Genomic DNA, 110664 nt, shown 5'->3' with positions numbered 1-110664 from the left:
GCATTCCGACCTCTTGGCCTATCTGGTGCGCCGACTGCTGGAAAACGGCGCCAATTCCTCTTTCGTGCACCAGATTACCGACGAGGAGGTGCAGGCGGAGGACATCGCGCGCGACCCGCTGGAAGCGATCGAGGTGCAGGGCCCGGCCGCCAATCCCAATATCGCGAAGCCTCTAGCGATCTTCGGCGCCGGGCGGCCGAATTCGCAGGGCTGGGACATCACCGACGTCAACACGCTGGAGAAGATCGAGAAGGCGCGGGCGGCTTTTGCGGGCCAAGATTTCTGGACGGCGAAGCCGATGACGCGCGCTGCCGGCTACGGCTCGGCGCGCAAGATCGCCAATCCGTCCAAGCCCGGGGATATCGTCGGCACCGTGCATGAGGCGAAAGCCAGCCAGGTGGCGGTGGCGGTGAAAGCCGCGGTCGCGGCACAGCCGGCCTGGGCCGCCAAACCCGTCGCGCAGCGCGCCGCGATGCTCAGCCGCGCCGCCGATCTCTACGAGGCGAACGCCGTCGAGTTCTTCGCGCTGGCGACCCGCGAGGCCGGCAAGACGCTGGCCGACGGTGTCGCCGAGGTACGCGAGGCGGTCGACTTCCTGCGTTACTATGCGTCCGAGGCCGAGAAGGCGGAGGCGGGCACGCAGGCTCGCGGCGTCATCGTCTGCATCTCACCGTGGAATTTCCCGCTGGCGATCTTTACCGGCCAGATCGCGGCAGCACTCGTCACCGGCAATACGGTGATTGCCAAGCCGGCCGAACAGACGCCACTGATTGCGGCGCGCGCAGTAACGTTGCTGCGCGAGGCGGGCATTCCCGACGACGTACTGCAGCTTCTGCCGGGCGACGGGCCGTCGGTCGGCGGTCCGCTGACGGCCGACCAGCGCATCGCCGGCGTGTGTTTCACCGGCTCGACCGAAGTCGCGAAGCTGATCGAGAAGCAACTGGCCGAGACGGCGGCGCCCGACGCCATGCTGATTGCCGAAACCGGTGGCCTCAACGCCATGATCGTGGATTCCACCGCGCTGCCTGAACAGGCGGTGCGCGACATCCTCGCCTCGTCGTTCCAGAGTGCCGGCCAGCGCTGCTCGGCGCTGCGCCTGCTCTACGTACAGAAGGACGTGGAAAAGAAGATGCTGGAGATGCTGGAAGGGGCGATGGGCGCGCTGAGCATCGGCGACCCATGGGCGCTGTCGACCGATGTCGGCCCGGTGATCGACGATGAAGCGAAAAAATCCATCGACGCGTACAGCACCGCGCTCGCGGCCAAGGGCAGGCTGATCGCCAAGCGCGAGGCGCCCAACAGCGGGCGTTTCGTGGCGCCGCAGGTGTTTCGCGTCAACGGCATCGAGGACATGGAGAAGGAGGTCTTCGGGCCGGTTCTGCATGTCGCGACGTTCGAGGCGGACGACATCGGCAAGGTGATTTCCTCAATCAACCGCAAGGGTTACGGCCTGACCTTCGGGTTGCACACCCGCATCGAGGCGCGCGTGCAGGATATTGTCGACGGCGTGCATGCCGGCAATATCTACGTCAACCGCAACCAGATCGGCGCGGTCGTCGGCTCGCAGCCATTCGGCGGCGAGGGGCTGTCGGGCACCGGGCCGAAGGCCGGCGGACCGCATTATCTCAGACGCTTCCGCAAGGCGGTGGGTGGCATACCAAGCGCCGAGAAGGCGAATCCCTCCACCCCTAACCCCGCCCCACAAGGGGCAGGAGAACTCTCCGCGCAAACGCTCGCCGAGCATCTGCCGGACCCGGCGCTCGGCGGATGGGCGACGCGGCCCGACCGCATCGCGATCCTGCGCAAGCATCTACGCGGCAAGGGCGCCGGGCCGATCGCGGCGGCGGCGGGCGTCGATTTCGGGCCGGTCGACCTGCCCGGGCCGACGGGCGAGGCGAACACGCTGATGCTGAACCCGCGCGGCCGCGTGCTTTGCCTGGGGCCGGATGCGGAGACGCTGCTGGCGCAAGCGATACAGGCTCTGGCCGCCGGCAATGGCGTGCTGGCGGTGGCGCCGGGTGCGAGCGCCGCCCTTTCGGCGCTGGCCGGAAAAGGACTGCCGGTTGCCGCGCTCGACGGCTGGGTTGGAGCCGAAACGCTGAAAGAGCTGGCGGTCGACGTGGTGGCGTGTTCGGCGGACGAGCAGACGTTGCGCGCGCTGCGCAAGGCGCTGGCATCGCGAAAAGGCCCGATCGTGCCGCTGGTGACGGAAGTCATCAACCCGGCGGCCTATGCGCATGAACGCGCCGTCTGCGTGGACACCACGGCGGCGGGTGGCAATGCCAGTCTGCTTGCTGCGGCTTAGATTACAAGTGGCGTAGGGTCAGGCGACCTTCGGCCGCCTGACAGTCTGGTCGCCGAACCCGGCGAGCAACCCATCTATCGAAATGTCTTCGTCAAGCTTTTCCCAGTGAAGGCCGAACGGGCTGATTTCTACGTCGCGAAGCGCTGCCGGCGCAGCATTCAACAGACGCGGAAACCACGCGAGTGGCACGCCGATCGTGCGGCCGTCATCCAGGCTGACCCACATGGATGCGTCGTCGAATCGTACTTCAGTTGCCGAAATGCTCATCCCACGCATCCATTAAAACAGCTCGATTGAGCTCAACGTGAGCCATAATAAGCTTTAGATGCTTCGAATGAAAGCCGTGGTTGTCAGCCAATGCCACGTGCGGTTCGAGCCAGACCTTTGCTTCGCTGCCGCTACTCCGGACATGAACATGCCTCGGCTCGCGCGGGCGACCTTCATTGGAGTAGAAAAAGAAGATGTAACCCCCGTGCCTGAATATTATCGGCATCGTCTGTACCCCCTGGATACAGACTGACAACGGGAGCGGTAGAAGTAAACCGCTCCCGTTGTCATCTGCGATTAGGCAACGACCGGCCTCACGCCCCTTCGACGACGGAAAAGCCCTCGAATTGCGGATGGCCGAGATAGAGAACCTTGTTCTGGCCGGCGTTCTTGTGCGCGGCGCGGAAGTTTTCCGACTTCGTCCAGGCGATGAAGTCTTCGTAGGACGCCCAGACCGTGTGCGAAGCGAACAAAGTGTAGCCCTCGGCCTCGTTGATAGGACCGCGCAAGAGATGGAACTGCTGGAAACCCTTCATCTCCGAGAGGCTGGAATCGCGGCCTTTCCAGACGTCTTCGAAAGCCTGTTCCGAGCCGTTCTGCACCTTGAAGCGGTTCATGGCGATGTACATGTCGTTCCTTTCAGATCTTGCGTTTTGCTGGCTTATCGAAATTGGTTCGGGCCGGGAAGGCAAGAACGCCGGCGGGCAGCGCCGTCATGCCGGCGCCGGATGGACCAGGGCCTGCGCATTGGTGTTCGAGCGGCAACGCGACGACGTTAGACGACAGGGCAATGCCATGTCGCCGTTCGAGCAGCGCGAGCAGTTCCGGCTTCAGCCCGTCGCCACGTGCAGCTGCGATTGCGTGCAGGTTCATGTATCCGAACATGTCGGCTCCTGTCGTGTATCTACTGATCCAGTGTGCATGCCGTCGAAAGCCTCGCCATCCGATTTCCGTCAGGCTTGGGATGACCTTGGGCTTCTCTCAGGCTTTGATGGGTGACGCCGGCTGGCGTGCTACAGCCCGAACGTTACACCGGTCTTCGTCGACGCTTTCAACTGCCGCATGCATGCCGCAGGCTCTATTCCGGCGCCGCTGCATTCGGTGGCGTGGTTGATCAGCACCCGGCTAACCTTGGCGCAGTCGATGCCGGCAAGATCGAAGCGGCTGACCTTGGTCTTGCCGACCGGCAACTCCTTGAAATCCAGCACGGTCAGCCGGTCGACCACGCCCCGCGCGTCGAAAAGCGCAATCTCGAAAGCCGCCTTGGCGAGCTCGACACCAAGGCCGTTGTTGACCACGAAGGTGAAGCGGCAGCCCTTTTCGGAGGGCTGCAGCGCGTTGAGCTCGAGGTTGAGGACCGGTGCCGGCGCGGTCGCCTGCGCCAGCACCGGTGCCGGCGACATCGCCACCGTCGCGGTCAGAACACGGAGGAATGCCACCGGCTTCAACATCGCATCAGCCTCCAAAACGCATGGTTGCGGCGAGCTTCAGCGTGACGCCCGGCTCGTAGATCACCGTCGTGGTCGAGGCGTTGAGCGGGTTGGTGTAGTTCACGTCGAAGATGTTGTCGGCGCGGAAGTCGACCTTGAAGTTCTCGGTCGCCTGGTAGGTCGCGAAGGCGTTGACCAGCGTGTAGTCTTCGGCGTTGGCATTGCCTTCCGGCGCGCCGTTGTATTGAACCTCGCCGCCGATGGTGAGCTTGTCCTCCAGGAAGCGGAAGCCGAGCTGGCCGGTCACCTGCGATGACGGGATAGTGGCGAGGTCTTCGGTCACGCCGGTGTAGGAAAGCGTATGGCCGTCGATGACTGAGACCGAAAGGCCGGCAAACCCCCAGCCGGCATCATAGACACCCTCGAACTCGAAGCCCCTGATCTCGGCGTTGGCGTAGTTCTGGTACTGGTAGCAGACCGGAATGACGCCGGGGCCAGGCCGGAAGACGCAGTTGTCGCCTGGGATGAAGGCCGAGATGGTGGTGCCGGCGATGTAGTCGTCGACATCGTTGTTGTAGTAGGCGGCCTTGAGCCGCAGGCTGTCATCGGCGGCGAAAATGCCATCGCGGCTGTAATTGACGCCGAATTCCCAGGTTTTGGCGGTCTCGGGCCTGAGATTGGGATTGGGCAGGAACGGGAATACGACGCCGTTCGGGTGCAGGCCGCTGACCAGCGTTTCCGACAGTGTCGGCGAACGGTAGCCCTCGGCATAGGTGCTGTAGAGCTGCAGTCCGTCGAGGCCCATCTGCTCGATCGGCGACACGCCGACGGTGATGCGCGGCGACAGCCGGTCTCCCGAGACGTCGCCCGTGGTGTTGTCGAGCTTGTAGCTGTCGTAGCGGAGAGCGCCGATCACCTCCAGCCATTCCCAGGTCAGCTTTTCCTGGACGTAGGCGCCGGAAACGCGACGGTCGCCTGACGGGGTGAAGAGGTCGCTGCCGCCTTCGGGGCTGGTGGTGTCGACATTGTCGGTCAGCCAGTCGCCGCCATAGGTGAGTTCGTGCGAAACCGCGCCGGTATCGAAGCGCGAGGTGTTCCAAAGGTCGATGCCGTAGGTGTCGAGATCGTAGGTGGTCTGCGAGCCGGCAGGAAGCGTGATCCGCCGACCAGTCACCGAGCTGAAGCGGCTCACGGCGGTGCGGTAGGTCTGGTCGAGGTCGGCCTGGTTGTAGGCAAGGTTGACGTGCAGGTCGAGCCAGCTCTTGTCCTCGTCAGTGACGTTGTAGCGCGCCGTGAAGGTGTTCTGCTTCACGTCCATGTCGTAGGTATTGCCGCCTTCGGTCCAGCTGTCATTGGCGCCGACCCAACCGAGCTTCAGTTCGCTGTTTTCGGTCGGGCGGATGGTCGATTTCAGCATGCCGCTCAGGACATCGAAGCCGGAGCCTGCAACTTCGTTGCCGTCACCGTCCTTGTAGTTGTCGAAGTCGCGCCAGACGATGTTGCCAAGAATGTCGGCCACGTCGTTGAACTTGTAGGCGCCGGTCGCGCTGGTCGTCCAACCCTGGCCATTGGTGTCGTAGCGGCCGGTGACCGAGGTGCCCCAGGTTTCGCCCGGACGCAGGAATTCGCTGGCATCCTTGGTCTCGAAGAAGACAACGCCGCCAATTGCGCCGGAGCCGTAGGTGTTGGCAACCGGGCCGCGTATCACGTCAACCTGCTGGACCAGTTCGGGATCGATCCACAGCAGCGACTGCGTGCCGTGGCCGGTGCGCTGGAAATTCTGACGGGCGCCATCGACGATGACGGCGACGCGGCCGAAATCCTGCAGGCCGCGGATGTTGACGCTGGTGGCCGCGCGGTTGGCGTCAGACTGCGTGGCGACGCCCGGAATGCCAAACAGGAGCTGCTCTGGCGTGGAGGCCATGCGCCGGTCGATCTGCTCCTGGTCGACCTGGCTGGTCGAGGCCAGGCTTTCGATCGACGTCTCACCCGTGCGGCTGACCACCAGAATGCGGTCCAGCGTGGTGGTCGACTGATCTTTTGCAGCTTCGTTTTGCGCCTGTTCGTCCCGCTGCCCTGCTGTGGCCGGCTGTGCGCCAGCGGGCTGCGGTGTAGCCTGTTGCGCCTGCGCCGGTGCGGCCAGTACGCCAAGCGCGGCAACGCCGGCCAGCAGGATAGATTTTTTCAGAAGCGCTGGCGATTGCCCGATTTCAGCCCGCGCGATACCCCAAGCCCTCTGCCTCAAAGCGACAGACCCCATTTCCCATCTCCACAAGAATTCTCGTTGTTCGATGCGGGCTGGCGATTTCGCTGGCTGGCATTTCCGTCGCTCGGTGTCTAAAATGTTGACTCGATTACTCCGGTATTGCACTCCCTATTAAACCTGATAATTAGTGTCAAGAATTTCAGTTCAAGATTCACTAATATGCCCAGCAAGCCGATGCCAGCTCCGCGAAAAGAGGGAATAGTCACGTGAACAGCCACAACCCATTCCAATTTCCGCAGAACCCGCGCCGCCCGGCCCCGACGCTCGAAAACCGCAGGCCGCCGATGCGTGAGCCGATGCGTGTCCTGACCAGCCAGTCGCTGTTCGTCGGGGAGCACGAAATCGGCATCGAACACCACGGCGCGCTCTACCGGCTGAAGATCACCCGGCAGGGCAAGCTGATCCTGAACAAGTAGGGGACCAAAATGGATGCACAGGTGAAACCCGCGCCGCAGGCGATCAAGCAGGCGCGCGCCGACAATCCGAAAATGCGGGAGCGCGACCTTGCCGCGCAACTCGGCATTTCGGAAGCGGAGTTTGTCGCTGCGTTTGTCGGCGAGGGGGTCACCCGCATCGAACCGCGCGTCAACGATGTGCTGACCGGCCTCGAGGCCGTCGGAGAGGTGATGGCGCTGACCCGCAACGAAAGCGCCGTTCACGAAAAGATCGGCGTCTACGACAAGGTGGTGACCGGCAACCACAACGCCATGGTGCTGGGCGAACAGATCGACCTGCGGATCTTCCCGAAAGCCTGGACGCATGGCTTCGCGGTCGAAAAGCGCGACGGCGAAGGAGTGCGTCACAGCCTGCAGTTTTTCGACGAAACGGGCGAAGCCGTGCACAAGGTGCATCTGCGGCCGGCCTCCAACCTCTACGCCTATCAGCAGCTGGTCGAACGGTTGGTCTCGTCCGATCAGTCGCAGGAGGTGCGCACAGCAGTTGCCGATACGGCGAACGACGATCTCGCGGCCGAGGGTGCGGCCAGCGTCGAGGACCTGCGCGACCGCTGGAGCCGGCTGACCGACGTGCACCAGTTCTTCGGCATGCTGAAGGCGCTGAAGCTCAGCCGCCACGATGCCGTGCGCATGGTCGGGCAGGACTATGCCTGGCCGCTGGATGGCGATGCGATGGCGGCGATGCTGAGCCACGCAGTGCAGGACCAGATCCCGATCATGTGTTTCGTCGGCAACCGGGGTTGCATCCAGATCCATTCCGGGCCGATCCAGAACGTCAAGGCGATGGGACCGTGGATCAATATTTTCGACGAGACGTTCCACCTGCATCTGAGGCTCGACCACATCCGCGAACTGTGGGCGGTGCGCAAGCCGACCAAGGACGGGCATATCACCTCGCTTGAAGCCTACGACGCAGACCGTAAGATGATCATCCAGTTCTTCGGCAAGCGGCACGAAGGTCAGGGCGAGCGGGACGACTGGCGTTTCCTGGCGGAAAACCTGCCGCGCGTTCCTCGTTCGACGGCAGCCTAAGGAAAGACGATGCGCTTTTATTCCTCGCTCAAAGTGCTCGTGGCGAGCGCCGCTCTTTCTTTTGCCTACGCCGTTTCGCCAGCGCTCTCGGAAGAGACGACGGCCACGTTGCCGCAAGCCGCGCGCATCGTTTCCATCGGCGGTTCGGTGACCGAGATCGTCTATGCGCTCGGCCAGGAAAAACGGCTGGTTGCCCGCGATTCGACCAGCGTCTATCCGCGCGCGGCGTTTGAGCTGCCGGATGTCGGCTACATGCGGCAACTTTCGCCGGAAGGCGTCATGTCGGTTAACCCCGGCGCGATCATCGCGCTGGAGGGCAGCGGCCCGCGTGAAGCGATCGACGTCTTGAAGAAGGCGAGCGTGCCTTTCGTCATGGTGCCGGAAAAATTCAACCGCGACGGCATCGTCCAGAAGATTAGGATTGTAGGCCATGCGCTCGGCGAGGAAGCCAAGGCTGCGGAGCTGGCGAAAAGCGTCGAGACCGACATCGATGCCGCCGAAGCACTGACCGCCAAGGTGGGCGAGCGCAAGCGGGTGCTGTTCATCCTGAGCACGCAAGGCGGAAAGGTCCTCGCTGCGGGCAGCGCAACCGCCGCCGACGGCATCATCGCCATGGCAGGCGCGCAGAATGTGGTGAGCGATTTCTCCGGCTATAAGCAGCTTTCTGACGAGGCGATAGTGACCGCCCAACCGGATTTCATCCTGATGATGGACCGGGGAGGAGGCGACCACGCCGCGGTTGAGCGCGACGTGTTCGCCAATCCGGCGATCGCCTCGACGCCAGCCGGGCAGGCAAAAAGGCTGATCCGCATGGACGGCGCCTACCTGTTGGGCTTCGGCCCGCGCACCGCAGGCGCCATCCGCGACCTTTCCGTTGCCCTTTATGGCGACACGGTGCAGAACTGACACGTCATGGTAGAACGATCTGCCGACGGCGTGCTGACAATGACCGCTGCCCGAAACCCTGACGGCGACCGCAGCGGCCGGGCACGGCTGGCGATTCTATCGCTATGCGTCGTGCTGGCGGTGACCGTGCTGTTCAGCCTGGCTTCCGGTGCGTCGGACGCTTCGGCGGTCGCGGTGCTGCGGGACTGGCTGTTCCAGTCGGGCCTGCAGGCCGATGCTCTTTCGGCGCGCGACCGCATCATCGTCTACGACATCCGGCTGCCGCGCGTCGTGCTCGGCGTGCTGATCGGCGCCGCACTTGCCGTTTCCGGCGCGGTCATGCAGGGGCTGTTCCGCAACCCGCTGGCCGACCCCGGCATCGTCGGCGTATCGAGCGGCGCCAGCCTGGGGGCCGTGGCGATTATCGTGCTGGGAGGAACAGCGCTTGCGCCGTTCACCGCCGCACTCGGCATCTATGCGCTGCCGCTCGCGGCTTTTGGCGGCGGCCTGGCAGTGACGTTGCTGCTCTACCGGGTGTCGACGCGTCGCGGCCAGACTTCGATCGCCACGATGCTGCTTGCCGGCATCGCGCTGGGTGCCATGGCCATGGCCTTCACCGGCATGCTGATCTTCATAGCCGACGACCGGCAGTTGCGTGATCTGACATTCTGGTCTCTGGGCTCGCTCGCCGGCGCGACATGGGGCAAGATCGCCGCCGCCGGGCCGATCATCGCGGCAGCCCTTGCGGCTGCACCGTTTCTAGCGCGAGGCCTTAACGCGCTGGCGCTCGGCGAAGCAGCCGCCAGCCATCTCGGCGTACCTGTGCAGCGCTTCAAATATGCGGCGATCGTCGCGGTTTCGGCTTCGGTCGGAGCGTCGGTTGCGATGAGCGGCGGCATTGGCTTCGTCGGTATCGTGGTGCCGCACCTGCTGCGGCTGGTGATCGGACCCGACAACCGCTATCTACTGCCGGCTTCGGCGCTGCTCGGCGCCAGCCTGCTGCTGCTGGCGGATGCGGTGAGCCGCACGATCGTGGCGCCGGCCGAATTGCCGATAGGCATCGTCACCGCGGCGGTCGGCGCGCCGTTCTTCCTGTGGATACTGCTGCGCAAGCGCGGTCTGATCGATCTTTAGAGTCGCATGATCTCGTCCGAAAAGGCTGCAACTTTTCGGGATCATGTTCGTGAGGTAAAAATGATCGAAGCGCGCGACGTCTCGGTTTCCATCGGCGGCAGAACAATCATCCGGAATGTCGATTTCGACGTCCGGCCGGGCGAACTGGCGGCGATCGTCGGTCCCAACGGATCGGGCAAGACAACATTTCTCAAGGCGCTTGCCGGCGATCTGGCGCATGACGGCTCCATCCGCCTCAATGGCCGCGATATCTCCCGCATGAGGCCGTGGGAGGCAGCGGCGCTGCGTGCCGTGCTACCGCAGCAGACGGCGCTGTCGTTTCCGTTCACGGTGCGCGAGATTGTCAAGCTCGGCCTGCTCGGCGGCCGTTCCGGTGCGCTGGCCGGCGAGGCGGAACGGCTGCCCGAGCGGGCGCTGGCGCGCGTCGACCTCGACGGATTTGCCGGGCGCTTCTACCAGGAGCTTTCGGGAGGCGAACAGCAGCGTGTGCAGCTTGCCCGCGTGCTCTGCCAGGTGTGGGCGCCGGTGCTGGAGGCCGCGCCGCGCTATCTCTTCCTCGACGAGCCGGTGTCCAGCCTCGACATCAAGCACCAGCTCATCATCATGAACATCGCCCGCGATTTCGCCAGGCGGGGCGGAGGCGTCATTGCCATCCTGCACGATCTCAACCTGACCGCCATGTATGCCGACCGCGTGCATGTGATACACCGCGGACAGCTCGCCGCCGCCGGCTCGCCTCAGGAAGTGCTGAGCGACGATCTGATCGCGCGCGTGTTCGAATGCAAGCTCAAGGTGGGCGTGCTGCCGGCGGGCAACGTGCCCTTCGTGCTGCCGCAGTCGGCTGGGATGTAGAGTCCGTCGCGTAGCCGGCAGGCTGCGATACCTTCACATATCAGCTTGTACGTCCGGTCCGGGATCGCCGCCGGTGGCGGCTGTCGCCAGCCTGCGCAGATAATGGTTCCAGCCTTTTTCGTGGGCTACGCGTTCTTCCTCGTTGGGCAGCCCGCTGTGGGTGAAGCGCACCAGGGTACCGCCGTCCTTTTCGAGAAGGTCGATTTCGACCAGGCTCGATCCGGGCGGTACTTCCTCGCGTCCTTCCCAGCCGAAGCTGTAGGCTAGGCGGTGGACCGGGATCACTTCCGTGAACTCGCCGCGGGCGGCGTATTTGTCGCCAACGCTGACGAGATAGATGCCGCCAGGACGGGCCTCGGTGGTTGCCGTACCGAGCCAGCGGAGGATCTTGTCGGGATCGGTGAGGAAGGCGAAGACGGTTGCTTGCGGGGCCGCGACCTGGATTTCGGTACGAAGCGTTTCGGGCATCGGCAAATCTCCTCCGGCCAGGGGCGCGGTTCATCCCGGCGCTGACGGCAATGTAAGCCAATACCCGCCGAGGGCAAGAAAGCTGCCGCCATCCTCATGACAGTTGGCCGATAGCATTGCATGATCAAGGCCATGCACCAGCCCCTCGCTCTCTCCTTCCTGCTCGACGAAGCGATCGGCCTGTCTGGCGCCGACGCCTTCCTGGCGGCGCTCGGTGCGCGGCTGGTCGCCGACGGCGTACCGCTGGCAGGCGGTGCGCTCACCCAGGCGTTCCCTCATCCGATCGTCGCGCGGCGCACCTTCTTGTGGCGCGCCGAAACCGCGGCAGTGGTCGAGGCGCTCGGCCTGGGCGTTGCCCCGCCTGCCGATCCCGGACACGGCAATGTCGGCCGCGAGTGGCTGACAGGGCTCGGAACCGGCGTCGTCCGGGAGGATCTTGTCGGCGCGGCGGCTGTCGGCGGGGCGTCTGATGCGGCAGTGCTCGGCTGGGCGACAACCCGCGCCCTCAGCGAGCCTGAAGCGAAGCTGCTGGGCGACGTGGCGCGCTTTGCCGCCGCGCCGCTTGCCGTGCTGGCGTCGCGCGCGACGCTCTCGGCGCTGCTCGAAACCTATCTCGGCCGGCGCAGCGCCGCGCAGGTACTGGCCGGCCGGCTGCGTCGCGAATCCAGCGAGACCATCAGGGCCGTCCTGCTCTATGCCGACCTCAGAGGTTTCACCGAACTGTCGGAGGCGGACGCACCCAAGGACGTGGTTGCCGCACTCGATGCCTGGTTCGATCGAATCGCCGGCGCCGTCCATGCCTTCGGCGGCGAAGTGCTGAAGTTCATCGGCGACGGGGTGCTGGCGATTTTTCCGATCGGCGAACGTGACGCCGCGGCCGCGTGCGACGCCGCCTTGCGCGCGGTCGCCGGCGCGCGCGCCGGCATGGATCACCTCGACCGGCAGCGCGTCTCGCAAGGCCTGTCGCCGTTGCCGTTCGGCATGGCGCTGCATGTGGGCGACATGCTGTGGGGCAATATCGGCACCGCCGACCGGCTGGATTTCACCGCGATCGGCCGCGCGGTGAACCTGGTGAGCCGGCTGGAAGGCCTGTGCCGGTCACTCGGCTACCCCGTGCTGCTATCCGGCGCCTTCGCGGCGGAAACAAAGCTGCCCCTTGTCCCGCTCGGCGAGCACGCGCTGCGCGGCATCGCGGCCCCGTGCGCGGTGTTTACGCTGCAGTGATGAAGACGAGCGGGCGCACACCCGGTCATCGATCGGCGACGCGGAATGCATCATTCAGGGCGGTCAGGCATTTCGCTTCTGCGAGAGCACCATCAGATTGGTGCGCATTGCGGGAGGCGTGAACCATTGAAGCAGCGAGACGAAGGCGAAGCCAATCGCTGTCCCGCCGTGATATTTCGGGGTGCCGTTGGAAATATAGCCGTGGTGCGACCAGTCTTCTTCTTCGAAAGCCTGCCGGATGCTGCTCAAGGAGTTCATGCGGTAGAAGGTCGGAAACGCATCTTCCTTTGGCCGCTCGGGCCACACCTGGCGCATCAGGCGATCCTTTACCGCTGCCGGCACGAACCTATTGCCTATCCCGACATAGCCGAGGCGATTCGGCGTCAGGGCGCAGAGCCAACCGCCAGGCTTCAGAACGCGATGGATCTCCCGCGCGAACTCGTCGGGGTGTTCGACATGCTCTATGACCCATTCGCAGATGACGATATCGACGCTGCTGTCGCCAAGCGGCAGTCGACCACCTGGCTCAATGACATGCACCTCGTCGAGATGGGGATGGCTGAGCACAACCGGGTCGACGTCGAGACCGATCACCCGTTTCACGCGGCCTTGGAAACTGCAGAACCGCTTGCGGAACTCAGCACTGTCACTGTCGTGGCGGGATCCGCGTCCGGCGCCCAGATCGACAACGACCATATCCGGCCTCACCAGCGCGTTGATGCGCGTGTAGAATTCTATCGCCTCATCGTCCCGCGTATATCCCCCGGCCGCCGTCTCGGGCCGCCACCGGTCCACCACTGTCATTGTATCCACCCACCCGCTGCGTATTTAAACGAACCCGCCGAACATAGTCGGCGGGTTCGAAAAACGTCATAAAATTCGCAGGTTAGGGTTAATCCAGCCCGGTGTTCAGGCCTCAAATGGAGCGTGGTCAGCCCGCCAAAGCTGGCCGCTGGATCAGGTCGATGCCGAGCAGCGCGCGTACATTGGGCCGTGCCTTGACGAGATCGGCGATGGTGTAGCGCTCAAGCACGCCGAAAAAGGCGTTGAGCGCCTCGCGCAGGGCCGCATTCAGAGCGCAGCTGTCGACGAGCGGGCACTCGGTCGCGTCGTTCTCGAAACACTCCGCCATGGCGAAGTTTTCCTCGGTGACGCGAACAACGTCGAACAGGTTGATGTCAGCCGCTGCCCTGCCGAGCTTGACGCCGCCATTGCGGCCGCGCACCGTCTCGACAAGGCCGTTCTCGACAAGCGGCTGCAGGATCTTGAATAAAAAGAGTTCGGAAACGGTGTAGGCGGCGGCGATTTCGGGGATGCGGCTCAGCCGTCCCTCATTCGCTGCGCAATACATCAGGATCCGGATCGCGTAGTTGGTCTGGCGCGTAAGCCGCATCGCTCATCCTCGGGAATCGTTTGCTTGGTCCCAATATTGGGACCAAGCTTGGTCCCAATATGGACCACAGTTTAGAATTATTCCAGAACGGAATTACATAAGTTGAAGAAAAAAATCAACTTATTTGCGACGGGAATGGCATTGCGAGCAGCCGGGGTGGCTGGCCGCATGTCACATCGGCGGCATCTTGTCGAATTTCGGCAGGGCCGGATCGATATGGTCCCAGCCGTAACCGCGCACTGTGTACGTCACCGCCTGCGGCTTGTATCGGCTGGGGTCATCAAGGCTGGCGGCGTGCACGGTGAACACGTCCGGACTTCCTGGGTACGTCATGTACACCGGTGAGCCGCAGGCGGGGCAGAAGGCGCGCGTCTTGACGCTGCCGCTATCGCCAACGATGTTCCAATGCGTCGCTTCGCCTGCGAGTTTCACGCCCTTCCTGCTTGGGAAGGTCAGGTAGGAGCCGTGCCCTGTGCCGCTCTTGCGCTGACAGTCGCGGCACTGGCAGTCGTTCGAGAACACTGGCTCGCCAGAGATTTCGTAACGGATCGCGCCGCATGCGCATCCGCCGGTGTAAGCCTCGCTCATGTCTTTCTCCCGTCAGTCCTGCTCGTCGGCGATGGCGCCGAGATTGTGGACAATCTTGTTCCAGCCGTCGCTCATGTTCCGGAAAGCAATGTCGTTCTTCGGCAGCATGAAGCCGGAATGGACCAGGCGAAGGCGGGTGCCGTTTTCAACCCTGGAAAGGATGAACGTGACCACCGTGTCCAGCCGCGAGCCATAGCCGACGTTTTCCTCGTGTCCGCCTTTCCAGGCAAACACGAAGCGCTCGTTCGGCATCACCTCCAGGACCTGGCAGTGAATAGTCCCGTCCCACGCGCCGCCCGGCTTCGTCTTGAACGTGAACTTTTTGCCCTCCACGGGCTCGAAGCCGGTCGGCTGCATCAGCCAGCGGGCGATCAGTTGGCCGGTCGTCAGCGTTTTCCAGATCGTCTCCGGCGCATGCGGGAAGACCTCGTCGACGACGATGTCTCGCGTACTGGACTTCAATGCGGTGTCATTCATCGATCGATCTCCTTCAGGAGGGTTCTGAGGTCGGCGAAGCGTTCGCGCCAGAAGACGCCGTAGTGGCTCATCCAGTCGACAAGCGGCGCGAGCCCCTTCGGCTCGGCGCGATAGTAGACGTTGCGGCCTTCGGGGCGTTCGGCGACCAGGCCGGCCTGCTTAAGCGATTTGAGGTGCTGGGATATGGCGCCCTGCGTCACGCCGCTGCCCCGCGTCAGTTCGACCACGGTAATCTCGCTGGACGAGACGATCCGCTCGAACACGGCCCGCCTGGTGGGATCGGCAAGCGTGCGCATGACGGCGTTGATGGTGTCGGCTTCAGTCATGGCCAATCAAGTAGTGAATACTAATCAATTAGTCAAGACTAATTACTCGTAGTGTGCTGACCTGACATCAGGACGGGCGGAAGTCCGCGCTATCGTGTGCGTAGCGGGCAAACAGAAAATCACGCGTGCCGACGTTCAAACCGCGGGCGGCGATCAATTTATGTCGCGGAATTTTCCGACATAGATCATCGGCCAGCGCTTGCCGGTGATGTAGAACAGGCCGGTAGCGGGATCGCGGGCGATGCCGTTCAGCACGTTTTCCGCACTGGCAGAGATGGCCGCGGCTTCGTCGGGCGTGATGATCTCGTTCAGAGGCGACATGTCGGCCACAGCCTCGACGCAGCCGCTATCTGGATCGACGCGGACAATCCACGGCGTCGTGTAGATGTTGCCGTAGAGCTTGCCGTCGACATATTCGAGCTCGTTGAGCCAGTCCGGCTCAACCTCGCCAACGCTGCGCAAGGGCAACTCCCGGGTGATCCTGAAGGTTTTGGGGTCGGCGTAGCGCAACATGCCCTCTCCATCGGTGAAGAGAAGGTTCCTGCCGTCATTGGCGAGGCCCCAGCCGAGATGCGGGTTCTTCATGCGGCGCAATTGCTTGCCGTGGAGATCGTAGACGAAAACCAGGTTTTCCTGCCAGGTGAGCTGGAAGATCTGGCCGTCGAGGATGGTCAGGCCTTCCCCGAAGACGGAGGTGCCGAGATCGGCCAAGGTGGTGACCTTGCCGTCGAGATCGATGAGATTGAGGCGCGTCTGGCCGCCGGTACGGCCGGTGCTCTCGTAGAGTTTGCCGTTGCGGAATTCGAGGCCCTGCGTGTAGCCGGAGAGACTGCGGGTAATTTTCTTCTCGACGACAAAGTCGAGCTGTTTGGGGGCAGGACATTCTTTTGCGGCCAAAGCGGCCGTCGCGGAGACAAGGGCGAAACCGAGCGCCAGGACGGCGCGTCGCGCGAAGCAGGTGAACATGGTCATGCCCGTTCTTGGCATGGGAACGTGGTGCCTTCAACCAAACAGGCTCGGCCGGCCTGTTTTGGCTCGTCGAAGAAACTTCCGTTACGTCATCGATATGGTCCGGACCAACCGGCCGGCACTTCTTGCCTTTCCCGTAAATCTCACGATTAATCGGTAAAATACCGGCTTTGCCGGATAAAGTGGGGAGCATGCTCATGGCGCCTGCAAACGCGCTTCATCCCATTCCCAACCCGGCCGGCAAGCCGCTGATCGGCAACATGCTCACCGTCGACAGCGACGCGCCGCTGCAAAGCCTGATGCAACTGACGCGCGAGCATGGCCCGATCTACTGGTTGAACATGATGGGCACGCCCCTGGTGGTGGTCTCCGGCGCCAGTCTGGTGGAGGAAATCTGCGACGAGACCCGGTTCGACAAAGCGGTGCGCGGGCCGCTGCGGCGTATCCGCGCGCTGGCCGGCGACGGGCTTTTCACCGGCGACACACAGGAGCCGAACTGGGGCAAGGCGCACAACATCCTGTTACCCACTTTCGCGCAGCGCGCCATGGCCGGCTATCTGCCGCTGATGTACGACATTGCCGAGCAGCTCTGCACCAAATGGGAGCGGCTCAATGCCGACGACGAAGTCGATGTCGTGCACGACATGACGGCGCTGGCGCTCGACACGATCGGCATCTGCGGTTTCGACTACCGCTTCAACTCGTTCTACCGGCGCGACTATCACCCGTTCATCGATGCGCTGACCCGCACGCTTGAAACCTGCATGGTGCAGCGCGGACTGCCGTTCGAGAAAGTGATCCTGACGAAGCGCTTGAACCAGCTGAAGGAAGATGTCGCCTTCATGAACAAGCTGGTCGACGACATCATCCGTGAGCGGCGGCGGGGCGGCGACCAGAGCCAGAAGGACCTGCTCAACTTCATGCTGGCCGGTGTCGACAAGGTAACCGGCGAAAGCCTGTCGGACGAAAACATACGCTACCAGATCAACACTTTTCTCATCGCCGGCCACGAGACGACGTCGGGGCTGCTTTCCTTCACGCTGTACTTCCTCGTCAACAATGCGGATGTGCTTGCCAGGGCCTACGAGGAGGTCGACCGCGTGCTCGGCAACGATCTCGCGATGCAGCCGACCATCGGCCAGGTCAACCAGCTTACCTACGTCCAGCAGATTTTGAACGAGGCGCTGCGGCTCTATCCGACGGCGCCGGCGATCGGGCTCTATCCCTACAAGGACGAGGTGATCGGCGGGCAGTACAAGATCAAAAAAGGCACCTTCATCACGCTGCTGACGCTGATGCTGCACCGGGACCCATCGGTGTGGGGACCGAACCCGGAGGTTTTCAACCCCGACAATTTTTCGCGCGAGGCAGAGGCTTCGCGGCCGCCCAACGCCTTCAAGCCGTGGGGCAACGGGCAGCGCGCCTGTATCGGCCGGCAGTTCGCCATGCAGGAAGCGACGATGGTGCTGGGCATGATCCTGCAGCGTTTCCAGCTGTTCGACCACAAGAAATACCAGCTGAAGATCAAGGAGACGCTGTCGATCAAGCCCGACGGCTTCACCATCAAGGTGAAGCCGCGGCCGGGCCGCACGCGCAGCGCCGTGGTGCTAGGTGCGGCACTCGCCAGCCAGAACGACAACCGCACACAGGTGGAGACAGCGCGCCGCCCGAGCCACGGCACGAAGGCGACGGTGCTTTTCGGCTCCAACCTCGGCACCACCGAGGAACTGGCGCGCGCAATCGCCAACTCGGCCGAACTCAACGGTTTCGACACCAGGTTTGCCGATCTCGATTCCTGTGCCGGCAACCTGCCGACAGAGGGCGCCGTCATCATCGCCAGCGCTTCCTACAACGGCGCGCCGCCGGACAACGCGGCAAAGTTCGTCAAATGGCTGAACGAGGCGCAGCCAGGGGCTGCCGCGGGCGTCAACTATCTGGTGTTCGGCTGCGGCAACCGCGACTGGGCGTCGACCTTCCAGGCGACGCCGCGCCATCTCGACGAGCGGCTCGAGGCGCTCGGCGGCAGCCGCATTGTGGCGCGCGGCGAGGGCGATGCACGCGAGGACCTCGACGGGCAGTTCCAGGACTGGTTCAAGAAGCTGTGGCCGCAGGTCGGTGCGGCGCTGAAGCTCGACATCGATTTTTCAGAGGAGGCCAAGGCCGAGCCGCTATACGCGGTGGAGGTCGTTTCCGGCGCTCCACTCAACCCGGCGATCGGGCAGGCGGGTGCTGTGGCGATGAAAATTGCCGCTAACCGCGAATTGCAGGATGTGACGGCTTCCGGGCGCTCGACGCGGCATATCGAAGTGGCGTTGCCGGAGGGCCAGAGCTACCAGCCGGGCGATCATCTGTGCGTCGTGCCGGTCAACAGCCCAGCGCTTGTGGAGCGCGTCGAAAAACGCTTCGGCTTCGCGCCGGACACGCAAATCAGGCTCACGACGACGGGCGGACGGCACGCGCCGTTTCCGGTCGACGGGCCGCTTTCGGTGCGCGGCATCCTTTCCAGCTATGTCGAGCTGCAGCACGTGGCAACCCGCAAGCAGATCCGCACGATGGCCGAGCAGACGCGCTGCCCGGTGACCAAGCCGGAACTGGAGCGGCTGGCGAGCGAGGCATCTGATGGCGTGGACGCCTACAAAAGCGAGGTTTTCGCCAGGCGCAAATCGGTGCTCGACCTTTTGGAGGAGTTTCCGGCCTGCGAACTGCCGTTCGGGCTCTATCTCGAAATGCTGCCTGTGCTTAGCCCCCGCTACTATTCGATCTCGTCGTCGCCGAACGCCGAACCCGACCGCTGCGCCATAACAGTCGGCGTGGTGGAGGGCGAGGCGCGCGCCGGTAACGGCATTTACAAGGGCGTCTGCTCCACGCACCTGGTCGACTGCGGGGAGGGCAGCACCATCCATGCCTCGATCAAGGAAACCAAGGCCGGATTCCGGTTGCCGGAAAATCCGCAGACGCCGCTGATCATGATCGGCCCCGGCACCGGGCTGGCGCCGTTTCGCGCCTTCCTGCAGGAGAGGCAGTTGCAGGCGGCTCAGGCCAAAAAACTCGGGCCGGCGATGCTGTTTTTCGGCTGCCGCCACCCCGACCAGGACTTCTTGTACCGCCCGGAATTGGAGGAAATGGCGGGCAAGGGACTGGTCGAACTGCATGTCGCGTTCTCCAGGCATGGCGGTGAAAAAACCTATGTGCAGGACCTGCTGCGCAAAAACCGCAGCAGAGTGTGGGAGCTGATCGAAGCCGGCGCGCATATTTATGTCTGCGGCGACGGTTCGCGCATGGAGCCTGATGTCAAGCGCGCGCTGGCGATGCTCTACGCTGAAGCAAAGGATACCGGCTCGTCAGCGGCCGACGCCTGGATGGAGCAAATGAGCCGCGACAACCGCTATGTGCTGGACGTGTGGGCGGGGAATTGAACCTTTCCGACGCGAGGCTGCCCCGCCATGTGGTGCTTGCCTATCTCAACGAGCCGCCGTTCTGCTGGAAAGACGCAGCGGGCGAGGTGGTCGGACTGGATATCGAGGTTGCCTTCACGGTTCTGAAGGCGCTCGGCATTGAAAGTGTCGAAACAAGGCTGGCGGCCTTCGCGGATTTCATTCCCGGTGTGGCGGCTGGCGCGTGGACGATCAACGTGCCGATGTTCGTAACGCCAGAGCGGGCGAAGCGCGTCGCGTTCAGCAGGCCGGTGTGGTCCCTGGCGGACGGGCTGATGATGCGGGCGCATGACCCACGAACTTTCGCAAGTTACGAGGCTGTCGGCCGCCAAGAAACGGCTGTCATTGGCGTGATTGCAGGCCAGATCCAGCATGACGCGGCGCTGCGGGCAGGCATTCCCGTCAACCGGTTGAAGGTGTTTTCCGCGCCGGAGGATGCCATCGAAGCGCTGCTCGCCGGTGGCATTGACGCTTATGCAAGTGCTGCCATGGTGCATCGTGGCCTGCTAAGGGAACGGCGTGACGAGCGGCTTCGCGTGGCCGATTTCGATGACACGGCCGGGGAACCAGCGCTTGGCGCCTATTCCTTTGCCTTATCGAACGTGGAACTCCTGACGGCGTTCAACCGGCAATTGGCAAGCTTTCTCGGATCGCCACAACATCTTGAAATCGCTGCGCGATATGGTTTCACAGGAGCCGAGATGGCCTGCGTCAATCCGATCAACCTTACGTTGACGTAAAGGTCTTGCATTTGATGCTGCAGCGCACCATATTTGCATGGACAGGAGTCGAGCGACTCGGGGAGGAACCCACGAGGAGTGCGACATGCAGAACACTGCATTCCATGCCGTTCCCCCTACGGGCATGATACGGCAACTCAGACCATCGGATCTGCCGCTGTTTCGCGAACACCTTCTGAGGCTCGACGCGGAAAGCCGCCGGGATCGTTTCAACGGATTCACTGACGATACATTCGTCAGCACCTATGCCGACCGCTGCTTTGCCGACGGCACCACCGTCATCGGCTATGTCGAGGACGGTGCGGTGTTGGGTGCTGCCGAACTGCACGAGCGCCCGGAAGAGGACATCCCGACCGGCGAGATCGCTTTCAGTGTCGAACGCGCGCTGCAGCACCGCGGCATCGGCCGCATGCTGTTCAAGCGGCTGATTCTCAATGCGCTGGGCCTTGGCTACTATCGGCTGCTGGTCACCACCCACCCGGAAAACGAGGCGATGAAGGCGCTGGCGCGCAAGTTCGGCGCGGAGCTGACTTTCGAGGCGGGAGAAGCTGTTGGCGTGATCAAGCTGGACGCTGCGATGGCGGCGCCGCTGCTGCAACATGCTCAGGCGGCCGCGATGGAACAGCCGCGGCTTTAACGTTGACGTTCGCCGCTGAGACTGGCTGCTGCTCTTTACCGAAGCCGGTGCAGCCTGAGTGGCGTGGTCTTCGTCCTGCCGACGATGCCTTTCGCTTCCAGGTCGAGCTGTAACGCCTTGGTCCACCAGCCGGCCTTGGCGCCGCCGGGATAAAGATCTTCCGGCAAATGGGCGAGGACGCGGTGCTGGAGCTCGGCCACCGTGAGCCCCGGCGCCTGCCGGGGCAGGACGGCCAACAACGCCCGCTTCATTGCCTCGTACATCGCTGCGTCGACAAGCCGGCTCGTTCCCGGATGATTGACGTTTTCCAGTTCGGCCTTGGCGGCTTCGCTATTTGCCATATCCACCTCCTGCATCATTGGCCGCGACGCACCGATATGATGCGTGCTGCTGCAAGGACGGCTGCCGATGGCGGCAGCCGACAGGCGCTGGCAGAAAAAGAAAGGGCCCGCTTGGAGCGGGCCTTTTGCGTCGTACCGGTTCCGAAGAAAGCTTAGGCGGCCTTCTGGCCGTAGAGCTTCGAAAACTCAACCTGAGCGGTCTTGGCGCCTTCGGTTACGACGGACTTGGCGGTGTCGGCCGCGTTGCGGACGCGGTCGAAATTGGCGCGGGCGTTCTCGCGAACGAAATCGGCCTGGATCTGGACGGCTTCATTGAGCGACTGCGCGCCGGCAACCTTCTCGACGGTGGAGAGGGCGTGCTGGACATTGGCGAGCGTCGCATCGAGCAGGCCGCGGGTGAAGTTGGCGTAGCCGCCGACAAACGAGGTGGCGAACTTCTCGACGGTCGTGGTGGCGTTGGCGGCGCCGGTGTGAACCGTCTCGGCGCGGTCCTTGGCGGACGAAGCGGTGCGCTTCACGAAATCGCGAGCGGCAGCGGGCACTTCGATCTTGCCCTGGACGTTTTCGATGGCCTTCTGGACCGAAGCGAAATAGGTCGATTCAGCGGCGGGGGTCTTTGCGGTCTTGGTCATTTTTCCATCCTCATTGAGCTATGGTTGGCCCCGTTCGTCATCGACCCGGGGAATGGATGTCATATAGTCAGGTCGATTGTGCAGTGCAATATGGATTTTTGTTGCAACGCAATATTTTTGTTAAAGCATTGAAATTATTATTCGAAAAGTTACATCTGGCTGACGAAACCGCGGCAGAAGGCGGCATTCTCGACGTAACGGCAGGGGCGCGGCGGTTTCCAATCGCCGCCTGAAACGGTTATTGGGGGAACTGCACCGCCTCGAACAAGACAGGCTGTCTATGTCGTCAAGCGATCGTCTCCCGACTGCCACTCCCATGAGGAACCATGCCGCTGCAGATGCCGAAAAGCTCGCAGCGCTGAAACGCACCAAGGCGATCGCCACCGCCATGCTGGCGCTCTGCGTTGCGATCTTTGCCGCCGCGAAGTCGCTGGAGTACCACTGGCCGCTGCTCGGGTTTGTCGCGGCCTTTGCAGAAGCCGCGGCCATCGGCGGCATCGCCGACTGGTACGCCGTGGTGGCGCTGTTCAAGCGGCCGCTCGGCCTGCCGATCCCGCACACCGCGATCATTCCCGAAAACCAGAACCGCATCGCCGACAATCTCGGCCGCTTCATCGAGGTGAACTTCCTTGCCGAAACACCCGTCCGCAAGAAGCTGAACGAGGTCGACTTCGCCTCGCTGGTGGCCGACTGGCTGTCCGACCCCCAGCGCGCCGCCGGCCTGTCACGTTTCGTGGCGCAACTGGTGCCGCAGACGTTGTCGGCGATCGAGCAGTCCGGCCTGCGCGGTTTTATCACCAGCCGCATGCTCGAACAGGTGGAGAAAGTGCCGGTGGCGCCGCTCGCCGCCGAACTGCTCTCGGCCTTCACCGACGACCGCCGCCACCAGAAGCTGTTCGACGAATTCACCAAAGTGGTCGGCAAATTCCTGAACGACGAGGATGCCCTTGCCGTGATGCGCGACAAGATCAGGGATGAGTTGCCGTCCCTGTTCAACCTTTTCCGCGCCGACGCCTATCTCTTGAAGAAGATCGTCGCCTCGGCGGGATCGCTGCTGGAAGAAGTGAGGAAGGATCCCGAGCATCCGATGCGGGCGGAATTCGACCGTTTCGTCGTCAAGTTCATCGACCGGCTGCGCAATTCGCGCGATTACGCCAAGCGCGCCGAGAAGATGAAGCGCGACCTGCTCTCCCGCCCGGAAGTGCGCGAACTCGCACAGGACATGTGGGAAAGCATGCGCAGTTTTCTCGAACACGACGCCCGCGCGGAAAAATCGATGATTCGCGAACATCTCGCCGGCATGTTCGTCGAGGTCGGCCGGCACCTGGCGACCGATCCGCAGGTGAGAGCCGACATGAACCAGGGCTTTGTGGTGGCACTGTCCTCTTTCGTCGAAAGCCAGAAGAGCGGCGTCTCGAAATTCATTGCCGACCAGGTCAAGGGCTGGGATTTCGGCCAGCTGACACGGCTGATCGAGATCAATGTCGGGCGCGACCTGCAATACATCCGCTTCAACGGCATGATCATCGGCGGGCTGGCGGGACTTCTGCTTTATATCGCCGAGCTTTTTTTCACCGCGAATTGACCGGCTCCGCCAAACACCTATTCTTGATTGCATCGGTCGGCCAGGGCGCCGGCGTTGCAAGGGAGGAAGGCATGGTGAAGAAACCGGAATCCGAGTCCTTCATGGACATATTTGCGAAGCTCGGCCACGATCTGAAACTGCCCAATATCGACATCGACAGGGTGCTGGAGCACCACCGCAAGAACCTCGAGGCGCTGCAGAAATCGGCATCGGCGACGGCGAGCGGCGCTTCCACGCTGATGGCGCGCCAGCGCGAGATGTTGCAGGAGAACCTCAGCGAGATCACCGATATGGTGCAAAGCTACAGGGTGCCGGGCAACCCGCAAGACATGATGGCGAAACAAGCGGATTTTGCCCGCAAGTCGTTTGAGACGACGGTGAAAAACGCCGGCGAAGTGGCTGAAATCGTCAAGAAATCGGGAGCCGAGTCGCTCGAGATATTGCGCCAGCGCATCAAGGACGCGATGGAGGAAATCCGCGAAGGCTACGAGAAGCGCAAGTAGCGGCCGGAAAGCTCGAGGGGGGACGATGGACGAAAAGGCCGGCAATGCAGCGGCGTCGCCCGGCCGCATGCGCCAGATGGAGGTCTATGTCACCGGCGTCGGCGGCGCTCGGCCGTTGGTGCCGGTGGCGCCTGACGCGCTGGAGGCGAGGGCGGCGCGCGCCATGAGCCCGGAGGCGGCCGCCTACATCATCGGCGGCGCCGGCTCCGAAGCCACGATGAGGGCGAACCGCGCCGCCTTCGAGCGCCACCAGTTCGTGCCGCGCGTGCTGCGCGATGTCTCACAGCGCGACCTTTCCGTCACCCTGCTCGGCCGGAAGCACCGAGCGCCGGTGCTTCTGGCGCCAGTCGGCGTGCTGGAGATGGTGCATTCCGAGGCAGATCTGGCGGTTGCCCGGGCTGCGGCGGCGGAAGGCATCGGCTATGTCTTCTCCAACCAGGCCTCGGTGCCGATGGAAAAATGCGCGGCCGTTATGGGCGACACGCCGCGCTGGTTCCAGCTCTACTGGTCGAGCGACGACGATTTTGTCCGCTCGCTCGTCAGCCGCGCCGAAAAATCCGGCTGCGAGGCGATCGTGGTGACGCTCGATACGACGCTGCTTGGCTGGCGTCCGCGCGATCTCGACCTTGCCTATCTGCCGTTTCTGCGCGGGCTCGGGTTGGCGCAATATCTCAGCGACCCGGTGTTCCGGGCGAAAATTCCGGCAAAGCCACCGCAAACCGCCGTCAGGCCGCGTGGCCTTGGCGTCGTCGATACGCTGCTCAGCCTGCGCCGCAAGGGCAAAACTTTCGATCTGCCGGTCGGGCGCATGCGCGCGGCCGTGGCACATTTCACCGCCACCTATTCGCGGCCCGACTTGAACTGGAGCGACATCGCCCGGCTGCGGGCCATGACGAAGCTGCCGATCCTGCTAAAGGGCATTCGCCATGCCGACGACGCGAAACTGGCGAAACAACATGGTGCCGACGGCATCGTCGTCTCCAACCATGGCGGCCGCCAGGTGGACGGTGAGACCGCGACGCTGGATGCGCTGCCCGGCGTCGTTGCGGCCGCCGGCAAAATGCCGGTGCTCTTCGATTCCGGCATCCGCTCCGGCAGCGACGTCGCCAAGGCGCTGGCGCTCGGGGCAACCGCCGTGCTGGTTGGGCGGCCCTATGTATACGGCCTGGCGATCGCCGGCGAGGCCGGGGTGCGCGAGGTCATACGCAACATCGTCGCCGAATTCGACCTGACGCTGGCGCTGTCCGGACTGACCAAGATGAGCGAACTCAACGGCAAGTGTCTGGCTGGGTGAGGAACTGCTTTCCTCTCCCTGTTTACGAGGAGAGGATGTCGGCAGGCAGGTGAGGGGCGAAGATAGCGTTGCAGAACAAGCGCTGCCCCTCATCCGGCCCTACGAGCCACCTTCTCCCCGTAAACCGGGAGAAGGAAAAAGACTACTTTCGCCTGGGATCGGGATAAAACAGCGCCTTGAAGCCGCCGCGGTCGAACTTTTTCCACTGGCCTTCCGGCTGCGCCAGGCGGTCGGCGATCGCGTAGACCACGGCGGGGTGATGGCCAAGGCCGCAATGGCTCGCTTCCACCTCGATGCTCTCGGTGTGCGGCAGGTCGTTCTCGACGCAAGTCTGCCAGGCGCAGATGCCGTCGGAGCGGCTGTAGATCGCCGTGGTCGGCACCGGCGGCGAATCCGAGATGGCGCCGCCCATATGGCGCTCGCGGTCGTCGACCCTGTGTCCGGAAGTGAATTCGTAGAGCTTCCAGGCGTTGGTGGAGCGCGGGTCGCCGTTGAACGGGCTGCCAAGCGTGATCACCGTACGCACTTCGTCCGGAAGCATTTTGGCCAGCTGACGCGCATAGATGCCGCCGAGGCTCCAGCCGACGATGCTGACCTTGCGGCCATGCTTGTCGGCAAGTTCTTTCACGCGGTCGAGCATCTTGTTCTCGATGCCGGGCAAGGGGCCGTAGTTGCGGCCGAGGTTCCAGCCATAGGTGGGATAGCCCCGGCCCTTGAGGAAGTTGCGCAGCGGTGCAGTCGAGCGGTCGCTGGTGACCAGTCCGGGCAGCACGAGCACCGGGTGGCCGTCGCCGCGCGGGGCAAGGGCGGTGAGCAGCGGCAGCGAAGCGACGAAGCCGCCAAGCTCGGGCAGGCTCCTGAGCTCAAGCGCGAAAAGCAGCCGGGATGGCGGTTTCATGGCGTGCGGTTGTGCAGTCATTCCAACTCCTGTTGGCGACGCTCCGGCTCTGACGGAGCTTTTTCTACTCGTCGGCACGCAACTCTTGTCCCGGCGAGATTAACAGTACATTCCAAAATATAATAGCGCGGCTAACAGTTAAGCAGATCACGCAACGTCAGCCGGATTTCGTAATCCGTTGTTTTTGCAATGCAAAAAATCTTGTGCGCCGCACAATCAGGCGCTTGGCTGGTTCTTGCCGGCTGTTCTCGCCGGCCCGGCCAGGCTCGCTACCGCCAGGGTCAATTCCTCCAGCGCCGGTTCGAAAAGGTCGGCGAGCTTTTGCGGATCGGGAACGGCGCGGCGGTCGGCGGTTATGGCGAAGTTGAGCTTGTCCTGGTAGCTCTGCACGGTGATGTTGAGCGCGATGCCGTGGACGGGAATCGATACCGGATACATCGCGAGGATCTTCGCCCCGGCACAGTAGAGCGGGAAGGGCGGCCCCGGCACATTGGAAATGGTCAGATTGGTCGTCGACGGCATCAGGTCGGCGAGGCCGGTGCGGCCGTAGAGCTGCGCCAGGCCGGGCAAAAGGATCGGCGCGCCAAGCAGGGTGAAATCCTTGGGCGACACATCCTTGACCGTGCCGGCCAGCGACTTCGAGTCGTTGGTGGTCTTCTGGATCGACTTCAGCCGTTCCAGCGGCTCCTCGATCTGCGTGGCGATGGGGCAAAGCATGCCGAACACCTGGTTGGAGGCGTCCGCATTGCCGGGCTCGCGCAAGGAGATCGGCACGAAAGCGACAAGCGGCTTTTTCGGCAGCGCCTTGCGGCCCTGGAGATAGGGCCGCAGCGCGCCGGCGCAGACGGCCATCACGACATCGTTGATCTTGGTGCCGGTTGCCTTGCTCACCGTCTTTGCGTCGGTCAGTGACAAAGCGCGCGCGGCGTAGGAGCGCTGGCTGGTGATGGTAACGTTGAAAGGCGTTTTGGGCGCCAGCACGTCCGGGATTGCGGGAATGCCGGAACCGCCCGACGGCTTGCCGTCGGCGCTTTTCGGCGGGGCGAGCATGTCGGTCAGGGTGCCCAGCACCTGCGGGATCGCCTGCATGACGTTGAGCTGCTGGCGGATGACGTTCTGCACCGCGTCGTTGATGCCGAGGATTGCCCGCTCCTCGATCGACGGCTTGCGCACCGGCTTTTTCGCCAGGGGCGGTTTCACTTTGCGCGGCACCGGCGACATGTCGTAGAGGGCGGCGGCGATCGCCATGCCGGCGCCGCCGTCGATGGCGGCGTGATGCACCTTCGAGTAGATGGCGACATTGCCGTCGTCCAGGCCCTCGATGATGGTGAACTGCCAGAGCGGCTGCGTGCGGTCGAGCGGCACCGAATGGAGATCGCCGACCAGTTCCTCGAGCTGCCGCCAGCTGCCGGGCGACGGCAGCGTGGCGCGGCGCAAATGGTAATCGAGATCGAGTTCGCCGGCGTCGACCCACAGAGGGTGGTCCAGCTCGAGAACGGTGCGCGCGAGCTTCTTCTCGAAGATCGGCGCCAGGTGAATGCGGGTGAGGAAGAATTCCTTGAAGTGCTCGAAGAACGACCCGGAGAAATTTTCCGGCGGCTCGTAGAGTGTCAGCCCGGCCACGTGCATCGGCGTCTCCGGCGTTTCCATATAGAGAAACGTCGCATCGATGCCGCCGAGCTGTTTCATGCTTGTTCCTCCCTCGACCGTTTCGGCCGGCGGGCTTGCCTGAGTGGAGTCCGTCTTTTCGCGATCATTCGCCGAATTGCCTGCAAAGGCAAGGCGGCGAGCGAACCGGCTGGAGCTTCGGCTTTTCGACCGCTTCACGCTTCCGCAACGTAAACACCTGACGCTCAGGTTTGGCCGCTTTGCCGGCTTCTGCCCGCTTTCCAAGTGCTTGACGCGCGTCTAGATTGAAAAAAAACGTGGCCAACGGGAGAGAGACGCTATGCAGCGTTCGTGGCTTGCGCATTATCCGGCTGGTGTCCCGGCCGAGGTCGACATCGGCCAATACCCATCCGTGGTCGCGCTGATCGAGGAAAGTTTTCAGAAATACAGGAACGACAAGGCCTATATCCTGATGGACAAGGCTTTGACATATGGCGAGATCGACCGGCTGTCGCGCGACCTTGCCGCCTATCTGCAAGGGCTCGGCCTGAAGAAGGGCGACCGAGTCGCCATCATGATGCCCAATGTGCTGCAATATCCGGTGGCGGTTGCGGCGGTGATGCGGCCAGGGTTCATCGTGGTCAACGTCAACCCGCTTTACACGCCGCGCGAACTCGAGCACCAGCTCAAGGATTCCGGCGCGCAGGCGATCATCATCCTGGAAAACTTCGCCACGACGCTTGAGCAGGTGATCCGGCAAACACCTCTCAAGCATGTCGTCGTCGCCAGCATCGGCGACCTCCTGGGCTTTCCCAAGGGTGCGATGGTCAACCTGGTGCTGCGGCGCGTCAGGAAAGCGGTGCCGGCCTGGTCGCTGCCGGGCGCGGTGAAATTCAACGCTGCGGTCGCCGCCGGCCGCCACAAGCCGCTCGACCGACCGGAAATCGGGCCGGACGACGTGGCGGTGCTGCAATATACAGGCGGCACAACCGGCGTCTCCAAGGGCGCGACGCTGCTCCACCGCACCATCATTTCCAACCTGCTCGCTTCGGAAGCCTGGATGCGGCCCGGGATGACCCGCAAGCCGACCGAGGGACAGCTCACCTTCATCTGCGCGCTGCCGCTCTACCATGTCTTCGCCTTCATCACCTGTGGGCTGCTTGCCATGCGAACCGGCGGCGTCAACGTGCTGATCCCCAACCCGCGCGACATTCCCGGCACCGTGAAGGAGATCGCCAAGTACAAGTTCCACATCATGCCGGGCGTCAACACACTGTTCAACGCGCTCGCCAACAATGCCGAATTCGCCAAGCTCGACTTCTCGCAACTGCGGATCGCCAATGGCGGCGGCACGGCGGTGCAGGAGGCGGTGGCCAGGAAATGGCTGGCCGTGACAGGCTGCCCGATTGTCGAGGGCTATGGGCTTTCCGAGACGTCTTCGGGCATCGCCTGCAATCCTACGGACAACGATGCCTATACCGGCACAATCGGCCTGCCGCTGCCGAATGTCGATATCCGCTTGCTCGACGACGACGGCAATGACGTGCCGCTGGGCCAGCCCGGCGAAATCGCCATCAAGGGGCCGCAGGTGATGTCCGGCTACTGGCAGCGCCCCGACGAGACCGAGAAGGTGATGACGCCCGACGGCTACTTCAAATCGGGCGATGTCGGCATCATGGACGCGCGCGGCTTCGTCAAGATCGTAGACCGCAAGAAGGACATGATCCTGGTCTCCGGCTTCAACGTCTATCCCACCGAGATCGAGGACGTGGCGATGAATCATCCGGGGGTCGCCGAATGCGCCGTGGTCGGCGTGCCGGACAAGAACTCCGGCGAGGCGGTGATGATGTTCGTGGTGAAGAAGGACCCGACGCTGACCAAGGAAGCGCTGGCCGATTTCTGCCTGAAGAACCTCACCGGTTACAAGAAGCCGAAATACATCGAGTTCCGGACCGACCTGCCGCGCACCAATGTCGGCAAGGTGCTGCGCCGCGAACTGCGCGACGAGGTGCTAAAAACCATGGACAAGCCCGCCGCCTGACCTTCTCTGGAACCCACAAGGATTTGTTGAATGGCCGATGCACTGACTTTCGAAACAATGGGCGGCATGGCGGGCAAGGAACTCGGCGTCTCCGGCTGGGTGACCGTCGACCAGGAGATGATCAACCAGTTCGCCGAATGCACCCGCGACAGGCAGTGGATCCATATCGATGTCGAGCGGGCCAAACGCGAAAGCCCGTTCAAGGCGCCCGTGGCGCACGGCTATCTCACCCTCTCGCTGATCGCCGCGATGAGCTACGAACTGGGAGCACTGCCGAAAGGTACGGCCGCGGCCTTCAATTACGGGCTCGACAAGGTGCGCTTCCTCGCGCCCGTGCGGGTCGGTTCCAGGGTGCGGTTGCGTTCGACGCTGATGTCGTTCGACGACAAGGGCGGCGGCCAGTATCTGATGAAATCCAACAATGTCATTGAGATCGACGGCGAGGACAAGCCGGCGCTGATCGCCGAGACACTGGCGATGCTGGTCAAGGGCAAGTAGAGCGGAAGCGAGAACCAGATGGCAAAGAAGCCCGAAGCGGAAAAGACGCTTGCCGATGAGATTGCCGAGGACGCGGCACAGAACACGCTGGCGCTGAACCCGCTGGTCGGCATGCGCACCGAAGACCTGATGAAAGCCGCCGGCACCGTGATGAAGGCGCTGGCCAGCCAGCCGCAAGCGCTTGCCCAGCAATGGATGGGTTTCGCCACCGAGTTCGGCAAGATCGTCACCGGACAATCCGACATCGAGGCCGATCCCAAGGACCGGCGTTTCGCCGACCCGGCCTGGAAGACCAGCGGCCTCCACAAGGGGTTGATGCAATCCTATGTCGCCTGGGGCAAGGCGGTGACCGATCTCGTCGCCAAGACCGACCTTCCCGACACCGACGCGGCGCGGGCGCGGCTGGTCACGTCGATCTTCGTCGACGCGATGGCGCCGTCCAACAACCCGCTGCTCAACCCGACAGCGCTGAAGACCATGGTCGACAGTGGCGGCAAAAGCACGGTGGCCGGGCTGAAGAACTTCTTCGACGATATGACCCGCAACGGCGGGCTGCCGTCCTCGGTCGACGTTTCGAAGTTCAAGGTCGGCGAAAACCTCGCCAACACGCCGGGCACCGTGGTTTTCCGCAACGAGGTGCTGGAACTGATCCACTACACGGCCAACACAGACAAGGTATTCCAGCGGCCGCTGCTGGTGGTGCCGCCGCAGATCAACAAATACTATTCGGTCGACCTGGCGCCGGAAAAAAGCATGGTCCGCTTCCTGCTTGCCAACGGCATCCAGCCTTATTGCGTGTCGTGGCGCAACCCGACGCCGGAACAGCGCGATTGGGGGCTCGACACCTATATCGCCGCGCTCGACGAAGCCTGCGACGCAGCACGCGACATCACCGGAAGCGACACCGTCAACATCATGGGCTCCTGCTCGGGCGGCATCACGCTGTCGACCTATGTTGCCTGGCTTGCCGGCCAGAACCTGAAGAAGATCAACGCCGTCATCCTCGCGGTCTGCGTGCTGGATACGATGGCTGCCACCGACAATGATTTTGCGGCACTTGTGACGCCAGAAACGATCATGGCAGCCAAGCAGATGTCGAAGGCGCGCGGCATTCTGGACGGCCACGAAATGGCGAAGATGTTTGCCTGGATGCGGCCGAACGACCTGATCTGGAACTACTGGGTGAACAACTACCTGCTCGGCAACAAGCCGCCGGCATTCGACGTGCTCTACTGGAACGCCGATACGACGCGGTTGCCGGCACGGCTGCACGGCGACTTTCTGGACCTGATTTTCACCAACCCGTTCATGAACGCCGGGAAGATGTCGATCCACGGCGTACCGATCGACATGAAAAAGGTGAAGCACGAGACCTATGTGATCGCCGGCACCACCGATCACATCACGCCGTGGAAGGCAGTCTATCAGACCGCCCGCATCTATGGCGACAAGACCACCTTCATTCTTTCCAATTCCGGCCATCTGCAGAGCCTGCTGAATCCGCCCGGCAATCCCAAGGCGTGGTACGTCAAGGGCACGACCAAGGAAAAGGACGCCGACGCCTGGACGGCGACCGGCACCAAACACGAGGGCAGCTGGTGGCTGGACTGGGCGGACTTCCTCAAAAAACGCTCGGGCGACGAGATCGACGCGCCCGCCAAGGCCGGCAACGCCAAATACAAACCGCTCGGCCCGGCTCCGGGAACCTATATTTTCGAGGCGTAAATCAGTTTGGCTCGGCGCCACTTCCTCCCCAGGATCGGGAGGGTGGCCCCGGGTGGGGTGATGCGCCCCTCCGCCTCGCTTCGCTCGGTGATCGAGGAGCGAGGAAACCGAGAGCTTGGGAACGTCTTCATTCGCGGAAGGGTAGGGGTGGCATAGTGGCGGCAACAACGAAAAAGCAGAAAAATCCGGCAAACGGCTCGATGGACATCAAGGTCTACGATGTCGACGGCCAGCTTTTGCGCGTCGGCGTGAAGCACGGTTCGCCCGAACATCCGCCGCTGATGATGTTCAATGGCATCGGCGCCAATCTGGAACTCGCCGAGCCATTCATGGCCGAGCTGAATGACACCGGCGGCATTATTTTCGACGTGCCGGGCGTCGGCGGCTCGCCGGCTCCCGCTTTTCCCTATCGTCCCTCGACGCTGGCGCGGCTTGCCAAGCGGCTTGCCGAAATGCTCGGCCATGACAGGATCGACGTTTCCGGCGTCTCGTGGGGCGGCGGGCTGGCGCAGCAGTTTGCCTATCAATATCCCGGCTTCTGCCGAAAGCTGGTTCTGGCCGCCACCGCGCCCGGCATCACGATGGTGCCTGGCGCGCCGAACGTGCTGGCCAAGATGGCGAGCCCGCGCCGCTATACCGATCCCGGCTACATGCGCTCGATCGCCGCCGAGATCTATGGCGGCGAGTTCCGCAAGGACCCGACGCTGATCAACCGTCACGCCGCGGCCATGAAAGGCGCGACGCAAGTTGGCTACATGCTGCAACTCTTCGCCATGACCGGCTGGACAAGTCTGCCGTGGCTGTGGCTGCTGCGCCAGCCGACGCTCATCATGGCCGGCACCGACGATCCGCTGGTGCCCGTCATCAACGCCCGTCTGCTTAACAAGATGATTCCCAATTCACGCCTCGAACTGATCGACGACGGCCACATGTTCCTGGTGACCAAGCCCAAACTGTGCGCCGAGATGATCGAGGGATTTTTGCGGGAAGGGGAGTAGGGGCGGGCCTGCCGCAGCCAGCCCTTCGCCGGCCACGCTTGAGCCCGATCCATTTCGATTGGTTCGAAATGGATCTCTATCTCTTTATTGAAGCATGATCTTTTCCGAAAACCGGCGTCCACTTTTCGGGATCATGCTCTCATCGCAAGCTCGACAGACCGGCTCTCATATGCCAGTTGGCAGGCAACAGGAGGTGGGGCATTCATGCGGTTTTCTGGCAGTGCGGCGGCGTTTGCAATCACCACATGCTTGGCGGCCGTGCTCGCTTCACCAGCTCTTGCCGCCGAGGCGCATGAACTGCCGGGCGCTGCCATGGGGCTGATCTGGGCGCTGCCGTTTGCCGGGCTGCTCCTGTCGATCGCCACCGGGCCGCTGCTTTATCCGCATTTCTGGGAACACCACTACGGCAAGATCGCCGCTTTCTGGGCTGCGCTCGTGGTGGTGCCGATGGCGTTTTTCTTCGGTTTCGACACCGCGCTGGTTTCCGTGCTGCATACCGTGCTGCTGGAATATCTCTCCTTCATCATCCTTCTGTTCGCGCTGTTCACCATCTCGGGCGGCATCCTGGTCGCCGGCAACATCCACGGCACGCCGGCGACGAACGCGCTGCTGCTCCTGATCGGCGCCTTGCTGGCCTCGGTGGTCGGCACCACCGGCGCCTCGATGATCATGATCCGCCCGATGATCCGCGCCAACGACAACCGGCCGTTCAACGCCCATGTCGTGGTCTTCTTCATCTTCCTGGTTTCCAATATCGGCGGCTCGCTCACACCGCTCGGCGATCCGCCGCTGTTTGTCGGCTTCCTGCGCGGCGTCGACTTCTTCTGGACGACGCAACATCTGCTGACCGAGACGCTGTTTGTCGGCGCGGTGGTGCTCGCCGTCTTCTTTGCACTAGACCTCTGGTTCCATCGCCGCGAGGAAGGCCAGCCGAAGATCAAGGATCCGACCCCGGATTCGAAAATCCGCATCCGCGGCTTGCCGAACCTGCCGCTGCTTGCCGGCGTCATTGGCGCCATCCTGCTTTCCGCGACGTGGAGACCTGGCATCTCGCTCGACGTCTTCGGGGTTCATGTCGAGCTGCAGAATCTGGTGCGCGACGCCATCATCGTCGTCCTGGCGCTGGTCTCGCTTGCCATCTCACGCAAGGAATACCGGCAGGCCAACGGTTTCAACTGGGGCCCGATACTGGAAGTGGCGAAACTGTTCGCGGCGATCTTTGTCTGCATCATCCCGGTTATCGCCATCCTGAAGGCCGGCATGGACGGCGCGCTGGCGCCGCTGGTGGCGCTGGTCAGTGGGCCGGACGGCGCACCCAACGATCTCGCCTATTTCTGGATGACCGGCGCGCTGTCGTCGTTCCTCGACAATGCGCCGACCTATCTGGTGTTTTTCGAACTCGCCGGCGGCAACCCACAGCACCTGATGACAACCCTTGCCACGACGCTGACGGCGATCTCGACGGGCGCGGTGTTCATGGGCGCCAACACCTATATCGGCAACGCACCGAACTTCATGGTCTATGCCATCGCCCGCGAGCGCGGCGTCGCGATGCCGAGCTTCTTCGGCTACATGCTGTGGTCGGGGGCGGTGCTGATCCCGACTTTCCTGATCGCAGGGTGGCTGTTTTTCTAACATGCCAATCCCGGAAGTTGAATGTAAGGCATTTATGCATTACATTCCTGCCATGGAACGAATGGGTGTGTGCGCGTCATGACGATACTGACCGTTACAGCGAAAGGGCAGGTCACTCTACGCAAGGACTTGTTGCAGCATCTGGGTGTCGGACCCGGGCAGAAGATCGAAATCGATAAATTGCCGGACGGACGAATTTCGGTTCAAGCCGCGCGGCCTACAGGCACAATCGATGATTTTGTCGGTTTGCTCGCCGGCAAATCCAGGAAGGTCGCTACGCTCGAAGAGATCAACGAAGCTATTGCAGGCGGCTGGGCCGGCGAAAAGTGAAGATTATCGTCGACACCAACGTTCTCGTTCGCAGTGTCATGCGTGATGACGAGCAGCAGGCAAGGGCGGCCGAGGAGATATTGAAGCAGGCTGAGCTGATAGCGGTGGCACTGGCGAGCCTATGCGAGTTCGTCTGGGTGCTCGCCAAGGTCTATCGTCTGCCCCGCACCGATATTGCCACCGCTTTGCGGGCTCTGCTCAACATTGGAAATCTCGTGGTCAACCGGCCTGCGGTGGAAGCAGGCCTGTCGATACTCGAGGCAGGCGGCGACTTTGCCGATGGCGTCATTGCTTATGAGGGAAATTGGCTTGGCGGGGAAACCTTTGTGTCCTTCGACAAACAAGCCGTGGCCCTGCTTTCCGAGAAAGGGCTGTCAGCATGGTTGCTGGCAGACCGCAGTCTCTAAGCCACCCGGTTCTGCAGGTCGTCGTCCAGCCAGCGGCCCATGAAATACACCAGCTGCTTGTGCCACCACGGCCAGTCGTGGTCGACGTCGCCGCCCCAATAGTCGACCCAGGCCGGGATCTTTTTGTCGCGGAGAATCTGCTCCAGGGCATGCGTGTCTTCGAGCATGCGTTCTTCCCAGCGGCCCTGGCCGCAGCAGAAGATCAGCCGCAACGCCTTCAGCCGGGTGAGCGCCTTTCTGTCGGTGAGGCCCGGAAGATAGTCGAGCGGCGAATTGAAGAAGATCTGGCCGTCGAGCGCCTCGCCGAAAAAATCCCTGGTCGAGTAAACCCCGGACAATGCGATCACGCCGGAGACGAGGTCGGGCTGGCGGAAGACGAAGTTGGAGGCGTGGAAGGCGCCCATCGAGCAGCCGGCGAAGAGCGGCTTCAGCTTGCGGCGGCTGTTGGACTTTTCCGAAACACGCAGCAATTGGGGCAGGGCCTCCTCGCTGATGTAGCGGAAATAGGCTTCATGGCGTTCAATGCGCGCGTCAAGGCTGCCGCCTTTGTCGAAAAAGGTCTCGCTGTCGATGCCGTCGAGAGTCCACAACTGGATACGGCCGGTGTCGATGAACTCGCCAAGCGCGGCAACCGCCCCGGAATCCTCGAACTGGTAGAAACGCCCCTGCGAGGTCGGAAACACCACGACCGGGCGTCCGGCATAGCCGTAGCGCTTGAATTCCATGTCGCGGCCGAGATGGCTGCTCGGCTCCTTATGGTAGGAAATCTCCATCGCGCTCAGGCCTCTTCGGCGTGGATGAAGCGCACTGCCGCGCGCAAGGCGTCCGGGTCGGTCGACCGCATCTGGTAGGCGTAATGTCCCATGGCCTTGCTGAATACCTCTTCGATCGCCTGATGGTGCACGATCTTGTCGCCGTGGGCCGCTAGCACGGCATCATGGTCATGGGAATAGCGGATGTGGCGCTTGCGGCTGGCGTAGGCCGTGAAATATTTGCCCTCGTAGGGGCCGCCGTTGGCATCCTTGACCACCATGTTGGCCCATTCGGCATAGATGTCGACGTCGTAGGTGTAGTTGATGGCGTCCGTCATCCAGGCGCCAGGCGGCCGCATGTTCACCTCCAGCGCGATGATGCGGTTTTTCTTCGTCTGGAACAATTCGATGTGGAAGAAGCGCTCGCGCACATCGAAGGCCTTCAGGATCTTTCGCCCGGCTTCCTCTATCGCTGGCTCCACGGTTGGCCGGCACACGTAGCTCATGTGATGGTCGCGGTTGACCACATCCATGACGCTCTGATCGTAGCGATGACTGGCGGCGAAGATCACTTCGCCGTCACGGTTGACCAGCCCGTCATAGGTGACCACCAGCCCGTCGACGAACTGCTCCATGACGAAGGTGACGCCTGGCTCGCGCTCGGTGAGATAGGTGTCGAGTTCCTTGCGGTTGGAGATCTTGTAGGTGTTGCTGGCGCCGGAGCCGGTATCCGGTTTGACGACGACGGGAAAGCCGACGCGGCGGATGAAAGTCAGGGCGCCGGCGCGGTCGGAACATTTCCGCTGCGGGATGGTCTCGACGCCGCTCTTACGGAAGAAGGCCCGCATGCGCGATTTGCGCTTCAGATTCTTCACAAAATCGAGCTTGGTGCCATAGATGTTGAAGTCGGTACGGATGTTGGCCTCAAGCTCCAGCCAATGCTCGTTGAGCGATTCGAAGCGGTCGATGCGGCCCCATTTGTGGATGAAATGTCCGATAGCGCGGTAGACCGGCTCGTATTCCTCCATGTCGGCCACCCGGTAGTATTCCGACAGCGCCTCTTTCAGCTTGGGGTCGAGCGCGTCATAGGGCGCGTCGCCGATGCCCAGCACTGTGGCGCCGGCCTTTTTCAGCCTGTCGCAGAAATCAGCGCCATAGGCGGGAAAATGCGGGGAGAAGAACACGAAATTCATCACTGGCGCCCCTCGGAGCCTGTTTGGCCGGCTCAGAGTTTGGCTGATTTGGGGAGAACAGGGAAGGGGAGCGGCCCGAGGCGGCGCTTCATCGCCTCGATGGGTCTATCGTCCTGCTGCCGGATAGCAATGAGGGGAACCTTGCTGCGGTGTTGCCGTTGTCTCTCTGAAGCTTTTATCATCGAGGACAAAAAAATGTTCGAGCTGCTGAATGGAATGCTCGGTCATCGGTCCGGACATGACTGGGAACGTTCCGCCACCGGAGAATTGGTGCGCGTGACCGAGAACAAGCGCCTGATCGTCTACAGGCACCGTTTCGACGGCGATTACCGGTACTGCATCCAGGACAATCGCTACGACTTTGGCGATTCATTCTATTCGGAGCGCGGCTTCGTCAGCGAAACGGCAGCGATGGATGCATGCGAGCGGGCGTTTTACGGTACGCGGGCATACAGTTTCGCCTGATTTCTCGCGCCCAAAGCCGCACAGGAGGAACGCCGGATGAGCGATCCGATGCAACCCAAGCCGGTGCCGCCGAAGCCGCAGCCCTTTCCGCGACCGGCACCGCAGCCCGTGCCTGACCAGCAGCCGCCGGCTCCGCCCGGCCCCAATCCGAATCCTCAGCCGATTATCTGAACTCGAGCTTCGTCATCTAGCGCCGCTATTCGGCATCCGGCTGGTTGGCGGGTGCGGCTTTCCGGAAAGCCGGCAATTCCATGCAAGCGACGTTGATGCGGGCAATCACAGGATAAGGCCTCATATCCACGTGGAAGCGCTGGTTGTTGGCGACTTGCGCGACCAGGCAGATATCGGCAATGCCGGGATTATCGCCATGGCAGAACGTGCCTGTTTGCGGGCTCGACGCCAGAATTTTTTCAAGCGGTTCGAAAGTTTCGTTGACCCAATGGCGGAACCAGTTGGCGATGTCGTCGTCACCGGCGCCGTAAAGCGCGCGCAGCGAGGTGAGCACCCTCAGATTGTTCACCGGGTGGATGTCGCAGGCGATCATCTGCGACAACATGCGCACGCGGGCGCGGCCGAGCGGATCGGCTGGCAGCAGCGGCGGCTCCGGCACCGTTTCGTCGAGAAATTCCATGATCGCCAGCGATTGCAGGAGCAGCGTGCCGTCCGTCCAGACCAGCGCCGGCACCAGCCCTTGCGGATTGACGGCAAGATAGGCCGGCTCGCGGTGCTCGCCATGGCGCAGGTGGTGGGCGACGTATTTGTAGTCCAGTCCCTTCATCTCCAGCGCGATGCGGACGCGGTAGGAGGTCGAGGAACGGAAATAGTTGTGGAGCGCGATTTCGGTCATTTGGCCTTTCCAGAGTTTGCCGCCGGGCGGGCAGAGCTACTGCATATTTCCTTAAATCGGAATCGATTTGAGGCCGGCTGAGACTTGTCAGCCTTGCGGGTCGTCGCCGATCCAATAACGCGGGCCGGTGCCCTTTGCGGCGGCGCGGTCTTGCGGGTTGGAGAGTTTGCAGCGGTCCAGCGACAGGCAGCCGCAGCCGATGCATTCGCTGAGACCGGCTTTCAGCCGCAGCAGTTCGGCTATGCGTTCGTCTATCCGCGAGGACCAGGTGGCCGATAGTTTTTCCCAGTCGCGGCCGGTCGGGGCCCGGTCAGGCGGCAGTTTGGCGAGTTCGACGCCGATCTCGTCGAGCGAGAGGCCGACCCTCTGTGCAAAGACGATGAAGGCGACGCGTCGGAGGGCCGCGCGCGGGAAGCGGCGATGGCCGGATCCGGCGCGCTCGGAGGTGATCAGTCCGCGTTCCTCATAGAAACGCAGGGCGGATGCGGCGATGCCGCTGCGGCGGGCCACGTCGCCGATGGTGAGCATGGTTGTCATGCCGGCGAGAAAATCAGAATTCGCACTTGACTTCAAGTTCGCTTGAACTTGTAGACAGGGAATCGCAACCGGACGCACCGGCTGGTCCCCTTCAACGCTCCCAAAGCAAGGACTGGCGCGGCACGGTCCGCAAGCCTCGCGGCGGCGAAACTCTCGATGCCGCTGCGAGGCTGTTGCCTTGCTTCAGCCCATCTCAGCCGCCGGGCGGCACCAACCGGAAATCCGGCAGTTCGCGCAACGCCAGTTCCGGACCAGCCGGCGAATAGACGACAAAAAGCTGCATCGGCCCGTCGCCGGTGTTGGTCGTCGAGTGGAACCGGCTTTCCGGCACGTAGATTGTGCAGCCCGGTCCGACCTTTTCGACCACCGGGTTGCCGTTCTCGTCCTCGACCATCTGCTCACCATTGCCGGAGATCACGAAGATGATTTCTTCCGCACCCGGATGGTTATGACGAGTATGGCCCTGGCCCGTGCCCAGATCGACGACGCCGCCGGAAAAGCGATGCGCGCCGTTTACCTCCGGCGCCACCGTCAGCGCCAGCTTGCCCCAGTCGAAAGCGAAGGTGTTAACCTCCCTGGGATAGACGAAATTGCGTTCCCTGCTCATCTTTCCTCCTCTTCGCAGTCGTCGATTGCCAATCTGGCCGTTTTCAGTTCCGGTTGGCCGCCGGCATCAGGGTCAGGCTCTTGAAATGCGCTGTCTGGTCGCGGATCGCCGCTTCGGCTGGCAGCCGCTCCATGCTCGACGCGCCGTAGAAACCATGCAGGCCTGAGCTGCGGGCAAGAATGTATTCCGCGTCGCCGGGCATCGAGATCGGCCCGCCGTGGCAAAGCAGGATCACGTCCTTGCGCACCGAACGCGCGGCGTCGGCGATGGCGTCGATCTCCTTCACGCAATCGTCCAGCGATTTGGCTGAGGTGGCGCCAATGGAGCCGCCGGTGGTGACGCCCATATGGGCGACTATGATATCGGCGCCGGCCTTGGTCATGGCGCGGGCCTCGTCAGGATTGAAAACGTAGGGCGTGGTCAGAAGGTCGAGCCTGTTGGCTTCGGCGATCATGTCGACCTCCAGTCCGTATCCCATGCCCGTTTCTTCGAAGCTTTGCCGCATATGGCCGTCGAACAGGCCGATGGTGGGGAAATTCTGCACGCCGGAAAAGCCGATATCCTTCAGTTCGGCCAGGAAATGCGGCATCAGGATAAACGGATCGGTGCCGTTGACCCCGGCCAGCACCGGCGTTTTCTTCACCACGGGCAGCACCTCCACCGCCATCTCGCGGACGATCTCGTTGGCGTTGCCATAGGCGAGCAGCCCGGCCGCCGAGCCGCGCCCGGCCATGCGGTAGCGGCCGGAATTGTAGATGATGATCAGGTCGATGCCGCCGGCTTCCTCGGCCTTGGCGGAAAGGCCGGTGCCGGCGCCGCCGCCGATTATCGGCACGCCCTGGGAAATCATGGCGTGGAATTTTTCCAAAATGTCCTTGCGCGGAATTGCAGGCATTTTCCGTCCTTTACCTTGCGATCTCATGGAACGCCGCGACCGCTGCCTTGGCGAATTGCGGGTCGTTGATGTGGAGCGGCAGCCGCTCGATGCGGCGGTTGGGCGCCGGCTCGAGCGTCGTTTCGATTGCTGCAAACAGTGCGGCGTCGGCTTCCGGGTCGAAGAAGGCGCTGCCCTCGATATCGAGCGCGGAAACGCCCTTTTCCGGGATGAGGAAACGCAGCGGTCCCTGGCAGGCATTCAGCCGGTTGCCGATCCATTCGCCGATGGCGCGGCATTCCACGGTGGTCGTGCGCATCAGCGTGACATTCGGATTGTGCCGGTAGAACAGACGCTCCCTGTACTTTTCCGGAATCGTTTCGGGCGCCCAGAAATTGACCATGTCGAGCGCGCCGACCGAGCCGACATAGGGAATTTTCGTGCGCGCAATGGCGCCGAAACGGTCCTCCGTGGCAGGCAGCACACCGCCGAAGAGCAGGTCGCAGACTTCTGTCGTGGTGATGTCGATGATGCCGGAGATGAGACGGCTGTCGGCGAGCTTTTCCATCGAGCGCCCGCCGGTGCCAGTGGCGTGGAACACCAGGCAGTCGTAGTCGGCGCGCAATTCGTCGGCGATGGCCGTCACACAGGGCGTGGTGACGCCGAACATGGTAAGCCCGAGCGCCGGCTTGCCGGCAGCCGCCGGGGCAGGGGTTCCGGCCATGCCGGCGATTGCCTGGGCCGCATTGTGAAGGACGACACGGGAGAGCCGGTTGAGGCCGGCCATGTCCGTCACCGACGGCATCATGACGATGTCGGAAACATCGACATACGGAGCCACATCGCCCGACGCCAGCGTCGACACCATGATTTTCGGCACACCCAGCGGCAGTCGCCGCATGCCGGCTGTGATGATCGAGGTGCCGCCGCCGCCGCCGATGCCGATGATGCCGGCAATATCGTCGCGGCTTTCGATGAAACCGGCAAATGCCTCGCCCATTGCAGTGACGGCGGCGCCGCGATCGTTGGTGACGAGCACCGCCGACGTCCCCTGCGGACGGTACGCGGCGACTTCCCTCGCGGCGATATCGACCGGCACGACGGCGCCGCGCGTGCCGACATCGACGCGTACGACGGCCGCGCCCGTGGCGGCGATCGTGTCGGCCAGGAAAGCCAGTTCCTCGCCCTTGGTGTCGGCGGTGCCGGCCACATAGATCCGTTTCATGGCGTCCTCCCGCCGTATCTTTCTGCCCCGCCGGAGATCAGCGGCGACCCAGCCGAAAATTGATGCTGAAGGGCATTGCAGTTTTTTGAGACGAGCGTATCATATTGATATGGCCGTCTCAAATCAAGAGCAAACACCAGTCGAAGCCGAAGAGCGCGGCGCGCGGGCACGCACCGCGCGGCTGATGCTTGATACGGCAGTGCAGCTCATGCAGGGCGGCATCGTGCCGTCGGTCAGCGACGTGGCGGAGGCCGCCGGAGTGTCGCGCGCCACGGCCTACCGCTATTTCCCTAGCCAGGCGGCGCTCGTTCAGGCGGTGGTCGACGAGGCGCTCGGGCCCATCCTCGACTGGAAGTCCGCTTCGGTGGAGGCGACGGAGCGCGTCGGTGACCTTCTCAGCAGTTCGCTGCCGCGTATCGACGCTTTCGAGGCGACTTTCCGCGCCGCTTTGAAGCTGTCGCTCGACCAATGGGCGCAGCGCCAGGCAGGCACGCAGGGCAGTGAGCCGCAGTTTACCCGAGGCCACCGCATCGATTTGCTGCGCGACGCCGTGGCCCCACTGCGCGGAAGGATCCCGGAGGCCGGGCTCGACCGCCTCGGCAAGGCGCTGTCGCTGCTTTTCGGCATCGAAGCGCTGATCGTGATCAAGGATATCTGGGGCGGTAGCGCCGAGGAGGCGCGAGAGGTCGTGCTGTGGGCGGCCAACGCCCTGATGGCGGCGGCGGAGGCGGAGGCGGACAAAAGCTGATGCGATCTGCTGCCGGCAAACTGGTAGGACCAAAACATGGCAGTCGGATGGGCTTCGTAGGGTCGAAAAGGGTCTTGCAAACGATTACAGAAGAGTCAATTCTGTGGTTGGGTTCATTGGTGGCGGATTGCGGCGGGAACGCGGCCAAGTTTGTCCTTGACCGGAATTGCAGATTGGTACTACCAGATTGAAACGCGCTGAATTGCGGCGAGGACCGGCGGCAAAGCCGCCCGGTTCATGAAAAATCGCCCCGGAATGCAGGGAGGAGACCGGCACCCGGGACGATCGGAAGACCTGCGCAAGCAGGGTCATCAAGGCGGAAAGCTTGGTCCGCGCGATGAACGGGAATGACGCGCAAACAGGGAGGAACTGATAATGCGCAAGAAACTTACCGGCATCCTCGCCGGCATTGGCCTGTCGCTTGCCTATTCGACGTCGGCTTTCGCGCAGGAACTCACCATCTTCTGGGCGGAATGGGATCCGGCCAACTATCTGCAGGAACTCGTCAACCAGTACGAGGCCGAGACCGGCGTCAAGGTTACCGTCGAGACGACGCCATGGTCAGATTTCCAGACCAAGGCCTTCACCGAATTCAACGCCAAGGGCAGCGCCTACGACATGGTCGTCGGCGATTCCCAATGGCTTGGCGCGGCCTCTGAAGCCGGCCACTATGTCGACCTCACCCAGTTCGTGAAGGACAACAAGGTACTCGATACGATGGCTCCGGCCACCGTGAAGTTCTATTCTGAATACCCTGGCAACAGCGGCAAATACTGGTCGATACCGACCGAGGGCGACGCCGTCGGCTGGTCCTACCGCAAGGACTGGTTTGAGGACCCCAAGGAGATGGAGGCGTTCAAGGCCAAATATGGCTATGACCTCGCTCCGCCAAAGACCTGGAAGGAACTCACCGACATCGCCGAGTTCTTCCACCGCCCCGACCAGAAGCGCTACGGCATCGCGGTCTACACCCAGAACCAGTATGACGGCATGGCGATGGGGGTCGAGAACGCGCTGTTCTCTTACGGCGCGGAACTCGGCGATTTCTCGACATACCAGGTCGAGGGTATCGTGAATTCCGACAAGGCGGTTGCGGCGCTGGAAAACTACCGCAAGCTGGTCGAGTTCACCCCGCCCGGCTGGACCAACGCCTTCTTCGTCGAAAATAACCAGGCGATCACCGAAAACCTGGCGGCGATGAGCATGAACTACTTCGCCTTCTTCCCGGCGCTGGTCAATGAAGCGTCCAATCCCAACGCCAAGAGCACCGGCTTCTTCGCCAACCCGGCAGGTCCCGGCGGCGACCAGTTCGCCGCGCTCGGCGGCCAGGGCATCTCGATCGTCTCCTATTCGCAGAACCAGGAGGAGGCCTTCAAGTTCCTGCAGTGGTTCATCAAGGACGAGACGCAGAAGAAGTGGGCCGAGCTCGGCGGCTACACCTGCAACAAGGCGGTGCTTGAATCGGCCGAATTCCAGAATGCCACCCCCTACAACAAGGCCTTCTACGAGACGATGTTCAAGGTGAAGGATTTCTGGGCGGTACCGGAGTACGCCGAGTTGCTGACGCAGCTCAACCAGCGGGTCTATCCGTACATCGTCAACGGCGAGGGAACGGCCAAGGAAACGCTTGATGCGTTGGCTGCGGACTGGACGGGCACTTTCAAGAAGTACGGCCGGCTGAAATAGCAGGGCCTGCCCATGGAGGGGGCGTGAATGCCCCCTCCTTTTGTTTTCGGAGACAAGGAACGACGTTTTGGCGACCGCGGCGCTCACCACCCTCGACCCACGATCGCGCGCCGCAGCGCGAGGATGGAGCGACATCACCATCCGAAATCTTTTCATCATCCCGACGATCCTGTTCCTGATCGTCTTCAACATCTTTCCGCTGATCTATTCGCTCGGTTACTCCTTCACCGACTTCCGCGCCTCGACCAACGCCGCTGCGAACTTCGTCGGGCTGCAGAACTACCGCGAGCTGCTCAACGACCCCTATATCTGGAACAACTTCGCGGTCACGGCGAAGTACGTGATCGTGTCGGTCGTTGGGCAGGTCGTGGTCGGTTTCGGCACGGCGATGCTGCTGAACCGCGACATCCCGTTCAAGGGGCTGCTCACCACGCTGCTGCTCCTGCCGATGATGCTGTCCATGGCCGTCGTCGGCCTGTTCTGGAAGCTGCTCTACGATCCGTCGTTCGGCATCATCAACTATGTGCTGGGCCTGGGCAATTTCGAGTGGGTCGGCAACGCCGACATGGCACTCTACGCCGTGGCGCTGACAGATATCTGGATGTGGTCGCCTTTCGTGATGCTGCTGTCGCTCGCCGGCCTGTCGGCGGTGCCGAAGCACCTTTACGAAGCCGCCGCGATCGACCGCGCCGGATCGTTCTACACTTTCTTCCGCATCACACTGCCGCTGGTCGCGCCGATCCTGATGATCGCGATCATCTTCCGCACCATGGAGGCGTTCAAGACGTTTGACCTGGCCTACGTGCTGTCGACGCAACCCACCACCGAGGTCATCTCGATCCGGCTCTACAAGATGGCGTTCCAGGAATGGCAGACCGGCCGGTCCTGCGCGCTGGCCTACATCGTGCTGATCATGGTGTTGGCCATCACCAACATCTACGTCAAATACCTGAACAAGGTGAAGGAGCGCTAGGATGGCAGCCGTCACCACCACCACCGAGCGTTCGCTCAACAAGCTCGCCATCGTCGCCGTGCTGATCGTCACAGTGATCTTCCTGGCGCCGATCTACTGGATCGCCTCGACGGCGTTCAAGCCGCGCAACCTGGCCACCACGGTGCCGCCGACCGTGGTGTTCACGCCCGAAATTTCGCCCTTCGTCAAACTCTTCACCAAGCGCTCGCAACTGCGCACCGCACCGACGCCCGAGGAATATGCAGCCGCGCCGTGGTGGGAACGCCTGGTGTTCGACGGCGGCGAAAAGGTGGTGCGCTCGGGCAGGGGCGAGGTGCAGTGGTCGGGTTACCCTAACCGCTTCATGAACTCGCTGATCGTGGCGATCAGCTCGACCATCCTCGCCGTCGGCATGGGCACCTTCACCGCCTACGGCTTTTCGCGCTTCAAGGTGAAGGGGGAGCAGGACCTGCTCTTCTTCATCCTGTCGACACGCATGCTGCCGCCCGTGGTGGTGGCGATCCCGATGTTCCTGATGTACCGCGCCGTCGGCCTCAACGACACGCATTGGGGCCTGATCATCCTCTACACCGCCTTCAACCTGTCGTTCTCGGTGTGGCTGATGAAGGGGTTCATGGACGAGATTCCCAAGGAATACGAGGAGGCGGCGCTGGTCGACGGCTACACGCGCATCCAGGCCTTCTTCAAGGTGGTGCTGCCGGAGGCCGCAACCGGCATCGCTGCGACGGCGGTGTTCTGCTTCATTACCGCGTGGAACGAATACGCCTTCGCGCTGATCATGACCAACCGCCGCGCCCAGACCGCGCCGCCGTTCATCCCGAGCCAGGTCGGTTCGGGCCTGCCGGACTGGACGGTCATCGCCGCAGGCACCTTCCTGTTCCTGCTGCCGGTCGCCATCTTCACATTCCTGCTGCGTAACCACCTGCTGCGCGGCATGTCGTTCGGAGCGATCCGCAAATGATCCGCCACGCCACCGTCCAGCGCACGGCCGAAATCGTCATGGTGCTCGGCATCATCGCGCTCTGCCAGCCGTGGAATTTCTTCCTGCACCGCTATGGGCTGACGATCATCATTGCCGGCCTTTTGACGTTCATGATCACTGGCTGGGTGGGACCGCGGCCAAACCAGAAGGCGACCGGCGCAACCGAAAGAGACGGTCACTCATGACCCAGATCGAGCTTCGGGGCGTCCAGAAATTCTTCGGCGCCGTCCAGGTCATCAAGGACCTCAATCTCAAAATAGATGACAACGAGTTCATCGTCCTGCTCGGTCAGTCGGGCTGCGGCAAGACGACGACCCTGCGCGCCATCGCCGGGCTGGAGACGATCGACGAAGGCGACATCCTGATTGACGGCCAGCCGGTGCAGCACCTGAAGGCGGCCGACCGCGACATCGCCATGGTGTTCCAGTCGTTCTCGCTCTATCCGCACATGACGGTCTACGAGAACATCGCCTTTCCGCTGCGGGCCATGCGCAAGAGCAGGGCGGAAATCGACGCCGAAGTGCGTTCGGTCGCCAAGGTGCTGCAGATCACCGACCTCGTCGACAAGAAGCCGTCGGCGCTGTCGGGTGGCGACATGCAGCGTGTGGCGATCGGCCGTGCGCTGGTACGCCGGCCGAAGGCGATGCTGATGGACGAGCCGATCGGAGCGCTCGACGCCAAGCTGCGCGAAGAGATGCGCGCCGAGATCAAGCGGCTGCATGTCAAGCAGGGCTCGACCACCATCTACGTCACCCACGACCAGATCGAGGCGATGAGCCTCGCCGACCGCATCGTCATCATGCACGAAGGCGTGTTGCAGCAGGTGGGAAGCCCCTCGGAGGTCTACACCCACCCGGCCAACCTCTTCGTCGCGCAATTCGTCGGTTCGCCGGTGATGAACGTCGCCAGCGCGTCGGTCGCCATGAATGGCTCCGGCGCCAAGGTCACCGTCGACGGAGCCGCCGACGGCTTCCGCTTTCCGGGTGCGCTGGTCGGCCAGCTCGACGCCGCGAACGCCGCGCGGGGACGGCTGGCGCTCGGCATCCGGCCTGAAGGCGTACTGGTTTCGCGCGAGGCCGCCGACGGCTACCTGCCGGTGGAGGCGCATATCATAGAGCCGCTCGGCTCCTACGATATCGTCGACCTCAAGGTCGGCCAGCAGATGCTTCGCGCGCGCACACGTTCCGGTTTCGTCGGCAAGGCCGGCGACCGCGTCTTTGCCCGGCTCGACCCGGCACAGGCGCATTTCTTCGACACGGAAAGCGGCAATTCGCTGGGGGTTCGACTTTAACAATGGCCCATATCCAGCTGAAAAACATCACCAAGAAATTCGGCGCCCATACAGCGCTGAGGAATCTCGACCTCGACATCGCCGACGGCGAGTTTTTTGTCCTTCTGGGCGAAACGGGTGCGGGCAAGACGACGACGCTGCGCCTTATCGCGGGGCTGGAAAAACCGGACGAGGGACAGATCTTCATCGACGGCGCCGATGTCGCCGACTGGAGTGCGGCCGAGCGCGATGTGGCGCTGGTGCTGCAGCAATATTCGCTCTACCCGCGCTATACAGTGCGCGAGAATCTCGAATTCCCGCTGAAGCCAAAAATCCGCCGCATCGAACCGGCCGAGATCAAGACGCGCGTCGACCGGGTGGCGAAAACCTTGCGCATCGAGCATCTGCTCGACCGCAAGACCGACCGGCTCTCGGGCGGCGAGATGCAGCGCGTCTCGATCGGCCGTGCGATCGTGCGCAAGCCGCGTGTGTTCCTGATGGACGAGCCGCTGTCGGCGCTCGACGCCAAGCTGCGGGAGGCGCTGAGAACCGAGCTCAAAAACATCCAGATGACGCTCGGCCAGACCTTCCTGTTCGTCACCCACGACCAGATCGAGGCCATGTCAATGGGCGACAAGGTGGGAGTGCTGAACCACGGCCGGCTGGTGCAGACGGGTACGCCGCAGGAGATATACAACAACCCGCGCGACACCTTCGTCGCGAGTTTCGTCGGCTCGCCGCCGATGAACCTGCTCGACGGCAAGCTGGTCTCCGGCCGCGCCGTGATGAACCCGATTAACTTCGAGCTGCCCTATGCGGCGGCGGCCAGGAACACCGATGGCCGCGCGCTGACCTTCGGCATACGGCCGGAGGACGTCTTTCTGCAGGCCGGCGCGCCGGTCGAGGCACGCGTCCACGACGTGGAAAACCACGGCGTCGAGAAAATACTGACCTTGCGCGTCGGCGATGCCACGCTGCGCGCCACCGTGCCGGCGCAGACTTCCGTCGCCATCGAGGATGCCGTGCGCTTCGCCTGGAACGAGAACAAGGTGGTGCTGTTCGACAAGAGCACCGGCGTGAGCCTCAGGCACAGCGCCTGAGGCCAGCGGCGTCGGACCGCCGGTCGCGGCGACGCTGTACCATCACGAGGGTCGGTCGGTTGGCCGAGGTCAACGAGTTGTTCCGAAGCCTGTTTTTGCGTTGAACCTGGCGTGGAATATCGTCCGGTCGGGCGCGCGCCGGAGTTCGGCGGCGACTTTCGGATCGCGAAGCGTGCGGGCGTCGTGCATTTCGGTACAAAGTCGGGGCGCAACATTGGCGACGACGGAAAATCGTATGCCATGGGCCGGAGCGCAATCGAGGAATAACCCCCTTAAGATCTTGTTTGTAGTGCCCTTCTGGCGCCGAACTGTGGTGTCCAACAATCGCCGGGCTTACCCTGCTCCCCCGCCTCCAATCCGTCCACGGTTGCAGATGTTGGTGCCAAGGAGAACAAGATGCTTAAAGCGTATTTCAACGATGACAACAGGTTGCTCGAAAGGCCGTTGACGGCTGGCGCGCATCCAATCTGGATCGACCTGCTCAACCCAACCAAACAGGAAGAGGCGGTCACTGAGGACCTCTTCCACATTGCCATTCCGACCCGCGAGGAGATGCAGGAAATAGAGATTTCATCGCGTCTATATACGGAAAATGGCTGCTTCTACATGACCGCCACGCTTCCGGAAAACGCTGACGGCGACCACCCAATCATGATGCCGGTGACCTTTGTCCTGGCGCACGACCGGTTAGTGACCGTACGCTACCACGAACCAAGTGCGTTCAAGAATTTTCCGGAACGAGCCGAACAAGCAGACCTCGATTGCAAGAACGCCGAGTCCATCCTAGCCGGTTTGCTTGAAAACATCGTGGATCGCCTTGCGGACGTCCTTGAACGCGCCGGTCATGAAATCGTGGATATCGGCAAGGATATCTTCCACCCCTCTGAAAAGCGTGTGCGACGGCGAGAGCGGGGCTTTCAAATTATTCTACGGCGCATCGGCCGCAAGGAATCGCTGATTTCCAACATCCAAGAAAGTCTGCAGACCATGCACAGGGTAAGTCTGTTTCTTGAGCAAGCTGCTCGTGCGGAAGGGGAAGACGAGGTCCGCCGCCGAGTAAAGACGCTCGGCCAAGATATTCAGTCGCTTGGGGATCACGCCACTGCACTGTCGCAGAAGATCATCTTTATGCTTGACGCAACGCTTGGCATGATCGGCATCGAGCAAAGCAACATCATCAAGATCGTTTCGGTAGCTGCGGTCATCTTCCTTCCGCCGACACTGATTGCCTCGAACTATGGGATGAATTTCGAGCATATGCCGGAATTGAAGTGGTTCTTCGGCTATCCATTCGCGGTTGGTCTAATGATCATGTCGGCCGTATTGCCAGCATGGATTTTCCGGCGGATGGGATGGATCTAAGGTTGAAAGAACGACGCTATGGTGAAGACAGCCGAAAAGGCTATCAACACAACCAGCCAACTGACGAGAGGAGACTTGATGGGAGGCTTGCTTTCATATGGCTCGTTCACGAGACCCTTCTCCCTTCAGCCGCTCGAGGAATGCAGCCCTGTCCGGTGCCCGCCGCAACTGCGACGCGATAACTGGGTCGCGCAGGGTTCGCGCCACTCGTGAGAGAATCGTCAGGTGCTCAGAGTTCATGGTCGGTGGGACCAGGAGAAGGACAACCAGATCGACCGGCTCACCGTCCATTGCTTCGAAATCGCATGGCTCCTTGAGCCGGATAGCCAGGCCGAACGGCCTCTGCAGCCCGGCAAGCCGTGCGTGGGGAATGGCGATGCCATCCCCCAACCCGGTCGAACCGAGTTTCTCGCGGGCGGCGAGCGCGGTGAGAACCGTGGCGGCAGGGAGGCTGGTTCTTTCGGCGGCGTGCCTGGCCAAGTGACGCAAAAGGTTCGGCTTTGTCAGCGCTTCGACGCCGAGGCGGATGTCGTCGCGAGCGAATACGGCATGAATGTCCATGCGAGGCGATCCCGGCGGCACTACCACCGTCCGCCCGCTGCGGCACGTTTTGCCTGAGCGGCATCGCTCTCGTCTTGCGACAGCGCCAGCAACGCCACCTGCACCGCCTGTTGGGTGGCGGTTGTTGCCGGGACCAGTGGCAAGCGGACGTCCGGCGAGAGGCCGAGCAGCAGATGCAGCGCATACTTCACCGGGACCGGATTGCTTTCCAGTTCCAGCGCCGCGATCAGCGGCCTCAAGTGATGCTGGATGGCGCGCGCCGTATGATGATCGCCCCTGCGGCAGGCATTGTGCATGTCGGCGCACAGCCGCGGCGCGACATTGGCGACGACGGAAATCGTACCAACGCCGCCCATGGTGTTGAAGCCGAAGGCGGTGGCGTCATGCCCCGAGAACTGCAGAAAGTCGTTGCCGGCCTGCCGGGAGATCGCGGACGGCCGGTCGAGATCGCCGGTGGCGTCCTTGATCCCGACAATCGTCGGGATCTGTGCCAGCCGCGCGACGGTTTCGGGCAAGAGGTCGACGCCGGTTCGCGACGGAACATTGTAGACGACAATTGGGATATTCACCTTGCTGGCGATCGCTTCGTAGTGGCGGAAAATGCCCTCCTGGCTGGGCTTGTTATAGTAGGGCGTGACGATCAGGGCCGCGTCGGCGCCGAACGCCTCGGCCGCGGCGGTGAAGGCGATGGTGGCTTCGGTGTTGTTGGTTCCCGTGCCGGCGATGACCGGCACCTTGCCGCGGACGATCCCGATGCAGCATCGCAGGATCGCCAAACGTTCTTCCCAGGATAGCGTCGGCGCTTCGCCCGTGGTGCCGCAGGGCACGATGCCGTCGACGCCTTGCTCCAGCTGCCAGCGGACAAGCCTGGCCAGTCCTTCGAGGTCCACTTCGCCGCCGCGAAAAGGGGTGGGCAGGGCGGCCATCGCGCCCCTGAGGCGCGTTGCGGCTTGCTTCGGGGTCATGAGGCTAGTCTCCAGTTTGTCTTGCGCGCCGGGATTTCGGGTCCCGCGCAGCGTCGGGATGGCAGATGGGAGAGGATCAACGAAAGCACGATGGCGGCTGCCTGATCGGCGTGCTTGGCGGAAGTCGCTCTCGCGGGTGCTTGCTTGCCCGCGGCCGGGCGGCCGATGCTGCAGGTCCAGCACCCGCCAGCATGGCCGATGCCGTCTATGGTGCGTTCTTGCACCGATAGCATGACCAGAAGCATGGCGGCGTCGAGCAGGGCGTCCGCCTCCATTCGTTCGACGAAACGCCGTGCGGTGCCGGAGCGGCGGTCCCGCGTGTCGATCGACAGACAGCGCACCGCCTCCCAGACATGGTGCTCGCGCAAAATGCGGGCATGCACGATACGCTCGGCAAGCGTCGCGATTTCGCTCTCGTCGGGTCTTTGCATGGCCGGCATCGCCTCGCCCGGCGCGTCGCGGAAGCGCGGCGAGCCAGGCGTGATGCGTACGGTTTCGCGATGACGGTTCAATTGAACAGCGAAAGCCGGGCGTTGGCGGGCGCCAACCGGATAGCGCCTTCCCGGTGATTGCATTGTGTCTCGGCGAAATGGATTGCCGCGGACCGGTCGGCAAAGACGCCGCCGGTCAGGCCGGTTTCGTCGCGGGCAATCCAATGACCTTCTCCGTCAAGTCCCACCACGAAACGGTGGACGGGGGACGGGGCTTCACTAATCAGGGACGAAGTGCGCATGTTCATTCTCCTTCGCGAAATCGTAATCAGCCCAAGATCAGGGTGACCACGACCATCGCGGCAAGCAGAACGCCAGTAACGGAAAACAAGCGGCTGAACATGAATGGCGGGGTCATGCCTGGCACCTGCCGGTCGGCGGACCTTGCCTCCGATGCGTCGGAAGCGGCCCGAACCGAAGCGTGGCTGGACATGTCGAACCCGGGATTGCGGTACATTTCAGTTTCCTTTCGTTGAGCGTCGGACTGAGCCGACGACCAGGCAATCGGCGTAAGGCCGGCTGCGGGAAGGAAAATAGAAGTCCGTAAATCAGGATTCGAGGCGGGCGGAATCGCCAAGAAGTAAAAATCTCATAAGGAGACGCTGACTGCGGCGGGCCGTGAAACGACTTGCCGACCGGGATGGATTGGGAGGGACTTTCACAGCCGCCGGGCGGCGGCGGCTAGTGTCCCGATTTTGAAATTCGCATGAATTCGATATCAGGTGGCTGTACGAATTTCAGAATGGAAAGGACACTAGCAACTTATTGATTTCTAGTGTCGTTTTGATTTCGAAGTTCGCTTGGAGCGCGATATTGAAGTCATGCGAACTTCGAAATCACGACACTGGGACTCCCCGCTCCCACAATCAGAGACCGCAATGCTGAAACCCGCCCGCGACCGCCTCGAAGAAATCCTCGCGCGCCTTGATTCCCGTGCCGATGACGAGCGCGTCTTCACCAAACTTTACGCCGAGAGTGCGCGGGCGGCTGCCGATGCCGCCGATGCACGCGTCAAGGCAGGCGGATCGCTCGGGCCGCTCGACGGAAAGATCGTCTCCATCAAGGATTTGTTCGACGTTGCCGGCGAGCCCACGCTGGCCGGCTCGATCATCCGCCGCGATGCGGCGCCGGCAGCCGAAGATGCTGTGATTGTCCAACGCCTGCGCCGCGCTGGCGCCGTCATCGTCGGCAAGACGGCGATGACCGAATTCGCCTTCTCGGCGGTCGGCACCAACCCGCACTACGGTACGCCGCCGAATGCCGTCGATGCGCAGCGCATTCCCGGCGGTTCTTCGTCGGGGGCAGGGGTCTCGGCTGCCGAAGGCACCTCGGACATCGCCATCGGCTCAGACACCGGCGGCTCGGTGCGCATTCCCGCCGCGCTGAACGGCGTCCTCGGTTTCAAGCCGACGGCGCGCCGGGTTCCACTGGCCGGCTGCTTCCCGCTCTCCGCGACGCTCGATTCGATCGGTCCGCTGGCGCGCACGGTCGCCGACTGCGCTGCCGCCGATGCGGTGATGGCCGGCGAGGATTTCGCGCCGCTGGCGCCGCGGCCGATTGCCGGGCTCAGGATCGGGATCCCACAAGGGCGGCTACTTCAGGAACTCGAACCGGCCGTCGCCGAAGCATTCGAGCGCAGCCTGAAAACACTAGAAGCTGCCGGAGCGCGGCTTGCCGACCATGTGATCGACGATCTCGTCGGCGAAATGAACGCTGCGACGAAGGCTGGTTCGCTGGCCGGCATCGAGGCGGCGGAAATCCATTCCGGCTGGCTCGCCGATGCGCAAAAGGTGGCGGCCGTCGATCCGCACGTTTCCGGTCCGCTGACGCGCCGGCTGGCTGCCACGGCGGCACATTATATCGGGCTGATGCGCACACGCACTGCGCTCGCCGCACGCATGGACGAGCGGCTGCAGGCTGTCGACGTGCTGGCGCTGCCGACCGTGCCGATGCTGGCGCCGCCGATCGCACCGCTGCTTGCCGACGACGCGCTTTGGAACCGAACCGACGGGATGCTGCTGCGCAACCCGCAGGTGGCCAACCAGTTCGATCTGACGTCGATCTCGCTGCCGATACCGGGAACCCCGCTGCCGTCCGGGTTGATGCTGTTTGGCCGCAATGGCTGGGATCGCCGGCTGCTCGAAATCGCGGCCGCGGTCGAGGTGGTGCTCGCCAGCTAGAAAAACCGCGCCCGGTAGCGCTCGACCACCTCGGGGTTGCGCAGGTTCACCGGCAATTCTCCCGCAAGCACGCGCAGCGTTTCCGCGGCCGCACCCGTGCCCATGCGCATCATGCTTTCTTCGGTGATGCCGGCCATGTGGGGGGTGACGACGACGTTGTCAAAGCCGAAATAGGGGTGGTCCGGCGGCAAGGGCTGGGTGGCGAAGACATCAAGCGCCGCGCCGCCGATCCTGTCGTCGCGCAACGCCGCGATCAGTGCGTCGTCGACGATGATCGGGCCGCGCGCGACATTGACGATCACCGCCGCCGGCTTCATCAGAGCGATACGACGAGCATCGATCATGCCGCTGGTTTGCGGCGTCAGCGGACAGCATATGGCGACGATGTCGCTCTCGGCCATCAGTGCGTCGAGTGTGCGGAACGCAATGCCGGCCGGCAGGCTTTCGGGCGTGCGGCTGTTGGCGATGACGGTCATGCCAAAACCGTCGCGGGCGATGGATACGAGGTGACGCCCGATATTGCCCATGCCGACGATGCCGATGGTCTTGCCGCCCAGCTCTCCGGCGCGAACGGAATGTTCACGGCCGGCCAGCCAGCCGTGCTGCCGCAAGTCACGGTCGACCTGGCGGAAGCGGCGCAGCACCGCCATCGCGCCGAACAACACGTGCTCGGCAACCGTGCGCGCATTGACGCCCGGCACGTTGGCAACCAGCACGCCGGCTTCGGTCGCCGCCTCCATCGGTATCCAGTCGAGCCCGGCGCCATGGCGGACGGCCATCTTCAGCCGGCGCTGCGCGGAAAACAGTTCGGGCGGCATCGGCGCCCGCACGATGACGATATCGGCGTCCCCGGCCTCCCGCGTCAGCGTCGCGGCATCGAGGGCGGACGCGACGGCAAGTTCGCCGACGCCGGCAAGCATGGCTTCGGCGGCGGGGTGCAGCACATGCGTCGACAGGATTTTCGGCTGGTCAGGCATTTTCGAAGTCGGCTGCCGCTTCGCCCGCTGTCTCGATAAGGCCCTTCCAGTAGCTTTCCGCCCCCTGGAGGTGGGCGCTCATCAGCGCCTGGGCGAGATTGCCGTCACGGCGCAGCAGCGCATCGAAAATCTGCAGGTGCTCGGCATGCGATTTCCGCCCGCGTTCAGGGTCGGAAAAATACACCGGCAGGCGACCTTCGCCGAGCACGTAGTAGGCGGTGCAAATCTGGTGGAACATCGTGTTCTTGGTCGCCCGCACGATCTCAAGGTGGAATTCCCGATCCTCCTCGGCGATAGGCTTGCTGGCTGCCACCTTCTTTTCCGATTCGGCCAGGATTTCGCGCAGCCGCTCGTAGTTTTCTTCGGTGGCGCGGCTGCAGGCGAGTTCGGCTGCCTTGATCTCGTGGATCTTTCTGATCTCGACGATCTCGTAGATGCGCACCGGGTCGAGCGGCAGCCCGGCCCTGGCGAACAGCGCCAACGCCTCGACGCTCGCTTCGCGGGTAGTGAGGTAGATGCCGGATTTCGCACGTCGCTCGACGATGTGCATGGCTTCCAGGATCGCCAGCGCCTCGCGGATCTGGCCGCGGCTCACGGCGAAATGTTCGGCCAGCTCACGCTCCGACGGCGTGCGTCCCGTCTGCGAATCCGAGAAGGAGAACAGATAGGATGCGAGTTCGGCAAGAAGGTTCTTTTCTGTCATCTATCGTTCAGTGCGTACGCCGCGAGGAACTTTTCCGAGACGGTGATGCCAAGGCCCGGGCCGTCGGGAATCGCTATCATACCGTCTTTCGGATCGATCGTCTCTTCGATGAGGTCGTGCAGCATCGGGTTGGCGCCGAGCGAATATTCGATGATGAAGCTCGAAGGCGAGGCCGCCGCGACATGCAGGCCGGCAAAGAAAGCCGGCGCGCCTGCCCAAAGATGCGGGGCAAGCCGAAGGTTGAAGGCCGAGGCGAGGGCGGCGATTTTCATCGCTTCGCTGATGCCGCCGCAGAACCCGAGATCTGGCTGGAAAATGTCAGCGGCCTTGAGCAGCGCCAGGTCGCGGAAGGCAAACCGCGTCGCCTCGCTTTCGCCGGCGGCGATCGGAATGCTGCAGGCGGCGCGCAGTTCCGCCATACCCTGCTTGTCGTCGGCTATCACCGGCTCCTCGAACCAGGCGAGGTCGCAATCGGCGACGAGGTGGGCAAAGCGCTTGGCATCGGCCACGGTGTAGGTGCCGTGCGCGTCGACCATCAGGCCGACCTCGGGCCCGAGGGCCTCGCGCGCCGCCCTGACACGGGCAGCTGACATTTGCGGCGCGCCGTCCATTGCGCCGATCCGCATCTTCACAGCCGTGAAGCCGCCCCGGTCGATGTAGGACTGCAACTGTTCGCCGATCTCTTCCGCCGGCGCCCAGCCGCCCGATGCATAGGCGGGCATGCGTTCGGCCTTGCGTCCGCCGAGCAATTGCCACACCGGCACGCCCAGCGACTTGCCGAAAATGTCCCACAGCGCGATGTCGACGGCGCTGATTGCCGCCACCGTGAGGCCGCGGCGCGCAAGTTGCGGGAGGGCGTGGCCAGCGGCGGCGGCGCGCTTGTGCCGTACGCCGTTATAGAGCATTTCCCAGATGCCATTGATGTCGCGCGCATCACGGCCGATCAGCAGGGGAGCGATCTCCCGATTAAGGAGATGCACCAGCGCGCCGTAGGTGCCGGCGCTGCCGGCGGCGTTCTTTCCCTCGCCCCAGCCAACGATGCCATCTGCCGTCTCGATACGCAGGATTGCCGCGTCGAAGGTGGTTACCTGGCCGAAATCGCTTCTGTGCTGTTGGCCGGTCTCGATGGGGACACGTACCCACCAGGCTTCAACCCGGCTGATGCGCATCGGCAAGTCCGACCTTTCCGCCAGCTCCGGCGCGAGGGGGTGCTGTTCCGACAAAAGCAACGGCCACCTATTTGATCAGTGGCAGGATGGTTTGCGCCGTAATGCGCATCTGGTCGGCGTAGAAACTTTCTGTCAGCAGGCTGGAGCCGTGGTCCTGGATGAATTTCAGCTGCTCAGGCGGGATGTCGACCGGATTGCGCTCGACCATGGTCGGGTACTTGTTGGCCGGCGTGCGGTCTACGGGTGCGACGAATTCGTTGGTGACAGCGCCGTCGTAGCCGATTTCCTTGAGCGTGCCGATGATTTTGGGCCAGTCGAGCTGGCCGAGGCCAGCAGCGAAGCGGTTGTTGTCGGCGACGTGGAAGTCGAACAGGCGCTTTCCCGCGAGCCGGATCGCCTCATACATGTCTTCCTCCTCGATATTGAGGTGGAAGGCATCCAGGCAGACGCCGCATTCGGGGCTGACCGCGTCGGCGAGCGCCAGGGCCTGGGCGGCGCGGTTGAAGAAATAGGTCTCGAAACGGTTTAGAGGTTCGATGGCGATGCGTACGCCCTTTTTCCGCGCATGGGCGAAGCACTCCCGGGTGGCGTCGACCACCCATTTCCACTCTTCTTCCTCGGTGCCGTCCGGCACCACCTTGCCGACGGTCGCCGGCACCAGCGTGACGATCTCGCCGTCGAGTTCGGAAACCATGGTGATGACGTTCTTGACGTAGTCGACGGAACGGGCGCGCTGGCCCTCGTCCCTGGCGGCGAGATTGCGCTCGCCGAGCGTCAGCGTCACCGCGCCCCAGCAGCGGATGCCGTGCTCCTTGAGCAGGGCGCGGGTTTCCTTGACGTCGTACTGGGTCGGTTCGCCCGAAATCTCGATGCTTTCGTAGCCGTACTTCTTGATCCGGGCGAGCGTCTTCGCCAGCGGTTCAGCACGCATCCAGTTGTGCGTCGAAAGGTGCATGTGTTTGGTCTCCAGAATTCGCCTGCATTCGCGCCGTCGATATAGCCAGCGCCTTCTCCTCCCTAACAGGCGATTCCCGGTCGCTGGATGCAATCTGGTTCTACCAATTAGGCTCTGTTTCGGTTCTAACGCATTTCCGCTACGTCAGCAAGAAGGTGGCAGGAGAGTGGCAGACGAAACAGTATCTATCTGTATTTATTGAATTAATTTCTCGGTCAGTCGAATTTTTTCTAGCGTCGGTTGTTTTACGCCAGTGTTGACTATTGCAGGAAAATTGGTATTACCAAAAAAGCCGGCTTGGCCCCATGCTGGCGTGAGTCCAGCCGCCCGGGAGACTTGGCGGCGTGATGGCAAGCCGATGGCGTCGGGGGGCGCCGTCGGCTTTGCTGTTTTCGGATGCGCGGCCGATCGCCCGGAAACCTCTGGACAAACTCCTTGCGCGCTGGCGCCGTCATCAGTCCGGTATACTATTTGCCAATAATGGACGACCGGACGCTTCGGTATTCTGGGCTGTGTGGCGTGGAGCGTTGCAACCAGCCGGCGGCGCAGAACCGCCACTGAGAAGAAACGGCAGGGCTACAAAATGAGCGCAACGAGTGAAGCCGCCCGGTTTCTGATCATCGACGACCACCCGCTGTTTCGCGAGGCGCTGCACAGCGCCGTGCAGATGACCTATCCCGATGCCGATACGGTCGAGGCGCGCACTGTCACCGAAGCGCTGGAGCTGCTCGAGGGCCCAAGGCCGTTCGATCTCGCGCTGCTCGATCTCAACATTCCCGGCGTTCAGGGGTTCGAAGGGCTGCTGCAACTGCGCACCCGGTATCCACGCCTGCCGATCGTCGTGGTTTCCGGCCATGAAGAGCCGAAGATCATTTCCGAGGCCCTGTCCTACGGGGCCGCCGGCTTCATTCCGAAATCAGTGCGCAAGGCCGATCTTGCCGACGCGATACGCTCGGTCATGGAAGGCGCCATCCACGTGCCGGAAAATTATGGCGGGCAGGCGCCCGACGCCGAGAGCGCGGACCGCGCCGAAATGGTGCGGCGGCTGGCGACGCTGACGCCCCAGCAATTGCGCGTTCTGCAAATGCTGCGCCAGGGCCTGCTCAACAAGCAGATCGCCTATGAGCTGCAGGTCGGCGAAACAACGGTCAAGGCGCACGTCTCGGAGATCCTGCGCAAGCTCAACGTCTACAGCCGGACCCAGGCCGTGATCGAGGTGTCGAAGCTCGACAATGCGGAGCTGTTTCGGGAGCAGGCAGGATTCTAGGGAATAGGGCAGTAGGCAGTAGGCAGTCGGAACTTTCGCAGTTTTCTGCTTTGCGGCAGGACGAGCGGGGGGTTCCGTTTCTACTGCCTACTGCCTACTGCCTACTGCCTACTGCCTACTGCCTACGCCAGCAAATGCGCCAGCAGCGCGCGCAGTTGCGCCGGCTTCACCGGTTTGCGCATCAGTTCGATGCCGCTGCTGCGCGCTAGGCGCGCCAGCGGGTCCGACGCGTCGGCCGTGATAAGAAGCGCCGGCACCTGGCGCTGAAGGTAATCACGCGCCTCGGCGATGGTGCTGGTTCCAAGGTCGCCATGGTCCAGATGCTGGTCGGCGATGATGATGTCGGGCACCCAGCCGGTATCGCCAAGCGCGTCGAGGGCCTCTTCGGTCGCGGTTGCCGCGCGCACATCGCAGCGCCAGCGCTCGAGCAGCACCTTCATCGCCTCGAGCACCGCGGCGTCGTTTTCAATCAGCAGGACCTTGGTGCCGAAAAGGCCATAACCGCGCGGCTTTTCAACTTCGTTCGCAACTGCTGCATGTTCGGAGTGCGGGCCGATGGCCAGCGGCACATCGACGTGGAAGACGGTGCCGCGGCCGAGTTGCGAGGAGAAGTCGACGCGGTGGCCGAGCGCGTCGACCATGCGGCGCACGATGGCAAGGCCGAGGCCAAGGCCGCCGGCGAGGTCGGTGTCGGCGGCGGCGCCGCCGCGGTTGAATTCCTCGAAAACGGCGTGGCGCTGATCGTTGGAGATGCCGCGGCCGGTGTCGACGATGTCGATCCTGAGGATCGGACCGCGATAGCGCATGCCCACCAGCACGCCGCCGGTCCTGGTGTAACGGATGGCGTTGGAGATGATGTTCTGCAAGATACGCCGCAGCAAGGTGCGGTCGGAGCGAACGACGGCGTGGGTCGGCCGGAAGCGCAGCTTCAGCCCCTTGTTTGCCGCCCACGGCTGGAAGTCCGATTTCAGCGAGGAAAACAACGGTTCCAGCGGAACGTCGCCGATCTCGGGCTGCACCACGCCGGCATCCAGCTTGGAAATGTCGAGCAAGGTGCGCAGCAGGTCTTCCATCGTTTCCAGCGACCGCTCGACCTGACGCACAAGTTTGCGGCCTTCCTCGCCGGTCTGCAGTTCGGCAAGCGCCGAGATCGAAAGATGCGCGGCGTTGAGAGGCTGCAAGACGTCGTGGCTCGCGGCGGCGAGAAATCTGGTCTTTGAAAGGTTCGCCTGTTCAGCACTTTCCTTGGCGGCTACAAGCTCGAGGTTTGACTGTTCGAGATGGCGCAGCGTGGCGCGCAATTCCTCGGTGCGGGTGCGGACGCGGGTTTCCAGGTTGATCGCCGTCTGAAACAGCGAAAAGGCATTGCCCTGCTGTTCCATCGAGCGCTCGACACGCGAAACCAGCGCCTCGTTGATGCGCCGGAGCTTGTCGATATCCTCGATCGCGCGGATGGGCATGAAAGCCGCCGCTATTCGGCCGCGGCGGGCAGGACCGCCTCTTTGGGCTGCCGGCCGAAGGCGATGCCCGTCAGGGTCTGGTTGAGATGCATGGACTGGTACTGTTCGCCGAAGGTGCCGAACCCGATAACGTGGTTTTGCTGGTAGAGTTCCGACATCTTGCGGATCACCTGCCGGTTCTCGGCGTCAACGCGGCGGTAGGCGCAGTCGAAGCCGAATACCATGTCGATGCCGCCCAACCGCTTCTCTATCTCCTCGAATTTGGCGCGGGTCGTTTCGACCATGCCGCGCGCCTCCGCGAGTGTCAGAACGACGCCGTCGTCGATGGCGCAGGCAAACACCAGCGAGCCGTCATCGAGGATGCCGCGCACCGCGCGGCAATAGAATTCGCCGCCGACCTTGACCACCACCGGATGCGAGGCGAAGCCGCTCTGGGTCAGCTCGGCGATGTCCTTGCCGACCGCGGATGCGTATTCCTTCGCGGCCGCGCTGGCGTTGAGCTCCAGCACGGTGCGGCGTTCGGGATCGGATGCGGTGACGACGAACTTGGCGTCGGTCGGGATGAAGTTGTCGGTCTTGAAGATGCTGAACGGAACGTCGGTGGACACCAGCATGACGATGGCGCTGCCGTCGGAAACCCTGCCATCCGACAGGAGCACGGTGTGCTCGAATTTCAGATCGTCGCCGGCCGAGCCGCCGATCAGCGGAATGTCGTCGAGCGCCCAGTGCAGCGCCGCTGTGATCTTCTCCTCGGCAAACGACATGCCGTCGATCAGGCACATTGCGAACCGGTCCTGGCCAGTTTTGCCGCGAGTCTTGTCGGCAAGCGTCCGCCGCAGCCGGTCGACCTCCTCGACAATGGTGTCCATGCCCGAGCTCGCGATGTTTTCGATCGTGGCGGAGGCAACGGTGAAATTCTTTGCAGGCAGCAGGATGGCGAGCGCGTGGCCTTCGCCGATGCCGTCAGGCGTGATCTCTCCAGATGTCGAGCAACCCACCACCTCAAGACCAGGCGCATGCTTCAGCATGGCCGCGTTAAGGTGGTGCGGATCGAAAGTCCGCATCGAGAAAAACAGATAGGCAAAGCCCGCGCCGCAGCGCCGCGCCTCCTCGGCGATACCGCTGGCAAACGCCTCGGCATCGGCCTCCGACGACGTCAGCACGGTGATTCCGCAGGCATATTCGGCACGCGAATACACGGGCTTCTCGGCGCTCCTCTATGGTTATCCGTCCGGCGCTCGATGTCGCCGGTTGGCGCGCATCATCTGCGGCAATTTCGGTTTTTGCAATCTTGATGTCGGACAGCGTTCGGTCGAAAGTACAATATACCGGGAAATGGGGCGGCAGCATTCTCACCGACATTCTAGGGGAGGCGTCCCGCGGGGTCCTGACAGGCCGCCCGGACCGAGGCTACAAGAACCAGCCGGCAGAGCTCCGGCACATGGTGGGAGGAGGGATCATGTCCGACGTATCTTTGACGGTGAATGGACGGAACGTAAAAGCGTCCGTCGAGGACCGCACACTCCTGGTGCATTTCCTGCGCGAGCATGTCGGCCTGACCGGCACGCATGTGGGCTGCGACACTTCGCAATGCGGCGCCTGCATCGTGCATGTCGACGGCAAGGCGGTGAAATCCTGCACGATGCTTGCAGCACAGGCATCCGGCTCCACGGTCGTCACCATCGAGGGTCTCGCCAACGGCGCGGAACTGCACCCGGTGCAGGCGGCGTTCAAGGAAAATCATGGCCTGCAATGCGGCTTCTGTACGCCCGGCATGATCATGTCGGCGACCGACATGATCCGCCGCTACCCGGAAGGCCTCGACGAGGCGACGGTGCGCGCCGAGCTGGAAGGCAATATCTGCCGCTGCACCGGCTACCACAATATCGTCAAGGCGATCCTTGCCGCGTCGCAGGCGATGTCGAAAGCCGGCAAGGGGAAGGCGAAGAAAGCTGCCTGAGGATCCGTCGATCGGGTTTGGGCGGTCAGGAAAGATGTTCCAATCCGCCCGGTGACGATCGCGCCCGCTACATGAGCCGCCGATCGTTTCCGCCCGCCACCCACTATTCTTACAGTTCTGGAGGAGAACTCTGATGGGAATGGAAGGCATTGGGGCACGGGTTGCCCGCAAAGAGGACAAACGCTTCATCACCGGCGGCGGCCGCTACGTCGACGACATGGTGGTGCCGGGCATGAAGCACGCCGCTTTCGTCAGAAGCCCATATGCGCATGCCGATATCAAGAAGATCGACGTCAAGAAGGCTCAAGGCATGCCGGGCGTCATCGGCGTGCTTACCGGCAAGGAATTGAAGGCCGACGGCATCGGCAACCTGATCTGCGGCTGGATGATCCATTCCAAGGACGGCAGCCCGATGAAAATGGGCGCCTGGTCGCCGCTTGCGGTCGACCGCGTGCGCTATGTGGGTGACGCCGTCGTCATCGTTGTCGCCGACACCAAAGGCGAGGCGCGCGACGCCGCCGAGGCGGTCGAGATCACCTACAAGGAAAGGAAGGCGGTGACCGACGCCGCCGAAGCGCTGAAGAGCGGTGCGCCGCAGCTCCACCCCGAAGCCGAGGGCAACCTGATCTTCGACTGGGAGATCGGCGACGCCAAAGCCACCGACGAGGCGATCAGACAAGCCGCTCATGTCACCCGCATGTCGATCGTCAACAACCGGCTGGTGCCCAACGCAATGGAGCCGCGCGCGGCACTCGGCCATTACGACAACGGCGAGGATCACTTCACCTGCTGGACAACCTCGCAGAACCCGCATGTGGCGCGGCTGGTGATGAGCGCTTTCTACAATGTCGCTCCTGAGAACAAGCTGCGTGTCATCGCGCCGGATGTCGGCGGCGGCTTCGGCTCCAAGATCTTCATCTATCCGGAAGAGATCATCTGCCTGTGGGCCTCGAAGAGGACCGGCGTGCCGGTCAAGTGGGTGGCCGACCGCACCGAGAGCTTCCTGACCGACGCGCATGGCCGCGACCACCACACGACCGTCGAGATGGCGTTCGACAAGGATAACCGGATCACCGGCTTCAAGGTCGATACGATCGCCAATCTCGGCGCCTACATGTCGCTGTTCTCGTCGTCGGTGCCGACCTATCTCTATGCGACGCTGCTGTCGGGCCAGTACAACATCCCGGCGATCCACGCCAATGTGCGCACCGTCTACACCAACACCGCGCCCGTCGATGCGTATCGCGGGGCAGGGCGGCCGGAAGCCACCTACGTGGTCGAGCGCACCATGGAAACGGCGGCCCGCGAGCTTGGCATTTCGCCGGCCGAGTTGAGGCGCAAGAACTTCATCACGCAGTTCCCGCACCAGACGCCGGTCATCATGTGCTACGACGCCGGCGACTATTCAGCTTCGCTCGACGCCGCGATGAAGGCGGCCGACTATGCAGGCTTCGCCAAACGCAAGGCTGCCGCCGCCAAGAAGGGGCTGCTGCGCGGCATCGGCATGAGCTGCTATATCGAAGCTTGCGGCATCGCACCGTCGGCGGCGGTGGGCAGTCTCGGCGCGGGCGTCGGGCTGTGGGAAAGTGCCGAGGTGCGGGTCAACGCTGTCGGCACCATAGAGGTGCTGACTGGCTCGCACAGCCACGGCCAGGGCCACGAGACGACGTTCGCCCAGCTTGTCTCCGAACGCTTCGGCCTGCCGATCGATCAGATCTCGATCGTGCATGGCGACACCGACAAGGTGCAGATGGGCATGGGCACCTATGGCTCGCGCTCGGGTGCTGTGGGCATGTCGGCCATCGTCAAGGCACTCGACAAGGTCGAAGCCAAGGCCAAGAAGATCGCCGCACACCTGCTCGAAGCCGACGAGGGCGATATCGTGATCGAGAACGGCGCGCTGAAGGTCGCCGGCACCGACAAGAACGTGCCGTGGTTCCAGATGGCGCTGGCTTCCTACACCGCCCACAACCTGCCGGGCGGCATGGAGCCGGGACTGAAGGAAACCGCTTTCTATGACCCGACCAACTTCACCTTCCCGGCCGGCTGTTACATCTGCGAGGTCGAGGTGGACCCGGACACCGGCAAGACACAGATAGTGCAGTTCGTCGCCGCAGACGATTTCGGCAACATCATCAACCCGATGATCGTCGAGGGGCAGGTGCATGGCGGTATCGCGCAAGGCGTAGGCCAGGCGCTGCTCGAAGGGGCGCATTACGACGCGGCGAGCGGCCAGCTTTTGACAGCCAGCTTCATGGATTACACCATGCCGCGCGCCGACGACCTGCCGTCATTCCAGGTGTCGACGTCGAACACGCCATGCCCGGGCAATCCGCTCGGCATGAAGGGCTGCGGCGAGGCAGGGGCCATCGGTTCGCCGCCGGCCGTCATCAATGCCATTACCGACGCCATCGGCAACAACAAGCTGACCATGCCGGCAACGCCGCAGACGGTGTGGGCGGCGATCCAGGCGAAGCACTAAGCGAGGTGAATGGTGAATAGCGAATGGTGAGTGGAAATCGGGGCTTCGGCCCGTTCCCTTACACCGATAACTTTTCACCATTCACTATTCACCATTCACTCCTTGAAGGAGCCAACGCACATGTATTCCGTCAATTACCATCGCGCTTCGTCGGTCGCGGATGCCGCCAAATTGCTGAAATCCGGTGACGCCAAGCTGCTTTCCGGCGGCATGACGCTGATCCCGGCAATGAAGACACGGCTTGCCGCACCTTCAGACCTTGTCGACATCAGCCGGATCGCAGCGCTTGCCGGCGTGACTGTATCGGGCAAGACCGTCACCATCGGTGCTGCCACCACGCATCACGACGTGGCGACAAATGCCAAGCTCGCGAAAGCCTGCCCGGCGCTGACGCATCTGGCCAGCCACATCGGCGACCCTCAGGTGCGCCACAAGGGCACCATCGGCGGCTCGATCGCCAACAACGACCCGGCGGCCGACTATCCCGCCGCGATGCTGGCGCTCGACGCCACCATCATCACCAACAAGCGCAAGGTGCAGGCGTCTAAGTTCTTCACCGGCCTGTTCGAGACGGCGCTGAAGGATGGCGAGATCGTCACCGGCGTCTCCTTCACCGCGCCGGCCAAGGCGGGTTATGCCAAATTTCCGAACCCGGCCTCGCGCTATGCGATCGCCGGCGTTTTCGCCGCCAAAGGCAAGGACGGGGTGCGCGTCGCGGTCACCGGCGCCGGCGAGAATGGCGTCTTCCGCTCCAAGGAAATGGAGGCGGCGCTGGCGAAGAAATTCGAGGCGCCCGCGCTGGACGGCATCAAACTGTCGGCTTCCGACATGATGGGCGACCTGCACGCCTCGCCGGAATATCGCGCCAATCTGGTCGCGGTGATGGCGAAACGCGCGGTAGCTGCGGCCAACGGCTGATCGCCAACTTGAAGCATGACGTGAAAAAGGGCCTGCAAAGGCCCTTTTTTCTTGGGCGACTGGCGGTTTTCATCGCTCAGTTCAAATCCATGATCGAACCGCAGGTGAGGTTGGCAATAGTGCCGGTCATCGCGCTGGCGCGGTCCGACGCCATCAGCACGGCAGCGTCGGCAATTTCGCGCAGCTTGGGCAAACGTCCCAAAGCCGTGCCCTTTTCCATGTAGATCTTGGTTTCGGCGGCTTGCTCATAGATTTTGGTCTCGACTGGATGGTCCGGAAACTCGGGCGGCCAAGTTTCGGGGATAGCGTCGGAGCGCAGGCAAACGACACGGATGCCCTGCGGCCCGAGTTCACCGGCCAGCGTGCGCGACAGCGCCTCGATCGCCGTGCAAGCGGTGGCGAAACCGCCAGCGCGATGGAAGACACGGTCGCGGCCGGAAAGGCCGGCGGCGGTCGAGGAGAGGGTGAGGATGACGCCCGAACCCTTCTTCGCCATATGGCGTGCGGCTGCAGTCGCGGTAAGAAAGTGAGTCTTGATACCGATTTCGACCGGGAGCGTAAAATCCTCCAAGGTCATTTCCACCAGCGGCGTGCCCTGCAGATCGCCGCGAATGCCGATTGCATTGAAAGAGATGTCGACGGCTCCGGCCATTTCGACGACCGCGCCGAGATGGTCTTCGACGGCCTGTTTGTTCAGCGCGTCGACTTCGGCCGCCTCGGCTCGGCCGCCGGCGGCGTTGATCTCGGTAGTGAGGCGACGCACCTTCTCCAAAGTGCGGCCGGCGAGGAAAACCCTGGCGCCGTCTGCGGCAAAGGCCCGAGCCACCGCGCCGCCGATATGGCCGGCGGCGCCATAGACGACGGCGGTCTTGTCTTGAAGCAGCATTTTCCTCTCCCTTCCACAGTGATGAGCGGCCGATACGTTTGGACTGGTCGGTTAGGGCTTGGGAATCCGCGCGATGCGGTCGCCGCGCGATGTGCCGATCCAGTATTCGTCGCCGACTTCCAGAGCGGTGGTGCCGGAACCGAATTCCTTGGGCTCCCCTTCGCTAACCAGTGTTTCGCTCGCCAGCGTGGTGGGATCGACGCGCAGGACCTTGAACGGAAAGGCGCAGACCGGCGCCTCGCTCATGTGGCAGGAGCGATAGGCCATTGGATCGTCGAAGAACTGGCCGGCGACCAGAAGCCTGCCTTCTGCGTCCCATTGCAGATTGTCGGCATGCATGCCGGTGTCGATGGACTGGCGCTCGCCGGTTTTGCGCGAAACCTTGTGCAGTTTGCCGCCGCCCCATTCGGCGATGAAATAGGCGCCGGCGTCGGGTGACAACGCGATGCCATTGGGTCCGGACATTTTGGTGCCTGGAACCGGGCTCCAGCCGTCTTTCGGCGACCACTCCAGCACTTCGCCGGTTTCCTTGCCGGCGAACAGGTCTTCACCCCAATTTTTGTTAGTCGTATCGAAGAATTTGGTGACGGCGAAGCCGCCTTCCGGCAGCGCGGCGACGCTGTTCAGCATTGCGCCTTGCGGCGCAACCACGCAGCCGGCCCAGGCGAGGGAAGGTTCCGCGCCCTCGTTTTTCGTCACGGTGAAAATCTCCACGGATTCACGGCCGCCATGGTTGATGGCCAGAAGCTTCAGGGCGCCGTTGCGCGCGTCCAGCGCGATGCCGTGGCCGCGCTGCAAGGCCGAAGTCGGCTTGCCCGGGCAATCCGGATAAAGGGTCTTGTCCCGAGCCTCCGCAATGGCGTCGATGTCGAGCTTGCGCCAGGAATGATCGCTCGCGTCGAGCAGGTAGAACATGCCTTCCCTGTCGGCGGAGTTGGCCATGCGGCTGGCCAGGATCCAGTTCGTGCCGGGAATGACGACGAGATCTTCGGCATTGGCCGGCCCGCAGATGTATTTTTCATCTGCTGTTCCGCCGCAGCGCCCGTCCTGCACTTCGCCTGCTACTGCTCCCAGTATCGGGGACTGAAGGGCGAGCAGCGCCAGCGCCGTTTTGCGCATAGCCATGATCCACTCCCGGAGTTACGCGGTGCGGGCCAGTTGTTCGACGTAGGTCTGCTCGCGGTTGAAGCAGGAGTTCCAGCCGCCGACATGGCTGTCGCGTTCCTCGACCGAGATGAATGGCGTCTGGTGGAACGTCTGGACAGTCTTGCCGTCGCGCTCCTCGAACGTGACGGTGATCAGCGTGTCCATCCCGGGGCGATCCTTGTCTTCCCAGGCAAAGGAGGTGACGATGCGTTTGTTTCGCTCGATCTCCCGGAAGCGGCCGCCCATCCAGCTCTCGCCGTACGCGTCGGCCACGATACAGGCGCGCCAGGCGCCGCCGGGACGAAAGTCGTGTTCGAGCGCGGTGCAGGTGAAATCTTCCGGCCCAAGCCAGCGAACCATGTGTTCGGGCAGTTCCCAGATGCGGAACACCAGCGACGCCGGCGCATCGAAGGTGCGAACGATCAACAATTCGTCGTCTGCCAGCGGTTTTGTCCTAGCTTGGGCGTTCATTGCCTTTTCCTTTCGTCAGTTCGGCGAGATAGGCGTCCATCTTGTCGAAGCTCTGTTCCCAGAGTTTTCGGTAGCGCTGCAGCCACCCGTCGACATCCCTGAGCGGCAGCGCTTCCAGCCGGCAAGGCCGCCACTGCGCCTCGCGGCCGCGTGAGATCAAGCCGGCGCCTTCCAGCACTTTCAGGTGCCGCGACACCGCCTGGAGGCTGATGTCGAAAGGCTTCGCCAGTTCGTTGACCGTGGCTTCGCCGAGCGACAGGCGCGCCAGGATGGCGCGGCGGGTGGGATCGGCGAGCGCGGAAAAAGTCGTGGTGAGGGGATCGGTCGTCATTATATTCAATCAATCTGTTGATTAACAGTTTGGTTGAATACGCCTTCGCGAGCTGGCTGTCAATTGTGGGTGGTGCGCGCTCCTGACAGAAGTGGCCGCCTGGCAGCCGTTTGCACTGCAGCATTTAATTTCTTGCCTTTTGCGGCGAATTCCCCCATATGCGGCGGCATAGGCGCTTGGGCCGGGATTCACCGGCTTTCCTGATCAATAGGACTGGTTGCGTCTGTTTTCTCCCTTTCCGGATTCGGCAAGTGGCGGAAATAGTCCTGCGGGCAAGAGGCTTGCGGGCACGACAGCGCAGCCGCGTGGGCCATAAAAGCCCGCCGCCTTGTCGTTTCAAAAAAATCAAAGGTGGCAGGTTGCGCCCTGCCGCGACACCGCGTGCGGCCAAAGTGCCGCTTGAAAGAAGAACAAATTGAATAACGAAATCAATGCGGAGCAGAATGGCTTCGCGAAACTTGGCATTACCGGTCCGCTGCTGAAGACGACGGTTGCCGCCGGCTTTGTCGAGCCGAAGCCGATCCAGATCCAGGCCATCCCGGCGCAACTCCAGGGTCGCGACATCCTCGGCGTCGCCCAGACCGGCTCCGGCAAGACGGCGGCTTTCAGCCTGCCGATCCTGATGAAGATCGTGGGCCTCGGCACCAAGCGCCTGCCGAAGACGGCACGCGCTCTGATCCTTGCGCCGACCCGCGAACTTGCGGTGCAGATCGAAGACACCATCCGCGTTCTGGCCAAGGGCCTGCATGTTTCGACGGCGCTGGTGCTCGGCGGCGTGTCCCGCTTCAGCCAGGTCAAGCGCATCCAGCAGGGCGTTGACATTCTCGTCGCCACGCCCGGCCGCCTGACCGACCTGGTGCGCGAGGGCGATGTCAGCCTTGCCGAAACCCGCTGGCTGGTGCTCGACGAGGCCGACCGCATGCTCGACATGGGCTTCATCAACGATGTCCGGCGCATCGCCAAGGCGACGCACCGGGAGCGCCAGACGGCGCTTTTCTCGGCAACGATGCCGGCCGAAATCGAGCAACTGGCGCAGAGCCTGCTGAAGGAGCCGGTGCGCGTCGAGGTTTCGCCGCAGGGCACCACGGCAGTCGAAATCAAGCAGAGCCTGATCATGGCCCGCACCAAGCAGAAGCGGCAGATCTTGTCGACCATGCTTGCCGACGAGGCGATGAGCTCGGTGCTGGTGTTTGCCCGCACCAAGCACGGCGCCGACCGCGTCGTGCGCGACCTGGAGCGCGACGGCTTCAACGCCGCCGTCATTCACGGCAACAAGTCGCAGAATGCCCGCCAGAAGGCGCTGAACGGTTTCCGCGACGGTTCCGTCCGCATCCTCGTGGCGACCGATATCGCGGCGCGTGGCATCGACGTTCCCGGCATCAGCCACGTGGTGAATTTCGACCTGCCGGACGAGGCTGAAAGCTACGTACACCGCGTCGGACGCACGGGCCGCAACGGCGCCGACGGCATTGCCGTCACGCTGTGCGACCCGACCGAAGCGGCGAAGCTGCGTCAGGTCGAGCGCATCATCCGCATGAAGCTGCCGGTTGCCGCCGACCATACCGGCCAGCCGGACCCGCAGCGCGATCCGCGCGAGCGCGCCGAGCAGGTTCGTGAGGCCGCCAACGACCGCGAGCAGCGCCGCCCGCATGGCCACAAGCCGCACGGGCACAAGCCGCGCGGCAGCAAGCCGGCCTTCGGCGCCAAGCCGGAAGGCGGCAAGCCGCAGGGCCAGAAGCCTTTCAGGAACGGCAACAAGCGCCGCTTCGGCGGTCGCCGTCCGGCGGCGCGCGCCGCCTGATAAAAACTTGGGCCGAGCGCCACGGCGCCTGGTCCATTGCATTCCCTGTCGAAGAGCCGTAGGGCGGTCGAGGCGAAGCTTCGGCCGCCTTGCTTTTTGGGGGAGACATGGCCGGCATCGCGGTACTTGCCATCGCTTATGTGCTGTCGCAATTCTACCGCTCGTTTATGGCGGTGCTGACGCCGGCGCTCATCGTCGAGCTTGGCGCGACCAACGCCGATCTTTCCCTCGCGTCCGGCGCTTTCTTCATATCCTTCGCGCTGTCGCAATTTGCCATCGGCGTATCGCTCGACCGTTACGGACCACGGCGCACCGCGGCGATCCTGCTTGCGGCCGGTGGCGGCGGTGGCGCGTTCCTGTTCGCGGCGGCAGAGCAACCCTGGATGATCACCGCGGCTATGGTGCTGATCGGCATCGGCTGCGCGCCGGTGCTGATGGCAGCCCTGTTCATCTTCGCGCGCATCTTTTCGAAGGCGCGGTTTGCCGTGCTGACATCATGGCTGGTTGCATTCGGTGCGGCCGGCAATGTCATTGGCGCATCGCCGCTCGCCAACGCCGCCGAGGCTTTCGGCTGGCGTCCAGTGATGGCCGGGCTCGGTCTTTTCACGCTGCTGACGGCTGCCGCGGTGCTTGCGCTGGTGCGCGATCCGGCCCGCCCCGAAGGCATGCCGACCGGCAGCGCCGGCTTCTCCGGTTTTGTCGAACTTTTGCGCATGCGGGTTCTGTGGCCGATCATTCCGCTGATTGCGATCAACTACGCGCCGCCTGCCGGCATCCGTGGCCTGTGGGCCGGCCCCTACCTCTCCGAGGTCTACGGCGCTGGCACGCTCGTCATAGGCGAGGTTACGCTGCTCATGGCGCTTGCCATGGTCGTGGGCTCCTTCGTCTACGGCCCGCTCGATACATTCTTGAAGACCCGCAAATGGGTTGGTTTGATAGGTAATTCGATCAGTCTTGCAGCAATCTGTTTTCTGGCTGTTTTCACCGTCTCGAGCATTTCGGCAACGACTGCTGCGTTGGTGGTGATCGGTCTGTGCGGCATGAGCTATGGCCTGATGATGGCGCATGCGCGCGCCTTCTTCCCCCCGCATCTGGTCGGCCGCGGCGTAACGCTGATGAATTTTTTCACCATTGGCGGCGTCGGCGCCATGCAGTTCGCTACCGGTGCGGTGGTTACCGCCAATGCGGTGCCAGGCGAGCCAGCCGCCGCCTATACCGCGTTGTTCACATTCTACGCGGTGATGCTTGGCATCGCGCTGGCGATCTATCTCTTCTCGCGCGACGCGAAACCCGAGAGAACATAGACTATCGAACGGTGGCTCGGATCCACACGACGATACGCTCGGCCAGCGCGTCGGTGGTCGACGGCGACAGCGCGTCGCCGGCGAGTACATGGCTCGAGGGGTCGTCGTTTCGCTCGACCGGGAAAATCTCGTGCGGCGCACCCCAGCGCGCCGCAATCGCGCGGGTCAGGTCGGGCCGCACCACCTTGTCGGCGTCCGAAAAGATGAACAGCGCGGGAATCGCGATCTTTTCAACCGGGGTGTCGCGGGCGAGGTTGGTGAGTGCTGCCATCGGCAACGTCGCGCTGGTTGGATAGCGGCTCGTCCAGAATTTCCCGTGCAATTCGTTCTCGACGGGAAAGCTGCGCTCCTTGCCGACGATCAGTTCGGCGATCTGCTTGCCCCACGGCATGGTCAGGATAAAGGCGCCGGAAGCCTGGACGCCGTAGTTCGGCGAGATGAACGTCATGGCGGCCACGCCGTTGCTCAAATCCGGCTGCGTGGCGGCCCATGTGGCGAGCGCTGCCCCGGTGGAGGTGGCGATCACCACCACGCGGTCGCCGATGGTGCGGCCGATGGCGATCGCCTCGGCATAGTCGTTCACCCATGCGTTGACAGAGCCCTCGGCCATAGCGGCGCTATCCCCGCCATGGCCGGTGAAACGGGTAAAGAACAGGTTTGCGCCAAGTGCCGCCGCCACCTCGTCGGGCAGGGGCCGGACCTCGCCTTTGGAAGCGGAAAAGCCATGGACATAAACGATCGCCAGCGGCGTCTTTGCCTTCGTGGCGGGATCGGCCCAGACGATTTCCTTTTGCAGCCCGTCACGGATGCCGGGCACGGCGACCTCTGTCCTCGCCAGATAGGCGTCCGGATCTCTGCCGATCGCGGTGGCATCGAAATGCAAGGACGTGTCGACGGCGACACGCGGACCCAGAGCGAAAGCAACCAGCAGAAGCGCGAGAACGATCAGAATGCCGGTCACGATCTTGCGCCCCATGGCTACCTCCCGCGCGCAATCGCGCCTGGAAGCTGTAGCGCCGCGGCAAAGACGGCGCAACGGGCCGGCCGTGCAAGCGTGGATGCCGCAAGGTCAGGTTGGAGCCGGCTTCCGTCGTATCAGAATGCAGCTCTATCTCTTTGTTTTGGCGCGACCTTTATCTGAAAACAGCCGGATCTTTTTCGAGGTCAAGCTTATTTTTCGGGACCGGCGTGCAGGCCCAAGCGGTCGCTTGCGCCAACCCATCGCCCAGTTCAGGAACCAGAAATAGGCCGGGTGCGGGAACAGGTTGACGAATTTCAGGAACCAGGCGAAGCGGCGCGGGAAGGCGACTTCGAAGCCGCCGGTCCTGAGCCCCTCGACGATGCGCGCCGAGGCTTTTTCCACGGATATGAGGGCCGGCATGGCAAAATTGTTCTTGTTCGTCAGCGGCGTCTCGACGAAGCCCGGATTGATCACCTGCAGGCGAATGTTCATCTTGTCGAGGTCGAATTTCAGCGCCTCGGCCATGTTGTTCAGTGCTGCCTTGCTGGCGCCGTAGGCGGCGGCCATCGGCAGGCCGCCATAGGCCGAAACGGAACCCATGAGCGCGATCTGGCCGCGCTCGCGCTCGCGCATGCGGTCGATCAGCGGCACCAGGCCGTGCAGCACGCCGAACAGGTTGATCTGGTAGGTCTTGACGAAATTGGCGACCTCCAGCGCATCGCCCCGCGCCGGATAATAGGCGCCCGCGTTCAGCACGGCGAGCACCACGGCGCCCAACCTTTCCTCGATCGCGGCGACGGTCTCGAGCATTGCCTTCTCGTCGGTGACATCGCCGGGAAAGGCAACGATGCGGCCCTTCAGGCCGCTGACCTCATCTGCGAGTGCGGCAAGCCTTTCAGCGTTGCGGGCGGTCGCGGCGACTGTGTAACCCTGGCGGGCGAGATCCAGCGCCACCTGCCGGCCGATGCCCTTGCTTGCCCCGGTCACCCAAGCCACGCCATCCTCCGGCAACGCCCGGTACAGCCCCATGAAATCTCGTCCCTCTCGTTTTGGCTTATACCTAGAGGCGTGCTGGCTCGTTGGAAAGAGCGCCACGAATGGGGGCGAATTTTTCCGAAAGGCCAAGCGATCCGCCAAAATTTGCAGATGGCGGCTTTTTGCCAAAAAATGTGTCTGTTTTCGGAAGCAGTGCGGCCAATTCGACAAATGTGGCTGGACCACGCAAATTCGTGCCTTGAAAGCGGGTCGCACGGTTTTTAGGGTCGTTTCGCATTTCAATGAAGGAATCCCCATGCACCGTTCGGTGATCGACGCAATCGGCAACACGCCGCTGATTCGGCTGAAACGCGTCTCGGAAGAGACCGGCTGTGAAATCCTCGGCAAGGCAGAGTTCATGAATCCCGGCCAGTCGGTGAAAGACCGGGCTGGGCTGTTCATCATTCGCGACGCGGAGCGAAGGGGCCTGCTGAGGCCAGGCGGGGTGATCGTCGAGGGTACCGCTGGCAACACCGGCATCGGCCTGACGCTGGTCGCCAAGGCGCTGGGCTACCGCACGGTGATCGTCATCCCCGACACCCAGAGCCAGGAGAAGAAGGACACGCTGCGGGTGATGGGCGCCGAACTCATCGAAGTGCCCGCGGTTCCCTACAAGAACCCCAACAACTACGTCAAAGTTTCCGGGCGGCTCGCCGAACAGCTAGCCAGAAGCGACCCGAACGGCGCCATCTGGGCGAACCAGTTCGACAATGTCGCCAATCGCGAGGGCCATATCCGCACCACCGCCGAGGAAATCTGGACGCAGACCGGCGGAAAGGTCGACGGCTTCGTGTCAGCGGTAGGCACAGGCGGCACGCTTGCGGGCGTCGCCTTCGGGCTGAAGGAGAAGAGCAGGAACGTGAAGATCGCGCTGGCCGACCCGCTGGGCGCGGCGCTGTTCAGCTTCTACACCGAAGGCGTGCTGAAGGCCGAAGGCTCGTCCATCACCGAAGGCATCGGGCAGGGGCGCATCACCGCCAATCTGGAAGATTTCACGCCGGACTTTTCCTACCAGGTGCCGGACGAGGAGGCGCTGCCTTACGTCTTCGACCTGATCCAAGAAGAGGGAATCTGCCTTGGCGGCTCTTCCGGCATCAACATCGCCGGTGCGATCCGGCTGGCGCGTGAGCTCGGCCCGGGCCACACCATCGTGACCATTCTCGCCGATTATGGCACCCGCTACCAGTCGAAGCTGTTCAATCCGGAGTTTCTGCGGTCCAAGAACCTGCCGGTGCCCGGCTGGATGGAGGAGGGACCGCAGTTTTCCGTGCCGTTCGAGGCGGTGGCGTGATGGCGCTTTCGACCGAAGCGCTGTTTCGCGACGACGCTTATCTCCGCGAGGCGGACGCAATGGTCGTCGCAATCAACGATCGTGGCGGCATCATTCTCGACCGGACGATCTTTTATGCCACGTCGGGCGGGCAGCCGGGCGACACCGGCAGCTTAGGCCGCGCCAATGGCAGTGCGGCGATAACAATTGCCGCGACCATCACCGGAGAGACCAAGGACGAGATCATCCATGTGCCGGCCACGGGGCAGGAACTGCCGTCCATCGGCGAAAGGCTTAAGCTGGCGATCGATTGGGAACGCCGCTACCGGTTGATGCGCATGCATGCCGCCTGCCACCTGCTGACGGTCGTCTGTCCCTATCCGATCACCGGCGCCTCCGTTGGCGAGGACGAGTCGCGCGTTGACTTTGACATTCCCGACGCCGGTTTCTCCAAGGAGGACGTGACGGTCAAACTGATGGAATTGGTGGCGGCGAACCATCCGATTTTCACGCGGTTGATCACGGATGCCGATCTGGCGGCCAATCCTGGACTGGTGAAATCGAAGAACGTGCGGCCGCCGGCCGGCACCGGAAAAATCCGCCTGGTCTGCATCGGCGAGGATGCTTCAGTCGACAGCCAGCCTTGTGGCGGGACCCATGTGAAGGCCACTGGCGAGATCGGCGAAATTCATGTCGGAAAGATCGAGAAGAAGGGCCGCGAGAACCGCCGCTTCAGGCTGCGGTTCGGGCCGATGGCCGCTCAGTAGGGATTGTTGCGCAGCGGGCTTATCCCCGCGGTCGGCTTTGCCGCATGTCGTAGTAGGTGGCGCGCTCGTCCCAGCGGATCAGCAGCTTCTGAGCGGCGCGGGGAACTGAAACCGGATCGTTGCCTTCTGCCCGCAACGGGCTGAGATCCTTGGTAGAATCGAAATTGATCACCCAGACGAATTCGATTTCCCCGTCGTCGGTATCCCTTCTCAGCAGCTCCATGCTCTTGTAGCCAGGCAGGCGCATGCCCTCGACGGCGGGGAACATCAGGCTGTCCAGCAGGTGCTCGTAAGCATCGGCATTTTCGGGCCGAGTGTAGCCGCGCCAAATCCGTCTGATCATTCGCAACCCCTTGAGCTTTGCCCCCCGGCGAAGCTTCGGAAGTGGTTATGTCAGTCGGCCGATGCAAGATGCAAGCACCAAGAAAGCTTCAACACTGCGGGTTTTCATTGGTAGCTTTTGCTGATCCTCAGTTCGTGGTGTGACGATTTCGCATCCCAGCGCCGCAGGATTTTCTGCGCGGCGGCGGGAACATAGGCTGTTTCGTAATCCTCGCCCTGGAAAGCGACGACGTTGTCGAGAGACGCGAAGCTCATCACGGTTGTGAACTCGACTTCGGCCCCGAGATCGCGCCGATAGAGTTCGATGCTCAGATAACCCGGAATGTTTTTGGCCTCGATGCCCGGGAAAACTTCCGTCTCCAGCAGTTTCTCGTAAGCGTCGGCATTTTCGGGGCTGGTGTAGCCATGCCAGATGCGTTTGATCATGTTCGTTGTCCGGTTTCGCTGCTTTCTTTTCGCATGGTTGGCCGGGGCATGTCCTTGCTATCTGTTGCTCGGATTGCTTCGAATAAGCTATATTCTACCGATTTTGCGTTACTGATAGGCAGAAAATGGCTGAAGTTGCAGTGGACGAGACCGATCTACGTATTCTCAAGGCTTTGCAGCGGGACGGGCGGCTAAGCAATGTGGAACTTGCGGAGGCGGTCAATCTGTCGCCGTCGCCATGCCTGCGGCGCACCAAGCGCATGCAGGAGGAGGGCGTCATCCGGGGCTATCGTGTCGATATCGACCGCAATGCTGTCGAACTTGGGCTGACTGTTTTCGTTGGCTTCAAGGTGCTGCAGCATACTCGCGAAAATGCCGACCGGCTGAGTGCCGCGCTCGATGAAATTCCGGAAGTGGTTTCCTGCTTCATGGTGTCGGGTGAGGATGATTTCCTGGCGGAGGTGGTGGTAAAAGATCTGGCCGCCTACGAAAGGCTGCTGTCGGAGCGGCTGCTGACCTTGCCGATGGTGGCCGGCATCCGCTCCAACTTCGCGTTGCGCTCGATCAAGACCGCCGCACCGCTGCCACTGTAGTTGCGCTTCGTTGGCGGCTTGCGGTTTTGCCGGGGCCGCGATTATGCAACATGATCGCCAGCGATCTTTCCAGGAGTGGTAGAAGAAATGCCGAACGAAAGCCCTTTCACGGTCGATGCCGACTGGTTGCAGGAGCATCTGTCCGATCCCGGCCTATCGATCGTCGATGCGTCCTGGTATTTGCCGGCCCAGAAGCGCGATCCGCGCGTCGAATATCAGGCGGCACACATTCCAGGCGCCAAGTTTTTCGACCAGGACGAGATCGTCGAGCCGGATTCCGACCTGCCGCATACGTTGCCAAGCCCGGAAGTCTTTGCCCGGCATGTCGGTTCGATGGGCATTTCGGCCGACGACACGATCATCGTCTATGACGGGCCGGGCGTGTACTCGGCGCCGCGGGTCTGGTGGATGTTCCGTGTCATGGGCGTCTACCAGGTTTATCTGCTCGACGGCGGCTTTGACCGCTGGAAAGCCGAAGGGCGCCCGGTGACCGCCGATGTGACGAAGATCGCGCCCAGTGTGTTCCATGCCGATTTCGACGCCACGCAGCTCGCCACGCTTTCCGACATGCGGGAAATCGTCGGCGGCAACAAAGTACAGATCGCCGACGCGCGTTCGCCCGGGCGGTTCGCTGGAATTGAGCCGGAACCGCGGGCCGGCGTGCGCTCCGGCCACATGCCCGGCGCCAGGAACGTGCCTTCGCCGACCCTGTCGGAGAACGGCAAGCTTTTGCCACCTGAACGCCTGAAGGAAGTGCTGGAGGAGGCAGGTCTCGACCTGTCGAAACCGATCGTCACCTCTTGCGGTTCGGGTATTACCGCGGCGATCATCACGCTGGCGCTGCGTACCATTGGCCATACCGCCAACAGGCTCTACGACGGCTCGTGGAGCGAGTGGGGAAAGCGTTCGGACACGCCGGTTTCGACGGGCAAGGATCGACCATGAGCGCGGAAAAGAAGATCGAAGCGATCCCTGTCACCGTAACCTTCCTCGAGATGAGCGCGCCGCCGTCGCACTATCCGCCGCTGCCCTACAACCGGCAGGTCGCGCTGATGCGCACCCGCAACATGCAGCTGCATTACTACCGCTACCTGATCGACCGGGTGGGGCGGAAATGGCATTGGGTCAATGTGCTGAGGATGAGCGACGAGGAACTCGCCGGAAAGATCCACGACCCCGACCGTGATATCCGTGTTCTTTATCTGGACGGCGCGCCAGCAGGCTTCTTCGATCTCAAGACGCATCTGCCGGGCGAAGTGGAGCTTTCCTATTTCGGCATGATGGAGCATGCGATCGGTCAGGGTATCGGCCGCTGGTTCCTCGGCGCGGCGGTCGAGGCGGCGTGGTCCTACACGCCCAAGGTCGTTACCGTGCAGACCTGTACCCTCGACCATCCTGCGGCCCTTCCGCTTTACCAGCGGCTCGGGTTCTCGCCGGTAGGGCAGAAAAAGGAAGCCGTGCTGCCGATGAGTTTTTCCGACCGCTCGGCCAGCGTCATGCGGGGTTAGAACGGCAGTTTTTGCCGTACCGGACATTCGTGCCTGACCAAATGGCCTTGCGCCAGCCGTCTTCGCCTCTCGCGGCATTGCCAGAAGTCCATGCGCATCGATTTGTTTCGGCCGCATTTGTGCGACGCCAGGTGATTCCACCTGGCTGCAAAATGCTCTATCGCGAATGCATGGATTTCTTCGACGTATGGAGCGCGAGATGACGATACGGGTGGTGATGAGCGGCGCGACCGGTTGGGTAGGCAAGGCACTGATCCCGGCGATCGTCGCCGAGCCTGACATGCAGCTGGCTGGCGCCGTGGCGCGAGGGGCCGCGGGCTGGGATGCCGGTTCGGCGATCGGCCTGGCGCCGATCGGCGTCGACGTGACCGCGACTCTGGAAGAGGCGCTGAAGGGCACCTCCGACGTGGTGGTCGACTACACCAAGCCGGTGGCCGTGAAGGAACATGCGCTGACAGCGATTTCCAACGGCCGCCATGTGATGATCGGTACCTCCGGCCTCGGGGCTGCCGACTATGCCGAGATCGACGCTGCAGCGCGCGGAAATGGCGTCGGCGTCATCGCCGCTGGCAATTTCTCGATCACCGCCACGCTGATGAAACGCTTCGCGCTGATGGCCGCGAAATATGTGCCGGATGTCGAGGTGATCGACTACGCCAGCGCCAAGAAGCCCGACGCGCCGTCGGGCACGGCACGCGAACTGGCCGAGGCGCTGGCCGATATCCGCGGCGCGTCGACGGCGAAGCCGCAATCCGAGGTTTCCGGCATTCCGGCGACGCGTGGCGGCGCTGTTGGCGAAGCGCCAGGCGTGCAGGTGCATGCGCTGCGGCTGCCGTCCTACATTCTCTCCTGCGAGGCTTTGTTCGGCCTGCCGGACGAGCGCCTGACCATCCGCCACGATGCCGGGTCCTCGGCAGCGCCATACGTCGGCGGCACCCTGCTGGCGATCCGCCACGTGGTAAAGATCAAGGGGCTGGTGAGGGGACTGGATTCACTCATCGAGATGTGATGCCGTCCCGCGTCCGGATCATGCTCCGATAGGCACTTTCAACCGCTGGCCGACGAATATCTGGTTGGGATCGCTGATCTCGACCGGATTGGCACGCGAGATGCGCGTATGCAGGCTCGGGTCGCCATAATTGTCGCGCGCGATCTTCGACAGCGTGTCGCCGCTCACCACCTGGTGGATGCGAAATCCGATATAGCCCGGCACAATGCGCGGACCGTAGATGACCGGCACGATGACCTTGTTGATTTCGGACCCGTCCTTGGCGCTTTCCTCGAACACTTCAACGAACAGCCGGTCAAGCTGGAAGGCGGCCGCACCGATTTGCGCGGCGATCTGGAATTGGCCGTGTTCACCGGTGCCGCCGCCGACATTGAAGAAGCCGGTGCGCTCGTCGTGGCCGTCATGAACGCGCCAGTTGAGCGTCGCCTCGAAGCCCTGGCCAATGCCGCCAATGAGGATGGGGTCGCCGACGAGATCGAATGGTTTGGGCTGCTGGATCTGATTGGTCATGGCTGATGTTCCCTCACGCCACCGCCGCCAGCATGCAGAATGCGCGCTGGCGTCGGTGTTGTCGATGAACTGGCTCACACTTTCATCAGCCTGGCGGGCGGGCAGCGGATAATCCACCGCGACGGCAGATCGTCAGCAGACCGTTGCCGCGAGCGGTTCTAGAGCCGCAGCGCCTTGGCGATCTTCGTCCGAACGTAGGTGGGGGTCCAGCGCTCCTTCCAGGAGCCCGAACCATGGTGCAGACCGTATGTGACACCGGAGTTGAGCAGGATCTTGCGCTCCAGCGAGCTGTGCAGGCGGGTCGGGCTCAACGCCGGTTTCGGCGTCACCGTCACGCCTTCGTAGCGGTCGCGGTTGGTGAAGAAGACTCGGCTCAGGAAGCCCGGACCAGTCGCATCGATCACATCCGTGTAGTCTCCGACGCCGGGCGGATTGTCGATCAGGTCGGTGATGACGTCCTTCCAGAACGGGTGGCCGGGCCGCGACGCAAACACGTAGTTCGCGATCTGGTCGAGGCTGTCGCCGAAGCTCAGCGAGAATTCTTCCGAGAGCAGGAGTTGCGTGCTGCCATAGGGGAAGGGGCGCAGAAATTCGTAATCGAGGTCCGCATAGAGACCGCCGATATCGTGCATCGCCACGTAGCGGAAGACGTCGGCGCGCATGATGTTCTTGTCGAAATCGCGATAGACCGGCCAGAGTTCCGGCTGATGTGCCTCGACATGGGCGTCCATTTCGGCGTCGGTCCACAGCCGGTATTCCCAGCCTGGATGGTGTTGCCGCACGCTCGCGACCGCCCCCTGCCAGCGCACGGGCACTGTCTTGGACTTCCATGTCTGGTGGACGATTTTCGGAATTTTCATGGGGTTTCCGCGATGGTGTCAGCGACATAGCGTCAATTGTCGGTGGGTGTCGAGTGGTTAATGAATTCTTGTCGGCAGGAAACGGGTGGCTGTGGCCGCGCCAGCGCCGTATCTCCACGGCATTCGATTGCCGAGGAGATTGTCATGCTGATCCGCTATGTGGCGCTGCCGACCGACCGCGTCCGTGCCTTGCAGGCCGGTGGCCCGGATGCCTACGGAATGACGCCTGAGCGCCGCGTTTCCGACGGCGACGGCGTGCCTTGCCGCCATTGCCTCAACAATGTCAGGGCGGGAGAGGAATATCTGATCCTGGCCTACCGGCCGTTTCCACAATTGCAGCCCTATGCCGAGACCGGGCCGATTTTTCTGCATGCTCGGGAATGCGAGCGGGCGCCGGAAACGGATGTGATGCCGGATATGTACCGGCCGACTGCCGAGCATATCGTGCGCGGCTACAGCCATGACGACCGCATCGTCTACGGCACTGGGGCGGTCGTGCCCACGCACAAGATTTGCGAACGGGCTCATGAATTGCTGGAGCGGGAAGACATAGCCTACCTGCACATGCGCTCGGCCAGGAACAATTGCTACGCTTGCCGTATCGAGCGCGGGTGAGGAATGTCGGCCAGCGCCTTGGTTAACCGTTTCTTAACCGGCGGGAATCACAATCGGAGGGATTGTCGCACTGCCGTTACATTTCTTCGGTATAAGGCAGATGTCGATTGATTTGGCCGACCGCGGATGGACCGGCGGCGAAATCTCGGCAGACGGGGAAGCGGGGTAAAAACCCCGCTTTTTTGTTGCCCGTTTTCCCGCGTCACCGAAACAAAAACGCCCCCCGGAACGGTCAGGATCCGGCGGGTTAGAGCGCCGCGCGTCCATTTGGACGCGCAAAGGACGCTCTAAAATGCATCGGCCCGAAAATCGATTCCGATTTTCGGGCCGATGCATTTGGGCAGGGAGGTTGGTTGCCTGGAAAATCAGGCGGCGAGCACAGCCTTCGGTTCGGCCATTTCATAGCCGAGTGCTTCGGCAACGGCCGAGTTGGTGATGCGGCCCTTGTGCACGTTGAGGCCGTTCCTGAGATGATGATCGTCGATGATCGCCTTCAGGCCCTTGTCGGCGAGTTGCAGGCCATAATGCAGCGTCGCATTGTTCAGCGCATGGGCAGATGTGACCGGCACGGCGCCCGGCATGTTTGCCACGCAATAGTGGATGATGCCGTCGACCTCATAAGTCGGATCGGCGTGGGTAGTGGCATGCGAGGTCTCGAAACAGCCGCCCTGGTCGATGGCGACGTCGACCAGCACCGCGCCCTTCTTCATGCCCGAAAGCATTTCGCGTGATACCAGCTTGGGCGCCGCCGCACCTGGGATCAGAACGGCGCCAACGACGATATCGGCTGAGAAGCACTCATCCTCCAGCGCCTCGACGGTCGAATAGCGGGTGTGGACGCGGCCGTTGAAGATATCGTCGAGCTGGCGCAGCCGCGGGATCGAACGATCGATGATGGTGACGTCGGCGCCGAGGCCAACCGCCATTTTGGCCGCATGCAGGCCGACGACACCGCCGCCGAGAACCGTCACCTTGCCAGGCAAGACGCCCGGAACGCCACCGAGCAGCACGCCGCGGCCGCCATTGGCCTTCTGCAGCGCCGTGGCGCCTGCCTGGATCGACAGGCGACCGGCGACTTCCGACATCGGCGCGAGCAGGGGCAGGCCGCCACGGTCGTCGGTGACAGTCTCGTAGGCAACCGCGGTGACGCCGGAGGCCAGAAGACCCCTGGTCTGTTCCGGATCCGGGGCGAGGTGGAGGTAGGTGTAGAGGATCTGGCCTTCGCGCAGTTGCGCCCATTCGCCGGGCTGCGGTTCCTTGACCTTGACGATCATGTCCGATTTTTCGAAGACCTCTTGCGCCGTCTTTGCAATTGCGGCGCCCGCGGCGCGATAGGCATTGTCGTCAGCGCCGATGCCGGCTCCGGCGCCGGTCTCCACCAGCACCTCGTGACCGTGCGCCACATATTCACGCACCGAGCCGGGGGTCAGGCCGACGCGGTATTCATGGTTCTTGATTTCCTTGGGGCATCCGACGCGCATTTTTTGTTCTCCTCCCATGCTTTGCAGTCATCTTCCTGCTTTCAACGATTGAAGCACGGAAGGGTTCGCATGTGTTTGCGAATGCGATTGCCAGGAACGGGCGAAGCGGGTATTCCTTGCGTCAATCTTTAGCTTTTTCGAAGGAAGTTCGAAGAATGTCCCTGGACAGGATCGATATCGCGATTCTCGACACTTTGCAGAAGGATGGGCGCATCTCCAACGCGGCGCTTGCCGAGAAGGTCGGCCTGTCGCAATCGGCCTGTTCGCGACGGCTCGACAATCTGGAAAAGACCGGGGTCGTTCGCGGTTATCACGCAAGGCTTTCCAACGCAGCACTTGGGCACCAGATGACCGCGATCGTCCACATATCGCTGTCTGGCCAGTTCGAAAAGACGCTTTCGGACTTCGAGGCGGCGGTAAAGCGTTGTCCCAACATCCTGTCGTGCCATCTGATGTCGGGCGAATACGACTATATTCTGCGGATTGCGGCGCGCGATCTGGCTGACTACGAGCGCATCCACAAGGAATGGCTGTCGGCGATGCCGCACGTGACCAAGATCAACTCTTCCTTTGCGTTGCGCGAAGTGATCGACCGCACGGCGATGGGCATGAAGCCGGAGATGGCGTAGGTCGCGGCACCACAGGTTGCCGGCGGTCGAGCTTTCCCATAAATCCTGACCATCCGTCTCGACATAGGCTGGGATCGATGGCCGAAAATCCCCATCACGTGGTTATCGTCGGCGCCGGCTTCGGCGGGCTGGAAGCGACGCGTTGCCTTGCGCGCGCCGGGGTGCAGGTGACGCTCATCGACCGGCGCAACCATCATCTCTTCCAGCCGCTGCTCTACCAGGTCGCCACCACGTCGCTGGCGACCTCCGAAATCGCCTGGCCAATCCGTCACTTGCTGCGCAGCCGCAAGGATGTGACCACATTGCTCGGCACGGTTGCCGGCGTCGATGCGGCTGCGAAAAAGGTTCTCCTGGAAGATGGCGCGGCCGTCTCCTACGACACGCTGGTGCTGGCTACCGGCGCGCGGCACGCCTATTTCGGCCATGACGAGTGGGAGCCCTACGCGCCCGGCCTGAAGACGCTGGAGGACGCGACCACCATACGCCGGCGCCTGCTGCTCGCCTTCGAGCAGGCGGAGCGCGAAACGGACCTGCAAAAGCGGCGGGCGCTGCTGACCTTCGTGATCATCGGCGCTGGTCCGACCGGGGTGGAACTCGCCGGCACCATCGCCGAACTGGCGCGCGATACCCTACGCGGTGATTTCCGGCATATCGATACGAGCCAGGCCAGGGTCGTGCTGATCGAAGCTGGCGAACGCGTGCTCGCCGGCTTCGTGCCGGAGCTTTCGGACTATGCGCGCAACGCGCTGGAGCGTCTTGGCGTCGAGGTCGAACTTGGGCAGCCGGTGTCGCAATGCGATGCCGACGGGGTGATCTACGGCGACCGGCGTCTGCCTGCGAAGACCATCATCTGGGCTGCGGGCGTGGCCGCTTCGCCGGCGGCGGAGTGGCTTGGCGCGCCGGCCGACCGGGCAGGACGCGTCATGGTGGAGCCCGACCTGACGGCGCCTGGCCATGAGGATATTTTCGTGGTCGGCGACACCGCGCATGTGGCGCTTCCCGACGGCAAGCTGGTTCCCGGCGTCGCCCCCGCCGCCAAGCAGCAGGGCCGCTACGCCGCCTCCGTCATTCGCGCGCGACTTCGCGGCGATGCCATTCCGGGGCCGTTCAGCTACAGGAACGACGGAAACCTGGCGACAATCGGCAAGCGCGCCGCGGCGATCGACTTCGGCTGGATCAAGCTCAGGGGCCGGCTCGCCTGGTGGATATGGGGCATTGCCCACATCTATTTCCTGATCGGCCTGCGCAACCGGCTGACCGTCGCGCTGAGCTGGCTGTGGATTTACACGACCGGCCAGCGCAGCGCCCGGCTCATCACGCAAGGCGGGCCTCGCAAGGATTAGGCGTATCCTTCGCCGGCAAACATTCACGCTGTCGTCACGCTCTCCTGCTGGACTTGCAAAAATTTCGGCGCGAAACTCATGGTTCGGTGTCGATTTTTCAGCGCTCAGCCAACGAGGAGAAAACCATGTCCCACTTGCTTCATGCGGTATCGCGCCGCTCTTTTCTGGCGGGAACCGCCGCCGCGGGGGCGCTGGTGATGCTGCATCCGTTTTCGGCGCGCGCGCAGGCGAACCAGGCGCATCTCAGGATCATGGAGACGACGGATATCCACGTGAACGTGCTGCCCTACGATTACTACGCCGACAAACCAAACGACACGATGGGCCTGTCGCGCACGGCGTCGCTGATCGACGCGGTGCGCAAGGAAGCCACGAACGCGATGCTGGTGGACAATGGCGACCTTTTGCAGGGCAACCCGATGGGCGATTACATCGCCTATGAGAAGGGCCTGAAGGAAGGTGATGTCCATCCCGTGATGAAGGGCATGAACCTGCTCGGTTACGAGGTCTCGACGCTCGGCAACCACGAGTTCAATTACGGCCTGTCATTCCTCGACAAGGTGGTGGCCGGCGCAAATTTCCCATTCGTCTGCGCCAACCTGATCCGCGGTACCGAAATGGCTGCAAACCCGCGCGACGACAAGCTCTACCTGAAGCCGTACCTGATCGTCGAAAAGAAGATCAAGGATGGCGCGGGAGCGGAGCATCCGATCAAGATCGGCGTCATCGGCTTCGTGCCGCCGCAGATCATGACGTGGGATGCCAAGAACCTCGAGGGCAACGTGAAGACGCGCGACATCGTGGAGGCGGCGAAAGCCTGGGTGCCGCAGATGAAGGAAGAGGGGGCCGACATCGTGATCGCGCTGTCGCACTCCGGTATCGATATCAAGCAGGGCGACATGATGGAGAACGCCTCGTTCTTCCTCGCCGGTGTCGAAGGCATCGACGCCGTGTTCACCGGCCACCAGCACTTGGTGTTCCCCGGCAAGAAGGACTTCCAGGAACTCGCGGGCGTCGACGCGGCAAAGGGCACCCTGCAAGGCAAGCCGGCGGTCATGGGCGGCTTCTGGGGCTCGCATATGGGCCTGATCGACTTGCTTCTGGAGCGCGACGGCTCGAAATGGCGCGTCGTGTCGGCGACCTCCGAAGCGCGGCCGATCTACGAGCGTGTCGACAACAAGAACAAGGCGACGGTGGAGGACGACAAGAAGATGGTCGATGCGCTGAAGGAGGACCACGAGGCGACGCTCGCCTATGTGCGCCGGCCGGTCGGCAAGACATCGGCGCCGCTCTATTCCTATTTCGCGCTGGTGGCCGACGACCCATCGGTGCAGATCGTTTCGCAGGCGCAGACCTGGTATATCAAGGACCTGCTGAAGGCGACGCAGTGGAAGGACCTGCCGGTGCTTTCGGCGGCAGCCCCCTTCAAATCGGGTGGCCGCGGCGGCGCCGACTACTACACAGACGTACCGGCCGGCGACATCGCCATCAAGAACGTCGCCGACCTCTACCTTTATCCGAACACCGTGCGTGCGGTGGAAATCAACGGCGCGCAGGTCAAGGAATGGCTGGAGATGTCGGCCGGCATCTTCAGGCAGGTGGAGAAGGGCAAGGCCGACCAGCCGCTGATCAACGCCGACTTCCCGTCGTACAATTTCGACGTCATCGACGGCGTGACCTACAGAATAGATCTCTCGCAGCCGCCTAAATACGATCCTAAGGGTGTTGTGCTCAACGCTTCCTCCAGCCGCATCGTCGACCTGATGTTCGACGGCAAGCCGATTGATCCGGCGGCGAAATTCGTCGTGGCGTCAAACAACTATCGCGCCGGCGGCGGCGGCAATTTCCCGGAGATCAACGCATCGAAAATCATCTTCGAGGCGCCGGACACCAACCGCGACGTCATCGTGCGCTACATTATCGACCAGGGCACCATCAACCCGTCGGCCGACGCCAACTGGTCGTTCGTGCCGCTGGAGGGAACCAGCGTGATTTTCGAGACAGGACCGAAAGCGAAGAATTTCATCGCCGATGTGAAAGGCGTGAAGATCGAAGCGGCAGGCGAGGGCGCGGAAGGCTTTGCCAAATACCGCATCACGCTCTGATCGGGCGCGTCATTATGGGCGGCTTCCAGCCGCCCATTAACGCATGTCGCGCAAAAAGTGTGCAGCGGTTTTGCGATAACGACATGCGTGATCAAGAAGCTACAGCGCGTCGCGCTGCAGAGGCTGTTCACGCCTTGTAGATCACCTGGCGCACGTCGATGTACTCGGCGCGGAAGCCGGCTTCGCAATAGTGGAGATAGAACTCCCAGAGCTTCTTGAAGCGGTCGTCGAAGCCGAGCGGGACGATCCTTTCCCATGACGCCCAGAAACGGGTGCGCCACTCGGCAAGCGTTCGCGCGTAATCCTGCGGGAAGGTGCGTTCGCGGAGGAACGAAAGGCCCTGCTCGGCGCCCAGCGAACGCAGGATGGCCGGCGTCGGCAGCATGCCGCCGGGAAAGACGTAGCGCTGGATGAAGTCCGGGCGCTTGCGGTAGGTCGGGTAAGCCTCCTCGTTGATGGTGATGATCTGCAAGCCGGCCATGCCGCCGGCTTTCAGGCACTCCTTCACCTTGGCGAAGAACACCGGCCAGTATTTTTCGCCAACGGCCTCGAACATCTCGATCGAGGCGATGCGATCGTATTTTCCGGTCTCGTCGCGATAGTCCTGCAGCTTGATCTCGACCTTTTCGTTGAGGCCTGCCCTGGCGATGCGCTCCCTGGCGAAATCATGCTGCTCGCGGCTGATGGTGAGGCCGGTGACCTTGCAGCCGACCTCGCGGGCGACAAATTCGGCGAACCCGCCCCAGCCGCAGCCGATCTCCAGCACATGGTGGCCGGAGCCGATGCCGGCATCACGCGCCAGCGCCCGGTACTTGGCGTTCTGCGCGCTTTCCAAGTCATTGGCGCCAGCCGAAAACAGCGCCGACGAATAGGTCATCGTCGGATCGAGCCACTGTTTGTAGAACTGGTTGCCGAGGTCGTAGTGGGCCGAGATGTTGCGCTTCGAGCCGCTGTGGGTGTTCTGGTTGAGCCAGTGGCGGACGCGCTGGATAGTCAGGAGCACCCAGTTGGCGCCACCGGCGACCTTTTCGCCGGCTTCGTTGTTGACAACGAACAGTTCGAGGAAACTGGTGACGTCCGGGCTTTCCCAGTCGCCGTCCATGTAGGATTCGGCGACACCGATGGTGCCGCTGGCAAACGCACGGCTGGGCAGGTTCCAGTTTTTGAGGATGAGTTCGGCTTCGGGGCCAGGGGCGTTGCCGCCGACAATAACCGAACGTCCGTCCGGCATGCGGATGGTGAGGGCGCCGCGCGGCAGGCTCAGGCCTGCCGAAAGCACCATCCTGGCCTTGGCGGGCAGGCCCCTCGAAAACTCCGCCAGATTTGCCGCGGTGAGCCGCACGGGTTCGCTCAGCGCCACGTCAGTCCGATCCTTCGTCATCCTCGCAACCCCGACTTTCCGGGCGCAAAGCCGCCCGGTCTTGCTGGCCTGCAGCAAAACACTTCCCGAAAGCGGCGGCCTTCGGGAAGATTTGCAAGAGGGGCGCTCACCGGGTTCGAACACCACCCTCATCGTGATAGCTGGCCGACTTGGGCGGTGGCGGGTTCCGATGGAACCGGGCACCTTCAGCCAGAGCCTCAACGTCTCCCAGTGAATTCCCGCCATGATTTTCCACGCCATGAAGGGAAACTTCAAGAGGCAAGCTGAAACGGCTGCTGTGCCAAGGCTTTTGCGCCGCAACAGAAGGAGGAGGCAGGCAACACCTCGCAGTGCGACGAGTTTCATGTTGGCTGCGAACCTACCCTGGCTGCGGTTGTGGATGCAGGCATATGAATCTGCTACCGATGGTGCGGAAGTTGTGGGCGGGGCAGGCCTTTCCATCGTGTTGCGTCGGAATGTTCGCCGCGCGTGCCGCTGAATTCGGGCAACCGCCCAGAGCACGGAATGGAGCTGCGCATGCGCTATGTCATCGGGATCTGCCTGGTCACCGGCTTCCTGATCTGGGACGGCTACAGCAACAACGGCCATTACCTTGATCTGGCCTTTCGCCAACTCAGGTATGTGCTGAACTGGATCGGCGTGTAGCGGCGCCCGCGCATGGCGGGTGCGCGCCGCCGCGCCGTCTCGACGCATTGACGTGATGGCCGTCCCGGCGGAGAAGGTGCCTTGCTTGTTTGAAGGAGGCCACCTTGATCCGCCACATCGTGTTTTTCAGCGCGCGGGCGCAAGAGGATGTCGCAGCGGTCAAATCCGGACTGGAGATGCTCGGGAAAATCCCGCATTCCAGCGTCTTCGAAGTATCGCTGAACACCAAGGTCGATCCGCTCTGCGACGCAGTCGACGTGGTCGTCTATGCCGAGTTTCCCGATGAAGGGGCGCTGGCGGCATACAAAGCCGACCCGATCTATGCCGAAGCGACGCGCATGGTGAGGCCGTTGCGCGAAATACGTTATTCGGCCGACGTGGTCGCCGGTTGAACGCGGCCTGCCTCAGTCGTCGTTTGCTGCGTTAAGCTCCTCGGGGCGCAGGCCTCCCGCCTGCCTGGACTTGCGCAGGCGCACCCCGGCTCCCTCGGCGTCCTCGGCGATGAAAATGACACCGGCATTCTCCAATGCGTTGCGGATCGCATCGACTGCGGCGCGCGACACAGGCGCGTCCTTTTCCGATTCGGCCCGCTTGACTGTCGGGATTGAGAGGCCCGTGGTCTGCGCCACCTGGCCTTGCGAAAGGCCGATCAAGCTGCGTGCGGCGCGAATCTGAGCCGAAGTGATCATGGTGCCTGCATCGTCTCCATTGATCCAAAAGTATCAATGACGGCGCCGAGTCGCAAGCAGCGCCACCGCCGGCGGACCGGAATTTCGGGGCTGCAACTTTTCCGTGAAACTTTTCGTTAGCGGCTTACGTGCTCTTTGCGCCGTGCCCCTGCCGCCGTCGATGCCGGCCGATCAGCATTCCACCGGGAGAGAAATTTGCCTCGACGCTTCGAACGCTTTGCCGACCCATGCGGCAACTGGACGGTGTGGGACAAAATGGCGGATGTTCCCGCCACTTATCAGGGATATGCGCTTGCTGGCTTGGCGCCGGAGGATGCAAAGAAGCTCGCGACCCTGCTGAACCTCATATATGAAGCCGAATGCGCCGCCGAGGTGGAAACCGGCAACCGCAAATCGCAGGGCGGACGCGAGGGTGCCGCCTGAACGGCTGACAGGTCGACAGGAAGTAGTGACCTGAACGGCAAGCGGTGCAGGATTTCCGAGACCTCAGCTCACCTCGTAGCCGACTTCTTCGCTGGCGTGGCCGAGCGCCATCCAGAAGGAACGAGCAAAAGACCGGAAAATATAGAGGTCGAACTGGTCTGCGCCGCTGCGCTGGATCTGCGCGAAGACGTCGTGGTGGACGCTCGATATGCCCGATCCCACCGGGAAGGCCGGCAGCGAAAAGTCGATGGCGAAGAACTTCGATAGCACCCATTCGGCCTTCGGGCCGGAAATCCTCAACGCGGTTCTCCCATGCGAAAGGTCGGTCACTGTCCCGATATCGGCCGTCATGATGCCTGAAAGGATTGCCGCAAACCCTTCATTCTGATCGACGATCAGGAATTTGCCTGGCGCAATGCCGAAGGCCGCCTTGCTGTCGCTGGCGACGCCGCCGCCGGCACCATCCGGCAGCGCAAGCCGGGTCACCGTCTTGATCGCGGCGATCAGTTTTTTCTCCTGACCGGGCCATGCCGCGACCTGAACGATGGAGCCTGGTTGCGTCTCGGTGAGCACGACACCGACACCGCTCGTTGTGTTGCCATGCGTGCCGGGCTTCCACACCGGCTTCAGCGGGGAGAGGACGTCAACCATGCATGCGCTTCCCTTCGGGGTCGAAGAAATGGTGGCTGACGATCTCGACCGGCCCGAAACGGTTGCGCAGCGGATCGGACGTAAACGCGCGTTTGCCGTGGCGCGACTTGCCGCCCTTGACCAGAGCCAGCCCGATAAATTTGCCGAGCGCCGGTGAATAACAGGCTGCCGTGATGTGACCCAGCGAGTTGGCCGGATCTTCGGGGTTTGCCTGTTCGACGATATGTCCGCCACCGTTCAGTGGCCGGTTGTCGAGCGAGACGATACCGACAAGCTGTAGCCGATCCTCTGCGGTCATCCCCTCGCGATCCATCATGGCCGAGCCGATGAACGGCTTCTTCTTCGACAACATCCAGTCCAGATGCAGGTCGCGGCCGGTCGTGCGGCCATCGATCTCGGCGCCGGTGACGTGGCCCTTTTCGATGCGCAAGGTGCCTAGCGCCTCCAGGCCGTAAGGCACAAGGCCGAACGGTTTGCCGGCCTCGAGCAATGCCTTCCAGACATGGGTGCCGTGGCCGGCGCCGCAATACACCTCGAAGGCCATCTCGCCGGAAAAGGAGAGCCGGCAGATCATCACCGCCACGCCGGCGATCTCGCCGTGAACGATACCCATGAACGGCATCGCCTCGTTGTCGACCGCGGTTCCGGTGACGCAGGCGGCGAGGATTTCCCGCGCCTTGGGTCCGCCGATCGCCGCGCCCGCCCACTGGTCCGTGACGGAAGTCAGGTGCACCTTCAGGTCCGGCCAGACGACATCCAGGAAATATTCCAGATGCTGCATGACCTTGCCGGCATTGGCGGTGGTGGTGGTCATCAGGAAGTCGTTCTCGCCCAGCCGCCAGGTGGTGCCGTCGTCCATGACGAAGCCATCCTCGCGCAGCATCAGGCCGTAGCGCGCCTTGCCGACGGCGAGGGTGGAGAACATGTTGGTGTAGACGCGGTCGAGGAATTCGGCCGCGTCGGGACCCTGGACGGCGATCTTTCCGAGCGTCGAGACATCGACGATGCCGGCTTTTTCGCGCACCGCCTTCGCCTCGCGGACATAGGCCTGCTCGATCGTCTCGCCGGAATGGCCGTAGATCATCGGGCGGTACCAGAGGCCGGCCGAATACATCGTGGCGCCGTGCTCGATGTGCCAGTCATGCATCGGCGTCAGCCGCTCCGGCTTCAGGTCGCCATAGCGTTCGGCGGCGAGGCTGCCGATCGAGACCGGCGCGAAGGGGGCGCGGAACCGCGTCGTGCCAACGTCGGGGATCGGTTTGCCCAGCGCCTCGGCCATGATGGCGAGGCCGGGCACGTTGGAGGTCTTGCCCTGGTCGGTCGCCATGCCGAGCGTGGTGTAGCGCTTCAGGTGCTCGACGGAGACGAAACCCTCGCGATGGGCGAGACGGACATCCTCGGCGGTCACGTCGTGCTGGTAGTCGACGAAGGCTTTTCCGCTGGTCCGGATCTCGAAGACCGGGGCAGGATTGGATTGGAGCGCGGGGGCGTCGACATTCGGCAATTCTTCGGCCGGGCCGTCGGTTTCGCCGGCGGCCTGGCGCCCTGCCGCGTCGCCTTCGGAGAGTGCTGCTGCGGTCGAGAAGCTGCCGTTGAAGGCGCCGGCGCCGATCCAGTTCTGCGTCGGTTTCGGCGGCAGGAAGGCCTGGCGGTCGTCATCCCATTGCGGGCTGACGCCGGCCTGGCTGGCAAGATGGATGACCGGCGACCAGCCGCCCGAGACGATCAGGCAGTCGGCGTCGATGCTGCGCGGATCGCCGGATAGCGCACCTGTCGCCGCGTCGAAGATCTGTACCTTGACGCCTGAGAGCTTTGTGCCGCCCTCGGTCGCGACGACGGCATGGCCTGCCAGAAACTCGCCGCCGGTCGAAAGGGCCGCGGCGTGAGCGGCCTCCGAAACCTGTCGGCGCACATCGACGATCGCCACGATTTCGGCGCCGGATTTTTTCAGCGCAAGGGCAGTACCATAAGCGCCGTCATTGTTGGCGAATACCGCAATCTTGCGGCCGGGCAGCACGCCGAATTCAGCGGCGTAACGCTCGGCGGCGCCCGCCAGCATGACGCCGGGACGGTCGTTGCCGGGGAAAACCAGCGGGCGCTCGAAGGCGCCGGTGGCAAGAACCACGGCGCCCGGGCGGATCGACCAGTAGCGGTGCCGCGGCTCGCCCTTGGCTGCATCGCGCTTGTGGTCGCTCACGCGCTCCAGCGCGGCAAGCATGTTGTCGTCGTAGTATCCCCAGACCGTGGTGCGGGGGAGCAGCCGGACATTTTTGCGTTCGCGAAGTTCGGCAATCGTGGCTTGCGCCCAGTCTGCGGCGGGCATGCCGTCGATGGTCTCGCTCGACCAGTTGGCCGAACCGCCGAAACGCGGCTCCAGTTCGGCAAGGATGACGCGCTTTCCGCTTTGAGCGGCGGCCTTCGCCGCCATCAGGCCGGCTGGGCCTGAGCCGACCACCAGCACATCGCAAAAGGCGTTGGTGCGCTCGTAGCGCGCCGAATCCTTGTCATAGCCGGCGCGGCCGAGGCCGGCAGCGCGGCGGATGAAATATTCGCAGAACATCCAGAACCGGGTGCCTTTCAGCGGCCCGACCACCGGTCCCATGAACGTCTTGTAGTAGAAGCCGGCGCCAAGCAGCTTGCCGCCGAGCTGGTTTGCCGCGCCGATGTCGAAGGAGAGCGACGGGAAACGGTTCTGGCTGACGACCGTCAGCCCGTCATAGATTTCGAGCTGGGTCGCCGGGATGTTGGGCTCGCGGATGTTGCCCTTCAGCACCGTCACCAGGGCATTGGGCTCGTCGACGCCTGCCGTCAATACGCCACGCGGGCGATGGTATTTGAATGAGCGGCCAAACAGGGTAACGCCGTTGGCAAGCAGGGCCGAGGCAAGCGTGTCGCCGGGATGGCCGCTGTAGGGTTTGCCGTCGAACGTGAAGCGGATGCCGCGGTCACGGTCGACGCGGCGGCCACCGGTATCGATGCGGCGCGGGCTCATGCAGCGCCCCCGCTCTTGCGGTGACGGTCGGATTTGCGGTGGCCGGCATCGCGCGCGAAAGCGACTGCCGAAACCTTGTGGGTCAGCGTGTTGCGGCTGACGGCGAGATGCGCCCGGCAGCCGCCGGAATGCTGCCAGATCTCGTGGTGTTCGCCGGCGATGTTCAGGCGGTCGTAGACATAGGAATTCCAGGCTTGGTTGTCGGTCGACCCGGCGTCTGGGCGGGCGCGGTTGCCGTCGCCCTGATAGGTATATTCGGAAACGTCGCGCGGGCCGCAATAAGGACAGGTGATCAACATTCGTTTGGTCCTAATGCAGCCTTGGGGTCGCGCCCTGGCCCTTGTCGTCGATGACCGCGCCGCGATGGAAACGGTCGAGCGTGAAGGGCGCATTGAAATGGTGCGGCTGGTCCTTGGCAATGGTGTGGGCGAAACACCAGCCGGAAGCCGGGGTAGCCTTGAAGCCGCCGTAACACCAGCCGCAATTCAGGTACATGCCGGGCAGCGGGCCGGTCGTGATGATCGGCGAGCCGTCCATCGACATGTCGCAGACGCCGCCCCAGGAACGCAGCACGCGCACCGGCGCGAGGCTCGGGAACAGCGCCAGCATCTCGCTCATCACTTCTTCTACGATGGGAAGATTGCCGCGTTGCGCATAGCTGTTGTAGCCCTCGATGTCGCCGCCATAGACGAGGCCGCCCTTGTCGGACTGCGACATGTAGAAGTGCCCCATGCCGAAGGTAACCACGGTGTCGAGGAAGGGTTTCAGCGATTCCGACACGAAGGCCTGGAGTGTGTGGCTCTCGATCGGCATGCGCTCGACGCCGGCCATGCGCATGACGTGCCCGGTCGAGCCGGCAACCGCGACCGCGACTTTCTTGGCGCGGATCTCGCCGCGCGAGGTGTTGACGCCGACGACCCGGTCGCCGTCCTTGATAAAACCCTGGACCTCGCAATTTTCCAGGAGATCGACGCCGCGCCGGTCTGCGCCGCGTGCATAACCCCACGCTACCGCGTCATGGCGTGCCGTGCCGGCGCGTTCCTGCATCAGGCCGCCATAGATGGGGAAGCGGGCCGATTTCGACACATCGAGGCCGGGGACGCGGCGGGCCATCTCGGCGGGCGTCATCAGATGCGCGTCGGCGCCGAGGTGGCGCATGGCATTGCCTCGCCGCGCGAAGTCGTCGAGCTGCGCCGGCGTATGGGCGATGTTCAGCACGCCGCGCTGCGAAAACATGACGTTGTAGTTGAGGTCGTGGGAGAGGTTTTCCCACATCTTCATGGAGTGTTCGTAGAACCGGATATTCTGCGGCAGCAGATAGTTGGAGCGCACCGCCGTGGTGTTGCGGCCAACGTTGCCGGAACCCAGCCAGCCCTTTTCAAGCACTGCGACGTTGGTGATTCCGTGCTCCTTGGCCAGGTAATAGGCCGTCGATAGCCCGTGCCCGCCGCCGCCGACAATAATCACATCGTAGCTCGGCTTGGGGTCCGGCTTGCGCCAGGCCGGTTTCCAGTCGCGGTTCCCGGAGAACGCGTTTTTCAGCAGCGAAAGGGCCGAATATTCCGCCATTTATGATTCATCCATGTGGGGGCGATGCGGCAGACTATAGATCACGCCGACGCACCAAAGCCAATATTGCGCCATCGCCTTTCGACTGGCCGACTCCTGCCGCGGCGGCGACGCGGCTTGCCCCCGGCGGCAGGCGTCTTTATCAAGGGCTGACTTTTCGCCCTGCTTCGATTTGGCCATGAGCCGTACCGACATCATGCTCCCAACCGTTTTCCGGCGCCTCGCCGCTCTTCTCATTCTGCTCGTTGCGGCGGCGATGCCGTTGGTTGCGGCGGCGCAGGCGGTCGGCCAGCTCGGCAGCCAGGTCGTCGGCGAACAACAGAACGTCATCGATCAACTGACGCTGAAGACGGACGGCCTCGAAAAGCAGATCACGGCGGAGGCCGAGGACGACGCCGAACTGGTCGAGATCAGGCTTCAGCTCGAGGATATCGGGCGGCAGCTCTTGATTAGCGGCCAGGCGTTCCGGCCGCGGCTGACGGAAATCAACGCGCGGCTGGAGCAGCTCGGACCGCCGCCTGCCAAGGACGATGCGATAGAGCCGGAGGTGGTGACGCAGGAACGTCAGCGCCTCGCCGCTGAAAAGGCCGAGATCAACGGATTGCTCGGGGTCGCCGAGAACCTGTCGATTCGTATCAACAACCTGGTCAACCAGATCGCTGAAATGCGGCGAGATCTGTTCGCCAACCTTCTGACCAAGCGCACCGACATCAACTTCGAACTCGCCGGCGAGGTCGTCGACGCATTCGGCACCGCGACGGACGACCTCTACCGCAGGATAGCGTCGTGGATTCGGTTCGTGGTGCAATTCAAGCTGAGCTCGATGCTGGCGGCGACCTTCTTCGGGCTGCTCGCGGCGATGGTGCTTCTGGTCGGCGGAAGGCGCTTTTTCGGCCGGCTTTTCGTCGCCGATCCGGCCAACGAGAACCCGTCCTATCTCAGCCGCCTGTCGGTGGCATTCTGGTCGACGTTGCTGCCCACGGCGGCAGTGGGTGTCTTCCTCACGACCGTCTATCTGCTCTACGATTATTTTGCCGTGCTGCGCGCCGATATCGGCGAGGTAATGACGGCGCTGTTCATCGTTATCGGCATCTTCTTCTTTGTTCATCGTCTCGCCAGCGCGGTGCTGTCGCCGCGCCTGCCTAATTGGCGGCTGATCGCGGTGGAGACGCCCGCCGCGAGGCTGCTGCTGTGGCTGGTCTCGGCGACGGCGTTTTTCACAGGCGCCGATTTCTTCCTGAGCAAGGTCTACCAGGTGCTGGGGTCGCCGCTGTCGCTGACGGTCGGCGAAAGCCTCGCGGCAACCGTCCTGACCGGCATTCCGATGATCCTGATCGGCCTTGTGCGGCCGTTCGTCGACGAAAACGGCAAGCCGAAACGCTGGCATCCCCTGTTGCGCTTTGCGCTCTATTTCCTGGGCAGTTTGACCATCGTTGCGGCATTGCTCGGCTATATCGGCTTTGCCCGCTTCCTGTCGGCGCAGGTCGTGCTCACCGGCGCCGTCCTGGCGACGATGTATATCGGTTTCCTGTCGGCGCGGGCGATCTCCGACGAGGGAGCCTTCGCCAACACCGCGCTCGGTCAGCGGGTGGCGCGCGTCTTCGGCCTCGACGAGACGACAATCGATCAGCTTGGCCTGGTGGTCAGCGTCGCCATCAACCTGATCGTGGTGGTGCTCGGCCTGCCGCTGATCCTGTTCATGTGGGGTTTCCAGCCGGGCGATATCACGGCGTGGGCCTACAAACTGGCGACGGAAATCAAGATCGGCTCGGTCTCCTTCTCGCTGATCGGCGTGCTGACCGGGCTGCTCGTCTTCGTCTTCGGCTATTTCCTGACGCGCTGGTTCCAGGGCTGGCTGGATGGTTCGGTGATGGCGCGCGGCAAGGTCGATGCCGGTGTGCGCAACTCGATCCGCACTGTCGTCGGCTATGCCGGCCTGGCGCTGGCCGCTCTGGTCGGCGTCTCCGCTGCCGGCATCAACCTTTCGAACCTGGCGCTGATTGCCGGCGGTCTCTCGCTCGGTATCGGTTTCGGCCTGCAGAACGTCGTGTCCAACTTCGTTTCGGGGCTGATCCTGCTGGCCGAGCGGCCGTTCAAGGTCGGCGACTGGATCGTTGCCGGCGATGTCTCGGGCACGGTCAAGAAGATTAGCGTGCGCGCCACCGAGATCGAGACGTTCCAGCGCCAGACGATGATCCTGCCGAACTCGCAGCTGATCAACGCCGCTGTCGGCAACTGGACGCACAAGAACAAGCTTGGCCGCGTCGACATCAAGGTCAATGTCGCCTACGGCTTCGACGCCAGGCAAGCGCACGCGATCCTGCTCGACGTTGCCAAGAGCCACCCTTTGGTTCTGAAAAACCCCGAGCCTTTCGTGCTGTTCGTGAATCTGGGTCTGGCCGCACAGGAGTTCGAAATCCGCGTATTCCTGGCCGACATCCTCAACGGCGCCGTCGTGCAGAACGATATCCGCTTTGCCGTGCTCGACGCGTTGGGCACGGCCGGCATCGACATCCCGTCGACGCCGCGGGCGGAGGTTAAGCCGTCAACACGCGTCGCCGAGGAGGGGGACGGCGCGGACGAGCCGGCGAAACCGGTTTCGCGCCGCAAAAAAAAGGTCCCCGATCCGGACTAGCCTGAAATCCGACCCACGGCAGGCTGAACGCAGCATTCAGTTGCCGTTCAGCTACGCTCTCCTATAAGGTTGCACAGGAGAAAGGCAGTGGCTTTCTCTGGGCAACAGAGGCGGTGGAGACACCGATAGTGCAATGAAGAGATTCTGTGTCGCGATTGCTGCGCTGCTTGCCCTCAGTGGGCAGGGGATCACGGCGAGCGCCGTCAACAAGGATGCCGAGCCACGCACGCTGATCGTGACCGAGGGCGGCAGCAAGAACGAGCTTGCGCTGGCTGCGGGCGAGACGGTGGAATTCTGCCAGTCCGGCTGCTTTGTGACGATGCCGAACGGCGACCGCGAAGCGCTGACCGGCTCCGAAACCATCGAGATCTCCGGCGGCGTCGCCAAGATCAAGTAAGCCGCACCTGCAAGTATTAGACAGGCCGGGCAGAATTGCTCGGCCTTTTTACGCGCTCTGGTAGCAGCCGGTTAACTCTGTACTATGAATTTCGCGCCAGTTTACCCGCGGGGCCGGCCGGTTTAACGGTCGTTTTCGTCTTCGCGGCTATATCGCCCGAGGGAGCGCCCGAAGGCGTTGGCGGGAGCATGGGCGGAAGAAATGGATACGCTATCTGACAATCAGGCGATACCTCTGGCAGTCGACCTCGATGGCACGCTGATCGCGACCGACCTTTTGTGGGAAGGCCTCTTCCTGCTACTGCGGAAAAACCCGCTGTTCCTGTTCCTGGTGCCTGTGTGGCTGTCTTCGGGGCCGGCCCGGCTTAAGCGCGAGATCGCGGCGCGGGTCGACATCGACGCCGGCGGGCTCCCTTATCGCGCGGAAGTTCTTTCGCGGTTGCGCGACGAGCGCGCCGCCGGCCGTGAGATCGTCCTTGCCACCGGCACCCCGCGCAAGTTCGCCGAAGCGATTGCCGCGCATCTCGGCATATTCGACAAGGTGCTGGCGACGGACGAGGCCCACAACTTGACGTCGGGTCGCAAACAAGCAGCGCTGGTCGAAGCCTATGGCGACTGCGGGTTCGACTATGCCGGCAACAGCCGCCACGACCTCAAGGTCTTCGATTCGGCGCGCGAGGCGATCGTCGTTGCGCCGGACCGCCATGCCGCGCGCTGGCAATCGACGCGTGGCGGCGAATTACTGGAAACGCCGAAGCCGACGATCAAGACCGTCGTCAAGATGCTGCGGGCGCATCAATGGCTGAAGAACGGGCTCATCGCCGTGCCGATGGTGCTCAGCCACGAATATTTCAACGTCGGCATGATGCTGTCATGCGTGCTGGCCTTCATCTCCTTCAGCGCTGCCGCGTCGGCGATCTACATCGTCAACGATTTCTTCGACTTGGCCCTCGACCGCCGTCACCCGACCAAGCGTAACCGGCCGTTCGCCAGTGGGCTGTTGTCGATGCCGTTCGGCTTTGCCTCGGTCGCCGTGCTTTTGACTGTTAGCCTCTCCACGGCGCTCTTCCTGCCGATCGAATTCATGGGCGTTCTGGTGGCCTATCTCGTCATCACCACCGCCTATTCTTTCTCGATCAAACGCATGCTCCTGATCGACGTGCTGACGCTTGCCGGCCTCTACACGATGCGCATTCTTGCCGGTGCTGCCGCGACCGGCGTCGATGTGTCGTTCTGGCTGCTCGCCTTCTCGATCTTCTTCTTCCTGTCGCTGGCGCTGGTGAAGCGTTACGTTGAACTGCGTTCGACGCCGCTGCCGGTCGGCGAACGGATCGCCGGCCGGGGTTACCGCGCCGAGGATCAGGAGATTGTCGCGCAGGCCGGCATGGCCTCCGCCTTCTCGTCGGCGCTGGTGCTGGCGCTCTATATCGACAGCGACGCGGTGCGCGAACTCTATGCCAAACCGTGGCTGGTGTGGCCGCTGGCGCCGATCGTGCTCTACCTGACGATGCGCGTGTGGATTCTGGCGCGCCGCGACGAGATGCATGACGATCCCGTCGTTTTCATCATCCGCGACTGGCGCAGCCAGGTGGTGGTGGCGATTGGCGCCGTCCTCATGCTGATGGCAGGCATCTGAGCGATGACGCCGTATGAAAGCTTCGGCCGAACCGTTGCGCCGACGCGCCGGGCAATCGGCGCCGATGAGGCGATCGCCCGTCTGGAGTCTGGCGAGGCCAGCGCGGGCTCGCTGCTTGCCTACGGCAATGGCCGCTCTTATGGCGATTCCTGCCAGAACACGGCTGGCTCCATCGTCGATATGCGGCCAAAGAGCCGTATCCTGGGCTTCGACGCAGGGACAGGCGTCATCGTGGCCGAGGCCGGCGCGCTGCTTTGCGACATCATTGCGCATGCCGCGCCGTTCGGGTTCTTTCCGGCGGTCGTTCCCGGTACACAGTTCGTGACGCTCGGCGGCGCCATCGCCAACGACGTTCACGGCAAGAACCATCATCGCCGCGGTACGTTCGGCCGCCATGTCGAAGCCTTGACGCTGCTGCGTTCCGATGGCCAGCTTCACCATTGCTCGCCGGAATACAATCCGGAGCTGTTTTCGGCGACGATCGGCGGCATGGGCCTGACAGGCATCATCCTGAACGCCTCGATCCGGCTGATGCGGGTTGCCTCCCTCGATGTCGAGGAGACAGTGACGCCGTTCGGCAGCCTTGCCGAATTCTTCGACATGGCCGAGGCGGCGGATGCCGCCAACGAATATGCGGTCGCCTGGATCGACCAGCTCGCTTCGGGAAAAGGCGCCGGCCGCGGCCTGCTGATGACTGGCAATCATTCCGGCTACGGCGCGCGCAGCGCGGCAGCGGTCGGCTCCAGGCTTTCGGTGCCATTCCAGCCACCACTCAACGTGCTCAACCGCCCCTTCCTCAAGGCCTTCAACGCCGCCTACCGCTGGAAGAAAGGCAAGGCGCGAGCTCCGCATGCGAGCGGCTACCAGGGTTTCTTCTTTCCGCTCGACGGCGTGCGCGACTGGAACCGGCTTTACGGGCCGAACGGGCTGTTCCAGCACCAGAGCGTGGTACCCGAAGGGGCAGCACGGCAGGCGGTGCCGGACCTGCTGGCCGCCGCGCAGGGGGCCGGGCAGGGTTCTTTCCTGACTGTGCTGAAACGGTTCGGCGCGATGCGCTCGCCCGGGCTTTTGTCGTTTCCGCGTCCGGGCTACACGCTGACGCTCGACTTTCCGAACCGCGGTGTTACCACCCTGAAGCTGCTGGAACGGCTCGATGCCATCACGGTGGGCGCTGGCGGCGCGGTCAACCCCTACAAGGATGCGCGCATGGGCGCCGAAGTCTTTGCCGCATCCTTCCCGAATTGGCAGAAGCTGGAGGCCGCGCGCGATCCCGCCTTCATGTCGGACCTCTGGTCGCGCACCGCGATGCGGCTGGCATCGCCAGGTGCGGGCGCGGGACAGGCGGCGGCTTGATATGCCTTTGAATTATTGTTGGTAAACAAAGAGATAAACGTGATCTTATTCGAATTTTAGAGGTTGTTTCACGAATTATTTTTGTGTTTGTGTAGAAGTGTCGTCGGCAGGTGGAAAGCATGAAATATCTCGGATTCATACTCTTTACAGTGATGACCAACGCCGCAGCGCAGCTGATGCTGAAGCACGGCATGATGTCGCTCGGATCGATCAGCTTCGAGGGCGCCAACCCGGTGCTGAAGCTTTTGCAGATCGTGTTCAGCCCGTGGGTTTTCCTCGGCCTTTGCACCTTCGTGATCTCGATGGCATCGCATCTCTACGTCTTGTCCAAGGTCGAGCTCTCCTTTGCCTATCCGTTCCTCAGCCTTGCCTATGTGGCGGTCGCGGTGTTCGCCTACTTCGTCTTCCACGAAGATCTGAACGCCTGGCGCATCGCCGGCATCGCCTTCATCTGCATTGGCACCGTGCTGATCGCCCAGGGCGGCAGTGGCCATGCAGAGGCAAGCACCCCAGAACAGAGCGTCAGTACAAGCGAGTTGACACGATGAGACACATCATTTTCGGAGGCGACGGCTTCGTCGGCCGCCATCTTGCGCCAAAGCTGATCGCCGATGGCGAGGAGGTCGTCGTCGCCGACATCGTCAAGAGCGACCTGACGCATTACCGCAAGGGGACGTTCGTGGAGTGCGATGTCACCGACCCCGCGTCGGTGGCCAAGGTGGGTATCCGCGCCGACGACATGGTCTACAATCTGTCGGCAAAAATGCTGTCGCCGATCCAGGTGCGCGCCAAGCGGCATGACTTCTTCTGGCCGGTGAACGTGCACGGCACCGAAAACATCATCAAGGCGATGGACCGGGTCGATGCGCCGAGGCTGGTGCACTTCACTACCGACATGATCTACGGCCACACCGTCACCTATCCGATGACCGAAGAACATCCGGTGGCGCCGCTCGGCGAATACGGCTGGTCGAAGCTGAAGACCGAGGAGCTTGCCGCCGAATGGCGCAAGCGCGGCATGAACATTTCGCTGTTCCGCCCGCGGCTGATCATCGGTCCCGGCCGTCTCGGCATTCTGGAAAAGTTGTTCAAGCTGATCGACATGAACCTGCCGGTGCCGATGATTGGCTCCGGCAGGAATCCGTACCAATTCATCTCGGTGTTCGACTGCGCCGAAGCGGCGCGGCTTGCTTGGAAGGCAGGCGTGCCCAACGAAGCCTACAATCTGGGCTCGCTCAACCCGCCGCCGGTGCGCAAGCTGCTCGGCGACCTGATCCGGCACGCCGGTTCGAAGTCCCTGCTGATCCCGACACCCGGCTGGGCGGTGAAGCGGACGCTCGATCTGCTCGATCTGATCAACATGCCGATCATGGATCCGGAACAGTATCTGATCGCCGATGAGGAATGCGTGCTCGACGTTTCGAAGGGGGAGCGCCAGCTCGGCTGGGTTCCGCAATACCGCGACGAGGACATGCTGATCGCCGCCTACAAGGAATATCGCGCCAAGAAAGACGGTCATACAGTGGCCGCCAACCACGTACCGGCCGAATAGATCGGGCTGCGAGGGAGACAAAGATGACCGCCATGACCAAACCCAAGACAGACGACGCCCGCGCCGTCGTCAACGCTCCGGCATTGTCGCCGGCGGCGATCGTCAAGCCGGCGATGATCAGCGTCGAGGAATCCAAGGCGATGGACGTCGCCCGCATGACCGACCTGTTCAAGGCGCATCTCAATCCCGGCCAGCTGCACTTCATGAAGCTGCTCGGCTTCCACAAGATCAAGATCGAGACGGCGGAAGGCATGTTCTATGTCGACCAGAACGGCCGCCGCATCCTCGATTTCTTCGGCGGATTCGGATCGCTGGCGCTTGGGCACAACCACAAGCGCATCATCGCGGCGCGCGAAAAGTTCCAGGACGAAAAACGCCACGAGATCGCCATCGCCTTCATGTCGCAATATGCGGCCGCACTCGCGCACAATCTTGCGCAGATCGCGCCGGGCGACCTCGACATGGTGTTCCTCGGCTCGTCCGGCTCGGAAGCCATGGAAGCGGCGATCAAGATCGCCGAGCGCGCCGCCGGGCCAAAGCGCCCGAAGGTTGTTTATGCCGAGAACTCATTCCACGGAAAAACCAAGGGCGTGCTGGCGATTACCGACGGCCAGCTTTACCGCGGCGAGTTCAAGCTGACCGACAATACGGTGCGGGTGCCGTTCGGCGATATCGACGCCATCGAGCGGGCATTCAAGTCCGATCCTGAAATCGGCGCCATCGTTCTGGAAACCATCCAGGGCGGCGGCGGCATCGTGCAGGCGCCCGCCGAATTCTGGCAGAAGCTCCGGGCGTTGTGCGACCAGTATGGCGTGCTGTGGGTCGCCGACGAGGTGCAGTGCGGCGTCGGCCGTTCGGGCCGTTTCTTCGCCTTCGAGCATTACGGCGTCGTGCCGGACGTGACGGCGGTCGCCAAGTCGCTCGGCGGCGGCAAGTCGGCCATGGCGGCCATGATCGCCAAACGCGACGTCTATATGAAGGCATACGGTACACCGAAAACGGCGATGATCCACGCCGCCGCCACCTTTGGCGGCATCGGCGAGGCTTCGATCACCGCCATCGAGACGCTGCATGTGCTTTATGACGAAGGGCTGATCGAAAATGCCGCCGTCACCGGCGACTATCTGCTCAACAGGCTTCAGGCGCTGCAGGCAAAATATCCGAAGATCATCAAGGACGTGCGTGGCAAGGGCTTCATGATCGGCCTGGAGTTCCACGACTTTTCGCAGACGCTGCCGATGGTGCTGCGCCCGGTGGTCTCGATGCTGGACGACAAGCTGAAGGGCTCGTTGTCCGGCTTCGTCGGCGCGCTTCTGCTGCGCGATTACGACGTGCTGGTCGCCTTCACCGAATACAACCGCAATGTCATCCGGCTGCTGCCGCCGCTGATCTGCCAGCGCGAACATGCCGACCGGCTCGTCGATGCGATGGACAGCCTCTTGGGGCGCGGCATCGTGGCCATCGTCAAGGATTTTGTGAAAAGCCAGGTGAAGTAAAGACGGCATAACGTTGAATATAGAAAGGCCGGGGCTGGACCCCGGCCTTTTTCTTGGCCGTACGTAGCGGCCCTTCGGGCTGGTCGCAGCCTCGGTTCCCCGCCGTCGCTCAGGGTTACTGCGAGAACAGTGCCGCAAACCGGGGATGGACATAAGCGTCGTAGCAGGCGTCGAGTTTCATCCGGATGTGCTTGGTGAGCGCGGGGGCATACATCTCGTGAAGCATCGCGTTGGCGGTGGTCGGCGGGCAGGTTGGATAAAGCACGAGATCGGCGTCCGCGGTGGCTTGCTCTTCATCCGAGCCAGGGTCCGGCACCGCGCGCATCGGGTCGGCGCCGATGGCGATATGCAGGGGTGCCGAACGATCCATCAGCCACGGGAACGGGTTGACGAAGTTGAGCGACATGATCGTTTCGAAACGGATGCCCTTGGCCGCCTCCAACGCCTTGATCGAATCGATCGCCCGGTCGACGGCGGTGAGGTAGACGACCTGGAAGTCGAAATCGGAATAGAGCATCGGGGTCGGCAATTCGCCGACGTTGATCATATCGTCGTAGAGCGCCCGATGCTCCGGATAGAATCTGAGCATGTGCTCGGCGCGCATCGCCACTTCGCTTCGCATGTTGATGGCGCCCAGCGACTTCAGGTTGGCATTTTCGAGCGGCAGGTTCTTGGTGCTGCCTATATAGGCCCTCGCGGCGCGCTCGATCAGCACGACCGCCGGCGGGAAGGCGACGGCGGCCGCCAGGCCCGCGACCACCACCAGCTGGATGGGGCGTGCCAGGAGAAAGCGCGAATCCATGAGGACGGCAAGGACCACCGGCCAGAGGAAGATCATCGCCTGGCTACCGGTGTTCTGGGTCTCGAACAGGATACCGGCAAACAGAACCGCACCCAGCCAGAACAAGCGATGGTCGAGCAGCTTGTTGAAGCTTGCAATTCCGAACGATTGGAAAAGGTTTGCCACGCGCTGTTTGAGGCCAGCCCAGTCGCTCCATGCAAGGGCTGCGATCAGCGCCGAAGTCGTCAGCACGATGCCGAAATTCAGCGATGTCGCCTGCAGGAAGCGAGGCAGAAGGGTGCCGCTGTTCATCTGCACGAGGCTGATGATGTTGGCGACGTATTCGCTCACCAGGCCGCTGGAAAGTTCCGCCAGCACCAATGTTGCCGCAAACAATGCGAGCGATGCAAGCGCGACGCGCAGCGGCACGCGTCCGGCCAGGAAGGCGAACGCGCAGATGATGCCGCCGGCGACGAAGCCGGTGATCTTCAGCAGGAACAGGGCCGTCATGATGATCGCGATCATCAGGCCAAGGCTGAGCCGATCCTTCACGAACAGCAGGGCAGCCACGAGGATGTAGAGGACCTGGCAGATCTGGCGGTTGTAGATGCCGAAACCATCCGAACCCGGGAACGGGTAAAAGGCGCGCGTGTTGAAGGGCAGCAGCGCAAACAGCAGAAACGGCAGCAGCAGCGCCAGGGCGATGCCGCGCGATTTGCGGTCGACATGCCACAGCAGCATCGCCATCAGCGGCGCGGTAATCAGCAGCAGGGACCAGTGCGCGAGCAGGGTGGGCTGCGCGTTCGGGAACACCCACAAAAGGCCGGCAAAGAGATAGTAGCCCAGCGGCCCCACCGGCGTGAAGAAGTCGATGACCGGCGCCTGGCCACTGAAAATGCGGTTGGCAGCATCGTAGTAGATGATGACGTCCCAATACATGGGGCCGACGGGCAGCCGTATCGGAAGCGAGAGGAGAATGGCCACGGTCGCCACGGCGAGCGCCAGGATCGTCCACGGCGATGACAGGGAGAATCGAGAGATGCCCGCGCCGCCTTTCTTGTTGACCGCAATGCTCATATGTCGCGTTTCCGCATCCTGCGTGCCTCGCACGCTCCACGAGATCCGGCCGGCGGTGCCGCCAGTAGATTCCGTCCCATCGCCCCGGACGGTATTTACCATTTGCAGCGATGCCAAAACGTTAATGGCCGTTACAAATCTAGCTTGAAGTGCAATCGAGGTCGCGCGGTTTTGGGGCGATGTCGCAAACAGGCTGCAATCGCTCGAGGCCGGCCTATAGTCTGCCGAAAATTTGATGTCGGAGTCGTGGGCAATGGCAGAGTTTCCGAAACGGGCGAAGGTCGTCATCATCGGGCTGGGCGGTATCGTGGGCGCGTCGGTGGCCCATCACCTGATCGAGCGGGGATGGGATGACATCGTCGGCATCGACAAGTCCGGCATCCCGACCGACATCGGGTCGACGGCGCACGCGTCGGACTTCTGCTACACCACCAGCCACGACTTCCTGTCCTGCTGGACGACGCTCTACTCCATCGATTTCTACGAGAAGATGGGCCACTACGCGCGGGTCGGCGGCCTCGAGGTCGCCCGCGTCGGCGACGATGACCGCATGGAGGAGATCAAGCGCAAGGTGGCCTCCGCCAAGGCTTTCGGGACCCGCGCACGCCTCATCGAACCCGCCGAGATCAAGGAAAAATTCCCGCTGATCGAAGAGCATCTGGTGCAGGGCGGCATGTGGGATCCCGATGCCGGTCTTGTCATCCCGCGCTCGCAGACGGTCGCGGGCAAGCTTGTCGATCAGGGCGAAGCTTCCGGAAAGCTCAGGGCCTTCGCCAACACTCCGGCCAAATCGCTGGTCATCGAGAACGGGCGGATCAAGGGCGTGGTGACGGACCGCGGCACCATTCATGCCGACCATGTGGTGGTGTGCGCCGGCATCTGGGGCCGGCTGATCGCGGAAATGGCGGGCGAGGACCTGCCGGTCATGCCGGTCGACCATCCCTTGACCTTCTTCGGCCCGTACACCGAATTTGCCGGCACAGGCAAGGAGATCGGCTGGCCGCTGCTGCGCGATCAGGGCAACTCTGCCTACATGCGTGACACCGGCGACCCCAGGACCGCCGAAGGCGGGCAGATCGAGTGGGGCTACTACGAGGAAAAGAACCCGCGCCTGTGCCACCCGCGCGACCTTCTGGAAAAGCACGAGTCGCGGCTTTCGCCGTCGCAGCGCGACCTGGAGATGGACCAGATCATCGAACCGCTGGAACGCGCGATGGAGCTGACGCCTATACTGGGCGAACTCGGCTACAATGAAAGCCACTCCTTCAACGGGCTCCTGCAGGTGACCACCGACGGCGGCCCCTCCATGGGCGAGAGCCAGAAGGTGAGGGGGCTGTGGTATGCGGTTGCGGTATGGGTCAAGGACGGCCCGGGCATGGGCAAGCTCATCGCCGACTGGATGACAGACGGCCGCACGCCGATCGACCATAACAGGCTCGACTATTCCCGCTTCTATCCACACCAGATGGAAGAAAAATTCATCGAGGGCCGCTGCGGCGAGGCTGCCCAGAAAGTCTACAATCCGGCCGTGCATCCGCGCGAGCCCTATGCGACCGGCCGCAATGTGCGCCACTCGCCGTTCTACGAACGCGAGAAGGAGCTCGGCGGCTATTTCATGGAACTCGGCGGCTGGGAGCGCGCCCACGGTTACGCCGCCAACGAGCACCTGCTGGAGAAATACGGCAATCGCGTTCCTGTACGCGAAAATGAATGGGACAGCCGCCACTTCTGGCGCGTTTCCAATGCCGAGCATCTCGCCATGAGTGAGGATTGCGGTATCGTGAACCTGTCGCATTTCGCCATCATCGATGTCGAAGGCCCCGATCATGTCGCGCTGATGGAATGGCTGTGCGCGGCCAAGATCGGCGGCGACGCCAATATCGGCAAGGGCATCTACACGCACTTTCTCGACGACGAGGGCATGGTGCGCGCCGACCTCACCGTCATCCGCTTGGCCGACCGCTGCCGCATCATCGACGGCGCCGATGCCGGACCGCGCGACTTTCACTACGTCAGGAGGGTGGCAGAGGACAAAGGCTTCGATGTCACCGTCACCGACGTGACCGAGAAATACGTTACCGTCGGCATCTGGGGGCCCAACGCGCGCGCGACGCTACAGAAGGTCGTCGAGGATCCAGCGGGTCTCACGCCCGAAAACTTCCCGTTTGCCGCGATCAAGCCCGTGAAGATCGCCGGCAAGGAGGTCACCGCATTCCGCATCTCCTATGTCGGCGAGCAGGGGTGGGAACTGCACATGCGCTACGAGGACGGCCTTGCCGTGTGGGACGCGCTGCGCGCGACGGGAGTCATGCCGTTCGGCGTCGAAACCTACGCCAACTCGCGCCGCATGGAAAAAAGCCTTCGCCTGCAGAACGCGGATCTTCTGACCGAGTACAATTTGCTTGAGGCCGATCTTGCCCGGCCGAAGGTCAAGGAGGCGGATTTCCGTGGCAAGGCCAAGCACGAAGAATACCGCGCGCGGAAAAATCAGCCGGCGATGCTGTGCACGCTGGTCATGACCGACAATCTCGATTCCAAGGGGGTTGCGCGTTATCCCGTTGGCATGATGCCGGTGATGGACCCGGAGACGGGCGAGACGCTGGTCGACGAGCTCGGTCGCCGCTCCTTCACCACTTCGGTCGCTTATGGGCCGACGATCGGCAAAAACATCGCGCTTGCCTATCTGCCGTGGGCCTATTGCACGGAAGGCCGTAAGCTCTCCGTCGAATATTTCGGCCAGACCTTTCCGGCCGAGGTGACGGCAATAGGCTACAAGCCGCTCTACGATCCGGAGAATTTGAAGCCGCGTAGTTAACGGGTTTTGCCCGTGGTCGCGAAATCGTGAAGAGAAAAGGCCCGGGTTCTTCCCTGCCTTTTCTTTTCAAGCGGTGGTTTTCGCGTAACCTTGCGTCATGTCTCGTCTGTTTCGCGCCAGACATGCACTCGCAGCCGGCGTCTCTTTGGCGCTGACCGTTATTGCTGCCTCGGCAGGCCGGGCCGCCGAAGCGGTCGACATCGAACTGGTGCTGGCCGTCGATGTTTCCTTGTCCATGTCGCCGGACGAGCTCGACATCCAGAGGCGGGGTTACGCAGCGGCGCTTACCCACGACAAGGTTTTGCAGGCGATTGCCGACGGCGTGCATGGCAAGATCGCGATCACCTATTTCGAATGGGCCGGCAGCACGTCGCACCACGTCATCGTGCCGTGGACGACGATTGCTTCGCCTGCCGATGCCGAGCGGGTGGCGTCGCAGCTTTCGGCCCAGCCGCCCAACAGCGCGCGGCGGACCTCGATCTCCAGCGCGCTGGAGTTCGGCGCGGATTTGTTCGCCGAGAGCCAGTTTCAGGGCTTGAAACGAGTGATCGACGTTTCGGGGGACGGGCCGAACAATCAGGGGCCGCCGGTCGATATCGTCCGCAACGACGTGATCCGGCAGGGAATCACCATCAACGGCTTGCCGTTGATGACCAATGGCGGGCTGACAAGCGCCTATGATGTCGACGATCTCGACCAGTACTACACTGATTGCGTGATCGGCGGGCCGGGCGCCTTCATGGTGCCGGTCAATGACTGGTCGCAGTTCCCCGAAGCCGTGCGCCGCAAGCTGGTGCTCGAACTCGCCGGGCCTACGTCCAGGCAATGGGCCGAGGAGGAAGCGCTTCACCCGCCGATCGTAAAGGCGCAGGCTACACCGGTTTATGACTGTCTGATCGGCGAAAAGCTGTGGCAGGACCGTTCCTGGATGTGGGACAACCGCTGACGGTTTACGCACAAGCGGCATCCTTTTTTCACCACGATCTTTTGCTGCTTTTCCGGACGCTGGCTTTCGGCTGGAATCGTGCCATCTGCTTACTTGCAGGGCCCGACCACTACCGCCGATTTCCGGCATGCGGCTGCGGGACGGCGGC

112 protein-coding genes and 1 pseudogene (1 of these 113 cut by a window edge) are annotated in these 110664 nt (G+C 62.8%); 59 read left to right on the top strand and 54 right to left on the bottom strand.

All coding sequences use genetic code 11. The annotated features are described in order from the left end of the window. Nucleotides 1-2305 carry the 3' portion of a bifunctional proline dehydrogenase/L-glutamate gamma-semialdehyde dehydrogenase PutA gene (gene putA / locus F3H98_RS00840; RefSeq protein ID WP_149757319.1) on the top strand. It extends 1349 nt beyond the left edge of the window, so only the last 2305 of its 3654 coding nucleotides appear in the window; its start codon lies off the left edge, out of view; it ends in the stop codon at nucleotides 2303-2305. Nucleotides 2306-2323: 18 nt separating this feature from the next. On the opposite strand, the gene F3H98_RS00835 is transcribed toward putA, so the two are convergent. From F3H98_RS00835 to F3H98_RS00810, 6 genes are all read right to left on the bottom strand, one after another. Beyond that, the gene (locus F3H98_RS00835; RefSeq protein ID WP_149757317.1) at nucleotides 2324-2572 is read right to left on the bottom strand and encodes a DUF2442 domain-containing protein; all 249 of its coding nucleotides are present in this window, start codon (nucleotides 2570-2572) and stop codon (nucleotides 2324-2326) included. Then, nucleotides 2553-2798, bottom strand: a complete 246-nt coding sequence (locus F3H98_RS00830; protein WP_149757315.1) for a DUF4160 domain-containing protein — start codon at nucleotides 2796-2798, stop codon at nucleotides 2553-2555. The genes F3H98_RS00835 and F3H98_RS00830 overlap by 20 nt, the downstream gene beginning before the upstream one ends. A gap of 88 nt (nucleotides 2799-2886) precedes the next feature. Further along, nucleotides 2887-3201: a heme-degrading protein HmuQ gene (gene hmuQ, locus F3H98_RS00825; RefSeq protein WP_149757313.1), complete on the bottom strand. Its 315-nt coding sequence runs from the start codon at nucleotides 3199-3201 to the stop codon at nucleotides 2887-2889. A gap of 10 nt (nucleotides 3202-3211) precedes the next feature. After that, complete coding sequence (locus F3H98_RS00820) at nucleotides 3212-3457, bottom strand: hypothetical protein (RefSeq protein WP_149757311.1); 246 nt, start codon at nucleotides 3455-3457, stop codon at nucleotides 3212-3214. A gap of 128 nt (nucleotides 3458-3585) precedes the next feature. After that, nucleotides 3586-4023, bottom strand: coding sequence for a hypothetical protein (locus F3H98_RS00815; RefSeq protein WP_188130295.1), 438 nt, complete (start codon nucleotides 4021-4023; stop codon nucleotides 3586-3588). A gap of 4 nt (nucleotides 4024-4027) precedes the next feature. Beyond that, nucleotides 4028-6262: a TonB-dependent hemoglobin/transferrin/lactoferrin family receptor gene (locus F3H98_RS00810; protein ID WP_149757309.1), complete on the bottom strand. Its 2235-nt coding sequence runs from the start codon at nucleotides 6260-6262 to the stop codon at nucleotides 4028-4030. Nucleotides 6263-6474: 212 nt separating this feature from the next. On the opposite strand from F3H98_RS00810, the gene hemP reads away from it, so the two are divergent. From hemP to F3H98_RS00785, 5 genes are read left to right on the top strand one after another with little or no spacing between them, the layout of a single operon-like run. Then, nucleotides 6475-6684, top strand: a complete 210-nt coding sequence (gene hemP, locus F3H98_RS31680) for a hemin uptake protein HemP (protein WP_244621551.1) — start codon at nucleotides 6475-6477, stop codon at nucleotides 6682-6684. A gap of 9 nt (nucleotides 6685-6693) precedes the next feature. After that, nucleotides 6694-7755: a hemin-degrading factor gene (locus F3H98_RS00800; RefSeq protein ID WP_149757307.1), complete on the top strand. Its 1062-nt coding sequence runs from the start codon at nucleotides 6694-6696 to the stop codon at nucleotides 7753-7755. A gap of 9 nt (nucleotides 7756-7764) precedes the next feature. Then, on the top strand, nucleotides 7765-8661 hold the full coding sequence (locus F3H98_RS00795) for a heme/hemin ABC transporter substrate-binding protein (RefSeq protein ID WP_149757305.1): 897 nt from the start codon (nucleotides 7765-7767) through the stop codon (nucleotides 8659-8661). Nucleotides 8662-8667: 6 nt separating this feature from the next. Continuing rightward, nucleotides 8668-9774, top strand: a complete 1107-nt coding sequence (locus F3H98_RS00790; RefSeq protein WP_149757303.1) for a FecCD family ABC transporter permease — start codon at nucleotides 8668-8670, stop codon at nucleotides 9772-9774. Between the two features lie 60 nt (nucleotides 9775-9834). Next, entirely contained in the window at nucleotides 9835-10626 is a 792-nt protein-coding gene (locus F3H98_RS00785) for a heme ABC transporter ATP-binding protein (RefSeq protein WP_149757301.1), read from the top strand. Nucleotides 10627-10659: 33 nt separating this feature from the next. On the opposite strand, the gene F3H98_RS00780 is transcribed toward F3H98_RS00785, so the two are convergent. Further along, nucleotides 10660-11094, bottom strand: coding sequence for an SRPBCC family protein (locus F3H98_RS00780; protein ID WP_149757299.1), 435 nt, complete (start codon nucleotides 11092-11094; stop codon nucleotides 10660-10662). A 132-nt stretch (nucleotides 11095-11226) separates the two neighbouring features. Here F3H98_RS00780 and F3H98_RS00775 point away from each other — a divergent pair, with 132 nt between their 5' ends. Then, a complete protein-coding gene (locus F3H98_RS00775; protein ID WP_149757297.1) occupies nucleotides 11227-12318 on the top strand; it encodes an adenylate/guanylate cyclase domain-containing protein in 1092 nt (363 codons plus the stop codon). Between the two features lie 63 nt (nucleotides 12319-12381). Here F3H98_RS00775 and F3H98_RS00770 read toward each other — a convergent pair whose 3' ends face one another. The 6 genes from F3H98_RS00770 to F3H98_RS00745 all read right to left on the bottom strand — a co-directional run bounded on the left by F3H98_RS00770 (nucleotide 12382) and on the right by F3H98_RS00745 (nucleotide 16074). Further along, nucleotides 12382-13122, bottom strand: a complete 741-nt coding sequence (locus tag F3H98_RS00770) for a class I SAM-dependent methyltransferase (RefSeq protein ID WP_149757295.1) — start codon at nucleotides 13120-13122, stop codon at nucleotides 12382-12384. Nucleotides 13123-13249: 127 nt separating this feature from the next. Next, a complete protein-coding gene (gene rirA, locus F3H98_RS00765) occupies nucleotides 13250-13711 on the bottom strand; it encodes an iron-responsive transcriptional regulator RirA (protein ID WP_149757293.1) in 462 nt (153 codons plus the stop codon). Nucleotides 13712-13882: 171 nt separating this feature from the next. Further along, entirely contained in the window at nucleotides 13883-14299 is a 417-nt protein-coding gene (locus F3H98_RS00760; RefSeq protein WP_149757291.1) for a GFA family protein, read from the bottom strand. 12 nt (nucleotides 14300-14311) lie between these two features. After that, a complete protein-coding gene (locus tag F3H98_RS00755) occupies nucleotides 14312-14776 on the bottom strand; it encodes an SRPBCC family protein (protein ID WP_149757289.1) in 465 nt (154 codons plus the stop codon). Further along, on the bottom strand, nucleotides 14773-15102 hold the full coding sequence (locus F3H98_RS00750; protein ID WP_149757287.1) for an ArsR/SmtB family transcription factor: 330 nt from the start codon (nucleotides 15100-15102) through the stop codon (nucleotides 14773-14775). Before F3H98_RS00750 ends, F3H98_RS00755 begins: the two co-directional genes overlap by 4 nt. A 153-nt stretch (nucleotides 15103-15255) precedes the next feature. Beyond that, nucleotides 15256-16074 (bottom strand): glutaminyl-peptide cyclotransferase, encoded by an 819-nt coding sequence (locus F3H98_RS00745; protein ID WP_188130294.1) that lies wholly within the window; start codon nucleotides 16072-16074, stop codon nucleotides 15256-15258. A gap of 194 nt (nucleotides 16075-16268) precedes the next feature. Here F3H98_RS00745 and F3H98_RS00740 point away from each other — a divergent pair, with 194 nt between their 5' ends. From F3H98_RS00740 to F3H98_RS00730, 3 genes are all read left to right on the top strand, one after another. Further along, nucleotides 16269-19487 carry a bifunctional cytochrome P450/NADPH--P450 reductase gene (locus F3H98_RS00740; RefSeq protein ID WP_149757283.1) on the top strand — a complete coding sequence of 1073 codons (3219 nt, stop codon included), beginning with the start codon at nucleotides 16269-16271 and terminating at the stop codon, nucleotides 19485-19487. Further along, nucleotides 19484-20245: a transporter substrate-binding domain-containing protein gene (locus tag F3H98_RS00735; protein ID WP_188130293.1), complete on the top strand. Its 762-nt coding sequence runs from the start codon at nucleotides 19484-19486 to the stop codon at nucleotides 20243-20245. Before F3H98_RS00740 ends, F3H98_RS00735 begins: the two co-directional genes overlap by 4 nt. An 85-nt stretch (nucleotides 20246-20330) precedes the next feature. Continuing rightward, nucleotides 20331-20882, top strand: a complete 552-nt coding sequence (locus F3H98_RS00730) for a GNAT family N-acetyltransferase (RefSeq protein ID WP_149757279.1) — start codon at nucleotides 20331-20333, stop codon at nucleotides 20880-20882. Between the two features lie 35 nt (nucleotides 20883-20917). Here F3H98_RS00730 and F3H98_RS00725 read toward each other — a convergent pair whose 3' ends face one another. Continuing rightward, nucleotides 20918-21223, bottom strand: a complete 306-nt coding sequence (locus F3H98_RS00725) for a DUF6958 family protein (protein ID WP_149757277.1) — start codon at nucleotides 21221-21223, stop codon at nucleotides 20918-20920. Between the two features lie 152 nt (nucleotides 21224-21375). Further along, entirely contained in the window at nucleotides 21376-21855 is a 480-nt protein-coding gene (locus F3H98_RS00720) for a phasin family protein (RefSeq protein WP_149757275.1), read from the bottom strand. 56 nt (nucleotides 21856-21911) lie between these two features. On the opposite strand from F3H98_RS00720, the gene F3H98_RS30945 reads away from it, so the two are divergent. The 4 genes from F3H98_RS30945 (at nucleotide 21912) to F3H98_RS00705 (ending at nucleotide 25237) form a co-directional block, all read left to right on the top strand. Then, entirely contained in the window at nucleotides 21912-22088 is a 177-nt protein-coding gene (locus F3H98_RS30945; protein WP_188130292.1) for a hypothetical protein, read from the top strand. 83 nt (nucleotides 22089-22171) lie between these two features. Beyond that, on the top strand, nucleotides 22172-23440 hold the full coding sequence (locus F3H98_RS00715) for a DUF445 domain-containing protein (protein ID WP_425294795.1): 1269 nt from the start codon (nucleotides 22172-22174) through the stop codon (nucleotides 23438-23440). 71 nt (nucleotides 23441-23511) lie between these two features. After that, complete coding sequence (locus tag F3H98_RS00710; protein ID WP_149757271.1) at nucleotides 23512-23943, top strand: phasin family protein; 432 nt, start codon at nucleotides 23512-23514, stop codon at nucleotides 23941-23943. A 25-nt stretch (nucleotides 23944-23968) separates the two neighbouring features. Continuing rightward, the gene (locus F3H98_RS00705) at nucleotides 23969-25237 is read left to right on the top strand and encodes an alpha-hydroxy-acid oxidizing protein (RefSeq protein WP_149757269.1); all 1269 of its coding nucleotides are present in this window, start codon (nucleotides 23969-23971) and stop codon (nucleotides 25235-25237) included. 142 nt (nucleotides 25238-25379) lie between these two features. On the opposite strand, the gene F3H98_RS00700 is transcribed toward F3H98_RS00705, so the two are convergent. Then, nucleotides 25380-26156: an esterase/lipase family protein gene (locus tag F3H98_RS00700; RefSeq protein WP_149757267.1), complete on the bottom strand. Its 777-nt coding sequence runs from the start codon at nucleotides 26154-26156 to the stop codon at nucleotides 25380-25382. A gap of 195 nt (nucleotides 26157-26351) precedes the next feature. Further along, complete coding sequence (locus tag F3H98_RS00695) at nucleotides 26352-27824, bottom strand: WS/DGAT/MGAT family O-acyltransferase (protein ID WP_149757265.1); 1473 nt, start codon at nucleotides 27822-27824, stop codon at nucleotides 26352-26354. Nucleotides 27825-28083: 259 nt separating this feature from the next. Here F3H98_RS00695 and F3H98_RS00690 point away from each other — a divergent pair, with 259 nt between their 5' ends. From F3H98_RS00690 to F3H98_RS00660, 7 genes are all read left to right on the top strand, one after another. Further along, complete coding sequence (locus tag F3H98_RS00690; protein WP_149757262.1) at nucleotides 28084-29784, top strand: long-chain-fatty-acid--CoA ligase; 1701 nt, start codon at nucleotides 28084-28086, stop codon at nucleotides 29782-29784. A 30-nt stretch (nucleotides 29785-29814) separates the two neighbouring features. Continuing rightward, entirely contained in the window at nucleotides 29815-30282 is a 468-nt protein-coding gene (locus F3H98_RS00685) for a MaoC family dehydratase (protein ID WP_149757260.1), read from the top strand. Nucleotides 30283-30300: 18 nt separating this feature from the next. Further along, the gene (locus tag F3H98_RS00680) at nucleotides 30301-32007 is read left to right on the top strand and encodes an alpha/beta fold hydrolase (protein ID WP_149757258.1); all 1707 of its coding nucleotides are present in this window, start codon (nucleotides 30301-30303) and stop codon (nucleotides 32005-32007) included. A gap of 155 nt (nucleotides 32008-32162) precedes the next feature. Continuing rightward, the gene (phaZ, locus tag F3H98_RS00675; RefSeq protein ID WP_244621550.1) at nucleotides 32163-33005 is read left to right on the top strand and encodes a poly(3-hydroxyalkanoate) depolymerase; all 843 of its coding nucleotides are present in this window, start codon (nucleotides 32163-32165) and stop codon (nucleotides 33003-33005) included. 204 nt (nucleotides 33006-33209) lie between these two features. Next, entirely contained in the window at nucleotides 33210-34640 is a 1431-nt protein-coding gene (locus F3H98_RS00670; RefSeq protein ID WP_149757256.1) for a sodium:proton antiporter, read from the top strand. A gap of 78 nt (nucleotides 34641-34718) precedes the next feature. Beyond that, a complete protein-coding gene (locus F3H98_RS00665; RefSeq protein ID WP_149757254.1) occupies nucleotides 34719-34970 on the top strand; it encodes an AbrB/MazE/SpoVT family DNA-binding domain-containing protein in 252 nt (83 codons plus the stop codon). Further along, a complete protein-coding gene (locus F3H98_RS00660; RefSeq protein ID WP_149757252.1) occupies nucleotides 34967-35377 on the top strand; it encodes a type II toxin-antitoxin system VapC family toxin in 411 nt (136 codons plus the stop codon). Before F3H98_RS00665 ends, F3H98_RS00660 begins: the two co-directional genes overlap by 4 nt. Here the strand turns inward: F3H98_RS00660 and F3H98_RS00655 are convergent. Continuing rightward, nucleotides 35374-36150, bottom strand: a complete 777-nt coding sequence (locus tag F3H98_RS00655) for an esterase family protein (RefSeq protein WP_149757250.1) — start codon at nucleotides 36148-36150, stop codon at nucleotides 35374-35376. The two genes, F3H98_RS00660 and F3H98_RS00655, sit on opposite strands and share 4 nt — an antisense overlap. 5 nt (nucleotides 36151-36155) lie before the next feature. Continuing rightward, complete coding sequence (locus F3H98_RS00650; protein ID WP_149757248.1) at nucleotides 36156-37322, bottom strand: ATP-grasp domain-containing protein; 1167 nt, start codon at nucleotides 37320-37322, stop codon at nucleotides 36156-36158. A gap of 195 nt (nucleotides 37323-37517) precedes the next feature. On the opposite strand from F3H98_RS00650, the gene F3H98_RS00645 reads away from it, so the two are divergent. Further along, entirely contained in the window at nucleotides 37518-37787 is a 270-nt protein-coding gene (locus F3H98_RS00645) for a hypothetical protein (RefSeq protein ID WP_149757246.1), read from the top strand. A gap of 196 nt (nucleotides 37788-37983) precedes the next feature. On the opposite strand, the gene maiA is transcribed toward F3H98_RS00645, so the two are convergent. From maiA to F3H98_RS00620, 5 genes are all read right to left on the bottom strand, one after another. Beyond that, entirely contained in the window at nucleotides 37984-38634 is a 651-nt protein-coding gene (gene maiA, locus F3H98_RS00640; protein ID WP_149757244.1) for a maleylacetoacetate isomerase, read from the bottom strand. Nucleotides 38635-38721: 87 nt separating this feature from the next. Then, the gene (gene soxR / locus F3H98_RS00635) at nucleotides 38722-39171 is read right to left on the bottom strand and encodes a redox-sensitive transcriptional activator SoxR (protein ID WP_149757242.1); all 450 of its coding nucleotides are present in this window, start codon (nucleotides 39169-39171) and stop codon (nucleotides 38722-38724) included. Nucleotides 39172-39364: 193 nt separating this feature from the next. Further along, the gene (locus F3H98_RS00630; protein ID WP_149757240.1) at nucleotides 39365-39778 is read right to left on the bottom strand and encodes a cupin domain-containing protein; all 414 of its coding nucleotides are present in this window, start codon (nucleotides 39776-39778) and stop codon (nucleotides 39365-39367) included. A gap of 43 nt (nucleotides 39779-39821) precedes the next feature. Beyond that, nucleotides 39822-40673 (bottom strand): phosphoenolpyruvate hydrolase family protein, encoded by an 852-nt coding sequence (locus F3H98_RS00625; protein WP_149757239.1) that lies wholly within the window; start codon nucleotides 40671-40673, stop codon nucleotides 39822-39824. 10 nt (nucleotides 40674-40683) lie between these two features. Beyond that, nucleotides 40684-41877 (bottom strand): Tm-1-like ATP-binding domain-containing protein, encoded by a 1194-nt coding sequence (locus F3H98_RS00620; RefSeq protein ID WP_149757237.1) that lies wholly within the window; start codon nucleotides 41875-41877, stop codon nucleotides 40684-40686. A gap of 109 nt (nucleotides 41878-41986) precedes the next feature. Here F3H98_RS00620 and F3H98_RS00615 point away from each other — a divergent pair, with 109 nt between their 5' ends. The 8 genes from F3H98_RS00615 to F3H98_RS00580 all read left to right on the top strand — a co-directional run bounded on the left by F3H98_RS00615 (nucleotide 41987) and on the right by F3H98_RS00580 (nucleotide 49998). Then, entirely contained in the window at nucleotides 41987-42625 is a 639-nt protein-coding gene (locus tag F3H98_RS00615; RefSeq protein WP_188130291.1) for a TetR/AcrR family transcriptional regulator, read from the top strand. Between the two features lie 375 nt (nucleotides 42626-43000). Further along, complete coding sequence (locus F3H98_RS00610) at nucleotides 43001-44311, top strand: ABC transporter substrate-binding protein (protein ID WP_149757235.1); 1311 nt, start codon at nucleotides 43001-43003, stop codon at nucleotides 44309-44311. Nucleotides 44312-44378: 67 nt separating this feature from the next. Continuing rightward, nucleotides 44379-45284, top strand: a complete 906-nt coding sequence (locus F3H98_RS00605) for a carbohydrate ABC transporter permease (RefSeq protein ID WP_149757233.1) — start codon at nucleotides 44379-44381, stop codon at nucleotides 45282-45284. Between the two features lies 1 nt (nucleotide 45285). Next, complete coding sequence (locus F3H98_RS00600) at nucleotides 45286-46245, top strand: carbohydrate ABC transporter permease (RefSeq protein ID WP_149757231.1); 960 nt, start codon at nucleotides 45286-45288, stop codon at nucleotides 46243-46245. Then, nucleotides 46242-46451: a hypothetical protein gene (locus F3H98_RS00595; RefSeq protein WP_149757229.1), complete on the top strand. Its 210-nt coding sequence runs from the start codon at nucleotides 46242-46244 to the stop codon at nucleotides 46449-46451. Before F3H98_RS00600 ends, F3H98_RS00595 begins: the two co-directional genes overlap by 4 nt. Continuing rightward, nucleotides 46448-47557: an ABC transporter ATP-binding protein gene (locus F3H98_RS00590; RefSeq protein ID WP_149757227.1), complete on the top strand. Its 1110-nt coding sequence runs from the start codon at nucleotides 46448-46450 to the stop codon at nucleotides 47555-47557. Before F3H98_RS00595 ends, F3H98_RS00590 begins: the two co-directional genes overlap by 4 nt. Nucleotides 47558-47559: 2 nt before the next feature. Next, nucleotides 47560-48636, top strand: a complete 1077-nt coding sequence (locus F3H98_RS00585; RefSeq protein ID WP_149757225.1) for an ABC transporter ATP-binding protein — start codon at nucleotides 47560-47562, stop codon at nucleotides 48634-48636. 396 nt (nucleotides 48637-49032) lie between these two features. Next, nucleotides 49033-49998: a magnesium transporter CorA family protein gene (locus tag F3H98_RS00580; RefSeq protein ID WP_149757223.1), complete on the top strand. Its 966-nt coding sequence runs from the start codon at nucleotides 49033-49035 to the stop codon at nucleotides 49996-49998. A gap of 93 nt (nucleotides 49999-50091) precedes the next feature. Here the strand turns inward: F3H98_RS00580 and F3H98_RS00575 are convergent, their stop codons facing one another. Genes F3H98_RS00575 through F3H98_RS00555 form a run of 5 tightly spaced genes read right to left on the bottom strand, consistent with a single transcriptional unit; the run spans nucleotide 50092 to nucleotide 52472 of the window. Further along, complete coding sequence (locus F3H98_RS00575) at nucleotides 50092-50559, bottom strand: PTS sugar transporter subunit IIA (protein ID WP_149757221.1); 468 nt, start codon at nucleotides 50557-50559, stop codon at nucleotides 50092-50094. 20 nt (nucleotides 50560-50579) lie between these two features. Next, the gene (gene dapA / locus F3H98_RS00570) at nucleotides 50580-51524 is read right to left on the bottom strand and encodes a 4-hydroxy-tetrahydrodipicolinate synthase (RefSeq protein WP_149757219.1); all 945 of its coding nucleotides are present in this window, start codon (nucleotides 51522-51524) and stop codon (nucleotides 50580-50582) included. Further along, nucleotides 51521-52036 (bottom strand): hypothetical protein, encoded by a 516-nt coding sequence (locus tag F3H98_RS00565; RefSeq protein ID WP_149757217.1) that lies wholly within the window; start codon nucleotides 52034-52036, stop codon nucleotides 51521-51523. The genes dapA and F3H98_RS00565 overlap by 4 nt, the downstream gene beginning before the upstream one ends. Then, nucleotides 52033-52257 carry a hypothetical protein gene (locus tag F3H98_RS00560; protein WP_149757215.1) on the bottom strand — a complete coding sequence of 75 codons (225 nt, stop codon included), beginning with the start codon at nucleotides 52255-52257 and terminating at the stop codon, nucleotides 52033-52035. Before F3H98_RS00560 ends, F3H98_RS00565 begins: the two co-directional genes overlap by 4 nt. A gap of 26 nt (nucleotides 52258-52283) precedes the next feature. Further along, entirely contained in the window at nucleotides 52284-52472 is a 189-nt protein-coding gene (locus F3H98_RS00555) for a hypothetical protein (RefSeq protein ID WP_149757213.1), read from the bottom strand. A 424-nt stretch (nucleotides 52473-52896) separates the two neighbouring features. On the opposite strand from F3H98_RS00555, the gene F3H98_RS00550 reads away from it, so the two are divergent. Continuing rightward, on the top strand, nucleotides 52897-54195 hold the full coding sequence (locus tag F3H98_RS00550) for an amidase (RefSeq protein WP_149758304.1): 1299 nt from the start codon (nucleotides 52897-52899) through the stop codon (nucleotides 54193-54195). Here the strand turns inward: F3H98_RS00550 and F3H98_RS00545 are convergent. From F3H98_RS00545 to F3H98_RS00530, 4 genes are all read right to left on the bottom strand, one after another. Beyond that, nucleotides 54192-55172 carry a hydroxyacid dehydrogenase gene (locus F3H98_RS00545; RefSeq protein WP_149757211.1) on the bottom strand — a complete coding sequence of 327 codons (981 nt, stop codon included), beginning with the start codon at nucleotides 55170-55172 and terminating at the stop codon, nucleotides 54192-54194. The genes F3H98_RS00550 and F3H98_RS00545 overlap by 4 nt on opposite strands. Continuing rightward, nucleotides 55165-55875 carry a FadR/GntR family transcriptional regulator gene (locus F3H98_RS00540; RefSeq protein WP_149757209.1) on the bottom strand — a complete coding sequence of 237 codons (711 nt, stop codon included), beginning with the start codon at nucleotides 55873-55875 and terminating at the stop codon, nucleotides 55165-55167. The genes F3H98_RS00545 and F3H98_RS00540 overlap by 8 nt, the downstream gene beginning before the upstream one ends. Beyond that, complete coding sequence (locus F3H98_RS00535) at nucleotides 55872-57044, bottom strand: mandelate racemase/muconate lactonizing enzyme family protein (protein ID WP_149758302.1); 1173 nt, start codon at nucleotides 57042-57044, stop codon at nucleotides 55872-55874. The genes F3H98_RS00540 and F3H98_RS00535 overlap by 4 nt, the downstream gene beginning before the upstream one ends. 67 nt (nucleotides 57045-57111) lie before the next feature. Then, nucleotides 57112-57999 (bottom strand): sugar phosphate isomerase/epimerase family protein, encoded by an 888-nt coding sequence (locus F3H98_RS00530; protein ID WP_149757207.1) that lies wholly within the window; start codon nucleotides 57997-57999, stop codon nucleotides 57112-57114. 583 nt (nucleotides 58000-58582) lie between these two features. Between F3H98_RS00530 and F3H98_RS00525 the strand changes: the two genes are divergently transcribed. Next, nucleotides 58583-59266 carry a response regulator gene (locus F3H98_RS00525; RefSeq protein WP_149757205.1) on the top strand — a complete coding sequence of 228 codons (684 nt, stop codon included), beginning with the start codon at nucleotides 58583-58585 and terminating at the stop codon, nucleotides 59264-59266. A gap of 122 nt (nucleotides 59267-59388) precedes the next feature. Here the strand turns inward: F3H98_RS00525 and F3H98_RS00520 are convergent, their stop codons facing one another. Both F3H98_RS00520 and F3H98_RS00515 read right to left on the bottom strand, forming a co-directional pair. Continuing rightward, complete coding sequence (locus tag F3H98_RS00520) at nucleotides 59389-60726, bottom strand: ATP-binding response regulator (protein WP_149757202.1); 1338 nt, start codon at nucleotides 60724-60726, stop codon at nucleotides 59389-59391. 11 nt (nucleotides 60727-60737) lie between these two features. After that, nucleotides 60738-61925 carry an FIST signal transduction protein gene (locus F3H98_RS00515; protein WP_244621549.1) on the bottom strand — a complete coding sequence of 396 codons (1188 nt, stop codon included), beginning with the start codon at nucleotides 61923-61925 and terminating at the stop codon, nucleotides 60738-60740. Between the two features lie 260 nt (nucleotides 61926-62185). Between F3H98_RS00515 and F3H98_RS00510 the strand changes: the two genes are divergently transcribed. The 3 genes from F3H98_RS00510 (at nucleotide 62186) to F3H98_RS00500 (ending at nucleotide 66086) form a co-directional block, all read left to right on the top strand. Next, nucleotides 62186-62686 carry a (2Fe-2S)-binding protein gene (locus F3H98_RS00510; protein ID WP_149757200.1) on the top strand — a complete coding sequence of 167 codons (501 nt, stop codon included), beginning with the start codon at nucleotides 62186-62188 and terminating at the stop codon, nucleotides 62684-62686. A 133-nt stretch (nucleotides 62687-62819) separates the two neighbouring features. Beyond that, nucleotides 62820-65168 carry a xanthine dehydrogenase family protein molybdopterin-binding subunit gene (locus F3H98_RS00505; RefSeq protein WP_149757198.1) on the top strand — a complete coding sequence of 783 codons (2349 nt, stop codon included), beginning with the start codon at nucleotides 62820-62822 and terminating at the stop codon, nucleotides 65166-65168. A gap of 120 nt (nucleotides 65169-65288) precedes the next feature. Beyond that, nucleotides 65289-66086 (top strand): FAD binding domain-containing protein, encoded by a 798-nt coding sequence (locus F3H98_RS00500; RefSeq protein ID WP_149757196.1) that lies wholly within the window; start codon nucleotides 65289-65291, stop codon nucleotides 66084-66086. Nucleotides 66087-66162: 76 nt separating this feature from the next. Here the strand turns inward: F3H98_RS00500 and F3H98_RS00495 are convergent, their stop codons facing one another. From F3H98_RS00495 to F3H98_RS00480, 4 genes are read right to left on the bottom strand one after another with little or no spacing between them, the layout of a single operon-like run. Then, nucleotides 66163-66972: an SDR family NAD(P)-dependent oxidoreductase gene (locus F3H98_RS00495; protein ID WP_149757194.1), complete on the bottom strand. Its 810-nt coding sequence runs from the start codon at nucleotides 66970-66972 to the stop codon at nucleotides 66163-66165. 51 nt (nucleotides 66973-67023) lie between these two features. Next, nucleotides 67024-68097 (bottom strand): NHL repeat-containing protein, encoded by a 1074-nt coding sequence (locus F3H98_RS00490; RefSeq protein WP_149757192.1) that lies wholly within the window; start codon nucleotides 68095-68097, stop codon nucleotides 67024-67026. 15 nt (nucleotides 68098-68112) lie between these two features. Next, complete coding sequence (locus F3H98_RS00485; RefSeq protein WP_149757190.1) at nucleotides 68113-68589, bottom strand: SRPBCC domain-containing protein; 477 nt, start codon at nucleotides 68587-68589, stop codon at nucleotides 68113-68115. Next, a complete protein-coding gene (locus F3H98_RS00480) occupies nucleotides 68573-68920 on the bottom strand; it encodes an ArsR/SmtB family transcription factor (protein WP_149757188.1) in 348 nt (115 codons plus the stop codon). Before F3H98_RS00480 ends, F3H98_RS00485 begins: the two co-directional genes overlap by 17 nt. A gap of 415 nt (nucleotides 68921-69335) precedes the next feature. On the opposite strand from F3H98_RS00480, the gene F3H98_RS00475 reads away from it, so the two are divergent. Beyond that, nucleotides 69336-70721 carry a DEAD/DEAH box helicase gene (locus F3H98_RS00475; protein ID WP_149757186.1) on the top strand — a complete coding sequence of 462 codons (1386 nt, stop codon included), beginning with the start codon at nucleotides 69336-69338 and terminating at the stop codon, nucleotides 70719-70721. A gap of 107 nt (nucleotides 70722-70828) precedes the next feature. Beyond that, entirely contained in the window at nucleotides 70829-72025 is a 1197-nt protein-coding gene (locus F3H98_RS00470) for an MFS transporter (RefSeq protein WP_149757184.1), read from the top strand. 1 nt (nucleotide 72026) lies between these two features. On the opposite strand, the gene F3H98_RS00465 is transcribed toward F3H98_RS00470, so the two are convergent. Further along, entirely contained in the window at nucleotides 72027-73001 is a 975-nt protein-coding gene (locus F3H98_RS00465; RefSeq protein ID WP_149757182.1) for an alpha/beta hydrolase, read from the bottom strand. A 132-nt stretch (nucleotides 73002-73133) separates the two neighbouring features. Beyond that, entirely contained in the window at nucleotides 73134-74015 is an 882-nt protein-coding gene (locus tag F3H98_RS00460) for an SDR family NAD(P)-dependent oxidoreductase (protein ID WP_149757180.1), read from the bottom strand. A 262-nt stretch (nucleotides 74016-74277) separates the two neighbouring features. Here F3H98_RS00460 and F3H98_RS00455 point away from each other — a divergent pair, with 262 nt between their 5' ends. Both F3H98_RS00455 and F3H98_RS00450 read left to right on the top strand, forming a co-directional pair. Then, nucleotides 74278-75312, top strand: a complete 1035-nt coding sequence (locus F3H98_RS00455; protein ID WP_149757177.1) for a cysteine synthase A — start codon at nucleotides 74278-74280, stop codon at nucleotides 75310-75312. Beyond that, nucleotides 75312-76058 carry an alanyl-tRNA editing protein gene (locus F3H98_RS00450; protein ID WP_149757175.1) on the top strand — a complete coding sequence of 249 codons (747 nt, stop codon included), beginning with the start codon at nucleotides 75312-75314 and terminating at the stop codon, nucleotides 76056-76058. Before F3H98_RS00455 ends, F3H98_RS00450 begins: the two co-directional genes overlap by 1 nt. Before the next feature lie 19 nt (nucleotides 76059-76077). On the opposite strand, the gene F3H98_RS00445 is transcribed toward F3H98_RS00450, so the two are convergent. Continuing rightward, nucleotides 76078-76401, bottom strand: coding sequence for an antibiotic biosynthesis monooxygenase family protein (locus F3H98_RS00445; RefSeq protein ID WP_149757173.1), 324 nt, complete (start codon nucleotides 76399-76401; stop codon nucleotides 76078-76080). Nucleotides 76402-76505: 104 nt separating this feature from the next. Beyond that, nucleotides 76506-76826: an antibiotic biosynthesis monooxygenase gene (locus tag F3H98_RS31670; protein WP_149757171.1), complete on the bottom strand. Its 321-nt coding sequence runs from the start codon at nucleotides 76824-76826 to the stop codon at nucleotides 76506-76508. A gap of 125 nt (nucleotides 76827-76951) precedes the next feature. On the opposite strand from F3H98_RS31670, the gene F3H98_RS00435 reads away from it, so the two are divergent. The 4 genes from F3H98_RS00435 to dapB all read left to right on the top strand — a co-directional run bounded on the left by F3H98_RS00435 (nucleotide 76952) and on the right by dapB (nucleotide 79936). Beyond that, nucleotides 76952-77419, top strand: coding sequence for an Lrp/AsnC family transcriptional regulator (locus F3H98_RS00435; RefSeq protein WP_149757169.1), 468 nt, complete (start codon nucleotides 76952-76954; stop codon nucleotides 77417-77419). A gap of 87 nt (nucleotides 77420-77506) precedes the next feature. Next, a complete protein-coding gene (gene sseA / locus F3H98_RS00430) occupies nucleotides 77507-78364 on the top strand; it encodes a 3-mercaptopyruvate sulfurtransferase (RefSeq protein ID WP_149757167.1) in 858 nt (285 codons plus the stop codon). Continuing rightward, nucleotides 78361-78927, top strand: a complete 567-nt coding sequence (locus F3H98_RS00425; RefSeq protein ID WP_149757165.1) for a GNAT family N-acetyltransferase — start codon at nucleotides 78361-78363, stop codon at nucleotides 78925-78927. The genes sseA and F3H98_RS00425 overlap by 4 nt, the downstream gene beginning before the upstream one ends. 199 nt (nucleotides 78928-79126) lie before the next feature. Continuing rightward, nucleotides 79127-79936, top strand: a complete 810-nt coding sequence (gene dapB, locus F3H98_RS00420; protein WP_149757163.1) for a 4-hydroxy-tetrahydrodipicolinate reductase — start codon at nucleotides 79127-79129, stop codon at nucleotides 79934-79936. A gap of 18 nt (nucleotides 79937-79954) precedes the next feature. Here the strand turns inward: dapB and F3H98_RS00415 are convergent, their stop codons facing one another. Both F3H98_RS00415 and F3H98_RS00410 read right to left on the bottom strand, forming a co-directional pair. Further along, on the bottom strand, nucleotides 79955-80446 hold the full coding sequence (locus F3H98_RS00415; protein ID WP_149757161.1) for a Gmad2 immunoglobulin-like domain-containing protein: 492 nt from the start codon (nucleotides 80444-80446) through the stop codon (nucleotides 79955-79957). Nucleotides 80447-80604: 158 nt separating this feature from the next. After that, nucleotides 80605-81306, bottom strand: coding sequence for a glycosyltransferase family 32 protein (locus F3H98_RS00410; protein ID WP_149757159.1), 702 nt, complete (start codon nucleotides 81304-81306; stop codon nucleotides 80605-80607). Between the two features lie 144 nt (nucleotides 81307-81450). On the opposite strand from F3H98_RS00410, the gene F3H98_RS00405 reads away from it, so the two are divergent. Beyond that, nucleotides 81451-81921, top strand: coding sequence for a DUF1203 domain-containing protein (locus tag F3H98_RS00405; protein ID WP_149757157.1), 471 nt, complete (start codon nucleotides 81451-81453; stop codon nucleotides 81919-81921). A gap of 365 nt (nucleotides 81922-82286) precedes the next feature. Here the strand turns inward: F3H98_RS00405 and ald are convergent, their stop codons facing one another. Further along, complete coding sequence (gene ald / locus F3H98_RS00400; protein WP_149757155.1) at nucleotides 82287-83402, bottom strand: alanine dehydrogenase; 1116 nt, start codon at nucleotides 83400-83402, stop codon at nucleotides 82287-82289. 155 nt (nucleotides 83403-83557) lie between these two features. Between ald and F3H98_RS00395 the strand changes: the two genes are divergently transcribed. From F3H98_RS00395 to F3H98_RS00385, 3 genes are all read left to right on the top strand, one after another. Continuing rightward, nucleotides 83558-84031 (top strand): Lrp/AsnC family transcriptional regulator, encoded by a 474-nt coding sequence (locus tag F3H98_RS00395; RefSeq protein ID WP_149757152.1) that lies wholly within the window; start codon nucleotides 83558-83560, stop codon nucleotides 84029-84031. A gap of 77 nt (nucleotides 84032-84108) precedes the next feature. Next, on the top strand, nucleotides 84109-85374 hold the full coding sequence (locus F3H98_RS00390; RefSeq protein WP_149757150.1) for an NAD(P)/FAD-dependent oxidoreductase: 1266 nt from the start codon (nucleotides 84109-84111) through the stop codon (nucleotides 85372-85374). Between the two features lie 125 nt (nucleotides 85375-85499). Next, nucleotides 85500-87479 carry a bifunctional 2',3'-cyclic-nucleotide 2'-phosphodiesterase/3'-nucleotidase gene (locus tag F3H98_RS00385; protein ID WP_149757148.1) on the top strand — a complete coding sequence of 660 codons (1980 nt, stop codon included), beginning with the start codon at nucleotides 85500-85502 and terminating at the stop codon, nucleotides 87477-87479. 127 nt (nucleotides 87480-87606) lie between these two features. On the opposite strand, the gene F3H98_RS00380 is transcribed toward F3H98_RS00385, so the two are convergent. After that, nucleotides 87607-88860: an SAM-dependent methyltransferase gene (locus tag F3H98_RS00380; protein ID WP_149757146.1), complete on the bottom strand. Its 1254-nt coding sequence runs from the start codon at nucleotides 88858-88860 to the stop codon at nucleotides 87607-87609. Between the two features lie 195 nt (nucleotides 88861-89055). After that, nucleotides 89056-89205, bottom strand: a pseudogene (locus tag F3H98_RS32490) (hypothetical protein); the annotation flags it as partial. Between the two features lie 171 nt (nucleotides 89206-89376). Here F3H98_RS32490 and F3H98_RS32250 point away from each other — a divergent pair. Then, nucleotides 89377-89505 (top strand): hypothetical protein, encoded by a 129-nt coding sequence (locus F3H98_RS32250; protein ID WP_280177952.1) that lies wholly within the window; start codon nucleotides 89377-89379, stop codon nucleotides 89503-89505. A 104-nt stretch (nucleotides 89506-89609) separates the two neighbouring features. Continuing rightward, complete coding sequence (locus F3H98_RS00375; protein WP_149757144.1) at nucleotides 89610-89897, top strand: Dabb family protein; 288 nt, start codon at nucleotides 89610-89612, stop codon at nucleotides 89895-89897. A 12-nt stretch (nucleotides 89898-89909) separates the two neighbouring features. Here the strand turns inward: F3H98_RS00375 and F3H98_RS00370 are convergent, their stop codons facing one another. Beyond that, a complete protein-coding gene (locus F3H98_RS00370) occupies nucleotides 89910-90194 on the bottom strand; it encodes a helix-turn-helix domain-containing protein (protein ID WP_149757142.1) in 285 nt (94 codons plus the stop codon). Nucleotides 90195-90389: 195 nt separating this feature from the next. On the opposite strand from F3H98_RS00370, the gene F3H98_RS00365 reads away from it, so the two are divergent. Continuing rightward, nucleotides 90390-90617 (top strand): hypothetical protein, encoded by a 228-nt coding sequence (locus tag F3H98_RS00365; protein WP_149757141.1) that lies wholly within the window; start codon nucleotides 90390-90392, stop codon nucleotides 90615-90617. Nucleotides 90618-90680: 63 nt separating this feature from the next. Here F3H98_RS00365 and soxG read toward each other — a convergent pair whose 3' ends face one another. The 4 genes from soxG to F3H98_RS00345 are packed head-to-tail and all read right to left on the bottom strand — an operon-like array spanning nucleotide 90681 to nucleotide 95829. After that, on the bottom strand, nucleotides 90681-91268 hold the full coding sequence (gene soxG, locus F3H98_RS00360; RefSeq protein WP_149757139.1) for a sarcosine oxidase subunit gamma family protein: 588 nt from the start codon (nucleotides 91266-91268) through the stop codon (nucleotides 90681-90683). Then, a complete protein-coding gene (locus F3H98_RS00355; protein WP_149757137.1) occupies nucleotides 91261-94260 on the bottom strand; it encodes a sarcosine oxidase subunit alpha in 3000 nt (999 codons plus the stop codon). The genes soxG and F3H98_RS00355 overlap by 8 nt, the downstream gene beginning before the upstream one ends. Then, nucleotides 94257-94559, bottom strand: coding sequence for a sarcosine oxidase subunit delta (locus F3H98_RS00350; protein ID WP_149757135.1), 303 nt, complete (start codon nucleotides 94557-94559; stop codon nucleotides 94257-94259). The genes F3H98_RS00355 and F3H98_RS00350 overlap by 4 nt, the downstream gene beginning before the upstream one ends. Nucleotides 94560-94569: 10 nt before the next feature. Next, entirely contained in the window at nucleotides 94570-95829 is a 1260-nt protein-coding gene (locus F3H98_RS00345) for a sarcosine oxidase subunit beta family protein (RefSeq protein WP_149757133.1), read from the bottom strand. A 178-nt stretch (nucleotides 95830-96007) separates the two neighbouring features. On the opposite strand from F3H98_RS00345, the gene F3H98_RS00340 reads away from it, so the two are divergent. From F3H98_RS00340 to F3H98_RS00310, 7 genes are all read left to right on the top strand, one after another. Beyond that, complete coding sequence (locus tag F3H98_RS00340) at nucleotides 96008-98464, top strand: mechanosensitive ion channel family protein (protein ID WP_244621548.1); 2457 nt, start codon at nucleotides 96008-96010, stop codon at nucleotides 98462-98464. A gap of 133 nt (nucleotides 98465-98597) precedes the next feature. Further along, entirely contained in the window at nucleotides 98598-98861 is a 264-nt protein-coding gene (locus F3H98_RS00335) for a hypothetical protein (protein WP_149757131.1), read from the top strand. A 201-nt stretch (nucleotides 98862-99062) separates the two neighbouring features. Beyond that, a complete protein-coding gene (locus F3H98_RS00330) occupies nucleotides 99063-100496 on the top strand; it encodes a UbiA family prenyltransferase (protein WP_149757129.1) in 1434 nt (477 codons plus the stop codon). Nucleotides 100497-100499: 3 nt separating this feature from the next. Beyond that, nucleotides 100500-101849 carry an FAD-binding oxidoreductase gene (locus F3H98_RS00325; protein ID WP_149757127.1) on the top strand — a complete coding sequence of 450 codons (1350 nt, stop codon included), beginning with the start codon at nucleotides 100500-100502 and terminating at the stop codon, nucleotides 101847-101849. 119 nt (nucleotides 101850-101968) lie between these two features. Continuing rightward, complete coding sequence (locus tag F3H98_RS00320) at nucleotides 101969-102397, top strand: EamA family transporter (RefSeq protein WP_149757125.1); 429 nt, start codon at nucleotides 101969-101971, stop codon at nucleotides 102395-102397. Then, nucleotides 102394-103401 carry an NAD-dependent epimerase/dehydratase family protein gene (locus F3H98_RS00315; protein WP_149757124.1) on the top strand — a complete coding sequence of 336 codons (1008 nt, stop codon included), beginning with the start codon at nucleotides 102394-102396 and terminating at the stop codon, nucleotides 103399-103401. The genes F3H98_RS00320 and F3H98_RS00315 overlap by 4 nt, the downstream gene beginning before the upstream one ends. 23 nt (nucleotides 103402-103424) lie before the next feature. Next, on the top strand, nucleotides 103425-104897 hold the full coding sequence (locus F3H98_RS00310) for an aspartate aminotransferase family protein (protein ID WP_149757122.1): 1473 nt from the start codon (nucleotides 103425-103427) through the stop codon (nucleotides 104895-104897). 115 nt (nucleotides 104898-105012) lie between these two features. Here F3H98_RS00310 and F3H98_RS00305 read toward each other — a convergent pair whose 3' ends face one another. Further along, on the bottom strand, nucleotides 105013-106755 hold the full coding sequence (locus F3H98_RS00305) for a hypothetical protein (RefSeq protein ID WP_149757120.1): 1743 nt from the start codon (nucleotides 106753-106755) through the stop codon (nucleotides 105013-105015). Between the two features lie 253 nt (nucleotides 106756-107008). Here F3H98_RS00305 and F3H98_RS00300 point away from each other — a divergent pair, with 253 nt between their 5' ends. After that, entirely contained in the window at nucleotides 107009-109570 is a 2562-nt protein-coding gene (locus F3H98_RS00300; RefSeq protein WP_149757118.1) for a GcvT family protein, read from the top strand. A gap of 97 nt (nucleotides 109571-109667) precedes the next feature. Next, the gene (locus F3H98_RS00295) at nucleotides 109668-110516 is read left to right on the top strand and encodes a DUF1194 domain-containing protein (RefSeq protein ID WP_149757116.1); all 849 of its coding nucleotides are present in this window, start codon (nucleotides 109668-109670) and stop codon (nucleotides 110514-110516) included. Nucleotides 110517-110664: the final 148 nt, after the last annotated feature.

It is taken from the genome of Neomesorhizobium albiziae (genome assembly GCF_900114255.1).
Taxonomy (GTDB): Bacteria; Pseudomonadota; Alphaproteobacteria; order Rhizobiales; family Rhizobiaceae; genus Neomesorhizobium; species Neomesorhizobium albiziae.
The sequence above is the reverse complement of the archived record's forward strand: the minus strand, read 5'-3'. Positions and strand labels throughout refer to the sequence as shown.

Bases quoted from the DNA above. Each gene is read 5' to 3' on its own strand.
- F3H98_RS00645 (WP_149757246.1), top strand. From the start codon at position 37,518: ATGTTCGAGCTGCTGAATGGAATGCTCGGTCATCGGTCCGGACATGAC.
- F3H98_RS00340 (WP_244621548.1), top strand. From the start codon at position 96,008: ATGAGCCGTACCGACATCATGCTCCCAACCGTTTTCCGGCGCCTCGCC.
- F3H98_RS00520 (WP_149757202.1), bottom strand. From the start codon at position 60,726: ATGCCCATCCGCGCGATCGAGGATATCGACAAGCTCCGGCGCATCAAC.
- F3H98_RS00380 (WP_149757146.1), bottom strand. From the start codon at position 88,860: ATGACGAAGGATCGGACTGACGTGGCGCTGAGCGAACCCGTGCGGCTC.
- F3H98_RS00800 (WP_149757307.1), top strand. From the start codon at position 6,694: ATGGATGCACAGGTGAAACCCGCGCCGCAGGCGATCAAGCAGGCGCGC.
- F3H98_RS00780 (WP_149757299.1), bottom strand. From the start codon at position 11,094: ATGCCCGAAACGCTTCGTACCGAAATCCAGGTCGCGGCCCCGCAAGCA.
- F3H98_RS00560 (WP_149757215.1), bottom strand. From the start codon at position 52,257: ATGCGCACTTCGTCCCTGATTAGTGAAGCCCCGTCCCCCGTCCACCGT.
- F3H98_RS00490 (WP_149757192.1), bottom strand. From the start codon at position 68,097: ATGGCTATGCGCAAAACGGCGCTGGCGCTGCTCGCCCTTCAGTCCCCG.
- F3H98_RS00590 (WP_149757227.1), top strand. From the start codon at position 46,448: ATGACCCAGATCGAGCTTCGGGGCGTCCAGAAATTCTTCGGCGCCGTC.
- F3H98_RS00525 (WP_149757205.1), top strand. From the start codon at position 58,583: ATGAGCGCAACGAGTGAAGCCGCCCGGTTTCTGATCATCGACGACCAC.
- F3H98_RS00795 (WP_149757305.1), top strand. From the start codon at position 7,765: ATGCGCTTTTATTCCTCGCTCAAAGTGCTCGTGGCGAGCGCCGCTCTT.
- dapA (WP_149757219.1), bottom strand. From the start codon at position 51,524: ATGACCCCGAAGCAAGCCGCAACGCGCCTCAGGGGCGCGATGGCCGCC.
- F3H98_RS00390 (WP_149757150.1), top strand. From the start codon at position 84,109: ATGGCCGAAAATCCCCATCACGTGGTTATCGTCGGCGCCGGCTTCGGC.
- F3H98_RS00480 (WP_149757188.1), bottom strand. From the start codon at position 68,920: ATGACGACCGATCCCCTCACCACGACTTTTTCCGCGCTCGCCGATCCC.
- F3H98_RS00580 (WP_149757223.1), top strand. From the start codon at position 49,033: ATGCTTAAAGCGTATTTCAACGATGACAACAGGTTGCTCGAAAGGCCG.
- F3H98_RS00455 (WP_149757177.1), top strand. From the start codon at position 74,278: ATGCACCGTTCGGTGATCGACGCAATCGGCAACACGCCGCTGATTCGG.
- maiA (WP_149757244.1), bottom strand. From the start codon at position 38,634: ATGACCGAAATCGCGCTCCACAACTATTTCCGTTCCTCGACCTCCTAC.
- F3H98_RS00335 (WP_149757131.1), top strand. From the start codon at position 98,598: ATGAAGAGATTCTGTGTCGCGATTGCTGCGCTGCTTGCCCTCAGTGGG.
- F3H98_RS00495 (WP_149757194.1), bottom strand. From the start codon at position 66,972: ATGCTGCTTCAAGACAAGACCGCCGTCGTCTATGGCGCCGCCGGCCAT.
- F3H98_RS00630 (WP_149757240.1), bottom strand. From the start codon at position 39,778: ATGAGCAGGGAACGCAATTTCGTCTATCCCAGGGAGGTTAACACCTTC.
- F3H98_RS00325 (WP_149757127.1), top strand. From the start codon at position 100,500: ATGACGCCGTATGAAAGCTTCGGCCGAACCGTTGCGCCGACGCGCCGG.
- F3H98_RS00500 (WP_149757196.1), top strand. From the start codon at position 65,289: ATGTATTCCGTCAATTACCATCGCGCTTCGTCGGTCGCGGATGCCGCC.
- F3H98_RS00815 (WP_188130295.1), bottom strand. From the start codon at position 4,023: ATGTTGAAGCCGGTGGCATTCCTCCGTGTTCTGACCGCGACGGTGGCG.
- F3H98_RS00410 (WP_149757159.1), bottom strand. From the start codon at position 81,306: ATGAAAATTCCGAAAATCGTCCACCAGACATGGAAGTCCAAGACAGTG.
- F3H98_RS32250 (WP_280177952.1), top strand. From the start codon at position 89,377: ATGCGCTATGTCATCGGGATCTGCCTGGTCACCGGCTTCCTGATCTGG.
- F3H98_RS00770 (WP_149757295.1), bottom strand. From the start codon at position 13,122: ATGACAGTGGTGGACCGGTGGCGGCCCGAGACGGCGGCCGGGGGATAT.
- F3H98_RS00730 (WP_149757279.1), top strand. From the start codon at position 20,331: ATGCAGAACACTGCATTCCATGCCGTTCCCCCTACGGGCATGATACGG.
- F3H98_RS31670 (WP_149757171.1), bottom strand. From the start codon at position 76,826: ATGATCAAACGCATCTGGCATGGCTACACCAGCCCCGAAAATGCCGAC.
- F3H98_RS00790 (WP_149757303.1), top strand. From the start codon at position 8,668: ATGGTAGAACGATCTGCCGACGGCGTGCTGACAATGACCGCTGCCCGA.
- F3H98_RS00405 (WP_149757157.1), top strand. From the start codon at position 81,451: ATGCTGATCCGCTATGTGGCGCTGCCGACCGACCGCGTCCGTGCCTTG.
- F3H98_RS00330 (WP_149757129.1), top strand. From the start codon at position 99,063: ATGGATACGCTATCTGACAATCAGGCGATACCTCTGGCAGTCGACCTC.
- F3H98_RS00720 (WP_149757275.1), bottom strand. From the start codon at position 21,855: ATGACCAAGACCGCAAAGACCCCCGCCGCTGAATCGACCTATTTCGCT.
- F3H98_RS00470 (WP_149757184.1), top strand. From the start codon at position 70,829: ATGGCCGGCATCGCGGTACTTGCCATCGCTTATGTGCTGTCGCAATTC.
- ald (WP_149757155.1), bottom strand. From the start codon at position 83,402: ATGCGCGTCGGATGCCCCAAGGAAATCAAGAACCATGAATACCGCGTC.
- F3H98_RS00555 (WP_149757213.1), bottom strand. From the start codon at position 52,472: ATGTACCGCAATCCCGGGTTCGACATGTCCAGCCACGCTTCGGTTCGG.
- F3H98_RS00545 (WP_149757211.1), bottom strand. From the start codon at position 55,172: ATGCCTGACCAGCCGAAAATCCTGTCGACGCATGTGCTGCACCCCGCC.
- F3H98_RS00610 (WP_149757235.1), top strand. From the start codon at position 43,001: ATGCGCAAGAAACTTACCGGCATCCTCGCCGGCATTGGCCTGTCGCTT.
- F3H98_RS00680 (WP_149757258.1), top strand. From the start codon at position 30,301: ATGGCAAAGAAGCCCGAAGCGGAAAAGACGCTTGCCGATGAGATTGCC.
- F3H98_RS00620 (WP_149757237.1), bottom strand. From the start codon at position 41,877: ATGAAACGGATCTATGTGGCCGGCACCGCCGACACCAAGGGCGAGGAA.
- F3H98_RS00715 (WP_425294795.1), top strand. From the start codon at position 22,172: ATGAGGAACCATGCCGCTGCAGATGCCGAAAAGCTCGCAGCGCTGAAA.
- F3H98_RS00300 (WP_149757118.1), top strand. From the start codon at position 107,009: ATGGCAGAGTTTCCGAAACGGGCGAAGGTCGTCATCATCGGGCTGGGC.
- F3H98_RS00435 (WP_149757169.1), top strand. From the start codon at position 76,952: ATGGCTGAAGTTGCAGTGGACGAGACCGATCTACGTATTCTCAAGGCT.
- F3H98_RS00665 (WP_149757254.1), top strand. From the start codon at position 34,719: ATGACGATACTGACCGTTACAGCGAAAGGGCAGGTCACTCTACGCAAG.
- F3H98_RS00695 (WP_149757265.1), bottom strand. From the start codon at position 27,824: ATGAAACAGCTCGGCGGCATCGATGCGACGTTTCTCTATATGGAAACG.
- F3H98_RS00315 (WP_149757124.1), top strand. From the start codon at position 102,394: ATGAGACACATCATTTTCGGAGGCGACGGCTTCGTCGGCCGCCATCTT.
- soxR (WP_149757242.1), bottom strand. From the start codon at position 39,171: ATGACAACCATGCTCACCATCGGCGACGTGGCCCGCCGCAGCGGCATC.
- F3H98_RS00810 (WP_149757309.1), bottom strand. From the start codon at position 6,262: ATGGGGTCTGTCGCTTTGAGGCAGAGGGCTTGGGGTATCGCGCGGGCT.
- F3H98_RS00740 (WP_149757283.1), top strand. From the start codon at position 16,269: ATGGCGCCTGCAAACGCGCTTCATCCCATTCCCAACCCGGCCGGCAAG.
- F3H98_RS00505 (WP_149757198.1), top strand. From the start codon at position 62,820: ATGGGAATGGAAGGCATTGGGGCACGGGTTGCCCGCAAAGAGGACAAA.
- F3H98_RS00415 (WP_149757161.1), bottom strand. From the start codon at position 80,446: ATGACCAATCAGATCCAGCAGCCCAAACCATTCGATCTCGTCGGCGAC.
- F3H98_RS00585 (WP_149757225.1), top strand. From the start codon at position 47,560: ATGGCCCATATCCAGCTGAAAAACATCACCAAGAAATTCGGCGCCCAT.
- F3H98_RS00355 (WP_149757137.1), bottom strand. From the start codon at position 94,260: ATGAGCCCGCGCCGCATCGATACCGGTGGCCGCCGCGTCGACCGTGAC.
- sseA (WP_149757167.1), top strand. From the start codon at position 77,507: ATGCCGAACGAAAGCCCTTTCACGGTCGATGCCGACTGGTTGCAGGAG.
- F3H98_RS00320 (WP_149757125.1), top strand. From the start codon at position 101,969: ATGAAATATCTCGGATTCATACTCTTTACAGTGATGACCAACGCCGCA.
- F3H98_RS00445 (WP_149757173.1), bottom strand. From the start codon at position 76,401: ATGATCAGACGGATTTGGCGCGGCTACACTCGGCCCGAAAATGCCGAT.
- F3H98_RS00775 (WP_149757297.1), top strand. From the start codon at position 11,227: ATGCACCAGCCCCTCGCTCTCTCCTTCCTGCTCGACGAAGCGATCGGC.
- F3H98_RS00760 (WP_149757291.1), bottom strand. From the start codon at position 14,299: ATGAGCGAGGCTTACACCGGCGGATGCGCATGCGGCGCGATCCGTTAC.
- F3H98_RS00745 (WP_188130294.1), bottom strand. From the start codon at position 16,074: ATGACCATGTTCACCTGCTTCGCGCGACGCGCCGTCCTGGCGCTCGGT.
- F3H98_RS00350 (WP_149757135.1), bottom strand. From the start codon at position 94,559: ATGTTGATCACCTGTCCTTATTGCGGCCCGCGCGACGTTTCCGAATAT.
- F3H98_RS00755 (WP_149757289.1), bottom strand. From the start codon at position 14,776: ATGAATGACACCGCATTGAAGTCCAGTACGCGAGACATCGTCGTCGAC.
- F3H98_RS00535 (WP_149758302.1), bottom strand. From the start codon at position 57,044: ATGCGCATCAGCCGGGTTGAAGCCTGGTGGGTACGTGTCCCCATCGAG.
- F3H98_RS00305 (WP_149757120.1), bottom strand. From the start codon at position 106,755: ATGAGCATTGCGGTCAACAAGAAAGGCGGCGCGGGCATCTCTCGATTC.
- F3H98_RS00370 (WP_149757142.1), bottom strand. From the start codon at position 90,194: ATGATCACTTCGGCTCAGATTCGCGCCGCACGCAGCTTGATCGGCCTT.
- F3H98_RS00690 (WP_149757262.1), top strand. From the start codon at position 28,084: ATGCAGCGTTCGTGGCTTGCGCATTATCCGGCTGGTGTCCCGGCCGAG.
- F3H98_RS00650 (WP_149757248.1), bottom strand. From the start codon at position 37,322: ATGAATTTCGTGTTCTTCTCCCCGCATTTTCCCGCCTATGGCGCTGAT.
- F3H98_RS00310 (WP_149757122.1), top strand. From the start codon at position 103,425: ATGACCGCCATGACCAAACCCAAGACAGACGACGCCCGCGCCGTCGTC.
- F3H98_RS00425 (WP_149757165.1), top strand. From the start codon at position 78,361: ATGAGCGCGGAAAAGAAGATCGAAGCGATCCCTGTCACCGTAACCTTC.
- F3H98_RS00385 (WP_149757148.1), top strand. From the start codon at position 85,500: ATGTCCCACTTGCTTCATGCGGTATCGCGCCGCTCTTTTCTGGCGGGA.
- F3H98_RS00395 (WP_149757152.1), top strand. From the start codon at position 83,558: ATGTCCCTGGACAGGATCGATATCGCGATTCTCGACACTTTGCAGAAG.
- F3H98_RS00685 (WP_149757260.1), top strand. From the start codon at position 29,815: ATGGCCGATGCACTGACTTTCGAAACAATGGGCGGCATGGCGGGCAAG.
- soxG (WP_149757139.1), bottom strand. From the start codon at position 91,268: ATGGTTGACGTCCTCTCCCCGCTGAAGCCGGTGTGGAAGCCCGGCACG.
- F3H98_RS00540 (WP_149757209.1), bottom strand. From the start codon at position 55,875: ATGACAGAAAAGAACCTTCTTGCCGAACTCGCATCCTATCTGTTCTCC.
- F3H98_RS00670 (WP_149757256.1), top strand. From the start codon at position 33,210: ATGCGGTTTTCTGGCAGTGCGGCGGCGTTTGCAATCACCACATGCTTG.
- F3H98_RS00575 (WP_149757221.1), bottom strand. From the start codon at position 50,559: ATGGACATTCATGCCGTATTCGCTCGCGACGACATCCGCCTCGGCGTC.
- F3H98_RS00615 (WP_188130291.1), top strand. From the start codon at position 41,987: ATGGCCGTCTCAAATCAAGAGCAAACACCAGTCGAAGCCGAAGAGCGC.
- F3H98_RS00700 (WP_149757267.1), bottom strand. From the start codon at position 26,156: ATGACTGCACAACCGCACGCCATGAAACCGCCATCCCGGCTGCTTTTC.
- F3H98_RS00655 (WP_149757250.1), bottom strand. From the start codon at position 36,150: ATGGAGATTTCCTACCATAAGGAGCCGAGCAGCCATCTCGGCCGCGAC.
- F3H98_RS00450 (WP_149757175.1), top strand. From the start codon at position 75,312: ATGGCGCTTTCGACCGAAGCGCTGTTTCGCGACGACGCTTATCTCCGC.
- F3H98_RS00785 (WP_149757301.1), top strand. From the start codon at position 9,835: ATGATCGAAGCGCGCGACGTCTCGGTTTCCATCGGCGGCAGAACAATC.
- F3H98_RS00485 (WP_149757190.1), bottom strand. From the start codon at position 68,589: ATGAACGCCCAAGCTAGGACAAAACCGCTGGCAGACGACGAATTGTTG.
- F3H98_RS00460 (WP_149757180.1), bottom strand. From the start codon at position 74,015: ATGGGGCTGTACCGGGCGTTGCCGGAGGATGGCGTGGCTTGGGTGACC.
- F3H98_RS00830 (WP_149757315.1), bottom strand. From the start codon at position 2,798: ATGCCGATAATATTCAGGCACGGGGGTTACATCTTCTTTTTCTACTCC.
- F3H98_RS00820 (WP_149757311.1), bottom strand. From the start codon at position 3,457: ATGTTCGGATACATGAACCTGCACGCAATCGCAGCTGCACGTGGCGAC.
- F3H98_RS00295 (WP_149757116.1), top strand. From the start codon at position 109,668: ATGTCTCGTCTGTTTCGCGCCAGACATGCACTCGCAGCCGGCGTCTCT.
- F3H98_RS00510 (WP_149757200.1), top strand. From the start codon at position 62,186: ATGTCCGACGTATCTTTGACGGTGAATGGACGGAACGTAAAAGCGTCC.
- F3H98_RS00725 (WP_149757277.1), bottom strand. From the start codon at position 21,223: ATGGCAAATAGCGAAGCCGCCAAGGCCGAACTGGAAAACGTCAATCAT.
- F3H98_RS00750 (WP_149757287.1), bottom strand. From the start codon at position 15,102: ATGACTGAAGCCGACACCATCAACGCCGTCATGCGCACGCTTGCCGAT.
- F3H98_RS00530 (WP_149757207.1), bottom strand. From the start codon at position 57,999: ATGCACCTTTCGACGCACAACTGGATGCGTGCTGAACCGCTGGCGAAG.
- F3H98_RS00835 (WP_149757317.1), bottom strand. From the start codon at position 2,572: ATGAGCATTTCGGCAACTGAAGTACGATTCGACGACGCATCCATGTGG.
- F3H98_RS00345 (WP_149757133.1), bottom strand. From the start codon at position 95,829: ATGGCGGAATATTCGGCCCTTTCGCTGCTGAAAAACGCGTTCTCCGGG.
- F3H98_RS00595 (WP_149757229.1), top strand. From the start codon at position 46,242: ATGATCCGCCACGCCACCGTCCAGCGCACGGCCGAAATCGTCATGGTG.
- F3H98_RS00705 (WP_149757269.1), top strand. From the start codon at position 23,969: ATGGACGAAAAGGCCGGCAATGCAGCGGCGTCGCCCGGCCGCATGCGC.
- F3H98_RS00625 (WP_149757239.1), bottom strand. From the start codon at position 40,673: ATGCCTGCAATTCCGCGCAAGGACATTTTGGAAAAATTCCACGCCATG.
- dapB (WP_149757163.1), top strand. From the start codon at position 79,127: ATGACGATACGGGTGGTGATGAGCGGCGCGACCGGTTGGGTAGGCAAG.
- F3H98_RS00600 (WP_149757231.1), top strand. From the start codon at position 45,286: ATGGCAGCCGTCACCACCACCACCGAGCGTTCGCTCAACAAGCTCGCC.
- F3H98_RS00710 (WP_149757271.1), top strand. From the start codon at position 23,512: ATGGTGAAGAAACCGGAATCCGAGTCCTTCATGGACATATTTGCGAAG.
- hmuQ (WP_149757313.1), bottom strand. From the start codon at position 3,201: ATGTACATCGCCATGAACCGCTTCAAGGTGCAGAACGGCTCGGAACAG.
- F3H98_RS30945 (WP_188130292.1), top strand. From the start codon at position 21,912: ATGTCATATAGTCAGGTCGATTGTGCAGTGCAATATGGATTTTTGTTG.
- rirA (WP_149757293.1), bottom strand. From the start codon at position 13,711: ATGCGGCTTACGCGCCAGACCAACTACGCGATCCGGATCCTGATGTAT.
- F3H98_RS00465 (WP_149757182.1), bottom strand. From the start codon at position 73,001: ATGGGGCGCAAGATCGTGACCGGCATTCTGATCGTTCTCGCGCTTCTG.